The 110178-nt window shown below is 61.3% G+C and carries 117 protein-coding genes, 1 tRNA gene and 4 pseudogenes; 61 read left to right on the forward strand and 61 right to left on the reverse strand.

From position 1 onward, the window contains the following. From UCMB321_RS09085 to UCMB321_RS09140, 13 genes and pseudogenes are all read left to right on the forward strand, one after another. A pseudogene (locus tag UCMB321_RS09085) lies at positions 1-171 on the forward strand (FAD-binding protein); the annotation flags it as partial. Positions 172-253: 82 nt separating this feature from the next. Next, a pseudogene (locus UCMB321_RS29920) lies at positions 254-403 on the forward strand (ABC transporter substrate-binding protein); the annotation flags it as partial. Between the two features lie 10 nt (positions 404-413). Further along, complete coding sequence (locus UCMB321_RS09090; protein ID WP_040065592.1) at positions 414-770, forward strand: DUF4398 domain-containing protein; 357 nt, start codon at positions 414-416, stop codon at positions 768-770. Further along, complete coding sequence (locus UCMB321_RS09095) at positions 767-1582, forward strand: OmpA family protein (RefSeq protein ID WP_040065593.1); 816 nt, start codon at positions 767-769, stop codon at positions 1580-1582. Before UCMB321_RS09090 ends, UCMB321_RS09095 begins: the two co-directional genes overlap by 4 nt. Positions 1583-1789: 207 nt before the next feature. Further along, positions 1790-3232 carry an aminotransferase-like domain-containing protein gene (locus UCMB321_RS09100; protein WP_040065594.1) on the forward strand — a complete coding sequence of 481 codons (1443 nt, stop codon included), beginning with the start codon at positions 1790-1792 and terminating at the stop codon, positions 3230-3232. A gap of 102 nt (positions 3233-3334) precedes the next feature. After that, complete coding sequence (locus UCMB321_RS09105) at positions 3335-3856, forward strand: hypothetical protein (protein WP_040065595.1); 522 nt, start codon at positions 3335-3337, stop codon at positions 3854-3856. 149 nt (positions 3857-4005) lie between these two features. Then, the gene (locus UCMB321_RS09110; RefSeq protein ID WP_040065597.1) at positions 4006-4260 is read left to right on the forward strand and encodes a YkgJ family cysteine cluster protein; all 255 of its coding nucleotides are present in this window, start codon (positions 4006-4008) and stop codon (positions 4258-4260) included. Positions 4261-4303: 43 nt separating this feature from the next. Beyond that, positions 4304-4909: an START domain-containing protein gene (locus UCMB321_RS09115; protein ID WP_040065600.1), complete on the forward strand. Its 606-nt coding sequence runs from the start codon at positions 4304-4306 to the stop codon at positions 4907-4909. Positions 4910-5157: 248 nt separating this feature from the next. Beyond that, entirely contained in the window at positions 5158-5394 is a 237-nt protein-coding gene (locus UCMB321_RS09120) for a hypothetical protein (protein WP_040065602.1), read from the forward strand. 200 nt (positions 5395-5594) lie between these two features. Next, the gene (locus tag UCMB321_RS09125) at positions 5595-5933 is read left to right on the forward strand and encodes a ribonuclease E inhibitor RraB (RefSeq protein WP_040065605.1); all 339 of its coding nucleotides are present in this window, start codon (positions 5595-5597) and stop codon (positions 5931-5933) included. 280 nt (positions 5934-6213) lie between these two features. Then, positions 6214-7623: a circularly permuted type 2 ATP-grasp protein gene (locus tag UCMB321_RS09130; protein WP_040065607.1), complete on the forward strand. Its 1410-nt coding sequence runs from the start codon at positions 6214-6216 to the stop codon at positions 7621-7623. A gap of 11 nt (positions 7624-7634) precedes the next feature. Then, a complete protein-coding gene (locus tag UCMB321_RS09135; protein WP_040065609.1) occupies positions 7635-8585 on the forward strand; it encodes an alpha-E domain-containing protein in 951 nt (316 codons plus the stop codon). Then, positions 8582-9385, forward strand: coding sequence for a transglutaminase family protein (locus UCMB321_RS09140; protein ID WP_040065612.1), 804 nt, complete (start codon positions 8582-8584; stop codon positions 9383-9385). The genes UCMB321_RS09135 and UCMB321_RS09140 overlap by 4 nt, the downstream gene beginning before the upstream one ends. A gap of 3 nt (positions 9386-9388) precedes the next feature. On the opposite strand, the gene UCMB321_RS09145 is transcribed toward UCMB321_RS09140, so the two are convergent. Then, positions 9389-10189, reverse strand: coding sequence for a cytochrome c (locus UCMB321_RS09145; RefSeq protein ID WP_040065614.1), 801 nt, complete (start codon positions 10187-10189; stop codon positions 9389-9391). Continuing rightward, positions 10186-10650, reverse strand: coding sequence for a rhodanese-like domain-containing protein (locus tag UCMB321_RS09150; protein WP_040065617.1), 465 nt, complete (start codon positions 10648-10650; stop codon positions 10186-10188). Before UCMB321_RS09150 ends, UCMB321_RS09145 begins: the two co-directional genes overlap by 4 nt. Positions 10651-11275: 625 nt before the next feature. Here UCMB321_RS09150 and UCMB321_RS09155 point away from each other — a divergent pair. Continuing rightward, entirely contained in the window at positions 11276-12004 is a 729-nt protein-coding gene (locus tag UCMB321_RS09155; RefSeq protein ID WP_040065620.1) for an amidotransferase, read from the forward strand. 10 nt (positions 12005-12014) lie between these two features. Here the strand turns inward: UCMB321_RS09155 and UCMB321_RS09160 are convergent, their stop codons facing one another. Together UCMB321_RS09160 and UCMB321_RS09165 are read right to left on the reverse strand one after the other, a co-directional pair. Next, complete coding sequence (locus UCMB321_RS09160) at positions 12015-12752, reverse strand: 1-acylglycerol-3-phosphate O-acyltransferase (protein WP_040065622.1); 738 nt, start codon at positions 12750-12752, stop codon at positions 12015-12017. Between the two features lie 156 nt (positions 12753-12908). Then, positions 12909-13598, reverse strand: a complete 690-nt coding sequence (locus UCMB321_RS09165) for a crotonase/enoyl-CoA hydratase family protein (RefSeq protein WP_040065623.1) — start codon at positions 13596-13598, stop codon at positions 12909-12911. Between the two features lie 320 nt (positions 13599-13918). Here UCMB321_RS09165 and UCMB321_RS09170 point away from each other — a divergent pair. Continuing rightward, a tRNA-Ser gene (locus UCMB321_RS09170) sits at positions 13919-14008 on the forward strand. A gap of 190 nt (positions 14009-14198) precedes the next feature. On the opposite strand, the gene UCMB321_RS30645 is transcribed toward UCMB321_RS09170, so the two are convergent. Then, positions 14199-14345 (reverse strand): hypothetical protein, encoded by a 147-nt coding sequence (locus UCMB321_RS30645; RefSeq protein WP_157015880.1) that lies wholly within the window; start codon positions 14343-14345, stop codon positions 14199-14201. Positions 14346-14477: 132 nt separating this feature from the next. On the opposite strand from UCMB321_RS30645, the gene UCMB321_RS09175 reads away from it, so the two are divergent. Further along, positions 14478-14729, forward strand: a complete 252-nt coding sequence (locus UCMB321_RS09175) for a hypothetical protein (protein ID WP_245220761.1) — start codon at positions 14478-14480, stop codon at positions 14727-14729. A 395-nt stretch (positions 14730-15124) separates the two neighbouring features. Here UCMB321_RS09175 and UCMB321_RS31370 read toward each other — a convergent pair. The 3 genes and pseudogenes from UCMB321_RS31370 to UCMB321_RS09190 all read right to left on the reverse strand — a co-directional run. After that, positions 15125-15517, reverse strand: a pseudogene (locus UCMB321_RS31370) (site-specific integrase); the annotation flags it as partial. 40 nt (positions 15518-15557) lie between these two features. Next, positions 15558-15842: a type II toxin-antitoxin system RelE/ParE family toxin gene (locus tag UCMB321_RS09185; protein ID WP_040065625.1), complete on the reverse strand. Its 285-nt coding sequence runs from the start codon at positions 15840-15842 to the stop codon at positions 15558-15560. After that, positions 15832-16071, reverse strand: a complete 240-nt coding sequence (locus tag UCMB321_RS09190; protein WP_040065839.1) for a CopG family ribbon-helix-helix protein — start codon at positions 16069-16071, stop codon at positions 15832-15834. The genes UCMB321_RS09185 and UCMB321_RS09190 overlap by 11 nt, the downstream gene beginning before the upstream one ends. A gap of 348 nt (positions 16072-16419) precedes the next feature. On the opposite strand from UCMB321_RS09190, the gene UCMB321_RS31705 reads away from it, so the two are divergent. Next, positions 16420-16596 carry a DUF4160 domain-containing protein gene (locus tag UCMB321_RS31705; protein ID WP_425338548.1) on the forward strand — a complete coding sequence of 59 codons (177 nt, stop codon included), beginning with the start codon at positions 16420-16422 and terminating at the stop codon, positions 16594-16596. Positions 16597-16599: 3 nt separating this feature from the next. Then, the gene (locus tag UCMB321_RS09195) at positions 16600-17055 is read left to right on the forward strand and encodes a DUF2442 domain-containing protein (RefSeq protein WP_040065628.1); all 456 of its coding nucleotides are present in this window, start codon (positions 16600-16602) and stop codon (positions 17053-17055) included. A 101-nt stretch (positions 17056-17156) separates the two neighbouring features. Here UCMB321_RS09195 and arsJ read toward each other — a convergent pair whose 3' ends face one another. The 9 genes from arsJ to UCMB321_RS09240 all read right to left on the reverse strand — a co-directional run bounded on the left by arsJ (position 17157) and on the right by UCMB321_RS09240 (position 24420). After that, positions 17157-18377 carry an organoarsenical effux MFS transporter ArsJ gene (arsJ, locus tag UCMB321_RS09200; RefSeq protein WP_040065630.1) on the reverse strand — a complete coding sequence of 407 codons (1221 nt, stop codon included), beginning with the start codon at positions 18375-18377 and terminating at the stop codon, positions 17157-17159. Positions 18378-18386: 9 nt separating this feature from the next. Next, positions 18387-19391, reverse strand: coding sequence for an ArsJ-associated glyceraldehyde-3-phosphate dehydrogenase (locus tag UCMB321_RS09205; RefSeq protein ID WP_040065631.1), 1005 nt, complete (start codon positions 19389-19391; stop codon positions 18387-18389). A gap of 164 nt (positions 19392-19555) precedes the next feature. Continuing rightward, the gene (arsH, locus tag UCMB321_RS09210) at positions 19556-20272 is read right to left on the reverse strand and encodes an arsenical resistance protein ArsH (protein ID WP_040065632.1); all 717 of its coding nucleotides are present in this window, start codon (positions 20270-20272) and stop codon (positions 19556-19558) included. A gap of 121 nt (positions 20273-20393) precedes the next feature. Beyond that, positions 20394-20864, reverse strand: a complete 471-nt coding sequence (locus UCMB321_RS09215) for an arsenate reductase ArsC (protein WP_040065634.1) — start codon at positions 20862-20864, stop codon at positions 20394-20396. A 39-nt stretch (positions 20865-20903) separates the two neighbouring features. Next, positions 20904-21260: a metalloregulator ArsR/SmtB family transcription factor gene (locus tag UCMB321_RS09220; protein WP_040065639.1), complete on the reverse strand. Its 357-nt coding sequence runs from the start codon at positions 21258-21260 to the stop codon at positions 20904-20906. 465 nt (positions 21261-21725) lie between these two features. Beyond that, on the reverse strand, positions 21726-22040 hold the full coding sequence (locus tag UCMB321_RS09225) for a pentapeptide MXKDX repeat protein (RefSeq protein WP_040065641.1): 315 nt from the start codon (positions 22038-22040) through the stop codon (positions 21726-21728). A 68-nt stretch (positions 22041-22108) separates the two neighbouring features. Beyond that, a complete protein-coding gene (locus UCMB321_RS09230; protein WP_040065642.1) occupies positions 22109-22882 on the reverse strand; it encodes a molybdopterin-dependent oxidoreductase in 774 nt (257 codons plus the stop codon). A gap of 3 nt (positions 22883-22885) precedes the next feature. Continuing rightward, positions 22886-23479, reverse strand: coding sequence for a cytochrome b/b6 domain-containing protein (locus UCMB321_RS09235; protein ID WP_040065644.1), 594 nt, complete (start codon positions 23477-23479; stop codon positions 22886-22888). A 287-nt stretch (positions 23480-23766) separates the two neighbouring features. Further along, on the reverse strand, positions 23767-24420 hold the full coding sequence (locus UCMB321_RS09240) for a peroxiredoxin (protein ID WP_040065646.1): 654 nt from the start codon (positions 24418-24420) through the stop codon (positions 23767-23769). Between the two features lie 571 nt (positions 24421-24991). On the opposite strand from UCMB321_RS09240, the pseudogene UCMB321_RS31710 reads away from it, so the two are divergent. From UCMB321_RS31710 to UCMB321_RS09250, 3 genes and pseudogenes are all read left to right on the forward strand, one after another. Beyond that, positions 24992-25876, forward strand: a pseudogene (locus UCMB321_RS31710) (methyl-accepting chemotaxis protein); the annotation flags it as partial. A 198-nt stretch (positions 25877-26074) separates the two neighbouring features. After that, complete coding sequence (locus UCMB321_RS31715; protein ID WP_425338549.1) at positions 26075-26779, forward strand: methyl-accepting chemotaxis protein; 705 nt, start codon at positions 26075-26077, stop codon at positions 26777-26779. A gap of 155 nt (positions 26780-26934) precedes the next feature. Next, the gene (locus tag UCMB321_RS09250) at positions 26935-28116 is read left to right on the forward strand and encodes an NnrS family protein (protein ID WP_040065650.1); all 1182 of its coding nucleotides are present in this window, start codon (positions 26935-26937) and stop codon (positions 28114-28116) included. Positions 28117-28208: 92 nt separating this feature from the next. Here UCMB321_RS09250 and UCMB321_RS09255 read toward each other — a convergent pair whose 3' ends face one another. After that, complete coding sequence (locus UCMB321_RS09255) at positions 28209-29078, reverse strand: helix-turn-helix transcriptional regulator (RefSeq protein WP_040065651.1); 870 nt, start codon at positions 29076-29078, stop codon at positions 28209-28211. A gap of 404 nt (positions 29079-29482) precedes the next feature. Between UCMB321_RS09255 and UCMB321_RS09260 the strand changes: the two genes are divergently transcribed. The 12 genes from UCMB321_RS09260 to UCMB321_RS09315 all read left to right on the forward strand — a co-directional run bounded on the left by UCMB321_RS09260 (position 29483) and on the right by UCMB321_RS09315 (position 39769). Next, positions 29483-29677, forward strand: a complete 195-nt coding sequence (locus UCMB321_RS09260) for a Flp family type IVb pilin (protein ID WP_040065653.1) — start codon at positions 29483-29485, stop codon at positions 29675-29677. Between the two features lie 157 nt (positions 29678-29834). Beyond that, complete coding sequence (locus UCMB321_RS09265) at positions 29835-30029, forward strand: Flp family type IVb pilin (RefSeq protein ID WP_040065656.1); 195 nt, start codon at positions 29835-29837, stop codon at positions 30027-30029. Positions 30030-30056: 27 nt separating this feature from the next. Continuing rightward, positions 30057-30587, forward strand: a complete 531-nt coding sequence (locus UCMB321_RS09270; protein ID WP_040065658.1) for an A24 family peptidase — start codon at positions 30057-30059, stop codon at positions 30585-30587. Positions 30588-30589: 2 nt separating this feature from the next. After that, the gene (locus UCMB321_RS09275) at positions 30590-31918 is read left to right on the forward strand and encodes a P-loop NTPase family protein (protein ID WP_040065661.1); all 1329 of its coding nucleotides are present in this window, start codon (positions 30590-30592) and stop codon (positions 31916-31918) included. A 15-nt stretch (positions 31919-31933) separates the two neighbouring features. Next, on the forward strand, positions 31934-32749 hold the full coding sequence (cpaB, locus tag UCMB321_RS09280; protein ID WP_040065667.1) for a Flp pilus assembly protein CpaB: 816 nt from the start codon (positions 31934-31936) through the stop codon (positions 32747-32749). Positions 32750-32814: 65 nt separating this feature from the next. Further along, complete coding sequence (locus UCMB321_RS09285) at positions 32815-34146, forward strand: TadE/TadG family type IV pilus assembly protein (RefSeq protein WP_040065669.1); 1332 nt, start codon at positions 32815-32817, stop codon at positions 34144-34146. A gap of 8 nt (positions 34147-34154) precedes the next feature. Next, complete coding sequence (locus tag UCMB321_RS09290) at positions 34155-34634, forward strand: TadE/TadG family type IV pilus assembly protein (protein ID WP_040065670.1); 480 nt, start codon at positions 34155-34157, stop codon at positions 34632-34634. After that, on the forward strand, positions 34634-35128 hold the full coding sequence (locus UCMB321_RS09295; RefSeq protein ID WP_040065672.1) for a TadE/TadG family type IV pilus assembly protein: 495 nt from the start codon (positions 34634-34636) through the stop codon (positions 35126-35128). Before UCMB321_RS09290 ends, UCMB321_RS09295 begins: the two co-directional genes overlap by 1 nt. Further along, positions 35122-36342: an AAA family ATPase gene (locus UCMB321_RS09300; protein ID WP_040065675.1), complete on the forward strand. Its 1221-nt coding sequence runs from the start codon at positions 35122-35124 to the stop codon at positions 36340-36342. The genes UCMB321_RS09295 and UCMB321_RS09300 overlap by 7 nt, the downstream gene beginning before the upstream one ends. Before the next feature lie 3 nt (positions 36343-36345). Beyond that, complete coding sequence (locus UCMB321_RS09305; protein ID WP_040065677.1) at positions 36346-37788, forward strand: TadA family conjugal transfer-associated ATPase; 1443 nt, start codon at positions 36346-36348, stop codon at positions 37786-37788. Then, positions 37785-38771, forward strand: coding sequence for a type II secretion system F family protein (locus UCMB321_RS09310; RefSeq protein ID WP_040065680.1), 987 nt, complete (start codon positions 37785-37787; stop codon positions 38769-38771). Before UCMB321_RS09305 ends, UCMB321_RS09310 begins: the two co-directional genes overlap by 4 nt. 29 nt (positions 38772-38800) lie before the next feature. Next, complete coding sequence (locus UCMB321_RS09315) at positions 38801-39769, forward strand: type II secretion system F family protein (RefSeq protein WP_040065683.1); 969 nt, start codon at positions 38801-38803, stop codon at positions 39767-39769. A gap of 30 nt (positions 39770-39799) precedes the next feature. Here the strand turns inward: UCMB321_RS09315 and UCMB321_RS09320 are convergent, their stop codons facing one another. The 6 genes from UCMB321_RS09320 to UCMB321_RS09345 all read right to left on the reverse strand — a co-directional run bounded on the left by UCMB321_RS09320 (position 39800) and on the right by UCMB321_RS09345 (position 47578). Continuing rightward, entirely contained in the window at positions 39800-40066 is a 267-nt protein-coding gene (locus tag UCMB321_RS09320; RefSeq protein ID WP_040065685.1) for a DUF3613 domain-containing protein, read from the reverse strand. A gap of 18 nt (positions 40067-40084) precedes the next feature. After that, on the reverse strand, positions 40085-40795 hold the full coding sequence (locus UCMB321_RS09325; protein ID WP_040065687.1) for a tetratricopeptide repeat protein: 711 nt from the start codon (positions 40793-40795) through the stop codon (positions 40085-40087). Between the two features lie 28 nt (positions 40796-40823). Continuing rightward, a complete protein-coding gene (locus UCMB321_RS09330) occupies positions 40824-42065 on the reverse strand; it encodes a type II and III secretion system protein family protein (RefSeq protein WP_040065689.1) in 1242 nt (413 codons plus the stop codon). Positions 42066-42388: 323 nt separating this feature from the next. After that, a complete protein-coding gene (locus UCMB321_RS09335; protein WP_084614859.1) occupies positions 42389-43330 on the reverse strand; it encodes a diguanylate cyclase domain-containing protein in 942 nt (313 codons plus the stop codon). A 2-nt stretch (positions 43331-43332) separates the two neighbouring features. Beyond that, entirely contained in the window at positions 43333-46968 is a 3636-nt protein-coding gene (locus UCMB321_RS09340) for a response regulator (protein ID WP_209437148.1), read from the reverse strand. A gap of 310 nt (positions 46969-47278) precedes the next feature. Next, positions 47279-47578, reverse strand: a complete 300-nt coding sequence (locus tag UCMB321_RS09345; protein WP_040065694.1) for a DUF6388 family protein — start codon at positions 47576-47578, stop codon at positions 47279-47281. A 158-nt stretch (positions 47579-47736) separates the two neighbouring features. Here UCMB321_RS09345 and UCMB321_RS09350 point away from each other — a divergent pair, with 158 nt between their 5' ends. Then, positions 47737-48438 (forward strand): HAD-IA family hydrolase, encoded by a 702-nt coding sequence (locus UCMB321_RS09350; RefSeq protein ID WP_040065696.1) that lies wholly within the window; start codon positions 47737-47739, stop codon positions 48436-48438. A 24-nt stretch (positions 48439-48462) separates the two neighbouring features. On the opposite strand, the gene UCMB321_RS09355 is transcribed toward UCMB321_RS09350, so the two are convergent. Continuing rightward, positions 48463-49701, reverse strand: a complete 1239-nt coding sequence (locus UCMB321_RS09355; protein WP_052451110.1) for an MFS transporter — start codon at positions 49699-49701, stop codon at positions 48463-48465. Positions 49702-49806: 105 nt separating this feature from the next. On the opposite strand from UCMB321_RS09355, the gene UCMB321_RS09360 reads away from it, so the two are divergent. Further along, on the forward strand, positions 49807-50700 hold the full coding sequence (locus UCMB321_RS09360; RefSeq protein ID WP_040065698.1) for a LysR family transcriptional regulator: 894 nt from the start codon (positions 49807-49809) through the stop codon (positions 50698-50700). Here the strand turns inward: UCMB321_RS09360 and UCMB321_RS09365 are convergent. Next, entirely contained in the window at positions 50690-51436 is a 747-nt protein-coding gene (locus tag UCMB321_RS09365) for a 3-oxoacyl-ACP reductase family protein (protein ID WP_040065700.1), read from the reverse strand. The genes UCMB321_RS09360 and UCMB321_RS09365 overlap by 11 nt on opposite strands. 313 nt (positions 51437-51749) lie before the next feature. Between UCMB321_RS09365 and UCMB321_RS09370 the strand changes: the two genes are divergently transcribed. Further along, complete coding sequence (locus UCMB321_RS09370; protein WP_040065703.1) at positions 51750-52778, forward strand: Ldh family oxidoreductase; 1029 nt, start codon at positions 51750-51752, stop codon at positions 52776-52778. Here the strand turns inward: UCMB321_RS09370 and UCMB321_RS09375 are convergent. Continuing rightward, entirely contained in the window at positions 52772-53740 is a 969-nt protein-coding gene (locus tag UCMB321_RS09375) for a M35 family metalloendopeptidase (RefSeq protein ID WP_040065705.1), read from the reverse strand. The two genes, UCMB321_RS09370 and UCMB321_RS09375, sit on opposite strands and share 7 nt — an antisense overlap. Next, entirely contained in the window at positions 53737-57609 is a 3873-nt protein-coding gene (locus tag UCMB321_RS09380; protein WP_040065707.1) for a dermonecrotic toxin domain-containing protein, read from the reverse strand. The genes UCMB321_RS09375 and UCMB321_RS09380 overlap by 4 nt, the downstream gene beginning before the upstream one ends. A gap of 255 nt (positions 57610-57864) precedes the next feature. Between UCMB321_RS09380 and UCMB321_RS09385 the strand changes: the two genes are divergently transcribed. Further along, positions 57865-58119, forward strand: coding sequence for a hypothetical protein (locus tag UCMB321_RS09385; protein WP_017125856.1), 255 nt, complete (start codon positions 57865-57867; stop codon positions 58117-58119). 9 nt (positions 58120-58128) lie between these two features. Here the strand turns inward: UCMB321_RS09385 and UCMB321_RS09390 are convergent, their stop codons facing one another. Both UCMB321_RS09390 and UCMB321_RS09395 read right to left on the reverse strand, forming a co-directional pair. Beyond that, positions 58129-58611 carry a GreA/GreB family elongation factor gene (locus UCMB321_RS09390; RefSeq protein ID WP_040065847.1) on the reverse strand — a complete coding sequence of 161 codons (483 nt, stop codon included), beginning with the start codon at positions 58609-58611 and terminating at the stop codon, positions 58129-58131. A gap of 14 nt (positions 58612-58625) precedes the next feature. Continuing rightward, on the reverse strand, positions 58626-59039 hold the full coding sequence (locus tag UCMB321_RS09395) for a hypothetical protein (RefSeq protein ID WP_040065716.1): 414 nt from the start codon (positions 59037-59039) through the stop codon (positions 58626-58628). A gap of 124 nt (positions 59040-59163) precedes the next feature. Here UCMB321_RS09395 and earP point away from each other — a divergent pair, with 124 nt between their 5' ends. Then, the gene (gene earP, locus UCMB321_RS09400) at positions 59164-60297 is read left to right on the forward strand and encodes an elongation factor P maturation arginine rhamnosyltransferase EarP (protein WP_040065719.1); all 1134 of its coding nucleotides are present in this window, start codon (positions 59164-59166) and stop codon (positions 60295-60297) included. 48 nt (positions 60298-60345) lie between these two features. Further along, positions 60346-60915, forward strand: a complete 570-nt coding sequence (gene efp, locus UCMB321_RS09405; RefSeq protein WP_040065720.1) for an elongation factor P — start codon at positions 60346-60348, stop codon at positions 60913-60915. A 205-nt stretch (positions 60916-61120) separates the two neighbouring features. Here the strand turns inward: efp and UCMB321_RS09410 are convergent, their stop codons facing one another. The 4 genes from UCMB321_RS09410 to UCMB321_RS09425 form a co-directional block, all read right to left on the reverse strand. Then, positions 61121-62140 carry an alpha/beta hydrolase gene (locus tag UCMB321_RS09410; protein WP_040065723.1) on the reverse strand — a complete coding sequence of 340 codons (1020 nt, stop codon included), beginning with the start codon at positions 62138-62140 and terminating at the stop codon, positions 61121-61123. A 26-nt stretch (positions 62141-62166) separates the two neighbouring features. Next, positions 62167-62586: an organic hydroperoxide resistance protein gene (locus tag UCMB321_RS09415; RefSeq protein ID WP_040065725.1), complete on the reverse strand. Its 420-nt coding sequence runs from the start codon at positions 62584-62586 to the stop codon at positions 62167-62169. 418 nt (positions 62587-63004) lie between these two features. Continuing rightward, complete coding sequence (locus tag UCMB321_RS09420) at positions 63005-63457, reverse strand: MarR family winged helix-turn-helix transcriptional regulator (protein WP_040065726.1); 453 nt, start codon at positions 63455-63457, stop codon at positions 63005-63007. A gap of 73 nt (positions 63458-63530) precedes the next feature. Further along, complete coding sequence (locus UCMB321_RS09425) at positions 63531-64487, reverse strand: LysR family transcriptional regulator (RefSeq protein WP_040065727.1); 957 nt, start codon at positions 64485-64487, stop codon at positions 63531-63533. Between the two features lie 105 nt (positions 64488-64592). Here UCMB321_RS09425 and UCMB321_RS09430 point away from each other — a divergent pair, with 105 nt between their 5' ends. Further along, positions 64593-65342, forward strand: a complete 750-nt coding sequence (locus UCMB321_RS09430) for a sulfite exporter TauE/SafE family protein (RefSeq protein ID WP_040065730.1) — start codon at positions 64593-64595, stop codon at positions 65340-65342. On the opposite strand, the gene UCMB321_RS09435 is transcribed toward UCMB321_RS09430, so the two are convergent. Beyond that, a complete protein-coding gene (locus UCMB321_RS09435) occupies positions 65332-66186 on the reverse strand; it encodes a LysR family transcriptional regulator (RefSeq protein WP_209437149.1) in 855 nt (284 codons plus the stop codon). The genes UCMB321_RS09430 and UCMB321_RS09435 overlap by 11 nt on opposite strands. 98 nt (positions 66187-66284) lie before the next feature. Here UCMB321_RS09435 and UCMB321_RS09440 point away from each other — a divergent pair, with 98 nt between their 5' ends. Together UCMB321_RS09440 and UCMB321_RS09445 are read left to right on the forward strand one after the other, a co-directional pair. Further along, entirely contained in the window at positions 66285-66512 is a 228-nt protein-coding gene (locus UCMB321_RS09440) for a DUF1127 domain-containing protein (RefSeq protein WP_040065849.1), read from the forward strand. Between the two features lie 60 nt (positions 66513-66572). Further along, a complete protein-coding gene (locus UCMB321_RS09445; protein ID WP_040065734.1) occupies positions 66573-67787 on the forward strand; it encodes a winged helix-turn-helix domain-containing protein in 1215 nt (404 codons plus the stop codon). A gap of 177 nt (positions 67788-67964) precedes the next feature. On the opposite strand, the gene UCMB321_RS09450 is transcribed toward UCMB321_RS09445, so the two are convergent. After that, entirely contained in the window at positions 67965-69311 is a 1347-nt protein-coding gene (locus tag UCMB321_RS09450; protein ID WP_040065736.1) for a class II 3-deoxy-7-phosphoheptulonate synthase, read from the reverse strand. Positions 69312-69421: 110 nt separating this feature from the next. Between UCMB321_RS09450 and UCMB321_RS09455 the strand changes: the two genes are divergently transcribed. After that, positions 69422-70177, forward strand: a complete 756-nt coding sequence (locus UCMB321_RS09455) for a spermidine synthase (protein WP_040065738.1) — start codon at positions 69422-69424, stop codon at positions 70175-70177. Positions 70178-70200: 23 nt separating this feature from the next. Here the strand turns inward: UCMB321_RS09455 and UCMB321_RS09460 are convergent, their stop codons facing one another. After that, complete coding sequence (locus tag UCMB321_RS09460; protein WP_040065740.1) at positions 70201-72228, reverse strand: type VI secretion system Vgr family protein; 2028 nt, start codon at positions 72226-72228, stop codon at positions 70201-70203. A gap of 545 nt (positions 72229-72773) precedes the next feature. Between UCMB321_RS09460 and UCMB321_RS09465 the strand changes: the two genes are divergently transcribed. Then, complete coding sequence (locus UCMB321_RS09465; protein WP_040065743.1) at positions 72774-73757, forward strand: hypothetical protein; 984 nt, start codon at positions 72774-72776, stop codon at positions 73755-73757. Positions 73758-73859: 102 nt separating this feature from the next. Then, positions 73860-74627 (forward strand): sulfite exporter TauE/SafE family protein, encoded by a 768-nt coding sequence (locus UCMB321_RS09470; RefSeq protein ID WP_040065746.1) that lies wholly within the window; start codon positions 73860-73862, stop codon positions 74625-74627. Positions 74628-74660: 33 nt separating this feature from the next. Here UCMB321_RS09470 and UCMB321_RS09475 read toward each other — a convergent pair whose 3' ends face one another. Both UCMB321_RS09475 and fliK read right to left on the reverse strand, forming a co-directional pair. Continuing rightward, on the reverse strand, positions 74661-74990 hold the full coding sequence (locus UCMB321_RS09475; protein WP_040065752.1) for an EscU/YscU/HrcU family type III secretion system export apparatus switch protein: 330 nt from the start codon (positions 74988-74990) through the stop codon (positions 74661-74663). Further along, positions 74987-76567: a flagellar hook-length control protein FliK gene (fliK, locus tag UCMB321_RS09480; RefSeq protein WP_040065755.1), complete on the reverse strand. Its 1581-nt coding sequence runs from the start codon at positions 76565-76567 to the stop codon at positions 74987-74989. The genes UCMB321_RS09475 and fliK overlap by 4 nt, the downstream gene beginning before the upstream one ends. Before the next feature lie 249 nt (positions 76568-76816). Between fliK and ccmA the strand changes: the two genes are divergently transcribed. From ccmA to UCMB321_RS09535, 11 genes are all read left to right on the forward strand, one after another. Continuing rightward, positions 76817-77398 (forward strand): cytochrome c biogenesis heme-transporting ATPase CcmA, encoded by a 582-nt coding sequence (gene ccmA, locus UCMB321_RS09485; protein ID WP_245220763.1) that lies wholly within the window; start codon positions 76817-76819, stop codon positions 77396-77398. Further along, positions 77395-78063: a heme exporter protein CcmB gene (ccmB, locus tag UCMB321_RS09490; protein ID WP_040065759.1), complete on the forward strand. Its 669-nt coding sequence runs from the start codon at positions 77395-77397 to the stop codon at positions 78061-78063. Before ccmA ends, ccmB begins: the two co-directional genes overlap by 4 nt. Positions 78064-78108: 45 nt before the next feature. Further along, positions 78109-78867, forward strand: coding sequence for a heme ABC transporter permease (locus tag UCMB321_RS09495; RefSeq protein WP_167337432.1), 759 nt, complete (start codon positions 78109-78111; stop codon positions 78865-78867). Then, a complete protein-coding gene (gene ccmD / locus UCMB321_RS09500; protein WP_040065763.1) occupies positions 78864-79040 on the forward strand; it encodes a heme exporter protein CcmD in 177 nt (58 codons plus the stop codon). Before UCMB321_RS09495 ends, ccmD begins: the two co-directional genes overlap by 4 nt. Continuing rightward, a complete protein-coding gene (gene ccmE, locus UCMB321_RS09505) occupies positions 79037-79492 on the forward strand; it encodes a cytochrome c maturation protein CcmE (protein ID WP_040065765.1) in 456 nt (151 codons plus the stop codon). Before ccmD ends, ccmE begins: the two co-directional genes overlap by 4 nt. Positions 79493-79495: 3 nt before the next feature. After that, a complete protein-coding gene (locus UCMB321_RS09510; RefSeq protein ID WP_040065768.1) occupies positions 79496-81469 on the forward strand; it encodes a heme lyase CcmF/NrfE family subunit in 1974 nt (657 codons plus the stop codon). Continuing rightward, on the forward strand, positions 81466-82002 hold the full coding sequence (locus UCMB321_RS09515; protein WP_040065771.1) for a DsbE family thiol:disulfide interchange protein: 537 nt from the start codon (positions 81466-81468) through the stop codon (positions 82000-82002). Before UCMB321_RS09510 ends, UCMB321_RS09515 begins: the two co-directional genes overlap by 4 nt. After that, positions 81999-82469 carry a cytochrome c-type biogenesis protein gene (locus tag UCMB321_RS09520; RefSeq protein ID WP_040065772.1) on the forward strand — a complete coding sequence of 157 codons (471 nt, stop codon included), beginning with the start codon at positions 81999-82001 and terminating at the stop codon, positions 82467-82469. The genes UCMB321_RS09515 and UCMB321_RS09520 overlap by 4 nt, the downstream gene beginning before the upstream one ends. Then, entirely contained in the window at positions 82466-83665 is a 1200-nt protein-coding gene (ccmI, locus tag UCMB321_RS09525; RefSeq protein ID WP_040065773.1) for a c-type cytochrome biogenesis protein CcmI, read from the forward strand. The genes UCMB321_RS09520 and ccmI overlap by 4 nt, the downstream gene beginning before the upstream one ends. A 10-nt stretch (positions 83666-83675) precedes the next feature. Next, positions 83676-84071: a lipoprotein gene (locus UCMB321_RS09530; RefSeq protein ID WP_040065774.1), complete on the forward strand. Its 396-nt coding sequence runs from the start codon at positions 83676-83678 to the stop codon at positions 84069-84071. A gap of 193 nt (positions 84072-84264) precedes the next feature. Beyond that, on the forward strand, positions 84265-84903 hold the full coding sequence (locus UCMB321_RS09535; protein ID WP_040065775.1) for a DUF5666 domain-containing protein: 639 nt from the start codon (positions 84265-84267) through the stop codon (positions 84901-84903). Between the two features lie 154 nt (positions 84904-85057). On the opposite strand, the gene UCMB321_RS09540 is transcribed toward UCMB321_RS09535, so the two are convergent. From UCMB321_RS09540 to gcl, 6 genes are all read right to left on the reverse strand, one after another. Continuing rightward, positions 85058-86056 (reverse strand): sulfate ABC transporter substrate-binding protein, encoded by a 999-nt coding sequence (locus UCMB321_RS09540; RefSeq protein ID WP_040065776.1) that lies wholly within the window; start codon positions 86054-86056, stop codon positions 85058-85060. A 92-nt stretch (positions 86057-86148) separates the two neighbouring features. After that, positions 86149-86973: an ion transporter gene (locus tag UCMB321_RS09545; RefSeq protein WP_040065777.1), complete on the reverse strand. Its 825-nt coding sequence runs from the start codon at positions 86971-86973 to the stop codon at positions 86149-86151. A 193-nt stretch (positions 86974-87166) separates the two neighbouring features. Beyond that, on the reverse strand, positions 87167-88087 hold the full coding sequence (locus UCMB321_RS09550) for an urea transporter (RefSeq protein WP_040065778.1): 921 nt from the start codon (positions 88085-88087) through the stop codon (positions 87167-87169). A gap of 192 nt (positions 88088-88279) precedes the next feature. Then, positions 88280-89170: a 2-hydroxy-3-oxopropionate reductase gene (locus UCMB321_RS09555; RefSeq protein WP_040065779.1), complete on the reverse strand. Its 891-nt coding sequence runs from the start codon at positions 89168-89170 to the stop codon at positions 88280-88282. A gap of 15 nt (positions 89171-89185) precedes the next feature. Continuing rightward, positions 89186-89968 carry a hydroxypyruvate isomerase gene (hyi, locus tag UCMB321_RS09560; protein ID WP_040065780.1) on the reverse strand — a complete coding sequence of 261 codons (783 nt, stop codon included), beginning with the start codon at positions 89966-89968 and terminating at the stop codon, positions 89186-89188. 18 nt (positions 89969-89986) lie between these two features. Beyond that, complete coding sequence (gcl, locus tag UCMB321_RS09565) at positions 89987-91762, reverse strand: glyoxylate carboligase (protein WP_040065781.1); 1776 nt, start codon at positions 91760-91762, stop codon at positions 89987-89989. 264 nt (positions 91763-92026) lie between these two features. Here gcl and UCMB321_RS09570 point away from each other — a divergent pair, with 264 nt between their 5' ends. Then, positions 92027-92467 carry a GlcG/HbpS family heme-binding protein gene (locus UCMB321_RS09570; protein ID WP_040065782.1) on the forward strand — a complete coding sequence of 147 codons (441 nt, stop codon included), beginning with the start codon at positions 92027-92029 and terminating at the stop codon, positions 92465-92467. 13 nt (positions 92468-92480) lie between these two features. On the opposite strand, the gene UCMB321_RS09575 is transcribed toward UCMB321_RS09570, so the two are convergent. From UCMB321_RS09575 to puuE, 8 genes are all read right to left on the reverse strand, one after another. After that, entirely contained in the window at positions 92481-93089 is a 609-nt protein-coding gene (locus UCMB321_RS09575) for a TetR/AcrR family transcriptional regulator (protein ID WP_040065786.1), read from the reverse strand. A gap of 198 nt (positions 93090-93287) precedes the next feature. Next, positions 93288-94073, reverse strand: a complete 786-nt coding sequence (locus UCMB321_RS09580) for an outer membrane protein OmpK (RefSeq protein WP_040065788.1) — start codon at positions 94071-94073, stop codon at positions 93288-93290. A 352-nt stretch (positions 94074-94425) separates the two neighbouring features. Then, positions 94426-95781, reverse strand: coding sequence for a nucleobase:cation symporter-2 family protein (locus tag UCMB321_RS09585; protein WP_040065790.1), 1356 nt, complete (start codon positions 95779-95781; stop codon positions 94426-94428). Between the two features lie 147 nt (positions 95782-95928). Next, positions 95929-97275: a urate hydroxylase PuuD gene (locus tag UCMB321_RS09590; RefSeq protein WP_040065792.1), complete on the reverse strand. Its 1347-nt coding sequence runs from the start codon at positions 97273-97275 to the stop codon at positions 95929-95931. A 51-nt stretch (positions 97276-97326) separates the two neighbouring features. Next, positions 97327-97830 carry an ureidoglycolate lyase gene (locus UCMB321_RS09595; RefSeq protein ID WP_040065794.1) on the reverse strand — a complete coding sequence of 168 codons (504 nt, stop codon included), beginning with the start codon at positions 97828-97830 and terminating at the stop codon, positions 97327-97329. Between the two features lie 150 nt (positions 97831-97980). Continuing rightward, complete coding sequence (alc, locus tag UCMB321_RS09600; RefSeq protein ID WP_040065796.1) at positions 97981-98976, reverse strand: allantoicase; 996 nt, start codon at positions 98974-98976, stop codon at positions 97981-97983. Positions 98977-99043: 67 nt separating this feature from the next. Continuing rightward, positions 99044-99559, reverse strand: a complete 516-nt coding sequence (gene uraD / locus UCMB321_RS09605) for a 2-oxo-4-hydroxy-4-carboxy-5-ureidoimidazoline decarboxylase (protein ID WP_040065799.1) — start codon at positions 99557-99559, stop codon at positions 99044-99046. Beyond that, complete coding sequence (gene puuE / locus UCMB321_RS09610) at positions 99556-100482, reverse strand: allantoinase PuuE (RefSeq protein ID WP_040065800.1); 927 nt, start codon at positions 100480-100482, stop codon at positions 99556-99558. The genes uraD and puuE overlap by 4 nt, the downstream gene beginning before the upstream one ends. A gap of 443 nt (positions 100483-100925) precedes the next feature. Between puuE and uraH the strand changes: the two genes are divergently transcribed. Beyond that, positions 100926-101279: a hydroxyisourate hydrolase gene (gene uraH, locus UCMB321_RS09615; protein WP_040065801.1), complete on the forward strand. Its 354-nt coding sequence runs from the start codon at positions 100926-100928 to the stop codon at positions 101277-101279. A gap of 100 nt (positions 101280-101379) precedes the next feature. Here the strand turns inward: uraH and UCMB321_RS09620 are convergent, their stop codons facing one another. The 3 genes from UCMB321_RS09620 to UCMB321_RS09630 form a co-directional block, all read right to left on the reverse strand. Next, positions 101380-102006, reverse strand: coding sequence for a LysE family translocator (locus tag UCMB321_RS09620; protein ID WP_040065802.1), 627 nt, complete (start codon positions 102004-102006; stop codon positions 101380-101382). A 64-nt stretch (positions 102007-102070) separates the two neighbouring features. Further along, positions 102071-103420 (reverse strand): NCS2 family permease, encoded by a 1350-nt coding sequence (locus UCMB321_RS09625; protein WP_040065803.1) that lies wholly within the window; start codon positions 103418-103420, stop codon positions 102071-102073. A gap of 327 nt (positions 103421-103747) precedes the next feature. Continuing rightward, complete coding sequence (locus UCMB321_RS09630; protein WP_040065804.1) at positions 103748-104188, reverse strand: MarR family winged helix-turn-helix transcriptional regulator; 441 nt, start codon at positions 104186-104188, stop codon at positions 103748-103750. 83 nt (positions 104189-104271) lie between these two features. Here UCMB321_RS09630 and UCMB321_RS09635 point away from each other — a divergent pair, with 83 nt between their 5' ends. Both UCMB321_RS09635 and UCMB321_RS09640 read left to right on the forward strand, forming a co-directional pair. Beyond that, entirely contained in the window at positions 104272-105438 is a 1167-nt protein-coding gene (locus UCMB321_RS09635) for an aminotransferase-like domain-containing protein (RefSeq protein ID WP_040065805.1), read from the forward strand. Positions 105439-105448: 10 nt separating this feature from the next. Next, positions 105449-106051, forward strand: a complete 603-nt coding sequence (locus UCMB321_RS09640) for a glutathione S-transferase family protein (protein WP_040065807.1) — start codon at positions 105449-105451, stop codon at positions 106049-106051. 131 nt (positions 106052-106182) lie between these two features. On the opposite strand, the gene UCMB321_RS09645 is transcribed toward UCMB321_RS09640, so the two are convergent. The 5 genes from UCMB321_RS09645 to UCMB321_RS09665 form a co-directional block, all read right to left on the reverse strand. Next, positions 106183-106554 carry a glutathione S-transferase N-terminal domain-containing protein gene (locus tag UCMB321_RS09645; RefSeq protein ID WP_040065809.1) on the reverse strand — a complete coding sequence of 124 codons (372 nt, stop codon included), beginning with the start codon at positions 106552-106554 and terminating at the stop codon, positions 106183-106185. 102 nt (positions 106555-106656) lie between these two features. After that, positions 106657-107202 carry a GTP cyclohydrolase I FolE gene (gene folE, locus UCMB321_RS09650; protein WP_017131545.1) on the reverse strand — a complete coding sequence of 182 codons (546 nt, stop codon included), beginning with the start codon at positions 107200-107202 and terminating at the stop codon, positions 106657-106659. A gap of 79 nt (positions 107203-107281) precedes the next feature. Then, positions 107282-107839: a Smr/MutS family protein gene (locus UCMB321_RS09655; RefSeq protein WP_040065812.1), complete on the reverse strand. Its 558-nt coding sequence runs from the start codon at positions 107837-107839 to the stop codon at positions 107282-107284. A gap of 76 nt (positions 107840-107915) precedes the next feature. Continuing rightward, the gene (locus tag UCMB321_RS09660; RefSeq protein ID WP_040065814.1) at positions 107916-108236 is read right to left on the reverse strand and encodes a hypothetical protein; all 321 of its coding nucleotides are present in this window, start codon (positions 108234-108236) and stop codon (positions 107916-107918) included. A gap of 138 nt (positions 108237-108374) precedes the next feature. Continuing rightward, complete coding sequence (locus UCMB321_RS09665; protein WP_040065817.1) at positions 108375-108968, reverse strand: cysteine hydrolase family protein; 594 nt, start codon at positions 108966-108968, stop codon at positions 108375-108377. Positions 108969-109186: 218 nt separating this feature from the next. On the opposite strand from UCMB321_RS09665, the gene prmB reads away from it, so the two are divergent. Then, positions 109187-110095: a 50S ribosomal protein L3 N(5)-glutamine methyltransferase gene (gene prmB, locus UCMB321_RS09670; protein ID WP_040065819.1), complete on the forward strand. Its 909-nt coding sequence runs from the start codon at positions 109187-109189 to the stop codon at positions 110093-110095. Positions 110096-110178 lie beyond the last annotated feature (83 nt).

Raw genomic sequence — 110178 nt, forward strand, 5'->3', positions numbered from 1 at the left:
TACATCGCCGTCGGTATCTCCGGCGCGATCCAGCACCTGGCGGGTATGAAGGACTCCAAGGTGATCGTCGCGATCAACAAGGACGAAGAGGCGCCGATCTTCCAGGTGGCCGACTACGGCCTGGTGGCGGACCTGTTCGAAGCCATCCCTGAGTTCGAGAAGCTGGTCTGATCCAGCGGCTTCACTTATAAAAGAACCCGGCCTTCTGGCCGGGTTTTTTTTCGTCTCCAGCGAGACCACGGCCTTTTTGTAGAACTCGGCCTGCAATGACCCCTGGTTGCGCGGACAGTTGGCGAAAAAGATGACAGAATTGCCCGCGTCCGGCCTGACCGAAGCCGCACTGCAGCGCAATCTGGAGCGTTGGAAGGCGCAATCGCAACCGGTCAGCGCCCCAAAACCGTAGGGATTTTCTTGTGAGTATTCGACCTCTATTTGCTGTCCTGGCCGTGCTGGCCCTGGCGGGCTGCGCAAACGATCCGGCCCCGAACGAGCAGATGCGCCTGACCGAGCGCGCCATCGAGCAGGCCCATGCCGTGGGCGCCAGTGCCGATGATGTCCCGGAGCTGAAACAGGCCGAGGACAAGTTCCGCCGGGCCAAGGCCAACATGACCGAGCAGGCTTTCCGCGGCGCCCGGCGCAAGGCTGAACAGGCCGAACTGGACGCGCGCCTGGCCGAAGCCCGGGTGCTGAACGAGAAGAGCCAGGAGCAGGTCTCGCTGCTCAACACCCGCATCACCCGCCTGCACAAGCAACTGGAGAGTGCTCAATGATCTATTCGAGCGCAAGGGCGGGCGCCCTGGTGTTGCTGGCCTGTGCCGGCTTGTACGGCTGCGCCGGCCAGAACGACAGTGAGGCCGCCTTGCAGGCGGCGTCGGCGAGCTTCCAGAAGGTCAAGGAAGACAGCAATGTGCTGCGTTATGCGCCCAGGGACGTGATCCGTTCCGGTGACTCCCTGGCCCGGGCCGAGCGCCTGTCCGGCTATCTGGGCAGCGCCGGTGATGTCGAGCACTACGCCTACCTGAGCGAACGCTACGCCGACATCGCCCGCGAGCACACCGAAACCGCGCTGAACCAGGAGCGGGCGGCCAAGCTGGAACTGGAGCGTCAGCGCCTGCAACTGGCCTTGCGCGAAAGCAAGTTGCTCAGCGTGCAGCAGCAGGGCAAGTGGGTCGAAGAGCAGATCGCCAGCCTGACCAGCAACCAGAAGGATCGCGGCCTGGTGATGACCCTGGGCGATGTGCTGTTCGACACCGGCGAGGCGGAGTTGAAGAACTCGGCCAATCGCACGGTGCTCAAGCTGGTGCAGTTTCTCCAGCTCAACCCGCGGCGCATCGTGCGCATCGAGGGCTATACCGACAGCACCGGCGATCCGGACAGCAACCTGCAACTGTCCCGTGAGCGGGCGCAGTCGGTGGCCGACATGCTGGTTGACCTGGGCATCGACGAGAAGCGCATCCAGGTCGAGGGGTATGGCGACCAGTACCCGGTGGACGTGAACGCCACCGAGCGCGGGCGTGCGCAGAACCGTCGGGTCGAGATCGTCTTTTCCGACGCGAAGGGCCAGTTGGGCGCGGCGCGCTGACGGCGGGCCGCTGGCCGAAGACCCGGTATCCGCAAGGTGCCGGGTTTTTTTGTATCCGCATATCGGCGGATCGTTGTGCCCGTACAGTTTTACTTTTCTTGTCACTGTATTGTCGACTATTGTAGAAACTGTGCCAGTACACTTTTGAACTGTTCCGGTATCGTTGTTTCCAAGAATAAAAATGCCGTTGAAACCGAGTGCTGCTTCATGACCAACCTATTGCTCTACCAACGTATTGCTCAGCAGCTGGCCGAGGATATCCGGCGGGGCGTCTATCAGCCCGGCGAGCGCGTGCCGTCGGTGCGCAAGATGAGCTCGCAGCTCAATGTCAGCCATGCCACGGTGCTGCAGGCCTATGCCAACCTGGAAGACCAGGGGCTGATCCGCGCGCGTCCGCAGTCGGGCTACTACGTTCACCAGACCCCGGCCCTGACCGCGCCCACGCCGGACATCGCCCGGGTCGAACGTCCGGGGCTGGTCACCCGCAGCAGTATCATCCAGCAGGTGCTGGTCGAGTCCCGCCGTGAAGGGGTGTTTCCCTTCGGTGCGGCGGTGCCGTCGGTGGATTACCTGCCGGTGCGGGCCCTGCACCAGCAGTTGGCCAAGGTCACGCGCTTTCACAGTCCGCGGGCCTTCAGCTACATGTTCAGTCCCGGTTTCGAGCCGTTGCGCCGCCAGGTGGCGATTCGCATGCGCGATGCCGGGGTGGTGGTCGACCCTTCGGAAGTGGTGATCACCCACGGTTGCGTGGATGCCCTGCAAATGTCGTTGCGGGTCCTGACCCGGCCGGGCGACCTGATCGCCGCCGAGTCGCCGACCTACTACGGCCTGCTGCAACTGGCGGACCTGCTGGGCCTGAAAGTCATCGAGATTCCCAGCGACCCGTCCACCGGCATGAGCCTGGAAGCCCTGCAACTGGCGGCCAACCAATGGTCGATCAAGGCCCTGGTCCTGACCACCCGGCTGAGCAACCCGCTGGGCGGCACCATGCCGGAAGAGCGGCAGAAGCAGCTGCTGCGCCTGGCCTCGGACTTCGATATCCAGATCGTCGAGGACGATATCTATGGCGAGCTGATGTTCGAGGTCGGCCGGACCAAGGCGCTCAAGGCCTATGACCGCCTGGACCGGGTGATCTACTGCTCGAGCTTTTCCAAGACCCTGTCGCCTGGGGTGCGGATCGGCTGGATGATCGCCGGCAAGTTCCAGCAGGAAATCCAGCGCTTGCAGACCTTCAGCACCCACTCGGCGTGCAGCGTGACGCAGATGGCGGTGGCGGCCTACCTGGAAAACGGCGGCTACGACCGGCACCTGCGCTATATCCGCCAGGAGTACCGCAAGAACCTGAGTGCCTTCCAGTTGGCGGTGCAGCAGTACTTCCCGGAAGGGACGCAGATGACCCGGCCCACGGGCGGCTTCATTCTGTGGGTCAGCCTGCCCGGGCGGGTCAACACCCAGGAGTTGCACGTGCGGGCGCTGCAGCAGGGCATCAGTATCGCGCCGGGGCTGATCTTCAGTAACACCGAGCAGTTCAACCACTGTATCCGGCTCAACTGCGGTATCCCCTGGAACCGTGAGGCCGAGCGGGCCTTGATGACCCTCGGCATGCTGGCCAACCAGTTGTGTCAGGAGACGGCGGCCGGACTCCTGTAACGGAGCGGGGACAGGCGGGCGATCCGCGATGATCGGCCTGCTTGTCAGGAGGCGCTCAACAGGCGAGCATATAGGCCCCCTGTCGTTCCTGCCGTAGAGTTTATGAAAGCGACTCTTTCCATTCGTTTGCTGTTGATGATCGTGCTGACCGGCATGGGCGCGGGTGCGGCCGTGACGGTGCAGGCCGAGGAAGCAAGCGCTCCCGTGGCGACGGCGAAGCAGGCCGGCACCCCGGCGGGTAAGGTCAAGCCTGCGAAGAAAAAGCCGTTGCCGGCCAAGCGCACAACCACCCGGAAAGTTGCGCCGGGCACGCTCAAGCGCCGGGCGCCCATCGCCGCCAAATCCCTGCCGGCCAGCGAGGCGCTGCAAACCACGCTGCCACCGGCCAATCTGGATCTGAGCCTGCCCCAGAACACGTTCAAGCACCTTGAACCGGTGGGCACGCCGCCTTCGTCGAAAAACCGGCCGTTGCTGCCACCGCTGTTCGTCGACAAGAGCACTGAGCAGACGCCTTTCCAGCTCAACGGGCGCTTGCTCAAGAATGAAATGGATCTGCAGTTGCGCAACGAGAGTCGCAACAAGGAAATCGACGGGGCGGCCCTGGATTTTCAATTCAAACAGTAAAACTGCGACTACCCTTACGACGCTTTGTCGGTGACTGCTCGGTCACCGGCCTTATCCTTGAAAAACCATTGTGCGACCAATTTTAAACAGACGTTTTAGCGGTTACTCTGTCTTCCACACATCGTTTCCCTTGTCAGGAGCTTGTCGTCATGAAGTGCCGTGAGGGCTGTGGCGCTTGTTGCATTGCCCCTTCCATCAGTACGCCGATTCCAGGCATGCCCAACGGCAAGCCGGCGGGAGAACGTTGCCTGCATCTGTCGGTCGACGCGTTGTGCGGTCTGTTTGGCAAGCCTGAGCGGCCCTCCGTGTGCGGGGCTTTCCAGGCCGATCCCGAGGTCTGCGGCGGCAGCCGGGAAGAGGCGATCCGCCTGATCGGCTGGTGGGAGCAAATGACGGCGGCATGAGGTGTGTTCAATGACCGGAACTTCAACAACAAGGAATACAACAATGAGTTCGCTGCATCGAATGGCTGTGGTTTGTGGCTTGACTGTCCTGCTGACCGGCACCGCGTACGCGGAAAACTGGGAAACGGCCAAGGATCAGGACGGTATCAAGGTATCCCTGAGTGAAGTGGCCAACTCCCAGTACAAGGCCTACCGTGGTGTGACCCTGATCAAGGCGTCCGTGGCCAAGATCCAGGCGCTGCAGGAAGACGTGGTCGGGGCCTGCGCGTGGATTCACGAGTGCAAGTCGCAGAAGCTGCTGAAGAAAGAGGGTGACCTGAGCTGGACCTACACCCAGTTCAAGGCGCCTTTCCCGGTGACGGACCGCGACTCGGTGATGCAGATCACCACCACCAAGGGGGCTGATGGCAGCCTGACCCGCGCCCTCAAGGAAGTGCCGACCTACCTGCCGGAAGAAAAGGGTTATGTCCGTGTCGCCCAGGTGGACGGCTTCTGGAAGCTGGTGCCCAAGGAGGGCGGCATGACCGAAGTGACCTATCAGGTCCATACCGAGCCGGGCGGCAGCGTGCCTTCGTGGCTGGCCAACAAGTTCGTGGTCGATGCGCCGTTCAACACCCTCAAGGCCCTGAAGGAACGCGCCGAAAAGTAAGGGTTGAAGCCCTCCGGCAGCCTCTGCGGCGAACACCGTCCTGTAGGAGCCGGCTTGCTGGCGATAGCGGTTTTGCAGGCGACAATGATGTCGACCATCAGATCGCAATCGTCGGAACGCCGCCCGCAGCAAGCCGGCTCCTACAGGTTGTGCGGTGTTTTCGTGGGGCAAAGTAAGTTGAACGATCGCCCGTGCCCCGCAGTCCAGATGTTATAAGCCCCTTCACGGGCTTGACCGAGGAGGCACCAATGAGCAAGTGGGCAGTTACCTTCGTCGACGATCATGGCGTGCAGGACACCGAGTACTTCGAGTGCGCACGTCAACCGGACCTGGAACAGGCCGCCCGATTGATCCGCGCCAAGCTGTTGCCGGTCCCCGCCACGCTGGACCTCAATGATCTGGAAGGCCGTACCTCGGAACCGACGGTCAAAAGCCTGAAGGATCAGAACAGCATCCGGATCCTCACTATCACACCGTCACCCTGACCGCGTTTTTTCATCTGCGACCCCTCTGGCAGAGGCGATGGCATCGCGCTACTCTGCAAGGGAGATCAGCGAATGATTCGCTATTGGTCTGGTCTTGTCAGCTACATGCTTGTTTCCCGGTTGTCTTAATGCCAGCGCTGTTCAGTGCCTGGTTCGGGAGTACGGAAAGTCTATCCAACGGTTGCTGAGGAGGACGTTTCATGAGCACAGCCTATCAAGAAGACATCAGCAGCAACGTGCTGCGCCGCATGAAAGAAGGCGGTTTCGATTTCGCACGCATCCATCCCATCGAGTTCTATGCCGTTTTCCCGGACGAGGAGCGGGCGCGCAGGGCGGCAGGCAAGTTTCGTGGTGAATCCTTGAATGCCCAGGTCAGTGTCCGCGACGACGGCGCCTGGTACCTGGAGTTGAGCAAGGTGATGTACGCCACCCACGGCGGTATCGGTGACTTCGAGCAGAACTTCGGCGCAGTGGTCGAGCGCCTGGGCGGCACTATCGAAGGTTGGGGCGTCAAGCACCCGGTACGGGCGCTGAATTGAGAGCGGTTCCTTCCACCAACAACGGCTGACCCAAGGGTTGGCCGTTTTTGTTCGTGCGCACAAAAAAAGGCCGCCCGGGCAGGCGCGCAAAGTCTGGCTATGCTGGTGATAGGCAAAGCCTGCTTCGCAATGAGGCGTGGCTGATCGCATTGGGGCGTTTACTGCACAGCTATGGTGCGGCGCAGGTTGGATGATTATCCAACTGTTTGATATTAAAGCGTTTATGCCGATGGCACGGGCCTTGCGAAGGCTCTTGTGACCGGGTGACAAGGAGCACGGCATGATCCGCACCTATTTTGACGAAATGTACGATGCCGGCGGCCAGGTCCGCCCGCATTACCGGGAGTTTGCTCGTTGGCTGGCCGATACTCCCGAGGAGTTATTGGCACAACGGCGACGCGAGGCCGATCTGCTGTTTCATCGCGCCGGGATTACCTTCACCCTTTATGGAGACGAGCAGGGCACCGAACGCCTGATTCCGTTCGACACCATCCCCCGCAGCATTCCCGCCAGTGAATGGCGAGTCGTGGAGCGTGGTTGCATCCAGCGGGTCAAGGCGTTGAACATGTTTCTCGCCGACCTCTACCACGAGCAGCGGATCATCAAGGCCGGGATCATTCCCGCCGAACAGGTCCTGGCCAACGAGCAGTACCAGCTGGCCATGCAGGGCCTGAACCTGCACCGCGATATCTACTCGCATATTTCCGGAGTCGACCTGGTCCGTGATGGCGACGGCACCTATTACGTCCTGGAAGACAACCTGCGTACGCCCAGCGGCGTGAGCTACATGCTCGAAGACCGCAAGATGATGATGCGCCTGTTCCCCGAGCTGTTCGCCGCCCAGCGCATCGCGCCCATCGACCATTACCCCAACCTGCTGCTCGACACCCTGAAAAGCTCCAGCCCCCTGGACAATCCGAGCGTGGTGGTGCTGACGCCCGGGCGCTTCAACAGTGCGTTCTTCGAACACGCGTTCCTGGCCCGGGAAATGGGCGTGGAACTGGTGGAAGGCGCCGACTTGTTCGTGCGCGACGACAAGGTCTTCATGCGCACCACCGACGGCCCGAAACAGGTGGATGTGATCTACCGCCGCCTCGACGATGCCTTCCTCGATCCGTTGGCGTTCAACCCCGAGTCGATGCTCGGCGTGCCCGGGCTGCTGTCGTCCTACCGCTCCGGCAATGTGGTGCTGGCCAATGCCATCGGCACCGGGGTGGCGGACGACAAGTCGGTGTACCCGTTCGTCACCGACATGATCCGTTTCTACCTGGACGAAGAGCCGATCCTGAAGAACGTGCCCACCTGGCAGTGCCGCAAGCCCGAGGAACTGTCCCACGTGCTGGCGCATCTCCCCGAATTGGTGGTCAAGGAAACCCAGGGCTCGGGCGGCTACGGCATGCTGGTGGGGCCGGCGGCGAGCGCCGCGGAGATCGAGAATTTCCGCGCCCGGCTCAAGGCCAAGCCCCATGCCTATATCGCCCAGCCGACGTTGTCCCTGTCGACCTGCCCGACCTTCGTCGAGAGCGGCATCGCCCCGCGCCATATCGATCTGCGTCCATTTGTCCTCTCCGGTCGTGAGACCCGTGTCGTGCCGGGCGGGCTGACCCGCGTCGCACTGCGCGAAGGCTCCCTGGTGGTGAACTCGTCCCAGGGCGGCGGCACCAAGGACACCTGGGTGGTCGAGGATTAAGGAAGCCTGACATGCTAAGTAGAACTGCCTCGGATTTGTATTGGATGTCGCGCTATCTGGAACGCGTGGAAAACCTCGCGCGGATGCTCGACGTGAGTTATTCGTTGTCGTTGATGCCACAGGACGGTCGCGGCGACGGTCTGCAGGAAATGGCCATGCCGCTGCTGATCACCGGCACTCTCGACGATTACCTGGAGCGTCATGGCGAGCTGCACGCCGACCGGTTGCTGCATTTCTTCGCGCTGGATGCGGCCAACCCGGCGAGCATCTTCAGTTGCCTGCGGGCGGCCCGGGCCAGTGCCCATGCGGTGCGTGGGCGGATTACCGCGGATATGTGGGAAAACATCAACGCCACCTGGCTGGAGATTCGCGGCATTGCCGACCAGGGCCTGGGACGTTATGGCATGAGCCGTTTCTGCGAGTGGATCAAGGAGCGTTCCCACCTGTTTCGCGGCGCGTCCTACGGCACCATCATGCGCAACGATGCCTTTCGTTTCATTCGCCTGGGCACCTTCATCGAACGGGCCGACAACACCCTGCGCCTGCTGGACGCTCGCTACGACATGGCCGGCGACCAGGCCGACGCGGTCAGCGACGGCACGGCCCACGCCTATTACCAGTGGAGCGCGTTGCTGCGGGCGCTGTCGTCGTTCGAGGCCTATACCGAGATCTACCGTGACGCCCCGGGGGCACGGCAGGTCGCCGAACTGCTGTTGTTGCGGGCCGATGTGCCGCGCTCCTTGCGTGCCTGCACCGAAGAAATCGACCAGATCCTCGCCAGCCTGCCGGGTACCAACGGCCGGCCGGCCCAGCGCCTGGCCGCCGAGATGGACGCGCGACTGCGCTACACCGGTATCGATGAGATCCTCGACGAAGGCCTGCACACCTGGCTGACCGAGTTCATTCCCCTGGTTGCCGAACTGGGCAACGCCATACACAGTTCCTACCTGGAGGCCGCATGAGACTTTCCATTAGCCACGAGACCACCTATCACTACGAGGATCAGGTGCGGGCGAGCATCCAGTACCTGCGCCTGACCCCCCACGACAGCGAGCGCCAGCACGTGCTCAGCTGGCAACTCAACCTGCCGCGCCCGGTGCGGGCGCAGCTCGATCCGTTCGGCAATATCCTGCATGTGCTGACCCTCGACGAGCCCCACGAAGCCATCATCATCGGCGCCCGCGGCCAGGTGGATATCGACGAGCAGCGCGAGGCCGAGCACGAAAGCCAGTCGGCGTTGCCGTTCCTGCGCATGACCCGCCTGACGGAGCCGGACGATGCCCTGCGCGGTTTTGCCGACAAGCAATGCCGCAAGCGGCGTGACCGCAGCGCGTTGATCGACCTGATGCAGGCGCTGAACCAGCACATCGCCTACACGCCGGGCGCCACTGAAGTCGACACCAGCGCGGCCCAGGCCTTTGCCCGCCGGGCCGGGGTGTGCCAGGACCATACCCATGCGTTCCTGGCCTGCGCCCGCAGCCTGGGGATTCCGGCGCGTTATGTGTCGGGGTATCTGTACAGCGAGAACAGCGAGCACCTGGCCAGCCATGCCTGGGCCGAAGCCTGGCTGGACGACGCCTGGTACAGCTTCGATGTGACCAACCAGCTGTCCCGGCCGGAGCGGCACCTGAAGCTGGCAGTGGGCCTGGATTACCTGGACGCCTGCCCGGTGCGTGGCATGCGCCGGGGCGGCGGTTACGAGCAGATGCACGCCAAGGTGCTGGTGTCGCCGACGCCGGTGTTGTCGGTGCAGCAGCAATAAGCCTTACATCGGCTGTTTGCGCTTGGCCATATGCTTTAAGTAGGCCACCAGTTGATCCAGCTCGCCATCCGGCAGCACCGTCGGGGCGAACGCCGGCATCTTCGCCTGCGGCCAGTGCCGCAGGCCCTGCGGGTCGCGGATATAGCGCTTGAGGTAACCCGCAGCGAAGTATTCGGTGGGGTTGTAGGGCAGGTTCAGGTCCGGCCCGACCTGGGCATCCCCGGCGCCGTTGAGCCGATGACAGGCCAGGCAGTTTTTCTGGAACAGCGCGAAGCCCTTGTTCACCGGATCATTGGCCGCCAGCTTCGGGTCCGGTCGCAGGGCCGGGAAGCGCTCGGCCACCGGCGCCAGGCGCTTGATGCTCGCCATCTGATAGGGCCATTGCTCAGGGCTGATATGGCCGGCCTGCGGGTTGGTCCAGACCAGGTAGAACGGCCCGGCACTGGGTTTGCCATCGGCCAGTGGCGGCCACGGCTGGCTCGGGTCCTCCACCGCCACCCAGGCTTGCGCACCTTGGCGATTCAATAGAGGGGCGGCTCCCATCTCGGCGGCGAAACCGTCCAGCGCTACCGCTTGCAGGTGATCGTCGGCCTTGATGCCTGGCAGCAATACCGCCACCGGTACGGCGCGATAGGTCATGTCGCGCTTGTAGGAGACATCGTCCTTGACGGTGATGGTCTGGGCCTGCTTCAGCAGCTCCTCGGTTTGCCAGGTCCGGCTGCCGGCGCCCTGTGGCAGCTCCAGTTGCGCGGCGTAAAGAGGTGAGCAGAACAGGACGGTCGTGAACAGGATCAGTGGTTTCATTCGGTCGGGGTACCGTTTGGGGCGGCCTCGTCGGCCGTGTTGTCGTCGTTTTCGAAGACCCAGGTCGGGGTGTCTTCGACGTGATCGAACAGCGCGTCGCGCAATTCTTCGTAGTTGCCGCCGTTGACGATGCCGAGGTAGCCGCGCTGGATCAGCGTGTCTTCGGCCTCGAGGGCGTGCTGGTTGGTGTCACTGTAGATGACCACCGTGGCGCTGGGGTCGAGCACCACCCGGCGCAACTGGTAGGCGAGGCCCTCGGCGCTGATGCCGGTGCCGTTTTCCAGGGTCAGGTCGACCTGCAGTGAGTTGTGGATATTGCCGGCGGCGAAATCGCTGTTATTGCGCAAGTCGAGAATCAGCGCACCTTCGCGGATCTCGTCCACCGCGCGATTGACATCGACGATGCCCGCCTGGGCAGAAAAGCTGCTGGCCAATGTGATGATGACGATCCAGTGGCGCACGAGCCTCCCTCCCTCGAGTCATGGCTCAAGATTGGCACACAAACCCGCACTTCGGTAGTGAACCGCTGAAGGTAGGTGCGAGGTGCGGGGTGGTCGAAAAACACGCCACAGTGCCTAGCCGATGACTTTGGTGAGGTTCGGCAGGATCAGCAGCAGGGTGGTGGCAATGACGATAAGACCGGCTTGACGGATTTTCGTATGTTTGAACATGGCTGATTGCCTTTTGTTGTTATTCCTGACGACGACTACTGACAACAATGTTGTAGAGGATGCCCCGGCAAAACCCGGCGGCCATCGCTACAGAGTTAACCTTAGAGCCCGCGTCACACTTGGCTTAGAACCATTTAGTATCAGTTAGTCGAAAGGTCTGTTTGAAAAGGCATGAGGCATAGTGCCAGCCGCTTAGCGGACCTTTTGCTAGACACGCGCAAGGGGAAAAGGCGGCTGTCCCTTAGCAGACTACCGTTCGTCCGGGCGTGCCCCTCAAGGTGAGTCGGTCGCCGGTTCTTCAGGCTGTCGGCAAGCTGAACCGGAGCTTGCGACACCGTGTTCTGTACTTGCCTTGAAAGCGGGTTTCAAGGCAGGCTCAAGTTTCATTCTTTGTCTTTTTGTGTCAGGTACTTTTATGTCGTTACACATCTGCATTCTGGAGACCGATGTCCTGCGTCCGGAGCTGGTCGACCAATATCAGGGCTACGGGCAGATGTTCGAGCGCCTGTTTTCCCGTCAACCGATCGCCGCCGAGTTCAGCGTATACAACGTGATGCAGGGCCACTACCCGAGTGACGAGTTGAGCTTCGACGCTTACCTGGTGACCGGCAGCAAGGCCGACTCCTTCGGCAGCGATCCGTGGATCCAGACCCTCAAGACCTACCTGCTCAACCGCTACGAGCGGGGGGACAAGCTGCTGGGCATCTGCTTTGGCCATCAATTGCTGGCGCTGCTGCTGGGCGGCAAGACCGAGCGTGCGACCCAGGGCTGGGGCGTCGGCACCCATCAATACAAGCTGGCGGCCAAGGCGCCGTGGATGAGCCCGGTGCGCGAAGAGCTGACCCTGTTGATCAGCCACCAGGACCAGGTCACCGCGCTGCCGGAAAATGCCACGGTGATTGCTTCCAGCGATTTCTGTCCGTACGCGGCGTACCACATCAACGACCAGGTGTTGTGCTTCCAGGGGCATCCGGAGTTCATCCACGATTACTCCCGGGCGTTGCTGGATATTCGCCAGGAGTTCCTCGGCGAGCAGCTCTATTCCAACGCCGTGGCGAGCCTGGTGCACGAGCACCATGGCACCACCGTCGCGGAGTGGATGATGCGTTTCGTGGCGCACAAGCCAGAGGCCGCATCGGCCTGAGTGGGCGGGGTCAGCAAGCTCGTGGAAGTTCGCGGGAAAGTTGCTGGTCCATGGCTTCGATGCAGGCGCGCATCTGCTCCTGGCATTGGGCGATCAGCCTCGGCATATCGTCCAGCGTCAGCCCGGCGGTGGGAATCGCCGGCAGCGAGCGGATCAGGATCTGGCCGCTGCGCCAGCGGTTCAGGCGCATGTGCTTGATGTAGCTGCTGACGCACACCGGCACGATCGGTACGCCGGCGGCGATGGCCATCTGGAATGCGCCTTTCTTGAACGGCAGCAGGGCTTCGCCCAGATTGCGCGTGCCCTCCGGGAAGACCCAGATCGAGGTGTCCTTGTGCTGCAGGGTCTCGGTGGTGGTCAGCATCGAGCGACGGGCCTTGTGGGCATTGCCACGGTCGATCAGCACATTGCCGGCCAGCCAGAACAACTGGCCGAACAGCGGCACCCACTTCAGGCTCTTCTTGCCGATACACACGGTGCGTGGCGGCACCACATTGCCGAAGACGAACAAGTCATAGTTGGATTGATGATTGGCGACGATCACGCAGCTTTGCGGCTTGTTCATCAACGCCCCGACCTCGGCCTTGACCCGCAGGCGCAGGATGCACATCGCAGGCAAAGCATAGAGGCGGGCGCAGAGCCGGCTGTTGTCCGGATTGAAGGGCCGACAGAGCCCGAGCAACACGCCGATCACGCCGGCCAGCACAAAATGCAGCCCCATCAATAACATACGTACCAGAAACAGCATCTACAGGGCCTGCGCGGACAAAAGGTGGCGCAGTGTACGGATGTGCACTGTTTTCGGCAAATACCAGTCTTTGGCCGGAGATGGCGATGTTTTAGCGTATGTTTCTGCTTGAGGGGGCAGGCGCGGGCTAGAGCGGTTGCCATGCCCGCGCGGGGCTTAAGCCAAATGTTCCTGATCGAGCATGATCGCGTTGTCCAGGGTTTCCAGCAGCGCCTTGCGCACCTTCAGCTTGGTGTTCTTGTGGGCGGTCATATTGATCTTCTTCAACGCCTGGGCGGCGGCCAGTGCAGCATCCTTCAGCTCATCGGCGGCCACCACCTTGTCGAGGAACCCGGCATCCACGGCATCCTGCGGGTTGAACATCTCGCCATTGATCACCGAGCGATGGAACGCCGAACGCCGCAGGCGATCCCGGGCCAGCTCGATCCCGGCGTGGTGCATGGTCATGCCGATCTGCACTTCATTCAGGCCGATGCTGAACGGCCCCTCGACGCCGATCCGGTAATCGGCCGAGAGCAGCAGGAAGGCACCTTTGGCGACCGCATGCCCCGGGCAGGCCACGATCACCGGGAAGGGATGGGACAGCAGGCGGCGGGCGAGGGTGGAGCCGGCGGTGACCAGGCTGACGGCTTCCTTGGGACCGGCGGTCATCACTTTCAGGTCGTAGCCGCCGGACAGGATGCCCGGCTGGCCGGTGATGATGACGATGGCGCGGTCGGCGGCGGCCTGGTCCAGCGCGCTGTTGAACGCGGCAATCACGTCCGGGGAAATGGCATTGACCTTGCCATTGCTCAAGGTCAGGGTCGCGATACCGTCGTCGAGGTGGTAAGAGATCAATTCACTCATGACGCAATTCCTTGTATAGAAGTGGGGCAGACGTTACCCAGCCGCCGGGGGGAGGTAAAGCGCCGTGACTGACTGGTGAGTCAGCCTTTGCCGGCCGCGGGCCGGGTTGGCGGCTTATGGCGGGCCGGCTGTGGAGGAGTGGGAGCGTTGCGCGGCGGGCCGGAGATTGGCGGTTTTGCCCTGATCCGCGGGCCGGGGAGGTGGGGAAATCCGGCTGATTGACTTAACCGCATGAAAATTCTGAAAAAAACCTTTGCCATCGGAAAAGCTTTCGACTACATTAGCGCGCCTCGACAGACTGAATCGGTTTGACGAGATACGGTGAAGTGTCCGAGTGGCTTAAGGAGCACGCCTGGAAAGTGTGTATACAGGAAACTGTATCGAGAGTTCGAATCTCTCCTTCACCGCCACATTCTGCAAACACAAACCCCTGATTTTCCTAGAGAAAGTCGGGGGTTTGTGGTTTTTGGCGTCTGAAAAATGCCCATATGGGACAGATATGGGGCAGATAGGCCTTTTACTGTTGCATGAAAGGGCAGGAAGCGGCGTGTCGCGACTGGACACGGCCGATGGGGAAAAGGCGGCAATTGACCGGTTGGTTCAGCGGTAACACTGCAGCACGATCAGCGGCAGCGTCAGGCTGGTCGATGGTGGAGGGGTCGACAGTGCGACGGCGATGGTCGTCAGCGAGGCCAGAATGGCCAGGACAATGTTCAAGGCTATTACGGTTTTGTAAATACGCGTCATGTTCGGGTATCCCGATTCAGCTTAGGGACACCTATTTAGTAATCACGACTTTCTGCCGTCCTCTTGGGCTTTTTCCGATACCGGCGACAATCGTCACGACACCATTCAATGCAAGCAAAAGGAACCCCCGCCATGAACAAGTGCCAGTTTCACAACGACTGCAGCGGCTATTGCGTGATGCCCGAACAGATCGCGGCCAACCTGTGCGAAGACTGCCAGGACGCCGAGCGGATGGACGAGGCGGTGCGCCTGCGAACGGCTGAGGTTGTTGAGGCCGCTACGGAGCTGCTGGGAGAGTTGGACGCGGCCGCCCATGCCCGGCCAGCGGGCGTGCATGGAGCGCCTACGCGAAGCGTTGGCCGCGTGAGTCCGCATCACCCATAAAAGAACACAAAGTAACCCCCGGTATTACCGGGGGCAAATCATCAAGGGAAGGGCAACGACGGTAGGGACTTCCGGTGCTGGAGTAATGGGGCCGTGTAAGGCGATGACCAGGGTGGCGACTTGAAACAGATAGTTCAGGAATTTTTCTAAAGACATTGGAAATTGCTCGTGTATGTCTTTGTATTTAGTAAAGTTGGTTCCCGAATTGACGTTAAAACCGGACTTTTTTCGAATTATTTTCAAACGGTTGTTTTAAATCAAGGCGCCGCGTTACGAATAACGCCACTTATGTAAAACTGGCCCCCACACTTGAGCCAGGTGTGGGGGCCTTTTTATTGGCCCCCGGATACCAGGCTCCCCTGGACTGCTACACCGGACCAGGGGCGTCTGGTTTGTCAAAGCTTTAACGCCAACTGCAACATACCTACAACGTCCGGCCCGTCCTCATTGATCCACGTCCCGTAATGCTGGCGAATCATGTTCCCGTTGGTATGCCCCATCTGTTCGGCTATCCAGTCGATCGACGCTACACCGGTGGTCAGCGACTGACTGGCGTACGTATGCCGACACTGTCCCGGACCGCGGTACCGCACCCCAGCCGCGTTCAAGTGAGCCTTGAAGAACCGATCTTGTACAACGAAGTCGCTGACGTGAGGCAGGCCGCTTTTGGTGTTCAGGAAGACGAAATGCAATTTGTGCTGCCGTACCGTCTTGTTGTCTCGCTCAACGATATCGACCGTCTCCGCTTTCTTGTGCAGATTGATTGCATTGAGCTTGCACAGAGTATCCTATGCAGGCTCTAGTCATTGCGGGTCTGCTGCTCTGCGATCACCACTGATTAGGCGTTAGTCGCCGAGTATGGAAGACACGGAGTACTTGCAGGCGACCGTTACGGATACGGTATGGGATCAGATAAGGTAGGTCGGGAAGAGGCCACTCCCGTGTCCCTGGTATTCGCCCCTCACGGCCCATCGCGGGAAACTGCGCCAGTCGTTGGACGCTGGCGCGGACCTCAATCATGAAGGCTTGAGCTGCTTGTGGGTTGTCCAGCGCGATATAGGCGGCTGCGTCATCCAGATTCTTGAGTGCGGTTTTCAGCCATTCAACGCGCATCGGCACCCCATTTCCTGAAGGTGGCTTCCACTTCCTCGTCCGTGGCGAAGTCGCCCGCATCAGCCTCTTCTATAGCGCGCTGAATCTCGGCGATCTGCCACGCTTCACGGGCCAGGTAGTCGCGTAGGGCGTCGATAGCTAGGAAGGACTTACTACGGCCAGTCGCTTTTGCCAGGCTGGCGAGGGTGTCAGCCATTTCGTCGGGGAGACGTAGGGACATAACGGACATGGGAACCTCGATGTAGTGGTGTGTAATACAGCATACTACACCGTCATACGCGAAGGTGCGCCAGCAGACCGTCGTAATCATGTCCAAGTCTGTCTGAGTGAGGCCCAGCAGATCCCGCTGGCCGTACTTCACCTCCCGCGCGAAGCGTTCGGCGCTATCTCTCAAACCCAACTGGTACCCCCTAGTTTTCTTCGGAAAATCAGGGGCGTTTTGGTTTTTTGGTACATATTTTTTGTCCTCTTTACTGACTGACTTATGCTAGAGAAATCATTTCCCTAGGGGCTTCATGTATGGCGACCCTGCACAGTGAGCGAAACTGGAAAATCAAAATCTACCCATGACGACCATGTGCCACCGCATTTTCATGTGCAAACACCTGATGGCGAGTCGTTGGTGCTGATAGAGGGGCTGGGTGTGCTGGGCCGCGGTGCCAACCCCAAATCCTTGAAAGCGGCCTTGTTGTGGGCAAGGGCCAATATCGCCGAACTATGGCGTGTGTGGAACGAGCAGAACCGGAGGACTTGAAAAGTGACCAGCAAGCTTCGTATCACGGCTGTGCAACCCGTCGCCGACAAACTGGCTTTGACCGTCGATTGGAACAATGGCAAGCGCCATACCGTTGATTTGGCAGAGCATATTCGCGCCTTCCCCGTGCTCCAGCCTCTGGAGAATCTTGCGCTGTTTGACAAAGCCGAGGTGGGCGAGTGGGGCTTTGATGTGAGTTGGGGGGATGATCTTGAGCTGTCAGCCATGACCTTGCATCGGCTGGCGCTTGAGCAAGCGGGTGAGGTGATGTTGACGAAGGATTTCAAGCGCTGGCTCGCCAACAACAACCTTTCCCTGTCTGCGGCGGCGGTGGAGTTGGGGTTTACCCGTCGGACCATTACGGCCTACAGCAGTGGCTCAGCGCTGATCCCCAAGCATGTCGGCCTGGCGTGCCGAGGGTGGGAGTATGAACGTAAGGCTCGGGTTTGTAGTGGCTAGCTGATTTGATCAGAAAACCCCACGAGCATATCCCCTAAAATCTGGAAGGCTAGAGGTGTCTTATTCTGATGATCGGCCGCACCTCTCCTGTCAAAACGGCCTCAAATCGCCTTGGCATGCCTCGGTAATCCTACGGAAATCACTGCAGCGAGCAGCACGAACATGCTGGATATCCATAAGCACGCACCCAGCCCATACGCCTGATAAACCCACCCCGAGAGCACCGTGCCTATCAGTCGTCCCATGGCGTTCGACATGTAGTAAAAACCCACATCCAGCGACACGCCGTCTTCCTTGGCGTAGGACACGATCAGGTAGCTGTGCAGCGAAGAGTTCACCGCGAACAGCGCACCAAAGACCATCAGTCCACCCAACAGAACCACCTGTTGCGACAGCCCGCTGTTCAGCCCGAGAGCGATTGCCGCAGGTAGGCCTGCCAGAGCAAGCGCCCACAGGAATGCCGCACGGCCATCTGGAACATGTCCGCGCTTCTTGCCGGTAATGCGCGGAGCGAACGATTGCACGATGCCGTAGCCGATCACCCAGGCCGCCAGGAACCCACCGACCTTCCAAAAGTCCCAGCCAAAAACACTGCTCAGGTAGACCGGCAAGGCCACCACGAACCAGACATCACGAGCGCCGAACAGAAACATCCGTGCCGCTGAGAGAATGTTGATCGCCCGGCTCTTGGAAAGGATTTCACGAAACTTGGGCTTGGCCTTGGCTTTGCCCAGGTCTCTTTTCAGCAGAATCAGGCTGCCGATCCAGATCAGCGCCAGGACGCCTGACATGGCCAGCAACGCACCTTTGAAACCCATCAAGGCCAGCAAGGCTCCACCGAGAAAGAAACCGACACCCTTGAGTGCATTCTTCGAGCCGGTGAGGATGGCTATCCATTGGTAAAGCTTGCCCTGTTGCCCATCGGACACCAGGAGTTTGATGGAGCTTTTGGCGCTCATCTTGTTCAGGTCTTTGGCGATCCCTGACAGCGCCTGGGCGCCCATGACCCAAGGAATGCTCAGCCAGGTCGAGGGCACTGCCAGCATCAGCAACGCCACGACCTGCATGCCCAGCCCGATGTTCATGGTCCGGTTCAGACCCAACCGAGCCCCGAGGTAGCCACCGACGAGGTTGGTGACCACACCAAAGAATTCGTAGAACAGAAACAACGCCGCGATTTGAAATGGGCTGTAGCCCAGCTCGTTGAAATGCAGCACCACCAACATGCGCAAGGCGCCGTCGGTGAGGGTGAAGGCCCAGTAATTACCCGTTACGAGCAGATACTGCCGCACTTCTGGAGCGAGGGCTGACAACGCTTTCATGACCGCTCCTCAGACTGCCAACCCGACCATTCTGGCCAGTTCGACGGTGCGGTTGGCATAGCCCCATTCGTTGTCATACCAGGCATAGAGTTTGACCTGGGTGCCATTGATAACCATGGTCGACAGCGCATCGATGATCGATGAGCGTGGGTCGGTACGGTAGTCGATGGATACCAGCGGGCGGTCTTCGAAACCGAGGATGTCCTTCAGCTCGTTTTCCGAAGCATCCTTCAGGAACTGGTTCACTTCCTCGACGGTAGTGGCGCGCTCGACCTCGAAGACACAGTCGGTCAGCGAAGCGTTGGCCAACGGCACGCGCACGGCGTGACCATTCAGGCGTCCGCGCAGCTCCGGGAAGATTTCGGCAATGGCGGTCGCCGAGCCGGTACTGGTCGGAATCAGGCTCATGCCTGAAGCGCGTGCACGACGCAGATCCTTGTGGGGTTGATCGAGAATGCTTTGGGTGTTGGTCAGGTCATGGATGGTGGTGATCGAACCGTGGCGAATGCCCAGTTTCTCGTGGATTACCTTCACCACTGGCGCCAGGCAGTTGGTGGTGCATGATGCCGCCGTGACGATGCGATGTTCCGCAGCATTGAACAACTGATGGTTGACGCCCATGACGATGTTCAGCGCGCCTTTTTCTTTCACCGGGGCACTGACCACCACGCGCTTCACGCCCTGGTCGAGGTAAGCCTGGAGCACCGCGACGGTCTTCATCTTGCCGCTGGCCTCTATCACCAGATCGCAGCCCGACCAGTCGGTGTCGGCAATCGCCTTGTTGGTTGTTACCTTGATTCGCTTGCCGTCGATGACAATGCTGTCGCCCTCGGCGTCAGCCTGATGATTCCAGCGGCCGTGCACCGAGTCGAAGTTCAGCAAGTGCGCATGCGTCGCCGCGTCACCTGCCGGATCGTTGATCTGGACGAATTCAAATTCTGGCCAGCTCCAGGCGGCTCGCAGTGCGAGGCGACCGATCCGACCGAAACCATTGATGCCAACTTTGATAGTCATGGTGTTGTGCTCTGTGTCTGTCGTCAGTGACAGTTCGACTGGGTGTCGAACTGGCCGATGTATTCGATATGGGCTGGATGCCGGGTACTCTGTGAAGATCAATGGGCTTTGAGCAGCGCCAAGGGGAGTACGGACTAGGGGGGTTATTGCACGGTAAAAATTCCTCAGATGGAGCGCTGATTGACACGTTTCATGAGTTCTTCCGCCGACTCCTTGCGCTCGGAGTAGCGATCAACCAGATAGTCCTGGCGGTCGCGCAGCAGCAGCGTGAATTTCACCAACTCCTCCATCACATCAACGACTCGGTCGTAGAAAGGGGAGGCCCTCATTCGACCGTTGTCGTCGAACTCCATATAGGCCTTCGGTACGGACGACTGGTTGGGGATGGTGAACATGCGCATCCAACGTCCCAGCCCCCGCAGTTGATTGACCACGTTGAACGACTGCGAACCGCCGCACACCTGCATGACGGCAAGGGTTTTGCCCTGGGTCGGGCGCACAGCACCCATGGCCAGGGGGACCCAGTCGATCTGTGCCTTGAAGACCGCGCTCATCGAGCCGTGACGTTCAGGGGAGCACCAGACCTGTCCCTCGGACCACTGCATCAGCTCGCGCAGTTCCTGAACCCGAGGGTGATCGGCAGGGGCGTCATCCGGAAGTGGTAACCCTGAAGGGTTGAAAACCCGCGCCTCGGCGCCGAAGTGCTCCAATAGCCGAGCCGCTTCTTCGACCAGCAGCCGACTGAAGGAATGCTCACGAGTCGATCCGTACAGCAGCAAAATGCGCGGTTTGTGGGTGGAGGTCTGTTCGATACCGAGCTTGTCAGTTGATGGGAAATCCACCAGTTCGGCATCGAGTTGGGGGATAGGGTCATCGTACATAGTCGTTGTCCTGCGCCATGGCGCTCTTGGAATCATCGAACCAGCGGCGCTTCAGCCAAAAGGCGACACCGACCAGGGAAATCAGCACCGGCACTTCCACAAGAGGGCCATATTTCCTGCGTTAAAGCGTACTGATCAGAGCCAGCTCAGCCTTGAGCTGCTCGGCACCCAAGGTGGAAAGGGGTAAAGCCAGGAACGCTTCCAGTCGCCGGGTGATTTGCTCCAGGGTCACATCAAATGCGGCCTGGACTTCTTCCGGTGTGCCGTGAAAGTCCGATGGGTCAGCCAAACCCCAGTGCCCCTTGATCGAGGGGCCGAAGAACGCCGGGCAGGCTTCACCCGCGGCTTTATCGCAGACGGTAATGACGAAGTCGGGAGCAAGGTGTTCATGCGCGTCGCTGGACTTGCTGAACAGCCCAACCGTTGAGATGCCTGTCTTTTCCAACGTTTTCAGGGCCAGTGGATGCACTTCGCCTTTGGGCTGGCTGCCCGCGCTGTAGGCTTTCATGCCCGCAGGGGCCAAATGGTTGAAGGCCGCTTCACAGAGAATGCTGCGGCAACTATTGGCCGTGCAGAGGAACAGTATCTTCATCGGACTCTCTCTCATAAACCAACCTCAGGCGGTTAGGGTTCAGCAGCAGGCAGCGACGCGTTCGGGGCGGTCGCCCATTTCATCAAGGCGTTTGGCATCAGGGCTCAACCAATGCTTGTTGGCCTCCAGAACGGTGGTCAGAACGCTATGCACCCAATCAGGCAGGTTCGGGTGCAGTCGGTAGTAGACCCATTGGCCTTGCCGACGATCCGCCAGCAGGCCGCAGTTACGCAGTTGTGCCAAGTTCCGGGATACTTTGGGTTGACTCTCGTTGAGCGCGCAGGTCAGTTCGCAGACGCAGAGTTCACCCTCACGGGTGACCAGCAGCATCATGCGAACCCGATTGTCGTCGGCCAGGCATTTGAAAACGGTGGTGGGGGTCAGGTGGTCGGTCATTGCTGTGGTGGTCATAATGAGGCCTTGGCTCATATGCGATTTTTCGAATATATGATTTTTCGAATATAAGGTAAAGCATCAAGGGCGGATTTGTTCGATGAGGGCATCGGATTGCGCCGAACGGTCTCACTGAAACACCCATGAAATGAGGAGGGTCCTGGAGAGTGGTCAGGTTTTGTGTCGGTTATATTTGAAAAATTGTATATGCGGATTTTGTAATGAGCAGTCATCGATCAGGCGTGGCCTCTCCCACGGCTCGACCATCAAGCAAGACGAAGGCAGGACCTGGAAAGCCATTGCACAGGTGGGAACACCTAGGCACGCCAACAGTCGTTTTCATCGCTTGAGCCCTCGAGTGATTGGCAGACGACTTTTCTGGATCGTCTGTCAATCAGTCGGTGCCGATGCTCCTGGAATGTCCCTGGCGGGAGCACACACGATCCACTGCTGATGCGACCGGGCGTCTCAATACTTCTTCATCGTGTCATTGCTCATGTCGTCCTTTTTTTCCATACCATCGCTCTTCATGGCGCCACCTTTATCCATGCTGTCTTTTTTCATGGCGTCACTCTTCGCCTTGTTGCCTTTGGTCTTGTAGTGGTGCGCTTTCTTCGCTGCGGTGCCTTTCATTTCATCTTTTTTCATTTCATCCTTTTGCATCGCAGGCTTGGCCATCTGATCCTTGGACATATCACCTGTCCCGGTTTCAGCTGCAAACAGTGGGGCAGCGGCCAGCCCCAGAACAACGGCGGCAACCGCCGTAACAATCAGCTTCTTCATGTCACTACTCCTGTGTAGTTCGCGTTAACGACAGCGGCAATACGCCGTTTTTCAGGACAGCCGATTGCTCAACTGCCACTGAACCAGTTGTAACCCTGATCCTCCCAATAGCCACCGGGATAGTCATTGGTCACAAAGATCTCCACCACATGCTTGGGGTTCTTGAAGCCTAATTTGGTCGGCATACGCAGCCGCAGGGGGTAACCGTATTCCGGCGGCAATACCTGATCGTCATAACTCAGGGTCAGCAGCGTTTGCGCGTGCAAGGCTGTGGGCATGTCGATGCTGGTGTAATAGTCATCAGCGCATTTGAGTCCGACATATTTGGCACTGGTGTCGGCGCCCACACGTTGTAGAAAGGTCGAAAAGGTCACTCCACCCCATTTTCCGATGGCGCTCCAGCCCTCCACGCAAATCAGCCGCGTGACCTGACTGGTGTGCGGCAACTGGCTCAATTCGGCAAGGGTCCAGCTGTGTTTATCCTGGACCAGACCGCCGACCGTGAGTTTGAAATCATCACCGTCGATGTCCGGAATGCCGTTGCGGTCGTAATAGGCGTTGAAGGGAAATGGCCGCGTCATCATCGACTCAGGATAAGTCGGTGCCAGTCTGCTCGGATCGAACAGCGCCGCCTGAACCTTGTCGTTGAAGCGCGACACCCTTCTCAGCATGGACTCCACGGAGTCGCTGTCATCAACACGACAGCCCGTCAGCAAGGCAATCCCGCCCAGCGTCCAGGCATAGCGCAGAAACTGTCTGCGGGCAGGGAGATCAAGCTCCTGCGCCACCGACTGGATGATGGCGGGCTCAGCCATTTTGTCTTCGCCACTCTTTCTGTTCATGAGTCAGTGCCCACGCAGCATGGCAATCAGGGTGCGCGGCACGAGGGCCACCATCACCAGATGCACCACGGTAAAAGCGACCAGCAGGGCCATGCAGACAAAATGCACGATGCGCGCTGAGTCATAACCGCCCATCAGCTCCCTCAGCAAAGGAAACTGCACCGACTTCCAGATCACCAGGCCCGACAGCACGAGCACAACAAGATCGAGTACGACAAACAGGTAGGCAAGCTTTTGCAGGGCGTTGTATTGCCGCAAGTCCGCATGGGCGAGCTTGCCCCTGAGAGCTGCCAGAAAATCATGAAAGACGTCGGTGGGGCGTATGGGGAAAAACTTGTAGGCGATGCGGCCGGAGAAAATATTGAGCAGCAGGTAAACGATACCGTTGATGAACAGTATCCACATCGCCGCAAAATGCCAAAGGAGTGCCCCCGCCAACCAACCACCCAAGGTGATACCGGCGGGAATCTGAAAGGAAAAAATCGGCGAGGCGTTATAGATTCGCCAACCGCTCATGACCAGGATGACCACAGCGATGACATTGACCCAGTGGGTCAGCCGGAGCCAGATCGGGTGAATCGTTTGGGGGTTACTCATAGTTCCTGTCCTACCGGCACAGTGCCGACGAATCCCCCCGACCACCACGAAATGTGTTGGCTCAATCCCCCCATGGTCAACCCGCAACTCCAATGGAGTCACAAACTACGCCGACCGGATGACGCATTTATCAGACTAGCATCGGGTTATAGACGGTGTTTCACATTATTGCGGGGTGGCAAACCGAGGGCCCTGATCTCATGGGATTTCAGGTCCGGGATCGAGCGTAGCGTCGCTCCCGGATCCATCATCCTTCTCCAAATTGATCGAGCCCTTGCGGGTTGTTGTTACTTCGGCTGTGCCACGGTGCGCAAATAAGGCTTCAACGTCTTGAAGCCCTGCGGGTATTTCTTCCTGGCATCTTCGTCGGACACCGAAGTGGGGATGATGACGTCCTCACCCGGACGCCAGTTCACTGGGGTGGCGACGGTGTGCTTGGCGTTCAATTGCAGAGAGTCGAGCAGGCGCAACACTTCGTCGAAGTTGCGCCCGGCACTCATTGGGTAGACCAGCATCGCCTTGACTTTCTTGTCCGGGCCGACGATGAACACCGAACGCACCGTGGCGTTGTCCACGGCGGTGCGTGCGCCGCCGGAGGCATTCGGGTGAATCATGTCGTAGAGCTTCGCTACGACCAGGTTCTCGTCGCCGATCATGGGATAGTTGACCGCATGGCCCTGGGTTTCCTTGATGTCACCGAGCCAGGCCAGGTGGTCACTGACCGGGTCGACGCTGAGCCCGACTATCTTGGTGTTACGTTTGTCGAACTCCGGCTTGAGTCCGGCCATATAACCGAGTTCGGTGGTACAGACAGGGGTGAAATCCTTCGGGTGCGAGAACAGAATGGCCCACTTGTCGCCAATCCACTCGTGGAAGTGGAGCGGACCTTCGGTGCTTTCGGCAGTGAAATCCGGTGCTTCATCGCCAATGCGGATTGCCATGTTCGATCTCCTTGCAGTGACTGGGAGGGAAGCTATCAGCACAGCTGACTGCTGTTGCGACGGCGTTCGAATGTTTGCATCGAACCTGTCGGAGCGAATGAGTATAGGAGACGCTCCAAGATAAGGCGCAAACCCGCTCATCAACTATGTAAGTAATTGAAATTTATTATTTTTATTGGGTATCAGAGCGGCATGTCTTGCCACTTGACCCACACCTCATCCTGCCAATGCAGCAGGCTGGCCGAATGCCTGGGGAAAGTAACAGCCGCTCCTATCGCCACCAAACAGATGTGGATAAGATCGAAAGAAACAAATAGAAACATTTCAGCGAAAAAATATTACGCCGATAACTGCCTTGAGAAGCCACCAAGGGTCCCCGGGAACAGTTTCCCTGTCACCTGAAAACCAAGAACAGAATGCCTTGTGGGGAAATGGAATGAGTAAATGGCTCGGCAATATCAGCGTCAACCTCAAGCTGGCCCTGGGCTTCGGCCTGGTATTGGCACTGACCTCTGTCCTTGCACTGACCGGCTGGACCAGCCTGGACAGCTTGGTTTGGCGCAGCGACCGCATGGGCGATGTCACCTTGTTGAACGCGCTGCTGACCAAAGTACGCGAGGCTCGCCTGCAGTACGTGGTGACCAATGGCGATGAAACGGCTGCGCAGAACGTGCAGGTGAATCTGGACGCCTTCAACGCCCAGGAGCAAAAACTGATCAGCACGTTCAAAAAGCCTGAATTTGTCAAACTCCTTCAGGAACAGGCGGTCATCGTCGGCAAATTCCAGCAGTCCCTGAATAAAATGCATGACGCCTATCGAGTCCGCAACAGTGCACGCCAAACCTTCAGCAGCAGCGGGGAAGCGGCCTTCAAGCAGATCGACGCAATCCGCAGCAGCGTGCTGCAAATGCCCCCGGGCGACGTGGAGCGTTTCGAACGCTTCCAGGCCATCACCCAAGTCCAGGAACTGTTCCTGCTGAGCCGTTTCGAAGTTCGCGGTTACATCGCCGACGGCACTCCGAATAGCGAGCAGAAGGCCTTGAAGCAACTCAATGAAGCCGTTGATGGCCTGAAACAGCTTGGCGAACATTTCAGCTCGTCCCAACCGGATGCATGGCATCAGCTGGAAACCGCCCTGGGCAACTACCGGACCGCCTTCCTGGACTTCAAGACGGCTGGCAACGTCGTGACCCTGACGGGCAAGGAGCTGGTCGACCAAGTGGGCCAGATATCGGCTATCAGCGACGCCCTTTACCAGGGGCAAATAGACAGCCGCAACAGCGAAGTCGTCCAGACTCGCACGCTGCAATTGGGCTGTGCCTTGTTCACCTTGCTGTTCGGCATCCTGGCCGCGGTCATCATCACCCGCCAGATTACCCGACCGATCCGCGAAACCCTGGCCGTGGTCGAACGCATTGCCGCCGGCGACCTGACCCACAACCTGGTGGTGACGCGCCGTGACGAACTGGGTGTGTTGCAACAAGGCATCCGGCGCATGGGCACGACCCTGCGCGAGCTGATCAGCGGTATTCGCGATGGCGTCACGCAGATCACCAATGCCGCCGAAGCGCTGTCGGCGGTGACCGAACAGACCAGCATTGGCGTTAACAGTCAGAAAGTCGAGACCGATCAGGTCGCCACCGCCATGCACGAAATGACCACCACGGTGCAGGAAGTCGCGCGCAACGCCGAACAAGCCTCGCAAGCCGCTGTAGACGCCGACGGCCAGGCCCGTGAAGGTGACAAAGTGGTTGCCGAGGTCATCGCGCAGATCGAGCACCTGGCTGCGCAAGTGGTGCGCTCCACCGAGGCGATGACGCTCCTGCAGCAGGAAAGCAGCAAGATCGGTAGCGTCATGGACGTGATCAAGGCCGTGGCCGAGCAGACCAACCTGTTGGCCCTCAACGCGGCCATCGAAGCCGCCCGTGCCGGTGAGGCCGGTCGTGGTTTCGCCGTGGTCGCCGATGAAGTTCGCAGCCTGGCCCAGCGTACCCAGAAGTCCACCGAGGAGATCGAAGGGCTGGTCGCCGGTTTGCAAAGTGGCACCGAGCAGGTGGCCAACGTCATGAACAACAGTCGCAGCCTGACCGATAACAGCGTCGAACTGACGCGCAAGGCCGGTGTGTCACTGGGCAATATCACCCGCACGGTGTCGAACATCCAGTCGATGAATCAGCAGATCGCGGCCGCCGCCGAGCAACAGAGCGCCGTGGCCGACGAGATCAGCCGCAGCATCGTCAACGTGCGCGACGTTTCCGAGCAGACCGCTGCCGCCAGCGACGAAACCGCCGCCTCCAGCGTCGAGCTGGCACGGTTGGGCAACCAGTTGCAGATGATGGTCAGCCATTTCAAGGTTTGACGAAGCAAGGGGGGGAGGTGTCAGCAAGCGCAAGCCTTGTCGATTTGATCTGCGACAACTGCCTTTGATCGCGAATACCCGATCATTGTACTGCGGATTGACCGCGATGCTCGTCGGTGAGCGTCAGCTCCGCGACAAGGCAGAGGAGTAGCTTTATGCAAGTGCTTGAGCGCAGTGAAACCAGGGCGGTCCCGCCGCTGTTGCAGCTGGCCTTTCGGTTATTTTTCCTCGCCGGCTGCTTCTTGGCGGTGCTGGCCATCCCCCTTTGGCTGACAGCCCTCAGTGGTGGCATTTCCAGCTGGCAGCCGGCCGGTGGTTGGCTGGGCTGGCATCGACACGAGATGCTGTTCGGGTTTGCCCTGGCGATTGTCGCGGGCTTTCTGCTGACGGCCGTGCAGACCTGGACCGGACGTCCCGGTGTCAGCGGCACACCGTTGGCGGTGTTGGCACTGTTGTGGTTCAGCGCGCGCGTGGCCTGGCTGGTCAATCTGCCATGGCCGTTGCTCGCGCTGCTGGAGTTGGCATTCCCGCTGGCCGTGGCATTTTCCATGGGGATGACCCTGTGGAAGGTACGGCAGAAGCGTAACTACCCGATTGTGATCATGTTGCTGCTGCTGAGCGGGGCCGACGGCCTGTCCCTGTATGGCCTGGTTGAAGGGCATGAAGGCTGGCAGCGCCAGGGCGTATTGACCGGTATCTGGCTGGTGGCGGCCATGATGGGGTTGATCGGTGGGCGCATCATTCCGTTCTTCACCCAGCGCGGTCTTGGCCGGGCCGAGGGCGTTGCCCCTTGGCCCTGGCTGGATCGGCTGCTGTTGGTGGGCTCGCCGCTGGTGGCCTTGCTCTATGCCGCAGGACCTGCGCTGACCCCCAACCCCTGGGTTGGCCTGCTGTTCACGGTGTTGGCGGCCGGGCATCTGCTGCGTCTGTTGCGCTGGCATGATCGGGCGTTCTGGCGCGTGCCGTTGCTGTGGTCGTTGCACCTGGCGTATGGCTGGCTGGCGGTGGCTTGTCTCGGGATGGCGCTGTGGCATTTCGGCGTGCCGTTGAACCCGAGCCTGGCGCTGCATTGCCTGACGGTAGGGGCGATGGGGGGGCTGATCCTGGCAATGATCGCGCGGGTCAGCCTGGGACATACCGGTCGTGCCCTGGAACCGCCGTCGGGCATGACCCTGGCGTTCATTTTGCTGAACCTTGGGTGTCTCAGCCGGGTCGTGTTGATCCTGTTCTTTCCCTTGCCGGCGTTGTGGCTGGCCGGCCTGTGCTGGGCGTCGGGGTTCGCGCTGTACGCCTGGCGTTATGGGCCGATGCTGCTGCAAGCCCGGGTTGACGCTTGATATGGGTGCTACTGAGCGTTCTGAAGGCCCCTTGCATGGGGCCTTTTGCTTTCTGCGGCTTCTGTTGCCCCTCCGGCCAAAGGGGCGGCGAGTCAACCGCCGAGACTCTGTACCAGGCTCTCGAGCATTTCAGCGGTTGCATTGTCCTGCGCCAGTTCCAAGGCGACAGGCACGCTAAGCTGGCGGGTCAGACGGTATTCGCTCGGTGTGCAGCTGGCGAACTGCTTGAAGGCGCGAGCGAAGTAGGAGGGGTCCTTGAAACCGGCCTCGTAGCCGATGCTGGTAATGGGCATCTGGCTGTTGTCCAGCAGCTCCTTGGCGAAGTTCATGCGCTTGTTCAGGATGTAGTCCGTGAAGCCGAGTCCGTAGGCTTCCTTGAACAGACGGCTGAAGCGAAAGGCGGTCATGCCGCAACGCTTGGCCAGTTCCTTCTGGTCGATGCTGTCTCGAAAGTGCTGATCGATGTATAGCAATACGTGGCTGAGCGCCTGGTGCTTCTGGTGGCCCGGCGTCATCCGGATGCTGCCCGGCAAGGTCGGGGAATGGTCAATCCGTGGAGTCTTGCGTTGGTCGTTGATGGTGCGGCGCAGTTCGTAGAGCTGAACCACGGCGGTCAGGTAGCGATTCTTTTCGGCGGCGCTAAGGGGCAGCACCATGTATTCCCAGACACACGAGCGCATGGCCCATACGGCCAGTTCCTCGGAGTGTTGCACGGTGAACATGGTGATCGGAATGGTGGGGGCGGTGTGCTTGATCTCCAGCAACATCCTCAGCCCCAGTGTGTCGGGACGATCGAAATGGATGCAGATCATGTCGGCGTGCACCTTGCCCGAGAACACCGATTCCTTCGCCAGTACACAGTCGCAGGCGTGCTCAAACTGCGCGATGAGCTCGGGGGTGCTTCGATCATGGGTCCGATCGAACCACAGCAATGATGGTTTTCTGGTCACCTTCGACGTCATGCCCTTGGCTCTGAGGTTCGTACAGCCATCCAGTGAGTAGTATTGTCAATGTGATATCACCTTTCAGATTGAATCCTGATAAAAAAAGCTGAGTCCAGTTCCATATGCTCTATGTCCCGCCTGGCGGCCCGGGCCGGCCAGTGATTTATGGGTGTATGGGCCGGGATCGACCGTTCGTCGTTTGTGAATCATCGGCAGGGTGTTGGCGAACCCTGCCGTGTTTCTGCCTTTTCTTTCCCCTGCGCCCATGCCGATTACCCGCTGCAGTGCGTGCCCGCAAAAAAGTCCTAGCGATACGCAAAATCCTCCTAACCCTCTTGCAAGTGCCCTGACTAAGGTAGCCACAAGCAGTTTAAAAAGAGCTGCTTCCCCGTAAGAACAACAATCGAAATGAGGTGAGCGAAATGACTCTTCAAACGATCAAGACTTCGGTAATGAAGTTCGCCAAAGATGAAGATGGCCTGACCATTGTGGAATATGCAGTGGCCGGTGGGTTGATTACGGTATTGGTGGCAGCCGCGTTCGTTCTTTTGGGCGGCGCCGTGAATACCAAGATCAGAGCACTGTGCCAGGCCGTTAACGGCAACGTTGCGTGCTGATCACCCAGACTTACGGCGGGAGGGATGCGACGCAGTCCATGGAATAACCGGTGGTGACTGTCTTATTGATAACACCACCGGAAAACTCGATGAACTTCGAACGCTCCCTGCCCATGTAAGCACGGGGTCATATTCCTGATCAAGTGAGGTGCGCAAAATGAAACTGCAAGGAATAAAGACTTCGCTACGCAAGTTCGCCGAAGATGAAAAAGGTTTGACCATCGTGGAGTACGCCGTGGCCGGTGGGCTGATTACGGTCGCCGTTGCCGCTGCGTTCGTTCTGTTGGGCGGTGCGGTGAACACCAAGATCCTGGCGCTCTGCCAGGCGGTGAATAACAACGTTGCGTGCTAACGATTAATCCCACTTGGGAGACGCGCCATGTCCACGGAACTGCTGGTTTCTACTATTTTGCTGATAGGACTTCTAGGCGTGGCGGTGGTGAGCGATCTGCTTCACCACCGTATTTCAAACACGCTGATCCTGTTGGGACTTGCCTTGGGATTGGCCGGTCAGTTGTATTCAGGGGGTGTAAGCGGATTGGGAGATGGTCTGTTGGGGCTCTTGATTTGTTTTGCACTGTTTCTGCCCATGTATGCGATGGGTGGCATGGCCGCCGGTGACGTCAAGTTAATGGCCATGGTCGGAAGTTTTCTACCTTTTCATTATGCGCTGTGGGCTGCGTTATTCAGCCTGATAGCCGGTGGCATGTGCGGTTTTCTGATAGTGCTGATTCGCGGTCAGTTATTCAAGACTCTGGGGCGCTATTGGCTGATTCTGAGGGCGCAGGCTTACTTGGCGCCCACCTCAGATGAAGTGGCCGGCAAGCCTTTCCCTTATTCAATTGCCATTTTGCTCGGCACTTTAAACACCATTCACTGGCAACTCTTTGCCAGTGGGTTGGGAGGTTAGTCATGCACGTCGTCGAGACTGATGTCTACCACAATGAACGAGAGGCGGTGCAGCGACTCGCTCCCCAACCTTGCACGATCAGCGAGACGGGGCTGACGGATAGTTTCCTTGGTGAGTTGGTGTGCAAGCATTTGTATGACGCTGGCGTGCTGGACATGCCGAGGCTGGTGGAGCGCCTTGCGCTGACCGGTGCCGTCTTGGACGAGGTCCTGGTGTTTCTACGCAAGGATGGTCGCGTCGAGGTACTGGGTCAGTCGGGCGCGCAAATGGGTGGGCAGGCGCTGCGTTATGGCCTGACCGAGCGCGGTCGTGGTGCCGCTCGCGATGCCTTGTCGCGTAGCGGCTATGTCGGCGCGGCACCGTTCCCGGTGAATGCCTACCGCTCCCTGATCAAGCTGCAGACCATCCACCATGGCAACATCGGAGCCCACGATATGCGCACGGCGCTCAGCGGCGTGGTGCTCACCGAGCAGATGCTCGATCAACTGGGCGTGGCGCTGAACTCCGGGCGTGCGCTGATGATTTATGGCCCCGCGGGGACCGGCAAGACCTATGTCAGCAGTCGATTGATTCGCCTGTTCGCCGAATCCATCTGGGTACCCCATGCCATCGTGATCAATGAATCGGTGATCGAGATTTATGACCCGCAGGTGCATCAGCGTCTGGATGACGACAGTCAACCGAACAACCTGATGCTCAACAAAGGGATCGATCGTCGACTGCTGCGCTGCAAACGCCCTGTGGTCATCACCGGCGGTGAATTGAGCATGGAGCAGCTGGACGTTCGTTATGACCCCGGCACTCGTCAGTACCAGGCCGCCCTGCAGCTCAAGGCCAGCAATGGCCTGTTCATCATTGACGACATGGGCCGCCAGCGCATGGCACCGGCCGAGCTGTTCAATCGCTGGATCGTTCCGATGGAAGAGAAGCGCGACTTCCTCAACCTGGGGGGCGGACGGCATTGCGAACTGCCGTTCGACCTGATCCTGGTGTTCTCCACCAACCTCAATCCCCTGGAGTTGGCCGACGAGGCCTTCCTGCGGCGGATTGGCTACAAGCTGCAATTCGGTTACCTGAAGCCCGATCAGTACGAACAGATCTGGCGGCAGGAGTCCGAGCGCCTGGGTATTCGTCATGACCCGATGTTGGTGCGCCATGCACTGCAGAAACTGTACGCGGTTGAAGGCATGCCACTGGTGCCTTGCCATCCCCGCGATCTGCTGAGCATGGCACTCGATCGTCAGCGTTACCAGGGCGGCAGTGGGCCACTGTCGCCGCAGGAACTGGAATGGGCCTGGCACAACTACTTCGTTCAGCTCGACTTTCTTTGAGCAGGAGATACAGAAATGAGCTCTCGTACTGCCACTCTGATTGGTATTTCCCTGGTCATGGGCCTGAGTGCCGCGTGGATGGCCAACTCCTGGTTGAGCGCACGGCTCAATGCCAGCCCGGATGATCACCTGCGAAGCGTGGTTGTCTCCACGGTCGAGATTCCTTTCGGGCAGATGGTCGAGGCCCAGCAGGTCACGACCGTGCGCATGCCCATGGATGCGATCCCGGACGATGCCCTGGATGCCACTGAAAAAGCCGTGGGCAAGATCGCCACGTTCGACATTCTGCGCGGTGACATCGTTCGCGGTGCACGACTGAGCGAGCACCTGGGCGGCAGCACCCTGGCCTCGCTGATCGCGACGGACAAACGTGCCATTTCGGTACGGGTGGACGATGTGGTCGGCGTGGGCGGGTTTCTGCTACCGGGTAACCGGGTCGATGTGCTGGCGACCAAACACACCGATGGCGGCGGCAACACCGCCGTCTCCAGAACCATCCTCGAGAACCTGCGCGTGCTGGCGGTGGACCAGACGGCGGGCACGGACAAGACCCAACCGGTGGTGGTGCGCGCGGTGACGCTGGAGATGACCGCCGCCGAGGCGGAAAGCCTGGTCACGGCGCAGACCGAAGGGAAGTTGCAATTGGCCCTGCGCAATCCGCTGGCCGTCGATAAAAAGCCGGTGGCCGTTGCGCCTGTCGCGCCTGTTGCACGGCCGATCACGATCGCCAGTGCAGCGGCGCCCAGACCGGTCATGCATCGTAGCGGCAGTGTCGGCGGGTCTATCACCGTTATCCGTGGCATCGAAGCCCACGTGGTCAATGTGCAATGAGCGAACGCCCCCGGTAGTCGGGGGCAACCGATCCGGTTCAGTATTGGCAAGTGAGGAAATTGACGATGTGTCCTCGAATTCAACGACCGTTTTCGCTGAAGCCTGAGTGCCAGCGGGGATCGGTGACCGTACTGATGGTGATCGCCCTGGTGGCGATCACCATGCTGGCGGCATTGGCGCTGGACGGCGGCCACATGTTGCTGAACAAGAGCCGCCTGCAGAATGCGGTGGACGCCGCCGCCCTGAGTGGCGCCAAGACCCTGAGTCAGATCATCGGCGGCACCAACATTGCCAGCACCACGCGCACCGCCGCGTTGAATACGCTGACACTCAATGCCAATGCCACCGGCAACACCGAACTGGCGGCGGCCATCGGCGGCAACGCGGGTGGCTTCGCGGTGGTGGAGCTGTCCAACAGCGTCTACGGACCGTTCTCTTATCCGGGGCCTGCGAATGCCACTTACGTCCGGGTGACGGTGCCGAGCTATAGCCTGAGCGGTTTTTTCTGGAGCTTCGTCCAGAGATTGGGCACCGCCGGCCTGGGCAGCAAGAAGGTGGCGGCGATGGCCACCGCCGGACCGAGTCCCACCAGTCCCTGTGATCTCGCGCCACTGATGGTGTGTGGCGACCCCAATCAATACAACCCGAGCGCGGGTAATTTCTGGGGCTACCACTTCGGCGATCTGCAGGATTTGAAAACCGGCTCCGGCACCACGTCCCCCATTGGCCCAGGTAACTTTCAGTTGCTCGATTTCGGCTCGGGTGGCAGTACGGTCAGAACGGACCTGGCCGGCGGCGGCTCGGAGTGCCTCAGTGCCGGACAAAATGTCACGACCTCGCCGGGCAACAAGGTCGGTCCGACCTCCCAGGGTTTGAATACCCGCTTCGGTCAGTACGCCGGAGGGGTCAGTGCCGCGCAGTACCCGCCTGACCTGGTCGTCAGCTACAGCACGCCGGTGATCACCAACAACTCAGGGGCACTGCAGTACAAGGGCCAGACCATCACGTCGAACAACGGCACGCTCACCGCCGGCGGCCAGTCCGTACTGGGCTACAACGAGTGGCTGGCGAGTTCGGCGGCCTGTGTCGGCGGTACCGGCACCGGTTGCCAGAGCGGTGGGGTCTTCGAGCGGCGGATGCTGAAAATCGTGATTGGCAACTGCACCGGGAAAAACAATGGCGCCACTTCGATTCCGGTCCTGGGCTTTGGCTGCTATTTCGTGGTGCAGCCGGCCGGTAGCACGGGCAGTACCTCGGAGATCTTCGGACAGTTCGTGCGCGAGTGCTCAGGCGACAGCGTACCGGGTCCCAATCCTTCGGGTGATACCGGTCCGATAATCATTCAGCTCTATAAAACCTATATCAATGGCAGCGGCACTCCGAGCACTGACTCGTAGGAGGCGTCATGGGACTTCACACATTCAAACAGCCCAAGCACCAGCAAGGCATGGCGTTGCTCGAGTTCACCCTCGTCCTGCCGTTGCTGCTGCTGCTGTTGCTGGCCCTCGGTGAGTTCGGTCGGATGCTGTTTCAGTACAACACCCTGCTGCAGGCCAGTCGTGATGCCGGCCGTTATGTCGCCAGCCAGGCCTGGAACTCGACGCTGGGTACTGTCTCGTTGAGCAGCACGCTGCAGACCCAGACGAAAAACGTTGCCGTCTATGGCGTGCCTGCCAACACCGGGACTGCCGTGGTGTCCGGGTTGACGACCGGCAACGTGACGGTCACCGCCGTGGGCAGCAACCATGTGCAGGTGACCATCAACTATACCTTCTGCCCGGTGATTGGCGGCGGCGCCTGTGCCGGATCGATTACCGGGCTGTTCGCCAACTCGATTGCGCTGAGCATTCCGCTGGTCGCAACGACTGTCATGAGGGTGCTGTGATGAATCGCAAACACATGCGTGGCGTCTATGTGGTGGAGTTCGCCCTTGTCGGCCTACTGGTGTTCATTGTGTTGTTCGGCGTGCTGGAAATGGGCCGCCTGTACTTCACGGTCAATGCCCTCGATGAGTCCGCGCGGCGCGGTGCACGCCTGGCGGCGGTGTGCAACATCAGCGATCCGATCGTGTTGCAACGGGCGATCTTCAATGCCGCGGGCAACACGGGCACGAGCCCGCTGATCACCAATCTGAACACCGGGAACCTGACGCTGAGCTATCTGGATACCAACGGTGCCGTGGTGGCCAACCCCACCGACACCACCAGCGCCACGGGATTCCGTGCCATCCGTTATGTCCAGGTCAGCCTGCAAGGCTACGTATTCAACCTGTTCATTCCCGGGTTTGGCGTGGCCATTACCTTGCCCACCTTCAGGGCGGTCCAGCCACGCGAAGCCCTTGGGCATCACTCCGAATCAGGGGAGGTCACGCCATGCTGAATATCAAGGAAACTCCGTTAACCCTCGCGACCGGCAAGCCTGGGCTGCGATTGCTGATCAGTAGCCGCGATGCTACGGCGTTGCGTGATCTGCAAGGCGTTTGCCAGCGTATACCGAGCCTGGAAGTGAGCACCCGCCTGGTGAGCAATGGGCATGTCGACCCGCTCTACGGTCTGGAGCGGATGCCCGATCTGTTGCTGGTGCGCGTCAGCCACCTGTGGCGCGAGGAGCTGTCGGCACTGCTCCAGCGTCCGGTCCATGAACGCCCACCGCTGTTGGTCTGTGGTCTGTTGAACGAGCAGGAGGCCATGCGCCTGGCGATGCAGGCCGGCGCCCGTGACGTGCTGCCGGAGCCGATCGCCGAGACGGAGTTGGTGGCCGCTTTGGGGCGCCTGGTCGCGGAGGCCCGGGTCAGCAGTGGGGCCGAAGGCAAGCTGATCGCCGTGATGAGTGCCAAGGGTGGCTCCGGCGGGACCTTGCTGGCCTGCAACCTGGCCCATCAACTTAGCCTCAAGGGCAGCAATACCCTGTTGCTGGACATGGACCTGCAATTCGGCAGCGTGGCGCATTACCTGGAGGTGGCGCAGTCGCACAGCCATCTGGAGGTGTTGCAGCAGGTCGATGGCATGGACAGTGTGGCGTTACGCGGATTCTGCAGCCACTTCAGCCCGACCTTGCATGTGCTCGGCGGCCGGCCCGGCGAGCTGTGCCTGGCACAGGATGCCCAGCCCGAACAACTCGATACCCTGCTGCAACTGGCCCGTTCGAGCTACGACTGGGTTGTGGTCGACCTGCCGCGGCAAATCGACCACCTCACCGGCTCCGTGCTGGAGCAGGCAGATAGGGTCTACGTGGTGGTGCAGCAGAGCGTCTGCCATCTGCGTGATGCCAGCTCGCTGATGCGGATTCTTCGCGAAGACCTTGGTGTGCGTGGGGATCAATTGCAAGTGGTGGTCAACCGCTATGACAAGGCGGCGGCGATCAGCCTCAAGGATATCGGCGAGGCGCTGCGCTGCGTGAACCTGTTGAAATTGCCCAACGACTTCGGTCTGGTCAACCAGAGCCAGAACTCTGGCGTGCCGTTGGGGCTGCAAGCACCGCGGGCGCAGATCACCGTCGCGGTGCGTGAGATGACCGGACAGTTGTTCGGTAACCCGATGGCTGGAAACAAAGGCTTACTCAAACGCGCCTTCAACCGTATTTTCAGGGGGTGACCCATGATCAGTGACTTTCGTAACCGCTTGCGCAAACAGTCCGGCAAACCCGTCGTATCCCTGGCGGCCCAGCAGGGTGACGACCCGCAGGATCCCGCCGCGGAGTTGATGGCGTGGGAGCGTGCGGCACCGGACATTCCCTACGAAACCAAGAGCCAGGTCAGCGCGGTGGAGGCCGAATGGCGGGAAAAGATCTATCAGCAATTGCTCAAGGTCATGGACCTGTCCTTGCTCGACTCGCTCGAACAGGCCGAAGCCGCGCGGCAGATCCGCGATATCTGTCAGCGCCTGCTGGATGAGCATTCGGCGCCGGTGAGCTCGATCAGCCGTCAGTTGATCATCAAGCAGATCACCGACGAGGTGCTTGGCCTTGGCCCGCTGGAGCCGTTACTGGCCGATCACAGCGTGTCCGATATCCTGGTCAACGGCCATGCCTCGGTCTATGTCGAGCGTTTCGGCAAGTTGCAGAGGACCGATGTGCGTTTTCGCGACGATCAGCATCTGCTGAACATCATCGACCGCATCGTTTCCAGCCTGGGGCGGCGCATCGATGAGTCCTCGCCATTGGTGGACGCCCGGCTCAAGGATGGCTCGCGGGTCAACGCGATCATTCCACCGCTGGCCATCGACGGACCCAGCATGTCGATCCGCCGCTTTGCCGTGGACCTGCTCAACACCGACAGCCTGATCCAGGTGGGGACCTTGACCCCGGCCATTGCCCTGTTGCTCAAGGCGATTGTCCGTGGGCGTTTGAATGTCCTGATCTCCGGCGGCACCGGCAGCGGCAAGACCACCATGCTCAATGTGCTGTCCAGCTACATTCCGCTGAATGAGCGGATCGTCACCATCGAGGACTCGGCCGAACTGCAACTGCAGCAGCCGCACGTGGTGCGTTTGGAAACCCGTCCCTCGAATATCGAGGGGCGCGGCGAGGTGAGCCAGCGCGAATTGGTGCGCAACAGTCTGCGGATGCGCCCGGACCGCATTGTCATCGGCGAGGTGCGTGGTGCCGAGGCGTTGGACATGCTGACGGCCATGAACACCGGCCATGACGGCTCCTTGACCACGATCCACGCCAATACTGCGCGCGATGCGTTGGGGCGCATCGAGAACATGGTGTCGATGACCGGTGCCACGTTCCCGATCAAGGCCATGCGTCAGCAGATCGCTTCGGCCATTGATGTGGTGATTCAGCTGGAGCGTCAGGAGGATGGCAAGCGGCGGCTGGTCAGTGTGCAGGAGATCAACGGCATGGAGGGCGAGATCATCACCATGACCGAAATTTTCTCGTTTGCCCGCAGTGGCGTCGGCGAGCATGGCGAAGTACAAGGCGACTATCGGCCCAGTGGCATGATTCCGGCCTTTCGCGATGTGCTGGCCAAGCGTGGCATCGAGTTGCCGCTCGCATTGTTCAGGCCTGAGTGGATGGAGGGACGGCAGTCATGAACCATATATCCGGTGAATTCATTCTGATCTTTCTCGGCATGGTGTTTACCGCCGTCTTCCTCCTGGCCCAGAGCGTGGTGGTGCCGGTGTTCGGTGAGGCGAGCAAGATGCGCAAGCGCATTCGCGGCCGCCTGAACGTGCTGGAGAAAGCCAACAACCTGCCGAACATGCAGACCGTGCTGCGGCAGAAATACCTGACACGGCTGTCGCCACTGGAGGCTGCGCTCGAACAACTGCCGTTCATGGCGGATCTGACCCAACTGATCGAGCAGTCCGGGCATGAATACCGGGCCTATCGGGTGTTGGTGCTCGGAATCGCCATGGGCGTGGGGGCGGGAGCCCTGGTCTTGATGTTCGCGGCACCCTGGTGGGGCGCGCTGGCGGTGGCTTTCGTGGTGGCCTGGTTGCCGCTGCTGATCATCTTCAGAGACCGTAACAAGCGTTTTGCCGCGTTCGAAATGGGCTTGCCGGATGCGTTGGATGCCATGTGCCGGGCGCTGCGCGCCGGACATCCGTTCAACGACACCTTGCGTCTGGTCGCCGAGGAGCAGAAGGGGCCGGTGGCGCATGAGTTTGGCCTGACTTTCGCCGATATCAACTATGGCAACGATGTACGCCGGGCCATGCTCGGCCTGCTGGAACGGATGCCGAGCATGACGGTGATGATGCTGGTGACCTCGATCCTCATCCATCGCGAGACCGGCGGCAATCTGACGGAGGTGCTGGAGCGTTTGAGTCGGCTGATCCGGGGGCGCTTCCGCTTTCAACGCAAGATCAAGACCTTGTCGGCCGAAGGACGCATGTCGGCCTGGGTGCTGATTTCCATTCCTTTCGTGCTGGCGGCGGTGATCCTGGTCACGACCCCCAGCTACCTGCCGGTACTGATCAATGATCCGATCGGCCATCAGCTGATCATCGGGGCTTTCTGCGCCATGTTGGTCGGGATTTTCTGGATACGCAAAATCATTCGAATTCAGGTTTAAGCGGTTTTCGCCACGTAGAGGTGCAGGTCATGGACTATTTGCTCGGGTTGTTCAGTCGGTTGACGGGTAATGAGGCGCTGGCACGCCTGCTGTTCGTCGGTGCGATCGGTTTGAGTACGGTGCTTGCGGTGGTCACCATCATCATGCTGTTGCTGGGTCTTCAGGATCCTATGCAGCGTCGCCTCGCGCTGATCAAGCGAGGGAGTTTCGGCAGCGCGGCGGGGCCGGAGGCGCCGGGTAACCTGCAACTGTTGCTGGAGCGGGTAGGCCAGCATTTTGGCTCGTCCGACACCGAGCAGGCGTCCGCCACCCAGCTCCTGTTGATGCATGCGGGGTATCGCTCGCCTTCGGCGGTGCAGGTGTATTGGGCGATACGCTTGCTGTTTCCGCTGATGATGCTCGGCCTTGGACTGCTGGTGTTCCCCCTGATTCACGGACTTTCCCTGATAGCGGGCCTGCTGTTGCTGATCCTGGTGGCGGGTATCGCCTGGTTGGCGCCAGGGATGTATGTCAGCAAGTGCAAGCAACTGCGGCAACGTCGGCTGCGCGCGGCCTTTCCGGATGCGCTGGATCTGATGGTGGTCTGCGTGGAGTCGGGGCTGGCCTTGCCGACGACCATTGAACGGGTGGCCGAAGAGATGGCGGTCAGCCAGGTCGAGTTGGCCGAGGAGCTGGCATTGGTCAACGCGCAAATCCGTGCCGGCATCACCAGCACCGAGGCATTGAAGCAACTGGCCGTGCGCACCGGACTGGACGACGTGCAAGGGTTGGTCAGTCTGTTGGCGCAGAGCATCCGTTTCGGCACCAGCGTGGCCGAGACCCTGCGTATCTATGCCGATGAGTTCCGGGATCGGCGTACCCAGGCAGCCGAGGAAATGGGCGCGAAGATCGGTACCAAGCTGATATTTCCACTGATTTTCTGCCTGTGGCCGAGCTTCTTTCTGATCGCCATCGGCCCGGCCATGATTGGGGTGTTCCAAGCCTTCGGCACGCCATGAGGCCAGCGCGAGCCAGCCCCTTGGGCTGGCTCATTTGCCGTTCATGCTTCCCGATACCTTTTGCTCGTAACGTTCGGGAATGGGATAGGTGAAGCTGTTCAGCCAGCGCTGCATCGCCAGGTCACGTTCGGTGGCTGAAACGGTTTGCAGTTTAGGGGAGGCGACCACGCCACGGATCTGCAGTTGCAGCCACTGTTCGGTGCCTTGTTGCTGCACCGAAGCGGGGCCCGGTTCAATAGCCCAGGCGGTCGTGGACAGGCAAGCCATGGACACTATCAACAGCCTCTTGGTATTCATCTCGATTCCTCGTCTTTGCTACTTGACCGCGTTGGGTGAGACCTCGACGACCTCTGTCGAGCGTCCCCCTTCGGAAGCCACGATTTTTTTGGCTGGGGCCTTGAGTCTTTCTGCGCGAGCCCGCGCGTCGGCGACCTGCTTGGGGCTCAAGTTGGCGCGGCTCGCCAGTTGCGCAGCCTGCTTCCAGTTATCCTGATAGATCAGCAGCGTCACCATATTGAGTGCCGCCAGTGAGTCCGACTGCTTGAGCTCCATGGCGGTCAGAAACTGGAAGCGTGCGTCATCGGGCCGCCGCAGGTTGAGGTAGACGACCCCCAGGTCATTGCGGATTTTTTCGTCTGTGGGGGCCATCCTCACGGCACGTTCAAGGTGATCCAGGGCTGCGGCATTGTCATTCCTGGCCGCGGCCAACTGGCCCAGGCCCTGTTCGCCTTCCGCGGCCAGACACGTGCCGAGCAGGCCCTGATACAAGGGTTCGGCGTCGTTACGCCCCAGCAGGCGCAGTATTCGCGCCTTGCGCAGGCGAACCTGGACCAGGTCGCCAGGCAACCCTTCCAGATTCGCCAGGCTGGCATACAAACGACCATCGTTGATCATGTCGTCGGCCAGGTTCAGGCTCAGTTGCTGATCCGAACTGGGACTTGCGCAGCTACTCGGTCGCGAAGACAGGCCATTGCTGGCACAACCTGCGAGCATCATTGTCGCCGCTATTGCTATCACCGCTTTCATTGAGTGCCCCCTGGGGTCCGGCTTGGACTTATTGCGAGAGTCCCATGCGACTGTCGAAGTCGCCGCTATCGAGGAAGTACATGCGGTAGAAGTTCGGGTCGTAATTGCGCAGTTGTTCGCCAGGCAATGACGGCAGTTGTGCGTTGGCCGCCAGTGGCTGGACCAGATGCGGTGTGACGATCATCAGCAGTTCGCGCTCTTCACGGTTGAGGGTGTTGTTGCGGAAGAACGCGCCGAGAATCGGGATATCGCCCAACCCCGGAAACTTGTTCACCTGGGCGCTGTGGCTGCTGCTGATCAGACCACTGATGACGAAGCTTTCGCCATCGGCCAGGGAAATGCTGGTATCGGTACGGCGCACGGTAAATGCCGGGACCACGGTGCCGGCGATGCTGATGGCGTTGGTGAAGTCCAGTTCACTGACCTCCGGCGCCACCTTCAGGGCTATGCGATTTTTCTCGACGATGGTCGGGGTCAGGGTCAGGCGGACACCGAACTCCCTGTACTCGATGGAGATGTTGTTGCTGCCGGAACTGGGCACCGGAATCGGCACTTCACCACCGGCCAGGAAGCTTGCGCTCTGGCCGCTGAGGGCCACCAGGCTCGGCCGTGCCAAGGTGTAGGCAAAGCCACTGCCTTCCAGGGCATTGATCAAGCCCAGCACATTACCGCCGCCAAAGCCGATATTGAACTGGCCGTTATTGAGCGGGATGTTGGGCGCCAGACTACCAATGCGGCTGGGGGTCACCGTTACCCCGGGCACCGTGCCCGGCGAGCCGAACAGAAAGTTGCCGCTTTTGCCGAAGATCGACGTACTGGCCTCTTTCAATTTGGTGCGGCTGACTTCGACGAAGCGAATATCGGTCTGCACCTGGCTTGGCAGCAGCGGGTCTTCGGAAGGCCCTGTCGACACGCTGGTCAGCGCTGCGGTGGCCTTGCCCTTGACGAACACCATGCTTTGGCGCGGCAACGGCGAACAGCCGGTCCAGACCATCAGGCTGGTGGCCCCTGGAGCGATACCGGTGAGGATGAAGGCGCTGCTGCTGCTGGTTTGCACGTCGGCGACTTTCGGGTCGCCCACGGCCAGTTTTGTAATCGGAACGGGCATGCGCAGTTCATCCTGCAGCCCCTGGCCGACCTCGAATACGCTGGGCAAACTGGCCAATTGCGAGCAATCGGCCGGCGCGGCCTGAGCCGCCTCCATGCCAAGACCCATCCACAGCAGGCCATGAATAACGGTTTTGAGAGCGGGTACGGTACGATCGTTCATATAAGTGCATCCTCGCCGAACAGGCTGTCTGTGGGCTAACCGGGTTGTTCCTGGCCGGCCCTCCACACTCACCACTAATGGTTCCAGCAAAATTCCTTGGTACCGCGCACAATCAAGTGTCAGACGTATGTCTGACGGATCCGCTATTTAATCGCGGAGCAACAGGTGGATAACTTAAGCCGCTATGGCTCGCTCTGTGTTAGAAGGTAGTTCAATCAAGGCAAAGCGCCATGCAAAAAAACAAATGCCCCGACTTGTCGGGGCATTTTTTTCTGAAATAGGGTTGCCGAAGGACTATTCGGCGCCGGATCGCCGATTGGCCATCACTCTTCTCTGGCGGCACAAACCTGCGCCCGCCCGGCACGCTTGGCTTCATAGAGTTGCCTGTCCGCCGCCGCCAGCAGGGCTTCAGGGCTGTTACCGAGAGTGGGTAGCAGGGTCGCGACACCCAGGGAGGTGGTGACCACGCGATCAACGTCCGATCCGAGATGTTCGATACCCAAGGCCCGAATACGCCCCAGCATGGCCTCGGCCATCCCGACCGCGCCTTCCCGTTCGGTTTTCGGCAAGATGCAGGCGAACTCCTCGCCGCCATACCTCGCCACCTTGTCATAGGGCCGTCTGAGCGACTCGGAAAGTGCTTTGGCGACACGCTTCAGGCAACTGTCGCCACTCTGGTGGCCATAACGGTCGTTGTAACGCTTGAAGTAGTCGATATCCAGCAAAATGAGCGACATGGGCATCTTGTCGCGCAGGCATTGACGCCAACTGCTGAGCAAGTCCTCGTCGAACCGGCGGCGATTGCCCACGCCGGTCAAACCATCCAGAAAGGCATTGGCCCGCAACAGATCGCCCTGCAACTTCAAGGTCAGGTGCGTTTGGACCCGGGCGCGCACGATAATGGCGTTAATGGGTTTTATGATGAAGTCGACCGCCCCGAGCCCCAGCGCAATGACTTCATCCGCGACCTGGCTTTGCGCGGTAATGAAGATGATCGGTATTGTGCTCGTCAAGGGATCGGCCTTGAGTCGGCGGCACACTTCATGGCCATCGATATCGTCCATCACGACGTCGAGCAGAACCAGGTCCGGCAATTCGTCCTGGCAAATCTTGAGCGTCTGCGTGCCGTTGGTTGCCATGAACACGTCGCACTGTTCGGAAAACAGTTCGTACAGCACCCGGATATTCGTCGGCTGGTCGTCCGCAATCAGAATCTTGGGGCGTCGGTTGGTGTGAAGTAACCAATCTTCGAGAATTTGCTCCACGGCTAGGGTTGCTCCAGCATATCGCGCGCACTCAGTGCTGCGGCCGTAAAATCCAATGCCCTGACCTGGTTGAGGAACGGATTGAATCGAACACGTCGTTCCTCAGGGGTTTGGGCAAACAATGCTTCTGCTGCCGCAATGGCTTGCAGGTTCGAAGCGTTCAGCAGCATCAATACTTCGTTCAAATGGTGTTGCCATTCGGCCAGGGGCAAAGCGTCTACAGTGGGCGCAACGGGACCCGCGGGCTCAGCGAACGCACTCGTCAATTGCTCGATGCTGACCTGCAGCAAGTGTCGCAACTCAGATGTGCATCCGCTGGACAGAGAAGTTGCCGGGGTCGACGCGTCGCCACCCTTCAGCGCCTGTTCAAGCTGGCCGGCTCTTCTTGAAAGCGCTAGGGCACCCAGGGTGGCGGCACTGCCCTTGATGGTATGCAACACACTGGCGGCGCCCGCAACGTTTTTCTTGGCTATTTGCTCGGCCAGACTGTCGAGTTGTTTCTCCGTATCGGCAGCAAAGATCTTCAGCGCACTGCGTATCACACCCAGATTTCCGTCCAGCCGCTCGACCATCGCCGCGCGCGTTTCAATGAGCCCGTCTTGTGCATGGACTGGATGACTGGTGATCAGGACCGGGGAGGCTTGTCCGTCGATTTGTGCCCGCAGCACCGAAACCAGATACTCGAGGTCGATCGGCTTGCCTACATGTGCGTTCATCCCTGCATGCAGACAGGCCTGCCTATCGGCCTCGGATGCATTGGCGGTAATCGCAATGATGGGCAGCGTGGTAAAGCGCGTGTTGGCGCGAATTCTCCGTGTCGCTTCGTAGCCATCGATGTCAGGCATCTGGACATCCATCAGCACGGCATCGAAGGACTTGCTCCCCGTGGTCACGCATTTGACACCCTCGAAACCGCCTTCGGCCAGTTGAACCGAGGCCCCCTCCGATCTCAGCAGTTCCTCGATGACCTGGCGGTTCAAGGCGTTGTCTTCGACCACCAGCAAGCTGAGACCCTTGAGGCGCCCCGAGGGCTTGTGCTCGAGCGGCGGAACCTCGGGCGCAAGGGGAGGGCCTTGCAGCGCACGTAAAATGACCTCGCTCAGTTGTCTGGGCGTAACGGGTTTGGTAATGAACTCGGCGAAGGGCGCATCGCCCTGATCATGACTCTCGGCCAATATTTCGCGCCCGTAGGCCGTGATCATGATGACGACGGGGGGCGGTATCCGTCCTTTCATGTCGCGAATCAACTTGGCCGCGTTCATGCCGTTCAAGTCCGGCATTCGCCAATCCATCAGGACCACGTCATAGCGCTCTCCCGCATGGACGGCTTCGCTTATCCTGCTCACGGCGTCGAGGCCGGAGGATACAAAGTCGGCCTGCCAGCCCAGTGCCGCCACCGTTCGCATCAGCAATTCGGCGGCAATCGGGTTGTCGTCGACCACCAGCAGACGCATCGCCTGATCAGCGTGGAGAGTCGGGTTCCTTGTCGTGGCACGCGTGTCCACATCCAGCCAGACATCGAACCAGAAACGGCTGCCCACGCCCGGACGACTCTGCAGCTGCAGATCGCCGCCCATCAGGCTGACCAGGCGCTTGCAGATGACCAGGCCCAGACCCGAGCCGCCGAAGCGACGTGAGGTCGAGGCTTCGGCCTGATTGAAGCCTTCGAAGATATGCTCTGCGTGCTCGGCGCTGATCCCGATGCCACTGTCCGTGACGGCAACCCGCACGTGAACCTTGGCGTCGGTACGTTCCAGGAGTTCAAGACCGACGATGACCTGCCCTTTCAAGGTGAATTTCAGGGCGTTGCCGGCGAGATTGATCAATACCTGCTGCAAGCGCAGTCTGTCGCCAATCAGCCCACTGGGAAGGGCGGGATCGAGATCGAACAGCACTTCGATATCCTTCTTGCCCTGATTGCCGGCCAATACTACGCCGAGCTCCTGCATCAAGGGTTCGAAGTCGAACGGATGGCGATCCAGCTGGAGCTTGCCGGCCTCGATCTTCGAATAGTCGAGAATGTCATTGAGCAGGCCCAGCAGCGATTGGGCGGCTGTCTGGGCCTTGCTCACGTAGTCGCGCTGACGCAAATTCAGCGGCGTGAACTGCACCAGATGCAGCATGCCGAGTACTGCGTTCATGGGCGTGCGGATTTCATGGCTCATGTTCGCCAGAAAGGCTGACTTGGCCGCATTCGCCGCGTCGGCCTGCTCCTTGGCATGGCGCAGGCTCACTTCCATCTCATGCTGGGCCGTCACGTCATGATTGATGCCCGTCATGAGGACCGGATTGCCGCTTGCATCACGTTCGACCCGGACTCGCGTTTCGATGTGGCGGATGCGCCCGTCGGGAAGCACGACCCGGTAGGAGGGCAGGCGCTTTTCGCGATCATCGATCACGGCGTTGAGCGCCGTCATGACGCAATCGATATCGTCCGCATGCATCCGCGAGCGCCAATGCTCGAAGTTCAGGTCATTATCGAGCAACTCCGGTGAGTAGTCATAGATCTCGAACATGCGATCATTCCAATGCAACTTCCCGTCGCAAAGGCTCCACGACCAGATGCCAAGCTCGGCGATATCGGCAGCCAGCAGGAGATGGTCACGGGTCGCAGCGAGATCGCTGCGCTGTTTCTTCTGCTCCTCCAGGATCGCCCGCGTGGTTTCCAGGCTCGCGGCAAGCTCTTTTTCCGTTGCGCTTTGCAGGGCCACCTGGCGAATCAGGCGCAGGCCGAAAACCACCAGCACGCACACCAGCAAGCCAACACCGGCGGCATGCCACAGCGTATCCGACCACCAGGAGGCCAGGCTTTCATCCGTCGAGAGCGCTGCCGCGACGAACAGCGGGTAGTCATGCAGGCTGCGGAAACTGTTCAGGCGAACCACGCCGTCCTGGGACGAGGCCGTGGAAAAAGTACCGCCCGCCGGCTGCAAGCCGTGCTCCTGGAAAAGCCGGGTACCGGTGATGTCTATGCCGATGGTGCGTTCTTCGAATGGGCGTCGGACGGCCATGACGCCTGAGTCAAAAGCCAAGGCTACGGCGCCTTTTTGGCCGATCTCCAGGCGATTGTAAAACTGCGAGAAAAAATCGATATCGATAGTGGCAGAGGCGATACCGGCAAAGCTGCCGTCTGGATTGTCAATGCGCCGCGACACCGGAATCACCCAGTTTCCAGTGGAGCGACTGCGCAGCGGCGTCCATACACGCACGCTTCGATCGGGGTGATCTCGATGAAAGATGAAATATTCACGATCGGAGTTGTTATAGCTGCGCAAAGGCCCAGGTAATGAACTGGTGAGCATCACGCCATCGCGGTCGAGCAAGAAGAGGCCATCCAGTTGCGCGAGCTCGAGGCGCCGCGCGACGAAGAGCTGGTGCAAGCGCTCCAGTGCAGGCGGGGCGGTACCGTCGCGTTCGACGCGTTCGACGATCCCGCTCAGTACAAGGTCGGCTTCCTTGATCGTGTCGTCGGCGTGTTGCGACATTGCGCGGGCAAGATTCGCGGTGGCGGTTGTCACCTCGTTCAGTTGCACCGTACGGGCGGTAAAACTGCGCCAGATGTCGGAGCCGACGAGCACCGCACACATGATGAAAATCAACAGCGTCATTCGGGAAGTGAGCGAAAACTTGTATGCCACGTTTGCCTTCCCGAGAGGAGGATCAGCCATTGGTGGCTCAGTCTGTCTCAAACCCGGTAGTGCAGCAACTGGAGAGGATTTCCCATGCTGTTGGCGATCGCATGAATGATGGGCCGGGCATCGCGTTTCGTTCGGTTCCGGACGGGCCGGTGACGTCTGTCAAACATGAAGAATCTTTCATGAAGCGCTCGTCACGCGACGTCTATAGTGTATGCGCTCGTTCAAAAGCTTCCCTTGCCCGCCCTCCCGCGGGCTTTTTTTTGCCTGCGAGTTGACGGGGCCGCGCAGGTGCGAGCGCCCCGGAAGCGGTTCAGTCTTCGGTAATTTCGTTGAACGAGCAGTACTCGTCCCAATCCATGCCCAGGGCCTCGGCCACTTCACGGTGGACTTCCAGGCGCATCGCCTTGAGTTCCTCGGGGGTTTCGGCCACCAGTTGCAGGGTCAGCTCCCAGGGTTCGATCCCGAGGTTTTCGGCTTCGTCCTCGAAGGCCCACTGGAACTGTTGCTGCTGTTCCTTCGGGCTCAGCTCGCGGGTTTCTTCACGCAGGTGGGGATGGGCGTCGAGGAACTTGCCGAGGGCGACCTCGTTTCGGGATTCTTTGGCGATCATGCTGGCGTCTCTGTTGGATGGCCGGACGGCAAGCCGTCGGCGGGCCCGCGGGCCTGGAAAATACTGCGGCCATGCTAGCGACTTCATTCTCGGATGGAAAGAATCGCCCGGCTCTGCGACGCTAGCACGCTTTCAACCCTGTATACGGATCGGATGCGATGACCGCAGCACTCTCCAACCCGGGCCCGGTCAAGGCCGTGATTTTCGATATGGACGGTTTGCTGCTCGACACCGAGGGCATCTACTCCGAAGTGACGCAGATCATCGTCGGTCGCTACGGGCGGACCTTCGGCTGGGATCACAAGCAGAACATCATTGGCCGTGGCGCCGGCGATCTGGCCCGCTACGTGGTCGAGGCCATGGCGTTGCCGTTGAGCCCGGAGGAATTCCTGGCGGTGCGCGAGCCGCTGATGCGCGAGCGTTTTCCCAAGGCCGGTTCCATGTCCGGCGCCGAGGCCCTGGTACGGCATCTGTCGGCCCACGGGATTCCGATTGCGGTGGGCACCAGTTCTTCGCGCAGCGCCTTCGAGTTGAAGACCACCCTGCACCGCGAGTGGTTTGCCCTGTTCGATACCATTGTCACGGCCGATGATCCGGAGGTGGGCGAAGCCAAGCCGGCACCGGATATTTTCCTCCTGGCGGCCAAGCGCCTGGGGGTGGCGGCCGAGGATTGCCTGGTGTTCGAGGACTCGCCGTTCGGCGTGACGGCGGCCAAGGCGGCGGGGATGTATGCGGTGGCGGTACCCGATCCGGCGATGGCGGCGGAGAAATACCCGCATGCGGATCGGATCGTGCAGTCGCTCAAGCATTTCCCATTGGCGCCGGTGGGGTTGCCGGCGATTGACTGGGAGGGTGTTTGATCGCGGTGTTTCAGAGGCCTGGCGTTATCGTTGACGCCCATTGCGAGCAAGCTCGCTCCTACCGGCAGTCGGCGCCGATAATCCGATCCGGCGCTGTACCACCGCCCAGATCCCCAGCGCCAGGGTCGAAATCACGACCCCGGCGATGACGATGCCGTTCCAGCCATAAGGCCCGTACAACTGGGCGCCCAGCAGCGAACCCAGCGCGCCGCCGATGAAATAGCAGGTGATATACCCGGCGTTCAGACGGTTGCGCGCCTGTGGCCGGACCTTGAACACGGCGTTCTGGTTGCTGACGTGAATCAACTGCACGGCAAAGTCCAGCACCAGCACGCCGATCAGCAGCGCCACCAGCGAATGCCCGGCAAATCCCAGGGGCAACCACGACAACAGCAAGGCCAGCAGGCCCAGGGTGGTGGCGAACGCGCCCTTGCCGCGGTCTGCCATGCGTCCGCCCAGGTTCGCCGCCATCGCACCGACGGCGCCGGCCAGGCCGAACAGGCCAATGACCCCATCCGAATAGCCATAGGGCGGGCTCGCCAGCAGGAAGGCCAGGGGTGTCCAGAACAACGCGAACAGGCAGAAGGTCAGCAGGCCCAGGGCCGCCCGCAGTCGCAGCACCGGCTCCTCGACGAACAGGCGGAACACCGAACCGAGCAGGGCCGGGTAACTCAGCCCGGCAGGCTGGTGGTGTTCCGGCAGGGCGCGCAGCAGGGCGAAGGCACAGAGGAACATCAGGCCGGCGGCCAGCAGGTAGATGCTGCGCCAGTCGCCTACATCGGACAGCAGGCCCGCCGCCGTACGCGCCAGGAGAATGCCCAGCAACAAGCCGCTCATCAAGGTGCCGACCACCCGTCCGCGCTGTTCCGGCGCGGTCAGGCTGGCGGCCATGGGCACCAGCACCTGGGCCACCACCGAGAACAGGCCGGCCAGCGCGGTGCCGAACAGCAGCCACGGCAGGCTCGGCGAGAACGCGCTGATCAGCAGGCCCAGGGCGCTGAGCAGGGTCATGATGAAAATCAGCCGGCGTTGTTCGAACAGGTCCCCCAACGGCACCAGCAGCAACAGTCCGGCGCCGTAGCTCAACTGGGCGGTGATGACGATGGTGCCGGCGGTACCGGTGTTCAGGCCCAGGTGCTGGGCGATGGTGTGCAGCAGCGGTTGGGCGTAATAGTTGCTGGCCACCGCCAGGCCGGTGGCGATCGCCATCAGCAGGATCAGGGCAGGGCTCAAAGGTTTGTGTGCGGCGTTGGCGTCGGACATTGGCTGTCTCGTTATCGGGAGTCGGTGCGCAGAGTATCTGGAATGTCTTAACATGACGCCAATGCATTGTTTTCATCCTATTCATCTTGAAACGAGATACGAGCGATGAACCTCAAACAGATCGAGTACGCCCTGGCGGTGGCGGATGAGGGCAGCTTCACCCGCGCGGCCGAGCGCTGCCATGTGGTGCAGTCGGCCCTCAGTCACCAGATCGCCCGCCTGGAGGAACATCTCGGCGCGGCACTGTTCGAGCGCAGTTCGCGCAAGGTGCGCCTGACCGCGGCCGGCGAGGCCTTTGTGCGCAGCGCCCGTCCGGCGCTGGAAGCGACCCGGCGAATTGTTGCCGAAGTGGCGGCGGTGTCCGGGGAGGTGCGCGGCAGCCTGTCCATCGGCAAGATCTCGTCCCTGACCGAAGTCGACCTGGTGGGTTTGCTCGCGCGCTTCCACGGTCTTTATCCACAGGTGGATATTCACCTGAACATGAGCAAGAGCGAGTTGCTCATGCTCGATGTGCGCGAACGGCGGCTGGACCTGGCGTTCGTCGGCTTGTGGCCCGGGGAGCGGATCGAGGGCCTGGCGTTTCGCCTGCTGGCCGAGGAAGAGTTGGTGGCGGTGCTGCCGCCGGGGCATCCGTTGGCCCGCTTCGAGCGCCTGCCGTTGGCGGAGCTGGAGAACCAGCCGCTGGTGGATTTCCAGGCCGGTACGGCGGGGCGCCGGCAGACCGATGAAGCCTTTGCCGCGGCCGGCTTGCGCCATCGGGTGCAGTTCGAGGCGGGCAATGTGATGCTGGTGGGGGAGTTCGTGCGTCGGGGACTGGCGCTGGGGTTGGTGCCGAAGAAGATCGCCGAGGGCTTCGAAGGGGTGGTGACGCTGCCGGTGTCCGACGCGCCTTCGCGCCATCTGTACGCAGTGTGGTCGCATACGCCGACGCCTGCGTCCGCAGCGTTTCTATTGCTGCTGGAGCAGGCGTTGGCGCTGCCACCGCGTCCTACGCGCTGAAACCGCCATCGATGGTCAGGCTGGCCCCGGTGATGTAACCGGCTTCCGGCCCCGCCAGATACGCCACGAAGCTGGCGATTTCTTCAACCCGGCCATAACGGCCGCTGGCCATGAGGCCGAGCAGGCTCTCGGCGAACTCGCCGTCGGCCGGGTTCATGTCGGTGTCCACCGGACCTGGCTGCACGTTGTTGACGGTGATGCCCCGTGGCCCGAGATCCCGCGCCAGGCCCTTGGTCAGGCCCACCAGCGCGGACTTGCTCATGGCGTAGGCGGCGCCACCGGCGAACGGCATGCGCTCGGCGTTGGTACTGCCGATATTGATGATCCGGCCGCCTTCGCCCATGTGCCGGGCGGCTTCCTGGGTGGCGATGAAGACGCTGCGGACATTCACTGCCAGGGTCCGGTCGAAGTCTTCCAGCTTGAAGTCTTCGAGTGGTCCCATGGCCAGCACACCGGCATTGTTGACCAGGATGTCGATTCGGCCAAAGGCTTCGACGGTGCTGTCGACCGCCTGGCGAATGGCCGCGGCATCGGCGCTGTCGGCCTTGATCGCCAGGGCCTTGCCGCCGCCGGTGATCACGCTGTCCTGCAGGGCCTTGGCCTTGGCGTCGGAACTGACGTAGGTGAAGGCCACTGTTGCGCCCTGGGCGGCCAGGCGTGTGACGATGGCCGCGCCGATACCGCGTGAGCCGCCCTGGATCAGGGCTACCTTGCCGTTGAGGGTGTGTTCGCTCATGTCGTTCTCCACAGATCAAGGCCTGGATAGGGAAGGGGGCGCCTTGGTTGCTGGAGTCTAGTATCGATATCGGATGACTGACTGTGTAGACGGTAATCATTACAGCCTGTGTAATGCCCCTGGAAACCTTCGGCAGCACCGAGCGTTTTGTCCGCGGTGCGAAGTCGGCAGTTTCGCCGAACAACAGTTGGGCAGGCGCTTCGATGCCCGGTTTGACAAGGAGTCCTCCGCCGCCGGATAGTCTGGACGCCTGCCCAGGCACTGCTCTTCTCTCATCGATCCAATAATAAATAAATCGGAATTGGAGCTTCGGATGTCTGCACCCCGCGAGACGGCTACTCAAACTATTTCCTACAGCGATCTGGTGGCATTGCTCGCCCAGGTCTTCCTGCGCCATGGCACCTCGGCGGAAGTCGCCCGGGTCCTGGCCGAGAACTGCGCCAGCGCCGAGCGCGACGGCGCCCACAGTCACGGGGTGTTCCGGATTCCCGGGTATGTCTCCACCCTGGCCAGCGGCTGGGTGGATGGCAAGGCCATTCCCGTGGTCGAGGATGTCGCTTCCGGCTTCGTCCGGGTCGATGCCGGCAACGGCTTCGCCCAACCGGCCCTTGCCGCCGCCCGTGCGTTGTTGCTGGAAAAGGCCCGCAGTGCCGGGATCGCGGTGCTGGCGATCCGCAATTCCCATCACTTCGCCGCGCTCTGGCCGGATGTCGAGCCCTTCGCCTATCAGGGGCTGGTGGCCCTGAGCGTGGTCAACAGCATGACCTGCGTGGTGCCCCATGGCGCCGAGCGGCCGCTGTTCGGGACCAACCCGATCGCCTTCGCCGCGCCCCGGGCCGGCGGCGATCCGATCGTCTTCGACCTGGCCACCAGCGCCATGGCCCATGGCGATGTGCAGATTGCCGCCCGAGAGGGGCGCAGCCTGCCACCCGGGGTGGGAGTGGACCGCGAAGGCCGGCCGACCTGCGATCCCAAGGCGATCCTCGACGGCGGCGCGCTCCTGCCATTCGGCGGCCACAAGGGCTCGGCGTTGTCGATGATGGTCGAGTTGCTGGCGGCGGCCCTGACCGGCGGGAATTTTTCCTTCGAATTCGATTGGTCGAAACATCCGGGCGCCAAGACCCCCTGGACCGGGCAACTGATCATTGTCATCGACCCCGCCAAGTCAGCGGGGCGCGACTTCGCCGAACGTAGTCAGACCCTGGTCAGCCAGATGCAGGGGGTTGGCCTGCAACGATTGCCGGGTGACCGACGTCACCGTCAGCGGGCCGAGTCACTGCGCGAGGGGATCGTCCTGGCGGTGAGCGATCTGCAACAGTTGCGCGCACTGGCCGGTCAATGAACATTGCGACCTGGGAGGCGCGCTATCCCAGGTGCAGGGTTGATCCCGGTCTCATGCAGGGGCTGGTACGCGGGCGGCCTGCCCAGGTGGGCGAGCAACAATGTCAGGGAGTCCGCGTTGTCCAGCATGACGTCGACTCTTTTGTTCTCATCCGAGTAAAAGACTCTGCGGGCGTCATCCAGATTCCGCGCCCCGGTGAGTTGCAACACCCTCTGGCGGGGTTCTCCCACCAGGTCATACCAGTACAGGTCTTGATCGTCGAGCTCCCTGAACAATTCGTTGGCGGGGGTGGTACTGGAGAAGGCGTGCTTCTGGATGCGCTCCAGGGCGTCGTGGCGAAGCCTTCCCGCCAGAGTGCTGGTATCCAGCAGATCGAGGAAAGGCCGGCTCGAGTCCAGATAGGTGTAGTCGAGCGTGTTGAGTGCCAGATGGCTGATTTCATGCAGCAGGACCGCCGCCATGTTGTGTCCCTGCAGGTCGAAGGTCTTTGGGCGCAGGGGGAGGTAGACCTGGAAGCCAGGATCGAAAAAGCGCTCGGTCAAATAGATTCTCCTGGCTGTCTCGTTGGGTAAGGTGAACGCCTGGATGCCGTGTTCCGGGTGCAGGGCCGAACCCACGGCATAGCGTAACGAGGTCTCCGGGTTGAGCGCTGGCTTGAGCAGTTTTTCCAGCAACATGCGCGCGCGGAACTGAATTTTCCTTATCGTGCGTTCACTCACCGGGGACGTACCGAAGAAGTCTTCCACGAAGAGACGGCGCTTTTGATCCAGGGGGCTGTCGGAAAAAAGTCGATCCATGTTCCTCATGGCGGCATTCAAATAGGCCACTGCTTGTTCGTGGCCATGGCGGATCAGGCGGGCCCGGTTGGGATAAAGCCGGCGAATGTTGTCAATCCCGACCGCCTGCACGAGCATTTCCTCGCGGATGGCTTTGCGGTTCGAGCAATAATTGAACCATTTCATTGCGACAGGTCCTCGATGCAGTGTCCTTGCAGGTTGAATGACCACTGTTTATGCGGGTTCTGTTGCAGCCAGGGGCCCCGGGCGTTGTCCTTGACGATGCGCCAGCGCCGATTCTCTTCCTGTACCTGGAAGACTTTTCCGCCGACCGCCGCGAAGGTGTTGCCGGTCGTCGGGTCCTGGTACAGGCCGGTGGCCAGGTTCAGAGTCATGTCCTCCAAAGCAATCTCATGGGCTTCATGGCCGAGGATCGTGGCTCTTTGTCCGGGCGTCAGGCGGCAGTCGCCGCAGGCCGGTTCGGGAAAGGGCGACTCGATGAGGCCTTCGGTTTCGGTTTGTGCGAGGCCGGCAAGGCCCGACCGGCTCCAGCCCCGGCGCGCCACCGCCAGTTGACCCAGGGCGATGACGAACTCCTCGATGGCGTCGCCCCAGCGGCCCTGCCAGGCGTTTTCCGCCGCATCCTTGAGTTGAGGGAAGATCTGCCAGATGAGCGCGGGCAAGCGCAATCGACCGAGCATGAACGTCGCGCCCTGGTAAAGCCCACCTTCGAGCCAGGACAAGGCGTTGCTCCAACCCCGGCTTTGCGTTTGCACGCTCTGTCGGCCGAGCAGGTTCTTGAGCAGCGCAGTGGTGTCCTGATAGAGCCTCTGGAAGAGATTGCCGCGTAGCGGGTTGTCGCTGATTGCCAGGGCCGCGCGCTGCACGCTGAACACCTGTCGGGCGTAATGAGCGCGTCGCTCATGGGCCAGCCTGTCGAGGACCCGTTGCTGCAGGCTGTCCGAGTCCTTGAGGTCGGCCAGCAAGGCCGCCTCATCGGTATACTCCTGGAAAATCGGCTGCGGGCCCTGTGGCGTGAACAGGATCTGCGGACCGCGTTCACCGGGGCTGGGGCCGATCAGATAGAAACCGGCCACGGGGTCGGCTTTGGCCTGGGCGTCGCTGATCAGTTCCAGAGGGCGAAGGTGGATGGGCTTTCCGTTCAGGGGTTTCCTGGCGAGACCGTCCGGCATCGCCAGCAGGTGCTTGATATAAGCGTGGGCAGTGGCGGACAGGGTGTTGCGGACCACCTGGGTGAAGGCGTGCAGCAGGGTTTGCCAGAAGAAGTGCTTGCCAAAGGCGAGGCGGCGTTGCGTGATCCCGCTTGCCGACAGATAGGACTCGAGTATTTTCCCGTAGTGGCTGCCAACGGCGGCCTCTTTCACCAGGGTCTTGAGGCGCAGGGGCGTCAGTTCCCTGGGCAGCAGACCCTCCAGCGTACGGACGACGATTGAGCTCTGGTCGATGTCGTCGAAGTGCCGCAGGGCGAAGTCGGTCAGCGATTCCTTGATGGCCGAGGCCGCATTGCGCAGCGTCAGCGAGACGGTGACCTTGTCGGGGTCGATGCGCGCCGCCGGGAAGTCCCGTGAAAGCAGGCTCGTGACCTTGGTCCTGGCGTTGTCACGGATATCGGGCATGTCCTGGTGATAATCACCCGCTGTCGCGGCGTCCTGGCGATAGCGATCGAGCAGGGTCGCCAGGGCGAACTGGCGGCTGTCGGTGGTGCCGGCCAACCAGGGAGGCAGTGCCAGGTGCAGGGCGGCGTTCTCGGCGGCGTGGATGGCTTTTTCAAGCGTGGGAACCGTCGAGTGGGCCTCGAGACAGGACTGCAAATGCTGGTGAAAGTGGTCACCCGAGTAGGATGAGGCCGCCGCGTGAGTCAGGTCGCCCATCGCCTTGTCGACCAGCGAGTGTTGTCGATTGCCGCACAAACCCTCTTCAATGAGTTCAAAGCCCAGGGCCGGATAGCCCTGCTGATGGGGAGGGCGGCTCTGGGGGAGCGCCCCATTCGCCGGTTGCTCGCTTCTGGCGATGTTCTCCAGCAGGGACAGGCGCTCCACGGGGTCATGCAGGCGTCGTTGCAGTTCGACTTCGGCGGCGTGATACGAGTGGAAGGTTTCCGCCCCCTGGACCGGGGTCCACAGCAGCGCGGTTCCGGAGTGCTCGGTGTTCAGGCCACCGCGCTCAGTGAGCAGGAAGCAGTTGTGCAGCTTGATCGGTGTTGCCGAAGCGGCGGTGCGCAACGTCAGCGCGAAGGCATCCGGAATGAAGCCGTGCAAGCCGGGGCGCAGGTCCCGGTGCTGGCTGTCGAGAATGTTGTCGAGCAGCTTCAGGTCGCTTTCGTTCAAGGCGCCCCATAGCACCTTGAGCTGTGCTTCGCGGCGCAAGCCGTTGCTCACGGCCTCGCTCAATGGCCCGGACAGTACGCTATACACCGAGCGCTGTTGGCGCAGGTAGCGCCCGAGAAAATCCGCCAGGGCCTTGTCGACGAGGGTGTTGAGCTGCCCAACATCCAGGTTGCTGTCCCGTGACCAGTTACCCTCGACATCCTTGCTGAACAGGCCGATGTTCGGGGCCTGTGCCAGCGCGCCGGTGTGCTGGGTCAGGCGCTCCAGAAAGTGCTCCACGAGGCTCTGCGAACGGTTGGGCACCTGCGTCGTATCGCCGAGCGAGGGAAGGGCCGACGGGTAGTGATTGATGTAGAGGTTGTCGGGCGACAGCTTGCCTGCATGGGCAAGGTCCAGTTCCGTGGACAACTCGCTTTGGATGAAAGCCTTGAGGTGCGGGCGTTTTTGCAGTCCCGCGGCGAGGCTGCTCTTGAGTTCGCTCAGCATTCTCAATTGGTATCTGACGGTTGCGAGCGTCGGCGTCAGTGTTCGCCGCAGGCCCGGTTCGACGAATGTCTCGCTGGGAGAGAGATCCAGTCGGTGGCTCCATCGACCCAGGGGGGCGAGGGAAACCAGGCGCGGGTCGATCAATGCGCGAACATCCAGTGCGCTGTCGAAAGCCGCGAAGAGCGCCAACGCGCCGTTGCTGGTGCGATAGCGCGCGAGCACGTACTTCACGTTATCCAGTTGTTTGGCGACGATAGCCTGGAGTTGTTCCTTGAACACCGATGGGCTGCCCGGTGTCAGCGCGACGCCGGTGATCGCCGAGCGCTTCAGGTCAGCGCGTTCGCGCAGTGACAGGCCATGCTGCAAATCATCAGCCTGATTCGGGGTCTCAAGTCGTCCCTTGACCCAGGCCAGCAGTGCCGTCTCGCTTTCGAACGTCTGCAATCGACCGGCGCCATAGAGGAAGAAAACCGCGGGCTGCTGACGGTCGCTGCGCACGACAAAGGCGTTGGCCAGCAGCGACGAGCGCTCGCTCGTCTGGACCTTCAGTGAGTAGAGCGTCAGATCCTGCAGTCTTGAGGCATCCAGCGGATACAACCCGCACAACGGGTAGAAGTCCTCCGGACTGAGCGCACTCCAGTCCTGTTCCTGCTGCAGCAGCTCGGCTCGAAAGCGTGTACCCATGGCATCGATGAACAGCTCCCGGCGTGGTTGCCCGTTGTCGAGGGGCTCCTCCCAGAAGGTTTGCAGTACGCTTTCCAGGTGTTGGTCCAACTGGTCGGAGAGGTCCGCAAGCGCATTATCCCAGACGACGGTATCTCTCACCGAGGAGGTGTAGCCGGGCGCGACGAATTCACGGGTCTGCCCTTTGGGCCAGGCACCCCGCTTGTAGTGCTCGAGCAAGGTCTCGCTCAGCGGTCGGGTCGAGACCTGCTGGAGTGGGAGCACGGCGGTGTTCGGGTCCGAGGCCGGGTTTTCATAACTGATGACCATCAGGGACGTCAGGCTGACATGGGGGAAGCGCCTGCCCAGCGTGCTCTCGAGCCGTTGGTTGATCAGGGACCTGAGCGTGGGCAATCTGAGCAGTTCGTCATGCAGGTTCTTCAGGGGGTTGTCGAGGTGGTTTTTAGTGGGCTGGCATCGATCGCTCAGGGCGTGTTCCTGGATAGGTTCCGGGACCGATGCCTGGGACGGGTAATGGACAGCGGGATGGTCGGACATGTTCTGTGCCTTCGTTCGTACTGACGAACCGCTGGGCACTGGCAGGCCAGGCTTCGCGGGAGATGGCAGAAACGCTATCGAGTGGCGGGGCAGTGGGGTGGTAGATAGTGCTTCGGGGGCGCTGGTGTCCCTTGTCGTGGCGACAAGGGAGCGTTCGAACTTTTCAGTCGGGGTCCACGGCGCTCCAAAATCCTCGGCCGGATATTTCCGTTGACGGTGTAAGATACGGCTCTATTTACACCGCAGGATTTTCCAATGAGCTTCAATCTGGCTAACAAGTCCCTGGCCGAGCGGGCCGCCATCGAAGACGAGAAGTCCCGACTGTTCGATCTCTGGCAGAGCAACCTGGGCAAGGCCAAGGGCGAGGCTGCGCGCCTGTTCGGCGAGCGTGCCAAGCGCAAGGGCAAGTGGGCCGAATGGGTGCGCGCGGAACTCGACACCCTGTCGCCGCCGGAATACACCAGCATGGTACGCAGTGAGGTCAATCGCCTGATGGCGGCGGCCAAGTAAGCGCAGGGTTCACGTCACCTGGATGATGCTGTAGCACTGGGCCACGCCGCCGACCTTGATCGCCACCTCGTCGCCCTCCTGCTTGCCCAGTAGGGCGCCCCCCAGGGGCGAGCGCGGACTGATGACGGTGATCAGTTGGCCAGCCTCCTCGACCTTGAGCCCGGCGGCATCGGGCGCCAGGAACAGCCATTGTTCGCTGCCATTCTCGGCTTCGAGTGCCAGCAGGGCGCCCAACTGGATGCCACTGTGTTCATCGTAAGGACGCAGGGGCAGTTCCTGGCAGCGCTTGAGGGCCTGGCGTATTTCTTCCATGCGCCGGGCTTGTCCGGTGGCCAGGTACGAGGCCTCCAGACCCAGGGTGTCGTACTTGTTCTCGGCGACGTTTTCCTCGTGGGTCGCGGCTTCGTAGGCGGTTTGTGCGGCGCGCTGCAATACGTCGAGATCGATTGCCAGCCGTTCGAGGAGCCGTTGGTGCACGGCGTGCTTGTCCATCACGTTGAAGCCGCTCAATTGCAGAACTGCAGCACGTTGGCCCGGCTCTTGTCGGTGGGCGCGGTCTGGTCCTGCTGCAGCCAGAACTGGCACTTGGGGTTGGACAGGTTGCGGTAGCTGCTGCGGGCCTGTTCCAGGCGTTGCTGTTCTTCGTTTTTGTAGAGGTTCTGTTTGTACTGCTCGAACATCTGCGTCGAATCGCCGCCGGGTTGCGGTGTGGTGATGGCGGCGGCGGGCGGTTTGCCCAGTTGGCGGGCGGCCTCGGCCAACGGTGCCAGGGGCTGCGGGACAAAGATTCGTGCAATCACCCAGGCCGTCAGCGCCAGGGCCATGACCCCCAGCCAGAGACCCAGGGCGATACTGGCGGTCAATTGCAGTGGATTGAGGGTGATATAGAGGGGGCGACGCGCTTGTCGGCGGTAAGGCATGGGACCTCCTGGCAGGGCGATTCGGAGCAAAGGGCAATTATCGCATGAAGATTAATCGACATCGGCTCTTCTTCACGCGCGGATTTATGCGGACAATCGGCGTTTTTGCCAAGCGGAGCCTGGAATGAAGGCCACCTGGGATATTTTCTGTACGGTTGTGGACAACTTCGGCGATATCGGCGTGACCTGGCGCCTGGCCCGGCAGTTGGCCGCCGAGCATGACTATGCCGTGCGCCTGTGGGTCGATGATCTGCGAGCCTTCGAGCACCTGTGCCCGGCGATCGATGCCGAGCTTGACCGGCAGCGCCAGCGTGGGGTCGAGGTGCGCCGCTGGTCGACGCCCTGGGCGCCTGTGGAGGCCGCCGATGTGGTTATTGCGGCCTTTGCCTGCGCATTGCCCCATGACTACATGGAGTCCATGGCGGGACGGGACAAGGAGCCGTTATGGCTCAATCTCGACTACCTGAGCGCCGAGGACTGGATCGTCGGTTGCCACGGGCTACCGTCGGTCAAATTCAGGCAGGTGCAGAAATTCTTCTTTTTCCCGGGCTTCCAACCGGGGACCGGAGGCCTGCTGCGTGAAGCCGGACTGCTGGAGCAGCGCCGGGCCTTTGTGCAGGATCCCCGGGCGCGTGGCGATTTCCTGCGCGGCCTCGGCGTCGATCCGACGGACGGTGCACGACTCATTTCGCTGTTCGCCTACGAAAACGACGGCTTGGCCAGTTGGCTCGATGCCCTGGCGAGCGATACCCGGCCCACGCAGTTGCTGGTGCCCGAAGGGCGTATACTGGTGGATGTGCAGCGTTGGCTGGGGACCAAGGATATGGCGGCGGGCGCCCGTGAGGTCCGAGGGAGCCTGACAGTGCAGGTGCTACCGTTCGTCCCCCAGGAAGATTACGACCGTCTGCTGTGGAGCTGCGACTTCAACGCGGTGCGTGGCGAAGACTCGTTCGTCCGGGCGCAATGGGCCGGGCGGCCGCTGCTCTGGCACATCTATCGCCAGGAGGATGATGTTCACCTGGACAAGCTGGAGGCCTTCCTCGAGCTGTACAGCCAGGGCCTGTCAGCGCCGGCCAAGGCGGCGTTCGAGGGCTGGTGGCGGGCCTGGAACCGGGCGGGCGACATGGCGCCGAGCTGGAAGGCGGTGCTGGAAAACGAGCGGGAACTGGCCGAGCACGCCGAGCGCTGGTCTCTGGAACAGGCTTCTCGGACCGATCTTGCCACGGCGCTGGTGAAGCTTTACCTAAATTGGATATGATACGCGGCCTAGATTTATGTACGTCCCATCCAAATTCGGATATTCGCAATGAAAACTGGTAAAGAACTGAAACCCGGTACGGTGATTCGTATCGACAACGATCCTTGGCTGGTTCAGAAAACTGAATTCACCAAGTCCGGTCGTAACAGCGCGATCATGAAGACCAAGCTGAAGAACCTGCTGACCGGTTACAAGACCGAGACCGTCTACAGCGCCGACGACAAACTGGACGACGTGATCCTTGACCGTAAGGAAGCGAGCCTGTCCTACATCAGCGGTGACTCCTACACGTTCATGGACACCACCGACTACACCATGTACGAGCTGAACGCCGAAGACATCGAGGCTGTTCTGCCATTCGTGGAAGAAGGCATGACCGACATCTGCGAAGCCGTGTTCTTCGAAGGCCGTCTGGTATCCGTAGAGCTGCCGACCACCATCGTGCGTCAGATCGACTACACCGAAGGTTCCGCTCGCGGTGACACTTCCGGCAAGGTGATGAAGCCTGCCAAACTGAAGAACGGTACCGAGCTGTCGGTAGCTGACTTCATCGAAATCGGCGACATGATCGAGATCGATACCCGTGAAGGCGGTTCCTACAAAGGCCGTGCTAAATAAGCACTGCTTTTCGCCGCACGAACAAAAAAGCCCGGACATGTTCCGGGCTTTTTTGTGTCTGCTTGTTTCTGGAAGGAGACGCGATCCCTTGTAGGAGCCGGCTTGCTGGCGATAGCGATTTTTCAGGCGACGGCGATGTCGACCATTAGATCGCCATCGCCAGCAAGCCGGCTCCCACAATGACCGTATTTGCAGGGTCAAGGGCTTATTTCAGGTGTTCCTTCAGTTCCTGCGAAGCCTGCAGCATGGCCGAACGCACTGCCGGCACCTGGCTGACCACGTTGAGCAAGCCGAAGTCGTGGATCATGCCGTTGTAGCGCACGCTGGTCACCGGCACCCCGGCTTCATCCAGCTTGCGACCGTAGGCCTCTCCCTCGTCACGCAGCACATCGGCCCCGGCGGTCTGGATCAGCGCCGGCGGCAGGCCCTTGAGCTGCGCCGTGCTGGCCCGTAGCGGCGAGGCATAGATCTCGCTGCGTTGCTTGGCATCGGTGGTGTAGTTGTCCCAGAACCATTTCATCATGTTCTTGCTGAGGAAGTGCCCCTCGGCGTACTGGTTGTAGGACGCGGTCTCGAAACTGGCATCGGTTACCGGCCACAACAGCAGCTGGAACTTGATCGCCGGCGTGCCCTTGTCCTTGGCCATCAGGCTGACCACCGCGGCCATGTTGCCACCGACGCTGTTGCCGGCCACGGCCAGGCGCTTGCCGTCGACATTGATCTCCTGACCGTGTTCCGCCACCCATTTCGTCGCCGCGTAAGCCTGGTTGATCGCCACCGGGTAGTGCGCTTCCGGAGACGGCGTGTAGTTGACGAACACCGCCGCCGCGCCGGAACCGACCACCAGGTCGCGAACCAGCCGCTCGTGGGTCGGGAAGTCCCCCAGGACCCAGCCGCCACCGTGGAAGAACATGAACACCGGCAAGGTGCCCTTGACCCCGGCCGGCCGGACGATGGTCAGCGCCAGCGGCTTGCCGTCGACCTGGATGGTCTTCTGGCTGACATCGGTGTGCGGCAGGTTCAGCTTGACCCCCGACTGCGCCCCGGACAGCACGGCGCGGGCTTCGGTCGGTGTCATCTGTTCCATCGGCTTGCCGCCGCCGCTGTTCAAGGCATCGAGGAACGCCTGGGTGTTGTGCTCGACCCCGGCGACATCGGCGGCGAAGGCACCCTGGACGGACAGCGCGAGCAGGGTACCGGTCAGGACTTTGCTGAAAGTGTTCATGTTCGGATCCTCAGGTGGCAGCGCGGTTAGACGGTGACGTGCAGGCGTACGTCGACGTTGCCACGGGTGGCGTTGGAGTACGGGCAGACCTGGTGGGCCGCCTCGACCAGGCTCTGCGCGTCGGCTTGTTCCAGGCCCGGCAGGCTGATGTGCAGGTCGATATCCAGGCCGAAACCACCGGGGATCTGGCCGATGCCGACATGGGCGGTGATCGAGGCGTCGGCTGGGATCTGCCGCTTGCTCTGGCCGGCAACGAATTTCAGCGCGCCGATGAAGCAGGCCGAGTAACCGGCGGCGAACAGTTGTTCCGGGTTGGTCGCCGCGCCGCCGGCACCGCCGAGTTCTTTCGGGGTGGCGAGCTTGACGTCGAGAATCTGGTCGCTGGAAACAGCACGGCCGTCACGGCCACCGGTGGAGGTTGCGATTGCGGTATAGAGCGTTTGCATGATGAGCCTCGTCGTTTCAGGGTGGTGTTGTTTGCGCTAAATGTTTGCGCGTTAACTAACTGCAGATAAATGTAATCCGCAAATATTTTGCGCGCAAGATAAATTTTCAAAAAAGATTTGAGTCGATTTTTTCGGGATGGGTCAGGTGGGGGGAGATTAGCGCTAACCGCGAGGGGGTTATCGCGCGCAAGCTCGCCCCTATAGCTAGGAGCGATCGGGCTTTTCTGTAGGAGCTGGCTTGCCAGCGATGAGGCCTGTGAGTCCTGTGTCGTCTATTCGGTCGCCATCGTCGGAACGCCGCCCGCAGCAAGCCGGCTCCCACAGAAAGGTGTTCCACCGCGAAGAAATTGCCGTGCCCGGCCCCCGTGTAGGAGCCAGCTTGCTGGCGATCAGCGCGAAGCGCTGAAAAAAAGCGGAATCAGAGGCTGTCTTGCAGATGTCCGCGCAAGGCCACCAGCTCGGCCTGAAGGGCGCGCAGACGTTCCAGTGAGTCGCCGCTGGCGGCGAGAATGCATTGCGGGATGCCGCGGGCCTGTTCGCGCAAGGCCCGGCCCTGTTCGGTCAACTTGACTATGACCACGCGCTCATCCTCCTTGCTCCGGGTCCGGCTCAGCAGCCCCTCGGTTTCGAGGCGCTTGAGCAGCGGGGTCAGGGAGCCCGGATCGGTCAGCAGTCGCGTGCTGATCTCGCCCACGGTCAGACCGTCCTTTTCCCAGAGCACCATCATCGCCAGGTATTGCGGGTAGGTCAGGTTGAGGGCCTGGAGCAGGGGTTTGTAGACCTTGGTCATCAACAACGAGGTGGAGTGCAGGGCAAAGCACACCTGGTTGTCCAGGAGCAGGTCGTCACAGTTGTCGCGGTTGCTGGTCATCACTAAAGCCTTGTGCGTTACGTTCGATGAATCTAGCGGCCGAATCTTTAATGCGCCAGAGAATTTTCCCAGCCTAGTGTCGTCCCAGGCCGCTTTGCAGGGCCAGGTCCCAAGGCGGCACGGGACTGAAGCGGCTTTTGAGGAACTCCAGCAGCAGGCGGCTGCGGGAGTTGGCCGGTTGTTCCAGGCGCAGCGCATAGACGCCGGAGCTTTCCGGCGCCGGCAGGCCGTTTTCGCAGAACAGCGGCAGCAGTTCACCGCGCAGCAGGTGTTCGCTGGCCAGCCACGTCGGCAAATGGGCGATGCCCAGCCCGGCCAGGGCTCCGGACAGCAGCGCCTCGGCGTTGTTCGAGGTCATGCGCATACGTGGCGGGCGATGCAGCCGCATCTGGCCGTCCTGGGTGAATCGCCAGGCCATGAACGGGGCCAGCGCATCCCAGTCCAGGCCGTCATGTTCGCTCAACTCGCTGGGATGAAGCGGCGTGCCGCGACTTTTCAGGTAGGCCGGGCTGGCACAGGCGATCCGCACGATGCTCGCCAAGGGGGTTGCCACCAGCCGCGTATCGGCCATTTGTCCGGCTCGCAGCACCAGGTCGACCTTGCCCAGGTTGGAGCCCTGCATGTCGACGAAACTGTCGATCAGGTGCAGTTGTACATCCAGGCCCGGGTACCCGGTGAGGAAGTCGGCGATGGCCGGTGCCAGGTGGCGGCGACCGAAAGCCGCGGGGGCGTCGACCCGGATCAGGCCCTCGGGGGCGTTGCTCAGGGAAACCGCCTCGGCTCGGGCCAGGCGCAGTTCGGCGACGATCCGCCGGGCCCGTTCGGCGAACGCCAGGCCGGCGGGCGTGGCCCGGACCGCATGGGTGCTGCGAATGAACAGGCGGCTGCCGACCGAGCTTTCCAGGCTGTCGATCCGGCGTGCCACGGCGGACGGGGTCAGCGGGTGGAGGCGGGAGGCGGCGGAAAAACTGCCGGTTTCCAGGACATCGAGAAACAGGCCGAGTTGATCGGTCAGGGTCGTAGGGTTCATCAGTGTTTGCTTGTGCGAGATTGGCATAGCCATTGTGCGTTGCTGTGCGTTTCCGCGCCAGAGAGGACTGAGTAGCATGAAGGCCATGTGAGTGGGGAGACGGCTGTGGTCGAATTGATTGAGTATTTGTTGCTGGGCCTCGTGATGGGCGGGGTGGGCGGTATCTTCGGCATTGGCGGCGGCATGATCGCGATTCCGGTGCTGGGCATCCTGTTCGGCCTGGACCAGCAGTTGGCCCAGGGCACGGCACTGGTGATGGTGGTGCCCAATGTCGTGCTGGCGCTGCATCGCTATAACCAGCGCAATCGCATCGAGTTGCGCCACGCGCTGCCACTGGTGCTGATGAGTTTCTGTTTTGCCTGGCTCGGCGCCCTGTGGGCGGTGGGGCTGGATCCGCGCAGCATGCGCCTGGGCTTTGTCGGTTTCCTGCTGGCGCTGGCGCTTTTCTACCTGGTGCGCCTGTTCATGGCGCCTGCCGAGGTGTTGGCGCAGATGCGTTACCCCTGGCCGTGGCTGGGGGTGCTGGGCGCAGCGTCCGGTACCATGGGGGGCTTGTTCGGGGTCGGTGGGGCGGTGGTGGCCACGCCATTCCTGACCAATGTCTTCGGCACTTCGCAGGTGGTGGCCCAGGGGCTGTCGCTGGCCCTGGCGTTGCCGAGCACCAGCGTGACGCTGGTGACTTACGCGGTTCATCACGAGGTGGACTGGCGCATGGGCATCCCCATGGCCATCGGCGGCCTGATGAGTATCAGCTGGGGGGTGAAGGTGGCCTACGCCTTGCCCGAGAAAGTCTTGCGCGGCCTGTTTTGCGTTTATCTGGTACTTGGCGCGCTGTTGCTCGGCCTTAAAGTTTGAAGCCCTCGACGATGTGCTCGGCCAGGCATTCGGTGATCGGCGAGGGTTTGTTCAGGTTGCGCACCAGCATGATGTTGAGCATGGGCAGCTGGGGCAGGTTTTCGGCTTCGCCCAGAATTCGCCAGTCCTGGGGGATCAGGCTTTCCAGCAGGGCGGTCATCGCCAACCCTGCACTGACCACCGCCATGATCGCCGCCAGACTCGGGCTGTTGTAGGCCAGGCGATAGTTCCGATCGCGGGCGTCCAGCGCATTGCAGGCCCATTCGGTGCAGAAGCAATCGGTACCGGACATCGCCAATGGCAGCGTCGCCTGTTCGTGAACGGCAAAACACTGGGCTTCGGCCCAGACCAGACGTTCCTGGCGCAGCAGTTGACCGAGTTCGTTGCCCGGCTTGCGGGTGACGATGGTCAGGTCCAGGTCCTGGCGTTGCAGCAACTGCGTGGAGGATTCGCAGTTCACTTCGATCTGGATCAGCGGATAGAACTGCGCGAAGCGCGACAGGATGCCCGGTAGGAAGCGCATCACATAGTCATCCGGCACCCCGATGCGCACCAGCCCGACCATATGCGGTTCGCGCAGGGTGTTGAACACTTCGCTGTGCAGTTTCAGGATCCGCCGGGCATAGCCGAGCAGGACCTGGCCTTCGGCGGTCAGCCGCACCTGGCGCCCGTCACGCTCGAACAGCTGGCGCTTGAGTACATCCTCTTCCAGGCGTTTCATCTGCATGCTGACGGCCGATTGCGTGCGGTTGACCAGTTCGCCGGCCTTGGTAAAGCCGCCTTGATCGGCAATCGCGACAAAGGTGCGCAGGACGTCGGTATCGATGCTCGGGTAGCTGGACAATTCATCAATCTCCGAGATGTATTTCATAAGAAACATTCGTTGGATTGATCTTAGCTCCAGGTACAGACTTTAGTCATCCCCAACAGGAGGGCTGGATGATGAAAGGTCAAAGAGGGTATGTGCTGATCGGTGGTGCCTCGCACCCGCTGCTGTCGCTGCGGGCCTTGTGGCAACGGATTGTCCGTTGGCACGAGGTGGCGCGCGAGCGCCGGGTGCTGGCGGCATTGAATGACGACGCACTCAAGGACATGGGGCTCAGTCGCGCCGATGTCGAGCAGGAAACCCACCAGCATTTCTGGAGCGATCCGCTGGGCAAGGGCCGTTGATCCGGTGCTACACAAGCGGGGGACGACTGCGGTAATTTGCGGGTTCACAAGGAGACGTGCATGCCCGCAGACCAGTCGTTTTCGTTGAAGCAAGCCCGGCGCCTGGCGCTGGCGGCCCAGGGTTTCCAGGGGCGCAAAAACCAGGCGTCGATCAAGCCCGCGCAGGTCAACCGGCTGATCGAACGCCTGGGCGTGCTGCAGATCGATTCGGTCAATGCGCTGGTGCGTTCCCATTACCTGCCGCTGTTCTCGCGGCTGGGTAACTATTCCCCCGACCTGCTGGACCAGGCCGCCTGGAGCCAGGGGCGGCGGCGCACCTTGTTCGAATACTGGGGGCATGAAGCGTCGCTGCTGCCGATGTCGCTGTATCCGCTGATGCGCTGGCGCATGCAGCGGGCGTCCCGTGGCGAGGGGATCTATCAGCAGATGGCGCGTTTCGGTCGCGAGCAGCAGGCGACCATTCGCCGGGTGTTGGCGGTGGTCGAGGCACAGGGCGCGTTGGGCGCGGGCAGTCTGTCGAGCCGCGAGGAAAAGGCCGGTCCCTGGTGGGACTGGAGCGCTGAAAAGCATGCGCTGGAATGGCTGTTCGCCGCCGGTGAAGTAACGGTGGCCGGACGCCGGGGCTTCGAGCGACTCTACGATTTGCCCGAGCGGGTGATTCCCTCGGCGGTGCTCGAACAGCCGCCGGTCGACGAGGCTGAGGCCCAGCGCGGTTTGTTGCGTCAGGCCGCGACGGCCCTCGGGGTGGCGACGGAGAAAGACCTGCGCGACTACTTCCGGTTGGATCCGGCCGACAGCCGCGCACGCTTGGCCGAGCTGCTGGAGGCGGGTGAGGTGCAGGTTTGTGAAGTGCAGGGCTGGCGTCAGCCGGCGTATTGTCCGGCACAGGTCACGCTGCCGCGCAAGGTGGATGTCAGTGCCTTGCTGTCGCCGTTCGACTCACTGATCTGGGAGCGCAGTCGGACCGAGCGGTTGTTCGATTTCCGTTATCGCTTGGAAATCTATACGCCGCGGCACAAGCGGGTGTATGGCTATTACGTGTTGCCGTTCCTGCACGGCGAACGGATCGCCGCGCGGGTCGATCTGCGCGCCGAACGGGCATCGGGACGTCTGGCCGTGCATGCGGTACATGAGGAAGAGCAGGGGCTGGACGAGGCGGGGATGGCGGCGTTGGCTGTCAGTTTGCGGCAGTTGGCCGATTGGCTGGGCTTGCCGGATATCCAGCTCAATTGCCAGCGGGCCAGTGCCCAGCGGTTGCGCGGGTTGCTTCTGTAGGGAGCGGTTTGTCAGTGATGACGGCGGTGCGGCTTGCACCGTCATCGCTGGCAAGCCAGCTCCCACAGGGTTCTGGCCCGGCGATAGGCTGCGGCGAGACACCGACCTGTGGGAGCCGGCTTGCTGGCGATAGCGGTGGTGCTGTTTGCATCGTCATCACAGGCAAGCCGCCTGCACTTAGCGCCTTACCTGTTTCAACGTCTCGGCAATCAGAAACGCCAACTCCAGCGACTGATCAGCGTTCATCCGCGGATCGCAATGGGTGTGATAGCGATCCGACAAGCCGTCCTCGGTGATCGGCCGCGCGCCGCCGATGCATTCGGTGACGTTCTGCCCGGTCATCTCGATATGAATCCCGCCCGCATAGCTGCCTTCGGCCTGGTGCACCTGGAAGAACTGCTTCACCTCGCTGAGAATCTGCGCGAAATCCCGGGTCTTGTAGCCGCTGCTGGCCTTGATGGTGTTGCCGTGCATCGGGTCGGAGCTCCACAGCACCTTCTTGCCTTCGCTTTCCACGGCGCGGATCAGTTGCGGCAGGTGATCGCCGACCTTGTTCGCGCCCATGCGCACGATCAGGTTCAGGCGGCCGGGATCGTTGTCCGGGTTGAGGATGTCGATCAGGCGGATCAACTCCTCGGTGTTCATGCTCGGACCGACCTTGACCCCGATCGGGTTGTTCACCCCGCGCAGGAACTCGACGTGGGCACCGTCGAGCTGGCGGGTGCGGTCGCCGATCCAGAGCATGTGCGCCGAGCAATCGTAGAAGTCGTTGGTCAGGCTGTCGCGCCGCACGAAGGCTTCTTCGTAGTTCAGCAGCAGTGCCTCGTGGGCGGTGAAAAAGCTGGTTTCGCGCAATTGCGGCGAGCTGTCCATGCCGCAGGCGCGCATGAAGGCCAGGGTCTCGTCAATACGGTCGGCCAGTTGGCTGTATTTCTCGGCCAAGGCCGAGTTGGCGATGAAGTCCAGGTTCCACTTGTGCACCTGGTGCAGGTCGGCAAAGCCGCCCTGGGCGAAGGCGCGCAGCAGGTTCAGGGTGGCGGTGGCCTGGTGGTAGGACTGCAGCAGGCGGTCCGGGTCCGGCACGCGGCTTTTTTCGTCGAAGCCGATGCCGTTGACGATATCGCCACGGTAGGCCGGCAGGGTCACGCCGTTGATGGTTTCGTCGTTGGCCGAGCGCGGTTTGGCGAACTGGCCGGCCATGCGCCCGACCTTGACCACCGGGCAGCCGGCGGCGAAGGTCATGACAATGGCCATTTGCAGCAGCACCTTGAAGGTGTCGCGAATCTTCGCCGCCGAGAACTCGGCGAAGCTCTCCGCGCAATCGCCGCCCTGGAGCAGGAACGCCCGGCCCTGGGTGACTTCGGCGAACTGACGGCGCAGTTCACGGGCCTCCCCGGCAAACACCAGCGGCGGATAACTGGCCAGGCTTTGCTCGACCCGCAGCAGGTGCGCCGCGTCCGGGTACTGGGGTTGTTGCTGGATCGGCAGGGCGCGCCAGCTGTCGGGGCTCCAGGGTTGGCTCATCATGAACTCGAGGATTGACGGTGGGAGGCCCATGTTAGCAGCAATTAGTGCGTGACCTGCTCTGTCGGCTTGGCTGACAATTGCCGTTTTCCCGTTTGCAAGGAAATGAAATGACTGAGGAGCGCGTGGAGCGCCTGCTCGCCGAAGTACACGACGCCTTCGGCATGATTCGAGTCCTTGAAGTGGACGATTACCGCTTTCTCGAATTTGGCGATGCCATTGAGCAGAGCTGCGTATTCACCGCCGATCCCAGTTGGCTGGAATACGATTACACCCGGGCCATGCTGATCGGTGCCTTGTGCCACGAGGCGCCGGAGAGCGCGCTGTTTCTGGGGCTGGGGGCCGGCACCCTGACCCAGGCGTGCTTGCGCTTCTTGCCGCTGGAGGATGTCGAGGCCATCGAATTGCGCCCGGACGTACCGCGCCTGGCCATCGAATACCTGGGACTGGATGACGACCCGCGCCTGTATATCCGTGTCGGCGACGCGCTGGAGCTGTTGGAGACAGCGGAGTCGGCCGACCTGATCTTCGTCGACCTGTATACCGATGTCGGCCCCGGTGTCGGTCATCTGGCCTGGGGCTTTCTGGAGAACTGCCAGAAGAAGCTCAACCCCGGTGGCTGGCTGGTGATCAACCAATGGGCCACCGATGACGGCAAACCGCTGGGTGCGGCGTTGTTGCGCGGGCTTTATCACCGGCACTACTGGGAACTGCCGGTGAAGGAAGGCAATGTCATCCTGATCGTACCGGCGGACCTGGACCAGGCACTGGACCTGCGCGCATTGCAGGGGCGGGCCGATGAGCTGGCGCCGCGCCTGGGGTATTCGTTGCAGAGCTTGATCGGGGATATTCGGCCGGCGACCTGAGTGGGTGACTGCGTGCTGGTGATTCAGTCGGAAAAGCCGGTTACCAACAATGGCGCGCGCTGCTTCTGTTCCTGTCCCCCACCGACGAGTGCTTTGCCCCGTCGTGACGAGGGCAGCGCTTGTTCCACCGCCCCAGGCAACAGTGGCCCCTTGATCCGCGGCCCCGAACCGATGCCCGCATCCTCGTTCGCCTCGGGCCCGTTCAAGGTGATGCCGTTGCCGTCGAGCTTGATGAAGTGTTCGCCGACCTTGAGGGTCAACTCCTCTCCCGCGTCGATCACCCCCTTGACCCCGGCCCGCAGGTGGATTTCCTGCCCGGCTTCGATGAAATAACCGAGCCCGGTCTTCACCTGCAGGCTATTGCCGACCATCAGGCTGTCATCCCCTTTTACCTCGACGCGGCGGTCCTGGTGGACGGTGTGGTGTTCCTCCGCCTGAAACTCGGCGTAGCTGTTGGCACCGATGCTTTCATGCCGTTCATGGCCGACCTGCACATGCTGGTCGTGTTCGATGTGCTGCTCAAAATCCCGCTGGGCATGTAGGTAGATCTGTTCCTCGCCCTTGCGGTCTTCGATACGGACTTCATTGCTGCCGCCACCGCCCGGGCTGCTCAGGCTCTTGAACACGCTGCGGGTCTTGTGCGCCGGTAGCGGGTAGGGCGCTTGCTGTACCGCGTTGTTCAGGCAACCGACGACCAGCGGCTGATCTGGGTCGCCTTCCAGAAAGGTCACCAGCACTTCCATGCCGACCCGGGGCAGGGTGATGGTGCCATGACCGGGACCGGCCCAGCCGGACGCCACCCGCAACCAGCAACTGCTCCGTTCACCGGTTTCGTCCGAACGATCCCAGTGAAACCTCACCTTTACTCGACCGTATTCGTCGCAGTGGATCTCTTCTCCGGGCGGGCCGGTGACGATGGCGGTCTGGGCATTGAGGCGACGGGATTCGCGCATGTGCAGCGGCGGACGAAAGAACACATCCCACGGCGTGGCGAGAAAGCTGTTGCGGTAGCCCTGGCGGAAATCGCCGTCGGTATGGGGCGCAGTTGCTGTCGACTCCTCCAGCACCTGTGGCTGCCTGCCTTCGTGGGTCAGCTGGGTCAGTAGCCAGAGAGCGTTCCAGTCCGGCTGTGGGTGGTCGGTCAGGGGCAGGAAGTGTCCACTGGCCAGCCGTGGTTCATTGCTCTGGCCCGAGGCCTGTCGGTAGTCGCTACGATGGCTTTCCAACTGGCGCCGGTTGCGCTGTCGGCCGTGTTCGTCGCTCCTGTAGCGACCCGGGTAGCGGTAATCCTCGAGGTCCGGCTGGGGCAGGGGATGGAACACGCAGGCGCTGCTTTCCAGCCCCGCGCCGGGGTGTTCGAAGTCGTAGTCACGCAAGGTCGCCCGGGTGCTGCGTGTCTCCAGGCGCAGGTCGAAGGCGGTGATGCCAGGTCGTTGCGCGACCCTGCCGTTGTCCGGCCGGTACGGCACACTGTCGGGCAGTGGACGGAAGTAGGTCTGGTCATCGCCGAAGGCCAGGTGATGACCCTGCGGACTGTGCTGGAAGTGATAGTGCAGGCCGTCCTCTTCGCACAGGCGCTGGATGAAATCCAGGTCGGACTCGTTGTACTGCACGCAGTATTCGCGAGTCGGCAAGGGCTGGGCGAGGTTGAAGCTGAAGGCATTGCCGAGGATGCCGTGCTCCTTGAGCACCTGGACGACGATCTGCGGCACGCTCTGGTTCTGGAAGATGCGCCGGTTGAAACGGTGGCCCAGATAGGTCAGCTGCGGAACCAGCGTGAGCTGATAGTGCGTCCAGCGCTGGCCGGTGTCGCCCTGGCCGATGCCGTAGACCTGGCCGTGAATACCCGTACCAGCTTCGTTGAAAGCGAGAAAGCCCTGTCGGTGCAACAGATCGTCGAGGTTGAGGTCCGGGTGCCGGCTGACCAGTTCCAGTTCGAAGCGGTAGGGTTGGCTGATGGCCTCCGTGCCCTTGAACGCCAGGACTTCAAGCCCGTGCTCGAAACCCGGGAGGCTGAAGGTGAAGCGGGGTTGATTCGCCGAGGTGAACATCCGTTGTTCCTCCTGCAAGGGGAAAGCACGGAGTCTGGACCTGTCGGTAGTAGTGTTGAAGGGTGGAAAACAAAATCAGAATCAGGCTACAAGGCCCTGCTTTGGCGGGTTGTAGGGCGATGTAGGAGTAATGGTCAAAGCCTTGCAGGATCGTGCCGATGAACTGGCGCCGCGCCTGGGGTATTCGTTTCAGACCTTGATCGGGGAGATTCGGCTGGCGACTTGTGTGGGTGGTGGTTGTGCCTGAGAGAAAAACGGCTATTCAATTGTTGCAATTAATTTCGGGTGAAATATTCCTGGATGACAGCAAGTCCTACAAGGAAATCGCCATTTAGAGCTGTTGCTCTCAACGGTGCGCTACACATGTTGTGTGAACTATCTTACATGTCGATTTTTTCAGGGCGAATTAAATCACTTTGGCGCGTTCTTGCCCCGTGTTAAAAATTGACAAGGTTGAAGATGTCTATCTAAATTGGAATTGTCCAGTGCGCGGTCGGACAAAATAAACAGTGGGGAAATGCACATGAAAACGAAAGGGCGAAATCATGAGCTCAGCATCATTGCAAAGTCGCTTCGAAATATTTGAACAAAACAAGTCGATGCAACAGTTTGGTGAAATTTTTATTGAGGCGTTAACCCGTCATCTCAGAAATTTAAATATACCAGGTCGAGCTATATTCGACAATTTCCAGAGAGGGGCCATATCCGCGCAGGTTGATCAAATAGCTGAGATTCAGAATGCGATGCGCGAAGTACTTTGCCATCCGACCACTCAAGAAGCTCAGACCTACGCCGAAAATACATTTAAAGCCTTTCTCAAAAAAGACAAGGCAGATTCTGGTGTTTTGAAATTTTTCAATGGATGGAATGAAACCCACAAAACAACCAGCTTGGTCTCCGCCAAAATTATCATGCGTTTATCTGCGGACGCTCTATCCGTATCTGCCGAAAAGCGAGCTGGATACCATAACGTTATGGCACACATGCATGAGGTTGCGAAAGATGATTTCGGCCTCGGGCACAAAGGACATGATGGCATGTACGATTATATGACGGCGGCCTTTGGTGCGGCTGGATGGGTAGAGAGTCAGTATAAAGTTGATGAGTGTGAAAGGTTCTCTGCATTCCTCTACGCGACTGGCGTAGCGGAACATACATCCCCCATGAATTCTATTGAACATAAACAATCCATCATGGATGCTATGATGGTCTCCATCGCTTCAGAGCTTTGGAATGGACGAGAATATAATTTTCTCGCTCAATACATTGAGAAAAAACTTCTTTCTTTCAATCCCTTGTTGAGCAGCAGCGTTCAAAACCTGCGAAATGCAAAAGGATATGTATTGGGCCATGCTGGAGAAGTAGAAAACAAGCACGGCCTACATGCTTTGGCTGCAGCACAAACTTATGGCCGAACGGTAGACCTAAAATTTGAGGTTGATCGCCTACAAGAAATAATGCTCGATTACAATCAGCGTGTCGGAAAAGCATTCAATTTTTTGCATGCGGCTTTGACCTCGACAAGCTGATGTGTCAGTGATACTCATCCTGGATCCTCGTATATCCAAGCCCCAATGGATAGGACTTCGTAATGCCTAGTAAAGAACGCCAATCCTGGCTGGATACTTTATATGGACTTTGAGTATTCCTTAATTGCGTTAGGTGTTTTTGCTTTTTGCGGTGGCTTGATTGATGCAGCCGTTGGCGGAGGTGGACTTGTACAGCTGCCAGCACTTTTACACGCTTTACCCCAATACAGCTTGGCTACGGTTTTTGGAACCAATAAGCTATCTGTTTTAGCGGGTAACTTCTCTTCCATATTCACCTATCTCAAAAGAATAAAAATCATATGGAGGCTTATGCTTCCGACTATGATTTCAGCTTTTATATTTGCCTTCTTTGGCGCGCTCTCTGTTTCGCTCGTTCCAAAGAGGCTTATGGAGTATGTTGCTTTTTTTATTTTGATAGTGATGGCTGTTTATACTTTTGTAAAAAAAGATTTGGGTCGAGTCGGTTGTGATATTCAAATTGGAAAGAAAGAAACGCTGCTGGGGATTTTCTTTGGCGGATTAATCGGTTTTTATGATGGTGTGTTCGGGCCTGGTAGCGGCAGCCTTCTACTTTTTATTTTTGTAAGATATTTTGGGTTCGATTTTCTAAATGCATCAGCTTCAGCAAAGCTGGTTAATTTAGGAACATTTAGCGCGGCGCTAATATTTTTTATCCCGTCGGGTAATGTTTTATGGGGGATAGGTGGAGTCGTTGCTGTGTGCAATATTGCAGGCTCTATTGCTGGGGTTTTTTTAGCGCTGCGTTATGGGAGTGGCTTTATTCGAATATTCTTTTTGATTTTACTTGTTTTTCTCATTGGGAGGATGGGGGTGTCCATATTCTTATAAGTCAATCTTGCGCGCTGTGAATGATTTTCTGAATCAGTAATCCTCCCCACGCTCAGTAATATCTTTCTCTATCGGCGGTGCATTGGGATCCTGGCCTGCCGGGAATTTTCCCTTGAGGTTCCAGGCAAAGGCGATGATCTCGGCGATGGTCCGGTACAGCTCTTGCGGAATGCTGTCGCCCAACTCCATCCGCGCCAGCAGTTTCACCAGCTCGGCATTCTCGTAGATCGGTACTTCATAGTCCCGGGCCAGCTTGAGGATGGCTTCGGCCAGTTCCTCGTCGCCCTTGGCGGTGAGGGTCGGGGCTTGCTGGCCGTCGTACTTGAGGGCAATGGCCTGGCGTGGGGTGTTGGGATTCTTCATGCGGTTTCGTCGACCCAGCGTTGTTCCAGTCGGGTTTGATTGCCCTGGGGCGGAGTGCCTTGATGGCAATCGAGATCGCTGACATTCAGGCCCGAGGCGCGCAGGCGCTCGCGCAGCTCGCCCAATTGGCTGGCGATCAGGCTGGCGGTGTAGGGGCGTTCGGCCCACAACTGGCTGGACAGGCTGCCGCGCACCAGCTGGGCCTGGACTTGCAAGGGGCCCAGCGGTTCGAGGTCGAAGGCCAGTTCCACCCGCCACAGTTGTTCTTTCTGCTCGCGCTTCTCGTGTTTTTCCTGCTGCGCTTGCTGCTCCTTTTCCTCATGCTGGATCTTGATCTGCAAGGGCACGATGTCGTGCAGGTTGCGCATGGGAATTTCCAGTTGCCAGGTGGTCTGCAGATTGCCCTCGGGTGTGCGCCCGGTCTGCTCCAGGCTCGACAGTTGATGGGTTTGCAGGCGCGAAACGGCGGCGGCCGCCAGGCGCAGGAGGTTTTCCAGGTCGCCTTCGCCAGCGAGGCTTTGCAGCAAGCGCGACGGCAGCGGAAAGCTGATCGGCTGGGTGGACTCGCCGACCTGGCCGAGCGTGCCCAGGGCGCTGCGGACAAAGCCCGGCAGCGCGCGGGCGAGCATGCTGGCGGTGGCCCCGGGGTCGAAGCCCGGGCCACCAGGCACTTGCGGCATGATCTGGGCGATCAGGCGCAGCAGGTTGCTTTTGAGGTCTGGTGTCAGGGCCGGGTTTTGCCCTTGCAACAGATTGGCCTCCAGGAACAGCCCGCTGTTCTGCAGGGCCTGGGCCAGGCCTTTGGGATTGCTCAACTGATGGATGTCGGGCAGGTCCGCCAGCAGGGTGTTGATGGCCGCCCGCAGGTCGTCGGGCAACTCGGCGTCGCGGGGCAGGTTCTGCAGGGTGCTGATCAGGCTGTCCAGAGAACCCTGGCGACCTTGCTGGGTGATCAGTTGCCGGGCCACCGCCAGTTGGTCCTGGCGGGCGGCAAGCGGCACCAGGCTCAGGCTCTGCGAGCTTTGCACCTGGGCGCTGAGCAGGCTGCCGAGGCGCAGCGGTTGCGGGCTGTCGAGGGTCAGGGTGGTGCCACTCAGGACCGTATTGAGCAGGGTCACCAGCGAGCGATAGACCGCCGGCTGTCCGGGGACTTGTGGCAGTGCCTGGGTGGTCATGACCTTGCCTTGCAGCAGGGTGCCGACCGGCAGTTGCGTGGTGTCCAGGCGGGTCAGCGCGGCGACGCTGGCGCTCAGGGCCTGCTGCACGGTGATGGCCAGGTTGCCGGGCGACGGTTGGGTCACGACAACACTGGCGCCTTGCGGCAACGGCTGGTTGCTGCTGGCCTGCACCATGGTCTGGCGACCGTTGTCGGTGGTGACCTTGAGCAACAGCTGGAAGGTCTGGTCGGTTTGGTCGGTTTGCTTGAGGGAGAGGACTTCGGCCTGGGCACTCTGTCCGGGGGCGATCAGGCCTTCCAGCGGCGGTGTCAGCTGCAGCAGTTCGCTGGCCAGCAGCATCGGACGGCTGTTGGCCGGGATCAGCTGGGGCACGGGGAGGATGGTGAATTCGCCTGTCATCGGGTCGCAGCCTGTCGAAATAGCCCTCTTTGGAGTAAGGCATCACATGTATAATGCGCTGCCATCCCCGAAAGTGTGTCCAAAATAGCGCAAAAATTGACACAGCTCTGTGGGGCGAGCTGCAAAAGCATTTATTCTGCTTCACTTTAACGGCTGCACCCGTGCCGACTTGAACTGTAAAAAGGCCTCGATCATTTGACCAGCCCTCTTCTAGAAGCCTTGGCGCTCGCCTGTGAGCGGGACGGGCGGATGCTCTTCGAGCACCTCGAGTTGCAGCTGCGTCCCGGCGATATGTTGCAGATCAGCGGTCCCAACGGCAGCGGCAAGACCAGCCTGTTGCGCCTGCTGGCCGGCCTGATGCAACCGACCGCCGGCGAGGTGCGACTCAACGGGCAACCCTTGAATGCCCAGCGCAGCGAGCTGGCGCGCATGCTGTTGTGGATCGGTCACGCCGCCGGGATCAAGGATCTGCTCACTGCCGAAGAGAACCTGCGCTGGTTGTGTGCCCTGCATCAGCCGGCCGGGCGCGAGGCGATCTGGCAAGCCCTGGCGGCGGTCGGGCTGCGTGGTTTCGAAGATGTCTCGTGCCATACCCTGTCCGCCGGCCAGCAGCGTCGCGTGGCCCTGGCCCGGCTGCACCTGGACAGCCCGCCACTGTGGATTCTCGACGAGCCTTTCACCGCCCTGGACAAGCAGGGTGTCGCCGAGCTCGAAGAACACCTGGCCGGTCATTGCGAGCGCGGTGGCATGGTCGTGCTGACCACTCACCACACGCTGGCCCGGGTGCCGGGCGGTTACCGCGATCTCGACCTGGGGCGGTGGGCCGCATGAGTGTCTTCGGCCTGTTGTTCGCCCGCGAAGCGCGCCTGCTGTTCCGTCGTCCGGCGGAGCTGGCCAATCCGCTGGTGTTCTTCGCCATTGTAGTGGCGCTGTTCCCGCTGGCGGTCGGCCCCGAGACAAATATGTTGCAAACTTTGTCTCCGGGACTGGTCTGGGTCGCGGCCCTGTTGTCCGTCCTGCTCTCGCTGGATGGGCTTTTCCGCAGCGATTTCGAGGACGGTTCGCTGGAACAGTGGGTCCTTTCGCCGCACCCCCTGGCCCTTCTGGTCTTGGCCAAGGTACTGGCACACTGGGTTTTTTCCGGCCTGGCCCTGGTCCTGCTCGCGCCCTTGCTGGCGCTGATGCTCGGTTTGCCCGGCGCCTGCTTGCCGGTGCTGCTGTTATCGCTACTCTTGGGTACGCCGGTGTTGAGTCTGCTTGGTGCGGTGGGCGCAGCCCTGACGGTGGGATTGAAGCGCGGTGGCCTGTTACTGGCCCTGCTGATCCTGCCGCTGTACATCCCGGTACTGATTCTCGGCAGCGGGGCCTTGCAGGCCGCGTTGCAGGGCATGCCGGCCACGGGGTACCTGCTCTGGCTGGGCAGCCTGGCCGCCCTGGCGGTGACCCTGACACCTTTTGCAATAGCGGCTGGCCTGAAGATCAGCGTCGGCGAATAATGAGGTCTGGTCGGTTGATGACCAGCAAAGACCCTTGGATGTACCGTGATGAACTGGACTTGGTTTCATAAGCTGGGCTCGCCCAAATGGTTCTATGGCATCAGCGGGCGCCTGCTGCCCTGGCTGAGCGTGGCCGCCGTGCTGCTGATCGGCATCGGCGTGGTCTGGGGTCTGGCCTTCGCGCCGCCGGACTACCAGCAGGGCAACAGCTTTCGCATCATCTACATCCACGTGCCGGCGGCCATGCTGGCCCAGTCCTGCTATGTGATGCTGGCGGTCTGCGGTGTGGTGGGGCTGGTGTGGAAGATGAAACTGGCCGACGTCGCGTTGCAATGCGCCGCGCCCATCGGCGCCTGGATGACCGCGGTGGCGCTGGTCACCGGGGCCATCTGGGGCAAGCCGACCTGGGGCTCGTGGTGGGTCTGGGATGCGCGCCTGACCTCGATGCTGATCCTGCTGTTCCTCTATTTCGGCCTGATCGCCCTGGGCAACGCCATCAGCAATCGCGACAGTGCCGCCAAGGCCTGTGCGGTGCTGGCGATTGTCGGGGTGATCAATATTCCGATCATCAAGTACTCGGTGGAGTGGTGGAATACCCTGCACCAGGGCGCGACGTTCAGCCTGACCGAGAAACCGGCCATGCCCGCCGAAATGTGGCTGCCGCTGCTGCTGACGGTGCTCGGTTTCTACTGCTTCTTCGGCGCCGTGGTGTTGCTGCGCATGCGCCTCGAGGTGCTCAAGCGCGAGGCCCGGGCCAGTTGGGTCAAGACCGAAGTCCTGAACGAGCTGGGGGTGGCCCGATGAGTTTTGCCAGCTTCGGCGATTTTCTCGCCATGGGCCATCATGGTTTGTATGTCTGGTCGGCCTATGGCATCTGCCTGGCCGTGCTGGCCCTGAACGTCGCGGCGCCGATCCTGGCCCGTCGGCGTTACCTGCAACAAGAGGCGCGTCGTCTGCGCCGGGAGAATGCCAAGTGAACCCGTTGCGCAAGAAGCGCCTGATCATCATCCTCGCCATCCTGGTCGGCGTCGGCGCTGCCGTGGGCCTGGCCTTGAGTGCGCTGCAGGAAAACATCAACCTGTTCTACACCCCGACCCAGATCGCCAACGGCGAAGCGCCCCATGACACGCGGATCCGCGCCGGTGGCATGGTGGAGAAGGGCTCGCTGCAACGCTCCAGCGACTCCCTGGATGTGAAGTTCGTGGTCACCGATTTCAACAAGTCCGTCACCATTACCTATCGTGGCATCCTCCCGGACCTGTTCCGCGAAGGGCAGGGCATCGTCGCCCTGGGCAAGCTGAACGCCGATGGCGTGGTGGTGGCCGATGAAGTGCTGGCCAAGCACGATGAGAAGTACATGCCACCGGAGGTCAGCAAGGCCTTGAAAGACAGCGGTCAATCCGCCCCCACACAAGCGAAGGAGGGTTGATCGATGATTCCTGAGTTGGGCCATCTGGCCATGATCCTCGCGCTGTGCTTCGCCCTGGTCCAAGCCGTTGTCCCGCTGTTCGGCGCCTGGCGCGGCGACCGCCTGTGGATGAGTCTGGCCCGGCCGGCGGCCTGGGGGCAGTTCTCCTTCCTGACGTTCGCTTTCGGGGTGCTGACCTACGCCTTCATGACCGACGACTTTTCCGTCAGCTATGTCGCCAACAACTCCAACAGCGCCTTGCCCTGGTACTTCAAGTTCAGTGCCGTGTGGGGGGCCCACGAAGGTTCGTTGCTGCTCTGGGCCTTGATCCTCGGCGGTTGGACCTTCGCCGTGTCAGTGTTTTCCCGGCAACTGCCGCGGGTGATGCTGGCCCGGGTGCTGGCGGTGATGGGCATGATCAGTACGGGGTTCCTGCTGTTCCTGATCCTGACCTCCAACCCGTTCTCGCGGATCCTGCCGCAGATTCCGGCGGACGGTCGCGACCTCAACCCGTTGCTGCAGGACGTCGGCCTGATCGTCCACCCGCCGATGCTCTACATGGGTTATGTCGGCTTCTCGGTGGCCTTCGCCTTCGCCATCGCCGCCTTGCTCGGCGGTCGTCTCGACGCGGCGTGGGCGCGCTGGTCGCGGCCCTGGACCATGGTCGCCTGGGCGTTCCTCGGGGTCGGTATCACCCTCGGTTCCTGGTGGGCCTACTACGAACTCGGCTGGGGCGGCTGGTGGTTCTGGGACCCGGTGGAAAACGCCTCGTTCATGCCCTGGCTCGTGGGCACGGCGCTGATCCACTCCCTGGCGGTCACGGAAAAGCGCGGGGTGTTCAAGAGCTGGACCGTGCTCCTGGCGATTGCGGCGTTTTCCCTGAGCCTGCTGGGGACCTTCCTGGTCCGTTCCGGCGTGCTGACCTCGGTGCACGCGTTCGCCGCCGACCCGGCGCGAGGCGTGTTCATCCTGATTTTCCTGCTATTCGTGGTGGGCGGTTCGCTGACCCTGTTCGCCCTGCGCGCCCCGGTGGTGAAAAGCCATGTGGGCTTCAACCTGTGGTCGCGGGAAACCCTGCTGCTGGGCAACAACCTGGTGTTGGTGGTGGCGGCCTCGATGATCCTCTTGGGCACGCTGTACCCGCTGGTGCTCGATGCCCTCAGTGGCGCCAAGCTGTCCGTCGGCCCGCCGTATTTCAATGCCTTGTTCATTCCATTGATGGCCCTGCTGATGGGGGTGATGGCGGTCGGTATTGTGGTGCGCTGGAAAGACACCCCGGTGAAATGGCTGCTGGGCATGCTGACCCCGGTGCTGTTGGGCAGCGTTGCCCTGGCGGTGGTGGCCGGGCTGGTCTACGGCGATTTCAACTGGGCGGTGCTGGCGACTTTCCTGCTGGCGGCCTGGGTACTGCTGGCCGGGGTCCGCGACATCCTCGACAAGACCCGTCACAAGGGCCTGATCAAGGGCCTGCCAGGCCTGACCCGCAGCTACTGGGGCATGCAGCTGGCGCACCTGGGCATCGCGGTCTGCGCCCTGGGCGTGGTGCTGTCGAGCCAGGAAAGCGCCGAGCGCGACCTGCGCATGGCGCCGGGCGAGTCGATGGAGCTGGCCGGTTACCACTTCGTCTTCGAAGGCGCCAAGCATGTCGTAGGGCCGAACTTCACCTCGGACCAGGGGACGATCCGGGTGATCGAAAACGGCAAGGAAGTGGCGCTGCTGCACCCGGAGAAGCGCCTGTACAGCGTGCAGCAATCGATGATGACCGAAGCCGGGATCGACGCCGGTTTCACCCGTGACCTCTACGTCGCCCTCGGCGAACCGTTGGAAAACGGCGCCTGGGCGGTGCGGGTGCACGTCAAGCCGTTCGTGCGCTGGATCTGGTTCGGCGGTCTGCTGACCGGGTTGGGCGGTGCGTTGGCGGCGCTGGACCGGCGTTATCGGGTCAAGGTGAAAAGCCGCGTGCGTGAAGCGCTGGGCATGAGTGGAGCGACGGCATGAAGCGTTGGTTGATGGTGTTACCGCTGGCAGTGTTCCTGGTGGTGGCGGTATTCCTGTATCGCGGGCTGTACCTGGATCCGTCCGAACTGCCGTCGGCGATGATCGGCAAGCCGTTCCCGGCGTTCTCGCTGCCCAATGTGCAGGGCGACAAGACCCTGAGCGTGGCCGATCTGCAGGGCAAGCCGGCGCTGGTGAACGTCTGGGGCACCTGGTGCATTTCCTGCCGGGTCGAGCACCCGGTGCTGAACAAGCTGGCCCAGCAGGGCGTGCTGATCTACGGTGTCAACTACAAGGATGACAATGCCGAGGCGCTGAAGTGGCTGAACGAGTTCCACAACCCGTACCAGCTGAATATTCGCGACGGGCAAGGCACCCTGGGCCTGGATCTGGGGGTGTATGGCGCGCCGGAGACCTTCTTCATCGATGCCAAGGGCGTGATTCGCTACAAGCACGTCGGGGTGATCGACGAGACGGTCTGGCGTGAACAACTGGCGAGCGTGTATCAGTCGCTGGTGGACGAGGCCCGGCCATGAAGCGCTGGTTAGCCGCGGTCGCCCTGGGCCTGGGTCTGGCCGGCGTGGCCCATGCCGCCATCGACACCTATGAGTTCGCCAATGACGCCGAGCGTGAACGCTTTCACGACTTGACCAAGGAACTGCGCTGCCCCAAGTGCCAGAACCAGGACATCGCCGACTCCAACGCGCCGATTGCCGCCGACCTGCGCCGGGAGATTTTCCGCATGCTCGGCGAGGGCAAGGACAACCAGCAGATCATCGACTTCATGGTCGACCGCTATGGCGACTTCGTGCGCTACAAGCCGGCCCTGAGTGGCAAGACCGCCTTGCTCTGGTTCGGCCCGGCCGGCCTGCTGCTGGGCGGTTTCGTGGTGATCGCGGTGATCGTTCGCCGTCGTCGCGCCGAGGGCGTCGCTGCCCCGGATGCGCTTTCCGCCGAGGAGCGCCAGCGCCTCGACCACCTGCTGGATAAAGAAAACGAATGATTGATTTCTGGCTCGCTACAGGTCTGTTGTTACTGATTGCCCTGAGTTTCCTGTTGATCCCGATCTTGCGCGATCGTCGCGTGCAGCGTGAAGAAGATCGCACCGCGTTGAACGTTGCCCTCTACCAGGAGCGTGTGGCCGAGTTGCAGGCGCAGCAGGCCGAAGGCGTGCTCAGCGCCGAACAGCTGGACAGCGGTCGGGCGGAAGCGGCCCGCGAGTTGCTGGCCGATACCGAAGGCGTGGCGCCGGCCCGGGTTTCGCGGCTGGGCAAGCCGTTGCCGCTGTTGGCGGCGCTGCTGGTACCGGTGCTGGGGTTGGGGCTGTACCTGCATTTCGGTGCCAGCGACAAGGTCGAGCTGACCCGTGAATTCGCCCAGGCGCCGCAATCCGTGGAAGAGATGACCCGGCGTCTGGAACGGGCGGTGGCGGCCCAGCCGGATTCGGCCGAGGGCCTGTATTTCCTCGGCCGCGCCTACATGGCCCAGGAGCGTGCCGCCGATGCGGCGAAGGCGTTCGAGCGCGCGGTCAAGGTCGCCGGACGTCAGCCGGAGTTGCTCGGGCAGTGGGCCCAGGCGCAGTACTTTGCCGATGGCAAGCGCTGGTCGCCGCAGGTCCAGGCGCTGACCGACGAAGCCCTCAAGATCGACCCGAAGGAAGTCACCAGCCTGGGGCTGCTGGGGATCGCCGCGTTTGAGGGGCAGCGTTACCAGGAGGCCATCGACTACTGGAAACGTCTGTTGGCGCAATTGCCGCCGGACGACAGTTCCCGTGCAGCGTTGCAGGGCGGTATCGACCGCGCCGGTGAAAAGCTGGTGGCGGATGGCGGCAAGGTCGCCGAGGCGCCTGTGGCCAAGGGCGCGCTGTTGAAAGTGCGGGTCGAATTGGCGGCTGAGCTGAAGGCCAAGGTCCAGCCGGGCGACAGCGTCTTCATCTTCGCCCGGGCGACCCAGGGGCCGCCCGCGCCGCTGGCGGCCAAGCGCCTGACCGTCGCCGACCTGCCGGCGACGGTCGAATTGAGCGACAGCGACGCGATGATGCCGCAATTGAAACTGTCGGGCTTTCCCGAGGTCCAACTGGTCGCGCGGGTGTCCCGGGCCGGCCAGCCGACGGCCGGCGAATGGGTCGGACGCAGCCAGCCCCTGGCCAGCAGTACCGCCGCGCAACAGCACCTGACCATCGACAGCCCGGACAAATAGAGAATTCGCCATGACCGCCATCGCACGCTTCACCCTGTTAACGCTGGTCCTCGGGTTGAGCGCTTGTGCGGTCCAAAGCCCGCCGACGCCGGGAGAGCCGACGATCCGGCCCTCCGGTCCCTCGACCCAACCTTATCCACCGTCCACGCCGGGCAAGCCGATCCAACCGAGCAAACCCCGTCCGAGCTTCTCACCGACTTTTGCCCCGCCACCGGGTGGTAACAGTCACTGGGACGGGCGGATGGGCGTCTATGTCCTCGACAACCAACCCAACACCTTCTATCGCCAGCGCACCTACTATCGCTGGGACAATGGTTGGAGCCGCTCCGTCAGCCCCAACGGACCGTGGGAAGACACCGATATCCATGGCGTGCCGCCTGGCTTGGGCAAGCAGTTCGGACAGTGAGTGAAAATGGCGACCCCAATGGGTCGCCATTTTTTTTGCAGGCGTCATTTTGCACTGCCTGGAAACACACCCTCCGGATGAAGAGTCAAAGCGCGAAGTCGATATTTTCATCCCCGAATCCTCTGATCAGGGCTATAACAGTCGTGTTGAATCCAGAATCGTTCACATCCCCACCCAAGGAACCTGACGTCCCATGAATTCGATTTTCGGCAAGTTGGCCCGCCGCAGTGCGTTGGCCTCGGCAATGAGCCTGGCTGTATTGATGTCTGTCGGCGTGGCACAGGCCGCCGATGCTCCGGCCCAGCGGGTAGGGGTGCGCGGGGAGATCACGGCGCTCGAAGGCGATGCGCTCAAGGTCCATACCCTTGGCAACGAAGAGGTCACGGTAGGGCTGACCAAGGACACCCAGGTCCGCGGTGTGACCCTGGCCAGGATTTCCGATATCAAGCCCGGCAGCTACATCGGCACGGCGGCGATGCCCGGCCCTGACGGGACGCTGACGGCGATGGAAGTTCACGTGTTCCCGCCGGAGATGGCCGGCACCGGCGATGGTCATCGACCCTTTGACCTGGCACCCGGCAGCAGCATGACCAATGGCCGCGTGGGTGAATTGAAAGTCGCCAACGGGCGCACCCTGACCCTCAGTTACAAGGGCGGCGAGAAGACGGTGGTGGTGCCGGAGAATGTGCCGGTGGTCAATCTGGTGCCGGGGGATCGCAGCCTGCTCAAGCCGGGGGTGAAGGTGGCGTTGTTCGCGGTGCCGGAGGTGGATGGCAGGCTGACGGCGTTGGGGATTTCGGCGGGTGAGAATGGGGTCAAGCCGCCGATGTAGCGGCCGTTCCATTATCTTGAAGACATCACCAACCTTGTAGGAGCCGGCTTGCCGGCGATGAGGCCTGTGAGCCTTGCATAGCCCGGTCGACCGCTATCGCCGGAAAGCCAGCTCCTACAGGTTTTGCGGTGTTTTCGATATTGCGTGGTATCAGTTACTTGCCGTTGTAGATCTGGTCGAACACGCCACCATCATTGAAGTGGGTCTTCTGCACCGTGCGCCAGTCGCCGAAGGTTTTTTCCACCGAGAGGAAGTCGACTTTCGGGAAACGGTCGGTGAACTTGGCCAGCACCTGCGGATCACGTGGGCGCAGGTAGTTGTTGGCGGCGATTTCCTGGCCTTCCGGCGACCACAGGTATTTCAGGTATTCCTCGGCCGCCGCACGGCTGCCTTTCTTGTCGACCACCTTGTCCACCACGCTCACCGGCGGCTCGGCCTCGGCGGATACGCTCGGGTAGATCACTTCGAACTGGTCGCGACCGAACTCGCGGGCAATCATTTCCGCTTCGTTCTCGAAGGTCACCAGTACGTCGCCGATCTGGTTGGTCATGAAGGTGGTGGTGGCGGCACGACCGCCGGTGTCGAGCACTGGCGCCTGCTTGAACAGCTTGCCGACAAAGTCCTTGGCCTTGTTCTCGTCACCGCCGTTCTTGAGCACGTAACCCCAGGCCGACAGGTAGGTGTAGCGTCCGTTGCCCGAGGTCTTGGGGTTGGGCACGATCACCTGGACACCGTCCTTGAGCAGGTCCGGCCAGTCTTTCAGGGCCTTGGGGTTGCCCTTGCGCACGATGAACACGGTGGCCGAGGTGAACGGCGCGCTGTTGTTCGGCAGGCGGCTGACCCAGTTGTCCGGCAGCAGCTTGCCGTTGTCCACCAGGGCGTTGATGTCGGTGGCCATGTTCATGGTGATCACGTCCGCTGGCAGGCCGTCGATGACCGAGCGCGCCTGTTTGCTGGAACCGCCGAAGGACATCTGCAAGGTGATGTTCTCATTGTGCTCGGCCTGCCAGTGCTTCTGGAACGCCGCGTTGTAGTCCTTGTAGAAGTCACGCATCACGTCGTAGGAAACGTTCAGCAAGGTCGGTGCGGCCTGGGCCAGGTTGGCAAAGGCCAGGCCCGCGGCGAGAAGTGAGGCGCCAAAGAGTTTTTTCACTGCGCAGTCCTTGTTTCAGCTGAGAGAGGGGCAATTTGCCAGCCACTATAACGGTGCTGGTATAGTCATTTAAAGATTAAAAAATACTTTGCTTATTCTATTTTGGTGTATAGCGCATTCCCGCAACGGGAGCAGAAAGAGGCTTCCGGTTCGTGGCTGTTTTTCCCGCAGACCGGGCAGTCGTGCTTGTGCGAATCGCCGCGCATGGCACTGGCCAGTTCGGCGGTGAAGATCCCGGTGGGCACGGCGATGATCGAGTAACCGGTGATCATCACCAGGGATGAAATCACCTGGCCCAGTACGGTCTTGGGCACGATATCGCCATAACCCACCGTGGTGAGGGTAACGATAGCCCAGTAGATGCCCTTGGGAATGCTGGTAAAGCCATGTTCCGGGCCTTCGACCACATACATCAGGGTGCCGAACACGGTCACCAGGGTGCAGACGCTGAGCAGGAACACCAGGATCTTCTGCTTGCTGCCGCGCAGGGCGTCGAGCAGATAGTGGGCCTGTTTCAGGTACGGCCCGAGCTTGAGTACCCGGAAGATCCGCAGCATGCGGATGATACGGATGATCAGCAGGTATTGGGCGTCGCTGTAGTAGAGCGCGAGGATCCCCGGCACGATGGCCAGCAGGTCCACCAGCCCGTAGAAGCTGAAGGCGTAGCGCAGCGGCCTGGGCGAGCAGTACAGGCGCACCAGGTACTCGACGGCGAAGACCAGGGTGAAGCCCCATTCGATATAGGCCAGGGCGTCGGCGAAGTGTTGGTGAAAGCTCTCGATGCTGTCGAGGATCACGGTCACCAGGCTGGCGAGAATGATCAGCAGGAGGATTTTGTCGAAGCGCCTGCCGGCGACGGTGTCGGATTGGAAAACCATGACGTAGAGCCGCTGGCGCCAGTCGTTGTTACTGTTCATGAGGTGTTGCCCAAGCTATGGATGCGCAAAGCCTGGGGGATTGCCGGTCAATGCGCAAGCCGGCGGGCTTTTGGGGCATTGGGTACGGTCCCTTGTAGGAGCCGGCTTGCCGGCGATGGCGGCCTTACGGGCGATGCATGACTTGAGGGCCTCATCGCCGGCAAGCCGGCTCCCACAGGATTTTGCAGTGCTTTCAGGATCCCGTTTCCTTTGCCGGCCAGCATTGGGACTGCGGTCTGCTGTTGCCTGTCTGGCGCAGCACGCGGGCCCCGGCGCGGATCAGCCAGCAGGCGAGGATAAAGGGTGCGGTCAACGGTGCAAGGCCGAGGGCGGAAAAGCCGGGTGTCAGCACGATCGCCAGGACGATGCCGATCAGCGTCGGCCACGGCGTGCGATGCTGCTGGCTCAAGGCGAGCGCTACCAGGGCCGGGTTGTAGCCGGCCAGTCCGAGCAGGGCTTGTGGCGAAGGATCATGGAGGAGGGCGAATGCCAGCCCGGCTGCACTACCGAGGGCGGCCCAGGCGGCAGCCCGGCGATTGGCGAGCAGCAGTCCGATGAGGATCGACAGACCCGCGAGGGGGTGGTCGAGGAACATGATCTGGCCCAGGCCCATGAGGGTGGCGTTGGCATAGGCGAGGGTGCCGTCGAGTGGCGGCGGCAAGCTGTGCGGCTGGCCCTGGGTGGCGAACGCCAGCAACAGCCAGCCCACGCCGACAAAGGGGGCGGTGTAGGCGGGCAGGCTTTGAGCGTCGTCGGTGTGCTTGAGCCATTGCCGGACCAGGATCGCGCCCAGGCCCGAGGCAGCGATGATCAGCGGCGGAATCAGGGCCGACCAGGGCAATTGCAGGCTGATCAGCAGGCCCAGCAGCACACCGTTGTAGCTGTAGAGACCGGCCTGGCGTTCGGCCTTGGGGTAGCCGCGACGTTGGGCGGTGAGCAGGCCGGCCAGGCCGCCCAGCAGCGCGCCGCCGAGCAGCGATGGCGCTGTCAGGACAATTGCCAGCAGGCAGCACAGGCCGCAGAGCGGATGGCGCTGGAGGAAAATCTGGCTGAAGCCGTTGAGCAGGGCGGTCGCCCAGTCGGGGCAGTGGGGCGTGTTGGCGATCTTGGGCATGGTGGTGTGTCAGGGCAAACGCTTCAATCAAGGCCGAACGCAATCAACTGTAGGAGCCCAGCTTGCTGGCGATAGCGGCCGATCAGGCGATGCAAGGCTCACGGGCCTCATCGCCAGCAAGCCGGCTCCTACAAGGATTGCGTTCAGTCGAAATCACAAGGACCGCGTTCAGCCGAAACGGGCTGCCGGGCTCTAGCGCTCGCGAATCGAGAAATTCGCCATGTGCTCCAGGCCCTTGATCAGCGCCGAATGGTCCCACTGGCTGCCGCCGATGGCCGCGCAGGTGCTGAATACCTGCTGGGCATTGGCGGTGTTCGGCAGGTTGATGTTCAGCTCGCGGGCACCGGCCAGGGCCAGGTTCAGGTCCTTCTGGTGCAGGCTGATGCGGAAGCCCGGGTCGAAGGTGCCCTTGATCATGCGCTCGCCATGCACTTCGAGGATTTTCGACGAGGCAAAGCCGCCCATCAGCGCTTCACGCACCTTGGCCGGGTCGGCGCCGTTCTTCGCCGCGAACAGCAGCGCCTCGGCCACCGCCTGGATGTTCAGGGCGACGATGATCTGGTTCGCCACCTTGGCGGTCTGGCCGTCACCGTTGCCCCCCACCAGGGTGATGTTCTTGCCCATGTTCTGGAACAGCGGCAGGGCGCGGGCGAAGGCCTGGGCGTCGCCGCCGACCATGATGCTCAGGGTGGCGGCCTTGGCGCCGACTTCACCGCCGGACACCGGGGCGTCGAGGTACTGCGCGCCGGTTTCATTGATCCGGGCCGCGAACGCCTTGGTGGCAGTGGGGGAGATCGAGCTCATGTCGATGACGATCTTGCCCGGGCCGACGCCGGCGGCAATGCCGTCGGCACGAAACAGCACGTCCTCGACCTGCGGGGTGTCCGGCACCATGACGATGATGAATTCGGCTTCCTGGGCGACTTCCTTGGGGTTCGCCAGGGCAACCGCGCCGGCGCTGACCAGGTCGACCGGAGCGGCGTCGTGGTGGTTGGACAGGAACAGGCTGTGACCTGCCTTTTGCAGGTTGGCGGCCATGGGGTGGCCCATGATACCGGTGCCGATAAAACCGATTTTAGCCATGAGAACGTCCTCTTCTTATAGTGCGTTATGGGTTTTCAACCAGCCCAGCCCGGCTTCGGTGCTGGTCAGTGGCTTGTATTCGCAGCCGACCCAGCCCTGATAACCGATGCGTTCCAGGTGCTCGAACAGGAACCGGTAGTTGATTTCCCCGGTCCCCGGTTCATGCCGCCCGGGGTTGTCGGCCAGTTGCACATGGTTGATCTCGGCCAGGTGGTCGGACAGGGTCCGCGCCAGGTCACCCTCCATGATCTGCATGTGGTAGATGTCGTATTGCAGGAACAGGTTGGCGCTGCCCACCTGCTGGCGAATCGACAGGGCCTGGGCCGTGGTGTTCAGGTAGAAACCAGGGATATCGCGGGTGTTGATCGCTTCCATCACCAAGCGGATGCCGACGGCTTCAAGCTTGCCGGCGGCGTACTTGAGGTTGTCGACGAAGGTCTTTTCCAGGAAGGCGTCGTCGAAGCCCTGGGGGCGGATGCCGGCCAGGCAGTTGATCTGGGTATTGCCCAGCACCTGGGCATAGGCGATGGCCAGGTCGACCCCGGCGCGGAACTCCTCGACCCGGTCCGGGTGGCAGGCAATCCCGCGCTCGCCCTTGGCCCAATCACCGGCCGGCAGGTTGAACAACACCTGGGTCAGGCCGTGGGCGTCGAGCTGCGCCTTGATCTCGGCCGAATTGAAGTCATAGGGGAACAGGTATTCCACACCGCTGAAACCGGCATCGGCGGCGGCCTTGAAGCGGGCCAGGAAATCCTGTTCGGTGAACAGCATGGAGAGGTTGGCGGCAAAGCGTGGCATGGTGGTCTCCTTGGTAGGTCAGTCGAGCAGCGCAATCGCCGTCGGCGCATCGTTGCCGACCAGCGCCAGGTCTTCGAACTCGTTGATGGCGTTGATCTCGGTGCCCATGGAAATATTGGTCACCCGTTCCAGGATGATCTCGACCATCACCGGCACCCTGAACTCTTCGATCATCGCCTGGGCCTGACGCAGCGCGCCCTGGATCTGCTCCGGCTCGAACACCCGCAGGGCCTTGCAACCCAGGCCTTCGGCGACGGCCACGTGGTCCACGCCATAACCGTTGAGTTCTGGCGCATTGAGGTTGTCGAAGGACAGTTGCACGCAGTAGTCCATGTCGAAGCCGCGCTGGGCCTGGCGGATCAGCCCCAGGTAGGAGTTGTTCACCACCACGTGGATATAGGGCAGCTTGAACTGCGCCCCCACCGCCAGTTCCTCGATCATGAACTGGAAGTCATAGTCGCCGGACAGTGCCACCACCTTGCGGTCCGGGTCGGCCTTGACCACCCCCAGCGCGGCCGGAATGGTCCAGCCCAGGGGGCCGGCCTGGCCGCAGTTGATCCAGTGCCGTGGCTTGTAGACGTGGAGGAACTGCGCGCCGGCAATCTGCGACAGGCCGATGGTGCTGACGTAGCAGGTGTCCTTGCCGAACACCTGGTTCATCTCTTCATAGACGCGCTGCGGCTTGACCGGCACGTTGTCGAAGTGGGTCTTGCGCTGCAGGCTGGCCTTGCGTTGCTGGCAATCCTTGAGCCAGGCACTGCGATCCTTCAGCTTGCCGGCGGCCTGCCATTCACGGGCCACTTCGATAAAGACGGTCAGGGCCGAGGCGGCGTCGGAAACGATGCCCAGGTCCGGGGTGAACACGCGGCCGATCTGGGTCGGTTCGATGTCCACGTGAATGAACTTGCGGCCTTCGGTGTAGACCTCCACGGAGCCGGTGTGACGGTTGGCCCAACGGTTGCCGATACCCAGCACGAGATCGGATTTGAGCAGCGTGGCATTGCCGTAGCGGTGGGAGGTCTGCAGCCCGACCATGCCGACCATCAGCGGGTGGTCGTCGGCAATCGTGCCCCAGCCCATCAGGGTCGGGATCACCGGAATGCCGGTCAGTTCGGCGAACTCCACCAGCAACTCGCTGGCATCGGCGTTGATGATGCCGCCACCGGCCACCAGCAGGGGGTGTTCGGCCTGGTCGAGCAGGGCCAGGGCCTTCTCGACCTGAATCCGCGTGGCGCTTGGTTTGGCCAGGGGCAGCGGTTGGTAGGCATCGATATCGAATTCGATCTGGGCCATCTGCACGTCGAACGGCAGGTCGATCAGCACCGGACCGGGGCGGCCGGAGCGCATTTCATAAAAGGCCTTCTGGAAGGCGTAGGGCACCTGGCCGGGTTCGAGCACGGTGGTTGCCCACTTGGTCACCGGCTTGACGATGCTGGTGATGTCCACGGCCTGGAAGTCTTCCTTGTGCAGCCGTGCCCGCGGTGCCTGGCCGGTGATGCAGAGGATCGGGATCGAGTCGGCGCTGGCGCTGTACAGGCCGGTGACCATGTCGGTGCCGGCCGGGCCCGAGGTGCCGATGCACACGCCGATATTGCCGGCCTTGGCGCGGGTGTAGCCCTCGGCCATGTGCGAGGCGCCTTCGACATGACGAGCGAGGACGTGATCGATACCGCCGACTTTCTGCAACGCGCTGTACAGCGGGTTGATCGCGGCACCGGGAATGCCGAAGGCGGTGTCCACGCCTTCGCGACACATCACCAGGACGGCAGCTTCGATTGCTCTCATTTTGCTCATTATTTTGTGCCTCTTGCGTTTTGTAATTGTATACAAGTTGCTGTGTGGCGAGTGTATTCATGGCAGGTGGCGAAGGTCAATGCCTTTTCTCGAACGATATGAAGATTCGTTCCAGGGCCATTTATCGGGTGTCTGAGTGGATTTAGCTGCGTATATTGCTATTTTTGTATACAAAAATATTGTTTGTTGTGTTCTATTTGTTTTGGCGGACGGCTCCTGAAGCGGAGCGTCAACGGCTTTCCCCTCACCTATAAGGACGGCACCATGAGCGCTTTAACCTTGAATCTCGCAGTCAGCCTGGCCAGTCAGGCGATTGCCGCCGGCCGGGCCATTTCGGCGGCGCCACTGACCATTGCGGTGCTGGATGGCGGCGGACACCTGGTGACGCTGCAGCGCGAGGACGGGGCGAGCCTGCTGCGTCCGCAGATCGCCATCGGCAAGGCCTGGGGCGCGATAGCCCTGGGTAAAGGGTCGCGATTGCTGGCGCTGGATGCGCAGCAACGGCCGGCGTTCGTGGCGGCGTTGAACAGCCTGGGGCAGGGCAGCGTGGTACCGGCGCCGGGTGGCGTGTTGATTCGCGATCAGGACGGGAAGGTGATCGGTGCGATCGGGATCACTGGCGATACATCGGATATCGACGAGCAGTGCGCGATCAGCGCGGTCGAGGCGTTAGGGCTGGTGGCGGATGCCGGGGTGTCAGTCTGATAGACGCCACGGTCTACCGGTCCGGTTCACAGCCCTTGAGCACCAGCCGCACGATGGTCTGTGCCGCTGCCTCATAGTCGGCATCTTCCAGCTTGGCCTTGCCGGTGATCGAGGAGATCTGCCAGTCGAAATCGGCATAGGTCTGGGTCGCGGCCCAGATGCTGAACATCAGGTGATGGGGATCGAGCGGGGCGATCAGGCCGCGGTCGATCCAGCTCTGGATGCAGGCGATATTGTGCCGGGCCTGGGCGTTGAGCTGTTCCACCTGCTCGGCGCTCAGGTGCGGCGCGCCGTGCATGATTTCGCTGGCGAAGACCTTGGACGCGAAAGGCAGGTCGCGGGAGATACGGATCTTCGAGCGGATATAGCCGGCCAGCACTTCAGCGGGCACACCTTCGGGGTTGAACGGTGTCGAGGCCCGGAGGATCGGCTCGATGATGCTTTCCAGCACCTCGCGATAGAGGTTGTCCTTGGACTTGAAGTAGTAGTAGACGTTGGGCTTGGGCAGGCCGGCCTTGGCCGCGATATCGCTGGTCTTGGTGGCGGCGAAGCCCTTGTCGGCGAACTCTTCGCTGGCGGCGCGCAGGATCAGTTCTCGGTTGCGTTCGCGGATGGTGCTCATAAACCAGGTTTTTCCTTGCCGGCCCGGGCGGTTGGGCATGGTAGCACCGGGTTTGCGCAAGGCTCAAGAATGCCTCTCCCGCACATTCACAGCGATATTTGTTGGAGGAGCGAGCTTGCTCGCGATGGGCGCCACTGACCCCATCTCCGGCAAGTTCGCTCCCATGAGATTCACGCGGTTCTCAAGCGCCCACCGCCATCAGAAGTGGTACTTGATCAACAGGCTCGCGGTGTCCTGGTTGGTCTTGAAGTCCGTGCTGCTTTCGACCCCGTACTTGTTCTTCCAGTAGTCGTATTCAAGACCCACATAGAGTCGCTTTTCGCCCCAATGCAGGGCCTTGCCCAGGTCGTACTTGATCTGCGGGTTGAAGTGCAGGTTGGCGTGGTAGACCCCCTTGGCGTTGCGGTCGTTGTCCACCACCCAGTCCATGTAGCCGTCGATCAGCACGTCCGAGCTGCCCACCGGCAGGGTATAGGACCAGACCGGGGTGATCTGCCAGATATTGCTGCCCGGGCGGTTGCTGTCGGTGTGGCGCTGGTAGAAGTTCAGCTGGAAGTAGTCGAAACCCGGTACATCCAGGTCGAAACCGGGACCGAACAGGTAGGCGTTGGTGTCGCCTTCGCCGAACTCATAGGTCAGGGCCAGCAGGACGTCCTTGACCGGGCCGAAGGCGAACGAGCGGTCGAAGATCTTGCCCATGGACAGGCGCGGGCTGATCTCGCCGTAGTAGGTGCTCGGGCCGAGATTCTGGTCGGGCTTGCCGTTGTAGAAGATCCGGTCGAGGAAGAAGAAGTTGTCGCCGTATTTCCAGGCGTCGGCGTGTTCGAAGGTGAGGGTCTGCTGGATCTGCGGATTGACGGTGAAATTCTTGCCGTACAGGTAGGTCAGGCTGTTGTTTTGCCATTGCAGCAGGTCGCTTGCGCAGGCAGGTCCCGCGCTCAGCAGGGCGGCGGACAGTATCAGGCTCGTACAAGTGCGCTTCATGGGTTGCTCCCTAAGGTCAGTGGTTCCACGATTCCGTCGTTCGGCGCTCTGGGGCTGGCGCCTTTTTTCTCTGTTTGCCACCACCGAGTGGCCAGCCCGCCTGCTCCTGGCAAGGGCTGGATCAAGCTGAAAAAGAGTCAAAGGCTCCTCATCCGGCTGTCTGCGGGACAGTCGAGCGGGGAGGGCTTCGATGGGCCTTGAGGTTGTCCCGCGCCGGGATAAGGGGCGCTTGGGTCAGGTGTCGGTGGCGATGGCTTGTTCGAGCGGATTCGAGCGGGCGCGCAGCATACTGACTCGCGCCACAGGGCTCAAGAGCCCCGTTCCAGAGCGCTCGGATCCGCCGGCCAGGGCGTCAGTGCTGATGAACATGCCCGCTGAGTGCCGCCCGTTCGGCGCCCCCCAGCACGTTGAACAGCAGGTTCAGGGACACGGCGCTCAGGGTCGCCATGGCGATACCGCTATGGGTGATCGGACCCATCCACAACGGCAGGTGGGCGAAGAACTCCGGTCGCACCACGGGGATCAGACCCATGCCGATGCTCACCGCCACCAGCAGCTGATTGCGCCGGTCGGAGATGTCGGCTTCCTGGAGGATCTTGATCCCGGTGGCCGCCACCATGCCGAACATGGCGATGGCCGCGCCGCCCAGCACCGCCGGCGGAATCGAGGCCACCAGGAACGCGGCCTTGGGCAGCAGGCTGAGGATGATCAGGAAGAGCCCGGCGACCGCTGTCACCGAGCGGCAACGCACGCCGGTCATCTGCACCAGGCCGATGTTCTGGGCGAAGGAGGAATGGGTGAAGGTGTTGAAGAAACCGGCGAGGAACGACGCGCCGGCGTCGCACAGCAAGCCGCGCCGGAGCATGCGCGGGGTGACGTCCTGGCCGGTGATCTTGCCCAGGGCCAGGAACATCCCGGTGGACTCGACGAAGATGATCACTACCACCAGGCACATGGACAGGATCGGCGCCAGGTGAAACTGCGGCAGGCCGAAATGCAGCGGGGTGACCACCTTCAGCCAGGGCGCCTGGGCCAGGCCGCCGAGGTCGACCATGCCTATGACGCCGGACAGGGCATAGCCCAGGACCATGCCGATCAGCACCGAGATATTGACCCAGAAACCGCGCATGAAGCGGTTGATCAGCAGGATGGTGGCCAGTACCAGTGCGGCCACCGTGAGGTAGATCGGCGAGCCGAACGGTACCGCCGTGTTACCGCCGCCGGCCCAGTTGACCGCCACCGGGAACAGTGAGAGGCCGATGGCGGTAATCACCGTGCCAGTCACCAGCGGGGGGAAGAAGCGCACGACTTTCGACATGAATGGGGCGATGAGCAGGCCGAAGAAACCGGCGGCGATGGTGGCGCCGAAGATGCCGGGCATGCCGATGCCGGGCATGCCGGCCATGGCCACCATGCTGCCGACGGCGGCGAAGCTGGCCCCCATCATCACCGGCATGCGGATGCCCATGGGGCCGATGCCGAGGGATTGCACCACGGTGGCGATACCGGCCACCAGCAGGTCGGCGTTGATCAGAAAAGCGATTTCCTCACGACTCAGGCCGGCGGCCTGGCCGATGATCAGCGGTACGGCGACGGCGCCTCCATACATCAGCAGGACGTGTTGCAGACCCACCAGGATCAGTTGCAACAGGGGCAGGCGCTGGAGAGCGGGTGCGGCGGGGATGCGCGGTTCGGATAACTCGGACATGCAACACCTCGGATTTTTTATTCTTGTGGTTTTAGCGCTGTGTGGTTGCGAACAGCCTTCTTGAATCGGTTACACCTGTGTGGCGAATGGGACTTTTGTAGTGAGTGGGCTTGCCCACTCGCCACAAAAAAGCTTGAGCTTCAGGTCTCAGTTGGTATGCGCGCCCTGGTTGATCCAGGCACCGATCAGGTCACGTTCCTGCTGGGTCATCTGGGTGATGTTGCCCAGTGGCATGATCTGGCTGGCAACGGCCTGGGCCTGGATGCGCGGGGCCAGTTGCTGGATCTGTTGCGGGGTGTCGAAGATCACCCCCGCCGGTGCCGAACTGAACAGCGGGCTGGTGGGCTGGGCCGAATGGCACACCGCGCAGCGCTCCTGGATCACACTGTGAACCTTGTCGAAGCTGACATCGGCGGCACTCGCCGTCGCGGTGGGCGCTGCAGTTGGAGCTGGCGTTGGAGCAGCCGGTGCGACCGCAGCGACGGGCGCCGCTGGTGCTGCTGCCGTCGTCTCGGCCGGCTTGCCGCCCAGCGCGGTTTCCGGCAGGGGCTGGTATTCGATCTTCTCCGGCGCCTTGGCCACTTGCGGTGCACTCGGGGTCGACGCGGGGCCGGTGACATAAGCCAGGCAGATCATCCCCAAGGCCGCGACCGGCAAGGTCCAGGCAAACTTGTGGCTGTTGTGGCGGGTGTTGAAATAGTGCCGCACCAACACCGCCAGCACCGCGATCCCGGCCAGGATCAACCAGTTGTACTGGCTGCCGTAGGTGCTCGGGAAGTGGTTGCTGATCATGATGAACAGCACCGGCAGGGTGAAGTAGTTGTTGTGCCGCGAACGCAGCAGGCCCTTGGCCGGCAGGGCCGGGTCCGGCGTGCGGTTCTCGGCGATGGCCGCCACCAGGGCGCGCTGGGCCGGCATGATGATGCGGAACACGTTGCCGACCATGATGGTGCCGATGATCGCGCCGACGTGCAGGTACGCCCCGCGACCGCTGAACACCTTGCTGAGCCCGTAGGCGGCGGCAATCAGCAGCACGAACAGGATGAGGCCGAGCAGGGCCGGGCGCTTGCCCAGGGCCGAATCACAGAGGAAATCGTAGACGAACCAGCCGGCGATCAGCGCACCGATGCCGATGGCCACGCCCTCGGGGCCGCTCAGGCCGCTGCCGGGGGCCACCAGGTAGAGCACGGGGTTGGAGTAGAACACGATGCACAGCAGCGCGATCCCCGAGATCCAGGTGAAGTAGGCTTCCCATTTGAACCAGTGCAGGTTGTCCGGCATGGTCGGTGGGGCCAGCTTGTATTTTTCCAGGTGGTAGATACCGCCGCCGTGGATCGCCCACAGGTCGCCCGCCAGGCCTTCCTTCGGGTTGACCCGGTTGAGGTTGTTCTCCAGCCAGACGAAGTAGAACGACGCGCCGATCCAGGCCACGCCGGTGATCATGTGAATCCAGCGCACGCTCAGGTTCAGCCATTCCATCAGATGTGCTTGCACAGTCTTTACCTCTCGCCTGTCACTCTTTTTCGGGAGTGATCAGACCTTCTCTTATTGGTGGGGGGCGAGGATCAGGTACTCATCCTCTTTGAAGAAATGCTCATCGCAGTTGTTGCCGGAGCCACTGCGATCAACCACCAGGAAGTCATCCCGCTTTTCGATCGTCAGCACCGGGTGGTGCCAGACGCCGCGATGGTAATTGATGCCCTGCCTGCCATTGCTGACAAAGGCGCGGACCAGACCTGATACAGGTGCATCGCCAAGGGGCGCGACCACGATCAGAAAGGGGTTGCCGAGCAGCGGGATAAAAGCCTGGCTGCCCAGCGGATGGCGTTCGAGCATGCGTACGGTCAAGGGCATCTCCAGGGCGTTGGCGCGGAAGATGCTGATGATTGCCTGGTCGTCCGGCGTGGCGGTTTGCACCGTCGCCAGACGATGGAAGCGCTGGGTCGAACCGTTGTTGATCATGAAGTGAGCGCTGCCGTCGGTTTCGATCACGTCACCGAAAGGGGCGAAGGCTTCTTTGCTCAGCGGTTCAATCGTCAGTGTGCGCATGCGGTTCTTCTTGATCTCGAAATTTGGAGGGCAGTGTGACGCTTCCCTGTAGGAGCCCAGCTTGCTGGCGATGGCGTCGGCAAGTACGCCATCGCCAGCAAGCCGGCTCCCACAGATCGATGTCATACCGCCAATTCGTTGTTGCCGTTGTTATTTTGAAATTTTGCCCAGTACTCGCAGCCGGCTCACGCCGCCGTCAGGGAATACATTCAGGCGGATGTGGGTGATGGGGCCCAGCGCCTTGATCTGTTCGGCGAAGCTGTGTTCCTGGTGCATTTCCAGCTTCTGGCTCGGCAGCAGTTCACGCCAGAACAGGCTCTGGGTCTCGATCTGGCTGTCGGTGCCGCCCTTGACGAAGGCGCCCTGGATCGAGCAGCTGTCCGGGTAGTTGCCCTTGAAGTGCAGGGTGTCGACGATGATCTGCTCGACCTCGCCCGGATGCCCCAGGGCCACGATCACCCAGTCATTGCCCGGCGTACGCCGGCGCGCGGTTTCCCAGCCGTCGCCCATGTTGACGCCACGACCCGGGTTGAGGATGTTGCTCATGCGACCGAAATGCTCGTCCGAGCAGGCCAGGGCGCGACCGCCGTTGAGGGCGGAGGCCAGGTCGACCTGTTCGTTGTCGCCCACCGCCGACCAGTCACGGAACGGAATGCCATGGACCCGCAGGCGTGCGACACCACCGTCCGGATAGATATTGAAGCGCAGGTGGCTGAAGGCCTGGTCGTTGCTGATTTCGTGGTAGTGATGGCTGTTGCCTTGCAGCTCGACGGCCGACAGCACTTCGACCCACTGGGTGTTTTCGTCCGGATCGCCCTTGCTCAGGAAGCAGGCTTCCAGCGAGGCTGACGGCGGGTAGTTGCCGGTGAAGAACGAGGTGTCGATGTCCACGCCCTTGATGGAACCGGGCACGCCCAGGCGGATCACCGCGCTGTCGTAGCCTTCGAAACGCTTGCGGCGCGATTCCCAGCCGTCCATCCATTTGCCGTTGTCATCGAACACACCTTCCTTCCAGACAGCCGGGGTTGGCTGGAACAGGCGGTTGGCGTCGGCGAACCAGTCGTCGGTGACCGAGATGATCTTGGTGCCCAGGCGGGCGTCGGCCAGGTTGACGAACTTCTCGAAAGGTGCGGCGTAAGCTTTCATGCTTTTTGTCTGCCTTTTAATGGGTGGCTGGGGGAGGCTTGCAGGGCCTGGGTTCAGGCGCGGCTCGCTAAAGGGTCAGTAGACGGAACAGGGCGATCTTGTTGATCTCGGCCAGCGCGCACTGGAACTCGGTGTCCACCGGGTTGTGGATGCGCACTTCGAACGCGGCAAGGATCTGATGCCGGTTGCTGCCTTTTACCGCCATGATGAAGGGAAACTTGAACTTGGTCTTATAGGCCTCGTTCAGCTCGGTAAAGCGTTGGAACTCCTCGTTCGAGCATTGGTGAATACCGGCGCCGGCCTGTTCGTTGGTGCTGGCTTCGGTGAGTTGGCCCTGGACGGCGGCCTTGCCGGCCAGGTCCGGGTGGGCGTTGATCAATGCCAGCTGGCTGGCGTGATCGGCGCTCAAGAGGATGTCGCTCATGCGCTGGTGCAAGGTCTCGATCTCGTCGAGCCCGGCGTCCTGGCCCAGGTCGAAAGCCTTTTCGGCGACCCAGGGTGAATGTTCGTAGATATCGGCGAAGGCCTGGACGAAGGCCGCGCGGTTCAAGGTCGATGGCTTGAGGGTCTGGAAGGCGGTCATTTCGCGGCTCCCGGGCAAGGGTGGGTGGCGTGCCAGTGGCGTGCGATGTCGACCCGGCGGCTGAACCAGACCCGCTCATGACCCTTGACGTATTCAATGAAGCGCTGGAGGGCGGCCAGGCGTGCCGGGCGGCCGATCAGGCGGCAGTGCAGGCCGATGGAGAGCATTTTCGGCGCCTCGGCACCTTCGGCGTAGAGCACATCGAAGGCATCCTTGAGGTAGTGGTAGAAATCGTCGCCGGTGTTGAAGCCCTGCACCTGGGTGAAGCGCATGTCGTTGGTGTCGAGGGTGTAGGGGATCACCAGGTGCGGCTTGCCGGTAGGGGTGTCGGGTTCCCAGTAGGGCAGGTCGTCGTCATAGGTGTCCGAGTCATAGAGGAAGCCGCCTTCCTCCATCACCAGCTTGCGGGTGTTCGGCCCGGTGCGCCCGGTGTACCAACCCAACGGACGTTCGCCGCTGATTTCGGTGAGGATGCGGATGGCTTCGAGCAGGTGCTCGCGCTCCTGCGCCTCATCCATGTACTGGTAGTCGATCCAGCGGTAGCCGTGGCTGCAGATCTCGTGGCCGGCCTGGACCATGGCGCGGATCACGTCCGGGTGACGCTGGGCGGCCATGGCCACGGCGAAGACCGTCAGGGGAATATCGAAGCGCTTGAACAGCTTGAGAATCCGCCACACGCCGGCACGGCTGCCATACTCGTAGAGCGACTCCATGCTCATGTTACGCGCGCCCTGCAGGGGTTGCGCGGCGACCATCTCCGAAAGGAAGGCTTCGGATTCCGGGTCGCCATGGAGGATGTTGCGTTCGCCGCCTTCCTCGTAGTTGAGCACGAAGGACAAGGCGATGCGGGCGTTGCCCGGCCAGTGGGGGTGAGGCGGGTTACTGCCGTAACCGATCAGGTCGCGTGGGTAGTCGGCGCTCACTGCAGTCTTCCTTCTTGTTCGTGATGACGGTTGCGTGGTGCCCCGTCGAAACCGGGTGGCGTCACGGCGATGGAGTGATTGTATACAACTTTATATTCGTTTTGTAAGCCCGTTTTTTTGCATTTCTTTCTGTTGGATGACCACGCCCTTCACTCCGGATTCACCTTGGAAAGCATTGCAAGAAACTTGCCTGATCGGTCAGTTAATGGTTTTCCGGGCTTTTACCAGCGGGCGATAGCGCTCCATTCGTGGCCGGCGGGCGTGGGGCCGGGGTGGTGGAAAATATCCCGAATTTATTGTGTACAATATTTTGTAAAAGTGTCTTAATAATTTCCGGGTCGCGCCGGCTCGTGCTTCGCCAGGGTGCGGCTTCTCCTTTATCCACTGACTCCGGGAGGCGCGAGGCCTGATCTGCCTGAAGGGCGGGTCGGTCCGCAGAATCAATGGGACGTTTGACTACACATGTTTTGGATGCCGCACATGGCTGCCCCGGCAGTTCGATCAAGGTCGAGCTGTATCGGGTCGAAGGCGCACAACTGGAGCTGGTCGCCAGCGCCCTGACCAACAGCGACGGGCGCTGCGATGCGCCGTTGCTGCAGGGGGCCGATTATCGCTCCGGGGTCTATCAGTTGCAGTTCCACGCCGGCGACTACTATCGGGCCCGTGGCGTGACGCTGCCGGAGCCGGCGTTCCTCGACGTGGTGGTGCTGCGTTTCGGTATCAGCGCCGAGCAGGACCACTACCACGTGCCGTTGCTGATCTCGCCCTACAGTTATTCGACCTACCGAGGAAGCTAGATTCCCCAAGCATCTGCGCAACAGCTTCCTGGGTCATTTGCCCGCTCACACTGGCGGGCTTTTTTATGCCCCGCGAAAGGGCCGTTGCCGGCCTGTACCTCTAGCGGCTCAACAACGACGCCGCGCCCGCGCCACTGAACAACCCGGCGCTGATCCGGTTGAACCAGCTCTGCCCCTTGCCGCTGCGCAGGTAACCGGCCGCGCCATGGGCGCCAAGGCCGTAGGCCAGCTTGCACAGCAGGTCCAGCACGGTCCAGGTGGCGATCATCACCAGCAACTGGCCGAGGAAGGGTTGGTCGGCCTTGAGAAACTGCGGCAGGAACGCGGCGAAGAACAGGATGTCCTTCGGATTGCTCGCGCCGAGCACGAAGGCGCGCCCAAACAGGGCACGAAAACGCGGAACCGCTGCGGTTTCGGGCACATTCGCCGCCCGGGCCGGCTGCCGCGATTGTTGCCAGCTCTGCCAGGCGAGGTAGAACAGGTACAGCGCACCGACGATCTTCAGCGCGCTGAACAACCGCTCCGAAGCCAGCAGCAGTGCTCCCAGACCCAGGGCCGAAGCGCTCAACAGGCAGATCGAGGCGCTGACGCCGCCGAGAAAGGCCGGGTATGAACGCCGCAATCCATAGTTCAGGCTGTTGCTGATCATCAGCAGCGACAGCGGCCCGGGGATAAGGATCACCACCAGGGCGGCGCCACTGAACAACAACCAGGTTTCCAGACTCATCAGGTTTCTCCCTTCGTACGAAAGCCCCATCGAAATGGGGCCGGTTACTACCGCGGGTTCTCTTCTACAGGAAGATGAACTTGGCGATAAAGATGGCGCACAGCACCCACAGGCTGATGGAAATATCCTTGAACTTGCCGGTCCCGGCCTTCAGCGCCACGTAGGTGATAAAACCCAGGGCGATGCCGTCGGCAACCGAGAAGGTCAGCGGCATCATGATCGCGGTGACGATTGCCGGAATGCTGTCCGTCGCATCGTTCCATTCGATATGCGCCATGCCACTCATCATCAGCATCGCCACGTAAATCAGCGCGCCGGCGGTCGCGTACGCAGGGATCATGCCAGCCAGCGGGGCGAAGAACATGGCCGCGACAAACAGTATGCCTACAGTAACAGCGGTCAGACCAGTCCGACCACCAGCTGCAACTCCGGCGGCACTTTCCACGTAGCTGGTAACCGGCGGGACACCGACCACCGCGCCGAATACGCTGGAGACGCTGTCGGCCTTCATGGCCCGGGACAGGTTCTCGATGCGACCGTCGGCCTTCACCAGGCCGGCGCGCTGGGCGACGCCCATCAGGGTGCCGGCGGTGTCGAACATGTGCACGAAGAGGAAGGCCAGGACCACGCTGATCATGCTGACGTTGAACACGCCCTTCAGGTCCATGGCCATCCAGGTCGGGGCCAGGCTTGGCGGGCTGGAGAAGATGCCGTGGTATTGCACCAGGCCCAGGCCCCAGCCTGCGAGGGTCACGCTGATGATGCTGATCAGGATGGCGCCGAATACCCGGTGGTAGCTGAGGATCGCGATCATCAGGAAGCACAGGGCGGCCAGCAGCGGACCGGGTTCATGCAGGGCGCCGAGGCGGATCAGGGTGGCGGGGCTGGCGACGACGATCCCGGCGGTCTTCAGGCCGATGACCCCGAGAAACAGCCCGACTCCGGCCCCCATGGCATGGCGCAGGCTGACGGGGATGCTGTTGAGCAACCATTCGCGGATCCTCGACAGGGTCAGGGCCATGAACAGGACGCCGGAGATGAACACCGCACCGAGGGCGGTTTCCCAGTGGTAGCCCAGGGTGCCGACCACGGTGTAGGTGAAGAACGCGTTCAGGCCCATGCCCGGTGCCAATCCCACCGGCCAGTTGGCGTACAGGCCCATCAGCAGGCAGCCGAGGGCGGCGGCGATGCAGGTGGCGACAAAGGCCGCGCCATGGTCGATACCGGCGTCGGCCATGATGTTCGGGTTGACGAAGATGATGTAGGCCATGGTGATGAAGGTGGTCACCCCGGCGATCAGCTCGGTTTTCACCGTGGTGCCATGCAAACTGAGCTTGAACAGGCGTTCCAGCAGGCCGGAACTCGAGGGTGGCGACAGGTCCAGCAGGGAGGCTTCGGATTTGCGGCTTTCCACAGCGTGTACTCCTCAAGAGTTTTATTGTTATTTCCAGAGCCGGACGCAGGGGCGGGCAGCGGCTCTTTGAGGCAGCACGGGTTTGTTGACTATGAAGTCAGGAACTCGCACGAAACGAATTTATGCTTTTGTATACAAATAAAGCAAATAATGTTTTTTGATTTGTGTGCGATACGTCGGATGACGAGGTTTTGCGGGGAGGGGACACGAAACCTGTAGGAGCCAGCTTGCTGGCGATAGATGTCAACGATAACGCGGAGAATCTGGATCACCGCGCTGCTCTTGCGTTCATCGCCAGCAAGCTGGCTCCTACAAGGTCCGCGTGTATCAAGCGGGGCGGTTTTCCCCCAGTGCCCGGTTCACCGCCAACCAGCCGTCCACCGCGGCTTCCCCGGCCTGGTCGAACGCTCGTTGCAGCAACTTGACCTGCTCGCGGCGCAATGACGCTTCCAGGTGCTCGCCGTCCTCGGTCAGGCACAGCAGCCGCTTGCGTTTGTCGGTTGCCGACGCAACGCTGCGCACCAGATCCATTTCGCTCAACTGGCGCAACGGCATGTTCAGCGCCTGCTTGCTGACACCGAGCAAGGCCAGCAATTCCTTGACGCTCACCTGCGGATAGCGGGCGATAAAAAACACGATGCGCTGGTGCACCCGGCTCAATCCGCGACGCTCGAGCATTTCGTCGGCCTTGGCGGTGAACGCCTGGTAGCCGAAGAAGAAGGCCTGCATGGCGTCCTGCTGGGCGTTCGAATTTTTAAGGTCAAACATATTGACGTATCAACTCTCAGCGTCGTAATTTCGGTCAAGCAGTTTGACGTACTTTTCGTCCACTTGGCTACCGGTGACCTCTCATGGCCTTCTCCGAACGCGTGACCCGTCTGAAAAGCTCCCTGATTCGCGAAATCCTCGCGGCCGCCCAGCGCCCGCAAGTGATGTCCTTTGCCGGCGGCCTGCCGTCCGAAGCCATGTTGCCGGTGTTGGAGTGGGAGGACCTGCCGGTCGCCTTCGGCCAGTACGGCATGAGTGAGGGCGAGCCGGCGCTGCGCGAGGCGTTGGCCGCCGAGGCACGGGCGCTGGGTATCGACTGCCAGGCCAGCCAGGTGCTGGTGGTCAGCGGGTCCCAGCAGACCCTGGACCTGGCGGCCAAGCTGCATATCGACACCGGTACCGAGATCCTCCTCGAAGGGCCGACCTACCTGGCGGCCTTGCAGATCTTCCAACTGTTCGGCGCCGATTGCCTGACCATCCCTCAGGAACATGACGGGCCTGATCTGCTTCAACTGCGCGCCCGCCTGGAAAAACACAAGCCGGCCTTCATCTACCTGATCCCGACCTTTCAGAATCCATCCGCCGTTTGCTACAGCGAAACCAAGCGGGCTGCCATAGCGGCGTTGCTGGACGAGTTCGGCGTGACCTTGATCGAGGACGAGCCCTATCGCGAGCTCAGTTACGATGGCGTCAATGCCATACCCATTGCCGGCCGATTGCAGCGCGCCAGCTGGATCTACACCGGCACCGTTTCCAAGACCCTGGCCCCTGGGCTGCGGGTCGGCTACCTGATCGCCAGCCCGGACCTGTTCCCCCATCTGCTCAAGCTCAAGCAGTCGGCGGACCTGCATACCAATCGCATCGGCCAGTGGCAGGCGTTGCAGTGGATCGGCACGGAAAAATATCGCCAGCACCTGGTGCAACTACGCGACTTCTACCGGGTCCGACGGGATGCCTTCCAGCAGGCGCTGGAGCGGCACTTCGGCGAGCTGGCCGATTGGCAGGTGCCGCAGGGCGGGTTGTTCTTCTGGTTGACCCTCAAGCAGCCGCTGGACACCCGCACCTTGCTTGCCGAGGCGCTGAACCGGGATGTCGCGTTCATGCCCGGCGAACCTTTTTTTGCCGAACCGGAGCGTAATCCGGGTAATCTTCGTCTTAATTTCAGTCACATCGCACCGGAGCGCCTGGACGAAGGTCTCAAGCGCCTGGCCGCTGTCATCCGTCATGCACAGGCCGCACAGGCGGCTTAAGGGGAGGGCCATGTACAAGGTTTATGGTGATTACCAGTCGGGCAATTGCTACAAGATCAAGCTGATGCTGCACCTGCTGGGGCAGGAGTACCGCTGGCACCCGGTGGACATCCTCAAGGGCGACACCGAGACGCCGGAATTCCTGGCGAAGAACCCCAACGGCAAGGTGCCGGTGCTGGAGCTGGAAGACGGCACCTGCCTGTGGGAATCCAACGCGATTCTCAACTTCCTGGCCGACGGCAGTGAATTCCTGCCCAGCGAGCCGCGTTTGCGCACCCAGGTGCTGCAATGGCAGTTCTTCGAGCAATACAGCCACGAACCCTACATCGCGGTGGCGCGCTTCATCGAGTTCTACCTGGGCTTGCCGGAGGAACGTCGGGAGGAATACCTCAAGCTGCAGAAGCGTGGGCACAAGGCATTGAAGGTGATGGAGAAGCAGCTTCAGCAAACCCCGTACCTGGTGGGCGAGCACTATTCGATCGCCGACATCGCGTTGTATGCCTATACCCATGTCGCGCATCAGGGCGGCTTCGACCTGAGCGCCTATCCGGCTATCCAGGCCTGGTTGCAACGGGTGGCGAGCCATCCGAAGCATGTCGGCATGCTGGATTGATCGGCAAATTCGCAAACACCTAAACCGGCCTCAGGGCCGGTTTATTTTTTCTGGTGCGGGCAGTTTCGTCGCCGGTCAGGTTCTATCGGAAATCTGCTTTCCCAGGCTGCCGGAAATGAAGGTGGCTGGCTTCAGGCGGCGGCAAAGCGCGTTTGCAGGTAGTCGATGATCACCTTGGATTCGTACATCCAGGTGGTCTGGCCATTTTCTTCGATGCGCAGGCACGGCACCTTGATCTTGCCGCCTTGCTCGAGCAGGGTCTGGCGGTCCTGTTCGTTGTTCTTGGCATCACGCAGCGCCACCGGCACGTTCAGGCGGCGCAGGGTGCGGCGGGTCTTCACGCAGAACGGGCAGGCGTGGAACTGATACAGGGTCAGGTCCCGGGCGGCGGCATCGACCTTGGCCTGGTCCGGCGCGGAGCGTTGCTGCTTGCGTGGGCGGGTGAGGAAATCGATGAGGATGATGAGCTGGCCCAGGCCGACTCGAAGGGCTTTGACGAACACGATATAGCCTCGCAGGCGGTGGAGAAGGGCGCGCAGCTTACCTGATTTTTACCGTGCGAAAAAAACCGGCGATGAGCGCCGGTTTTTTCATGTCGCAGGATCTTACTTGATCAGCGCCAGGAACTCGCTGCGGGTCGCCGCGTTTTCGCGGAACTCACCGAGCATCACCGAGGTGATCATCGACGAATTCTGCTTCTCCACGCCGCGCATCATCATGCACATGTGCTGGGCTTCGATCACCACGGCCACGCCCAGGGCACCGGTCACCTGCTGGACCGCGTCGGCGATCTGGCGGCTGAGGTTTTCCTGGATCTGCAGGCGCCGGGCATACATGTCGACGATGCGGGCGACCTTGGACAGCCCCAGTACCTTGCCGCTCGGGATGTAGGCCACGTGGGCCTTGCCGATGAACGGCAGCAGGTGGTGTTCGCACAGCGAGTAGAGCTCGATGTCCTTGACCAGCACCATTTCGCTGTTGTCGGAGCTGAACAAGGCACCGTTGGTGACTTCTTCCAGGGTCTGTTCGTAGCCGCGGCAAAGGTACTGCATGGCTTTGGCGGCACGCTTGGGCGTGTCCAGCAGGCCCTCGCGGGAGACGTCCTCGCCGAGTTGACCGAGGATCGCTGTGTAATTCTGTTCCAGGGACATGAAGCTACCTGTGGGAGTCTACGCAAAGGAGCAAGGATACGGCGGCTGGCAGCCGCCTGCAAATTCGATGACGGTCCGCCTACTCGTCGCGACCTTCCATCATGGTGCGCTTGAGCATCACATACACCGCGCCCGCGCCGCCATGTTTCGGCTGGCAGGAGGTGAAACCCAGGACCTGGGCGTGCTGGCGCAGCCAGGTGTTGACGTGGCTCTTGATCATCGGGCGCTTGCCGTCCAGGCGCACGGCCTTGCCGTGGGTGACGCGCACGCAACGGATCTCGAATTTCGTCGCCTCGGCGAGAAACGCCCAGAGGGTTTCCCGGGCCTTTTCCACACTCATGCCGTGCAGGTCGAGGCTGCCTTCGAACGGGATCTGGCCGATCTTGAGCTTGCGCATCTGGCTTTCCTGGACCCCGTCGCGGGCCCAGTACAGCTCGTCTTCCGGGCCGACGTCGATGACGAACTGGTCGGACAGCCCGTCCACCGCGATGTCCTGGACCCGTACCGTGGCCGCCTGGCGCAGCTTGGCCAGTTGTGCCCGGTCGGACCTGGGCTTGCCGGTGTCGGCCCGGTCATGCTTGATCGGCTTGACGCCGCGGATCTCGCTTTTGAACAGGGAAAAATCGTCGTCTTGCATGTCAGCCTCCGCAGGGTCGACCAGTTTACCCAAGTCCCCTGGGTGTCGTCACAGCCGATTGCGCGCAGGTACTTGATCAGTCGTGCTTTTTCATCAGGTGCGGGGCCATGTTCAGCCCGTGGCCGCGCCGCATCCGGCGACGGCTGCGACGCCACAGCCAGACACCGAACCAGAGCGTCAGGAGGCCCACGCCCAGGACCACCGCCGAGCCGGCCGGCGTGGCGTTCAAGTCCCCCAGCGCCGGTGCGTGGCCCAGCAGGCTGGCCGCGCCAGCCAAGGCCAGCAACACCCCGAGGGTTGCCAGCAGCGCCGCAATGGCAGCGCTCAAACGTGAGCGCCAGGTACTTGGACCTTTGGGGCGCAGTCGGCGAGCGTCAAAACCATCGGATAGCTTCATTCCGATTTCCTCTGTGAGTATCGGCCCTTCGACCGGGAGATGCCCGGCTTGTTCCTGACGTGTTCGGGAAATCGGAAAATGAGACGCAATTGGCCGCAGTAATGGATGGGCGGTCGTCGGAGCGCCCCATCGAAACCTTTAGCCGATCAGGTCCCTGGTCTGGGCGAGGGTGGCGAAATTGTCCGCCATGATCGCCATCTCCGTGCGCTGGACCTGGGCAGCGCTGATGATCTCACCTTTGTAGGGCAGGTCGCGAGTCGCGCAGGCATCTTCCACCAGGGTGCAGCGGAACCCCAGGTTCTTCGCCGCGCGCACGGTGGTGCTGACACTGGAGTGGCTCATGAAACCGCAGACGATCAGGTCCAGGGAACCGAGTTCCTGCAGGTGTTTCTCCAGGCCCGTGCCGTGAAAGGCGCTGGGCAGCAGCTTGCCGATCAGGGTTTCGTCGCCCTGGGGTTCCAGCCCCGGAATGAATTCGCCGCGCTCGCCCTGGGGATCGAACAGCCCCCCCACGGTGCCCAGGTGGCGGATGTGCACGATGGGTCGTCCGGCCTGGCGGGCGGCGGCGACCAGTTGCTTGATATTGTCGACGGCGGCGTCCATGCCGGACAGGGCCAGCGGGCCGCTGAGGTATTCTTTCTGGGCGTCGATGATCAACAGGCTGGCGTGGCTCAGATTGGCGGCTGCATAACCACGACCGCTGAGTTGAAACATCGTCTTTGGAACGGACATTCGGGGCTCCTTTGAGTGGGGCTTTTGCCGCATTGTCCTCCGGCTGAGCGCTTATGTGAATCGCTACCCGTGCAGGCAGCGTGGTTACTGGGCTGTAGCCGTGTCAAGGATTGTTTGCCGAGGTCGGATGCGACGGGCAATGATGTCTTTTTGCCTTATTTCCACCTGGCACCGGTTTGGCTGTTAGAATCGCCCGTCGTTTTTTCAGGAGCCTACCCGTGATCAATTCCCGCCTGCGCACGCTGCGCGACCATATTCGTTGGGCTGTCAGCCGCTTTCATGGCGCGGATCTGTTTTTCGGGCATGGCACCGACAATGCCTGGGACGAGGCGCGCCAGCTGGTGCTGGGGGCCTTGCACCTGCCTTGGGAGATCGCCGACAGCTACCTGGACTGCCGCCTGGAAGACGACGAACTGAGCCGCTTGCACCACCTGCTCAAGCGCCGCATCCAGGATCGCGTGCCCACCGCTTACCTGCTGGGTGAGGCCTGGTTCTGCGGGTTGTCGTTCATCGTCGACGAGCGGGTGCTGATTCCGCGTTCGCCCATTGGCGAGTTGATCGAAGGCCGCTTCGCCCCTTGGCTGGCGAATGAGCCGGCGCGGATTCTCGACCTGTGCACCGGTTCCGGCTGCATCGGCATCGCCTGCGCCTATGAGTTCCAGCAGGCGGAAGTGGTGTTGGCCGACCTGTCCTTCGACGCGCTGGAGGTGGCCAATCAGAACATCGAGCGCCATGGCGTCGACGAGCGGGTGTTCACGGTCCAGGGCGACGGCTTCGATGGCCTGCCGGGGCAGCGCTTCGACCTGATCGTCTCCAATCCTCCTTATGTGGATGCCGAGGATTTTGCCGACATGCCGCAAGAGTACCAGCACGAGCCCGAGCTGGGCCTGGCGTGCGGCGACGATGGCCTGAACCTGGTGCGGCGGATGCTGGCCGAGGCCGCGGACCATCTGACCGAGAAGGGCTTGCTGATCGTCGAGGTCGGCAACAGCCAGGTGCACGTCGAGGCGTTGTACCCCGAGGTGGACTTTGCCTGGCTGGACTTCGAGCGGGGCGGGCACGGCGTGTTCATGCTCACGGCCGAGCAGTGCCGTGCGCATCAGGCGTTGTTCGCCGCGAAGATCTAAAGGGCGAACGCTGACCTGTGGGAGCCGGCTTGTCGGGACGCCGCACCGTGGCGATGGTGGCCGCACGGACACCGCAAGGCTCC

Source organism: Pseudomonas batumici, assembly GCF_000820515.1.
GTDB lineage: Bacteria > Pseudomonadota > Gammaproteobacteria > Pseudomonadales > Pseudomonadaceae > Aquipseudomonas > Aquipseudomonas batumici.

Excerpts from the sequence above, each read along its gene's own strand:
- UCMB321_RS09095 (WP_040065593.1), top strand. The coding sequence starts at position 767 with ATGATCTATTCGAGCGCAAGGGCGGGCGCCCTGGTGTTGCTGGCCTGT.
- UCMB321_RS09175 (WP_245220761.1), top strand. The coding sequence starts at position 14,478 with ATGAACAAGTGCCAGTTTCACAACGACTGCAGCGGCTATTGCGTGATG.
- UCMB321_RS09165 (WP_040065623.1), bottom strand. The coding sequence starts at position 13,598 with ATGAGTGAATTGATCTCTTACCACCTCGACGACGGTATCGCGACCCTG.
- UCMB321_RS09630 (WP_040065804.1), bottom strand. The coding sequence starts at position 104,188 with ATGTTTGACCTTAAAAATTCGAACGCCCAGCAGGACGCCATGCAGGCC.
- UCMB321_RS09440 (WP_040065849.1), top strand. The coding sequence starts at position 66,285 with ATGAAAGGTCAAAGAGGGTATGTGCTGATCGGTGGTGCCTCGCACCCG.
- UCMB321_RS09365 (WP_040065700.1), bottom strand. The coding sequence starts at position 51,436 with ATGAGCGAACACACCCTCAACGGCAAGGTAGCCCTGATCCAGGGCGGC.
- UCMB321_RS09515 (WP_040065771.1), top strand. The coding sequence starts at position 81,466 with ATGAAGCGTTGGTTGATGGTGTTACCGCTGGCAGTGTTCCTGGTGGTG.
- UCMB321_RS09355 (WP_052451110.1), bottom strand. The coding sequence starts at position 49,701 with ATGTCCGACGCCAACGCCGCACACAAACCTTTGAGCCCTGCCCTGATC.
- UCMB321_RS09185 (WP_040065625.1), bottom strand. The coding sequence starts at position 15,842 with ATGCGCGTTGAATGGCTGAAAACCGCACTCAAGAATCTGGATGACGCA.
- UCMB321_RS09300 (WP_040065675.1), top strand. The coding sequence starts at position 35,122 with ATGCTGAATATCAAGGAAACTCCGTTAACCCTCGCGACCGGCAAGCCT.
- arsJ (WP_040065630.1), bottom strand. The coding sequence starts at position 18,377 with ATGAAAGCGTTGTCAGCCCTCGCTCCAGAAGTGCGGCAGTATCTGCTC.
- UCMB321_RS09620 (WP_040065802.1), bottom strand. The coding sequence starts at position 102,006 with ATGAGTCTGGAAACCTGGTTGTTGTTCAGTGGCGCCGCCCTGGTGGTG.
- UCMB321_RS09125 (WP_040065605.1), top strand. The coding sequence starts at position 5,595 with ATGAGCACAGCCTATCAAGAAGACATCAGCAGCAACGTGCTGCGCCGC.
- UCMB321_RS09550 (WP_040065778.1), bottom strand. The coding sequence starts at position 88,087 with ATGCCCAAGATCGCCAACACGCCCCACTGCCCCGACTGGGCGACCGCC.
- UCMB321_RS09380 (WP_040065707.1), bottom strand. The coding sequence starts at position 57,609 with ATGTCCGACCATCCCGCTGTCCATTACCCGTCCCAGGCATCGGTCCCG.
- UCMB321_RS09555 (WP_040065779.1), bottom strand. The coding sequence starts at position 89,170 with ATGGCTAAAATCGGTTTTATCGGCACCGGTATCATGGGCCACCCCATG.
- UCMB321_RS09510 (WP_040065768.1), top strand. The coding sequence starts at position 79,496 with ATGATTCCTGAGTTGGGCCATCTGGCCATGATCCTCGCGCTGTGCTTC.
- UCMB321_RS09450 (WP_040065736.1), bottom strand. The coding sequence starts at position 69,311 with ATGAGCCAACCCTGGAGCCCCGACAGCTGGCGCGCCCTGCCGATCCAG.
- UCMB321_RS09115 (WP_040065600.1), top strand. The coding sequence starts at position 4,304 with ATGAGTTCGCTGCATCGAATGGCTGTGGTTTGTGGCTTGACTGTCCTG.
- UCMB321_RS09295 (WP_040065672.1), top strand. The coding sequence starts at position 34,634 with ATGAATCGCAAACACATGCGTGGCGTCTATGTGGTGGAGTTCGCCCTT.
- UCMB321_RS09360 (WP_040065698.1), top strand. The coding sequence starts at position 49,807 with ATGAACCTCAAACAGATCGAGTACGCCCTGGCGGTGGCGGATGAGGGC.
- gcl (WP_040065781.1), bottom strand. The coding sequence starts at position 91,762 with ATGAGCAAAATGAGAGCAATCGAAGCTGCCGTCCTGGTGATGTGTCGC.
- earP (WP_040065719.1), top strand. The coding sequence starts at position 59,164 with ATGAAGGCCACCTGGGATATTTTCTGTACGGTTGTGGACAACTTCGGC.
- UCMB321_RS09575 (WP_040065786.1), bottom strand. The coding sequence starts at position 93,089 with ATGAGCACCATCCGCGAACGCAACCGAGAACTGATCCTGCGCGCCGCC.
- UCMB321_RS09305 (WP_040065677.1), top strand. The coding sequence starts at position 36,346 with ATGATCAGTGACTTTCGTAACCGCTTGCGCAAACAGTCCGGCAAACCC.
- folE (WP_017131545.1), bottom strand. The coding sequence starts at position 107,202 with ATGTCCCTGGAACAGAATTACACAGCGATCCTCGGTCAACTCGGCGAG.
- UCMB321_RS09110 (WP_040065597.1), top strand. The coding sequence starts at position 4,006 with ATGAAGTGCCGTGAGGGCTGTGGCGCTTGTTGCATTGCCCCTTCCATC.
- UCMB321_RS09160 (WP_040065622.1), bottom strand. The coding sequence starts at position 12,752 with ATGCTGTTTCTGGTACGTATGTTATTGATGGGGCTGCATTTTGTGCTG.
- UCMB321_RS09140 (WP_040065612.1), top strand. The coding sequence starts at position 8,582 with ATGAGACTTTCCATTAGCCACGAGACCACCTATCACTACGAGGATCAG.
- hyi (WP_040065780.1), bottom strand. The coding sequence starts at position 89,968 with ATGCCACGCTTTGCCGCCAACCTCTCCATGCTGTTCACCGAACAGGAT.
- UCMB321_RS09660 (WP_040065814.1), bottom strand. The coding sequence starts at position 108,236 with ATGAAGCTATCCGATGGTTTTGACGCTCGCCGACTGCGCCCCAAAGGT.
- UCMB321_RS09545 (WP_040065777.1), bottom strand. The coding sequence starts at position 86,973 with ATGAACAGTAACAACGACTGGCGCCAGCGGCTCTACGTCATGGTTTTC.
- UCMB321_RS09460 (WP_040065740.1), bottom strand. The coding sequence starts at position 72,228 with ATGTTCACCTCGGCGAATCAACCCCGCTTCACCTTCAGCCTCCCGGGT.
- UCMB321_RS09390 (WP_040065847.1), bottom strand. The coding sequence starts at position 58,611 with ATGGACAAGCACGCCGTGCACCAACGGCTCCTCGAACGGCTGGCAATC.
- UCMB321_RS09220 (WP_040065639.1), bottom strand. The coding sequence starts at position 21,260 with ATGACCGACCACCTGACCCCCACCACCGTTTTCAAATGCCTGGCCGAC.
- cpaB (WP_040065667.1), top strand. The coding sequence starts at position 31,934 with ATGAGCTCTCGTACTGCCACTCTGATTGGTATTTCCCTGGTCATGGGC.
- UCMB321_RS09350 (WP_040065696.1), top strand. The coding sequence starts at position 47,737 with ATGACCGCAGCACTCTCCAACCCGGGCCCGGTCAAGGCCGTGATTTTC.
- UCMB321_RS09345 (WP_040065694.1), bottom strand. The coding sequence starts at position 47,578 with ATGATCGCCAAAGAATCCCGAAACGAGGTCGCCCTCGGCAAGTTCCTC.
- UCMB321_RS09595 (WP_040065794.1), bottom strand. The coding sequence starts at position 97,830 with ATGCGCACACTGACGATTGAACCGCTGAGCAAAGAAGCCTTCGCCCCT.
- UCMB321_RS09225 (WP_040065641.1), bottom strand. The coding sequence starts at position 22,040 with ATGAAGAAGCTGATTGTTACGGCGGTTGCCGCCGTTGTTCTGGGGCTG.
- UCMB321_RS09120 (WP_040065602.1), top strand. The coding sequence starts at position 5,158 with ATGAGCAAGTGGGCAGTTACCTTCGTCGACGATCATGGCGTGCAGGAC.
- UCMB321_RS09260 (WP_040065653.1), top strand. The coding sequence starts at position 29,483 with ATGACTCTTCAAACGATCAAGACTTCGGTAATGAAGTTCGCCAAAGAT.
- UCMB321_RS09205 (WP_040065631.1), bottom strand. The coding sequence starts at position 19,391 with ATGACTATCAAAGTTGGCATCAATGGTTTCGGTCGGATCGGTCGCCTC.
- UCMB321_RS09455 (WP_040065738.1), top strand. The coding sequence starts at position 69,422 with ATGACTGAGGAGCGCGTGGAGCGCCTGCTCGCCGAAGTACACGACGCC.
- UCMB321_RS09230 (WP_040065642.1), bottom strand. The coding sequence starts at position 22,882 with ATGAACAGAAAGAGTGGCGAAGACAAAATGGCTGAGCCCGCCATCATC.
- UCMB321_RS09285 (WP_040065669.1), top strand. The coding sequence starts at position 32,815 with ATGTGTCCTCGAATTCAACGACCGTTTTCGCTGAAGCCTGAGTGCCAG.
- ccmD (WP_040065763.1), top strand. The coding sequence starts at position 78,864 with ATGAGTTTTGCCAGCTTCGGCGATTTTCTCGCCATGGGCCATCATGGT.
- UCMB321_RS09475 (WP_040065752.1), bottom strand. The coding sequence starts at position 74,990 with ATGAAGAATCCCAACACCCCACGCCAGGCCATTGCCCTCAAGTACGAC.
- UCMB321_RS09370 (WP_040065703.1), top strand. The coding sequence starts at position 51,750 with ATGTCTGCACCCCGCGAGACGGCTACTCAAACTATTTCCTACAGCGAT.
- UCMB321_RS09235 (WP_040065644.1), bottom strand. The coding sequence starts at position 23,479 with ATGAGTAACCCCCAAACGATTCACCCGATCTGGCTCCGGCTGACCCAC.
- UCMB321_RS09135 (WP_040065609.1), top strand. The coding sequence starts at position 7,635 with ATGCTAAGTAGAACTGCCTCGGATTTGTATTGGATGTCGCGCTATCTG.
- UCMB321_RS09640 (WP_040065807.1), top strand. The coding sequence starts at position 105,449 with ATGTACAAGGTTTATGGTGATTACCAGTCGGGCAATTGCTACAAGATC.
- UCMB321_RS30645 (WP_157015880.1), bottom strand. The coding sequence starts at position 14,345 with ATGACGCGTATTTACAAAACCGTAATAGCCTTGAACATTGTCCTGGCC.
- uraD (WP_040065799.1), bottom strand. The coding sequence starts at position 99,559 with ATGACCGCCTTCCAGACCCTCAAGCCATCGACCTTGAACCGCGCGGCC.
- UCMB321_RS09190 (WP_040065839.1), bottom strand. The coding sequence starts at position 16,071 with ATGTCCGTTATGTCCCTACGTCTCCCCGACGAAATGGCTGACACCCTC.
- UCMB321_RS09580 (WP_040065788.1), bottom strand. The coding sequence starts at position 94,073 with ATGAAGCGCACTTGTACGAGCCTGATACTGTCCGCCGCCCTGCTGAGC.
- UCMB321_RS09470 (WP_040065746.1), top strand. The coding sequence starts at position 73,860 with ATGGACTTTGAGTATTCCTTAATTGCGTTAGGTGTTTTTGCTTTTTGC.
- UCMB321_RS09520 (WP_040065772.1), top strand. The coding sequence starts at position 81,999 with ATGAAGCGCTGGTTAGCCGCGGTCGCCCTGGGCCTGGGTCTGGCCGGC.
- UCMB321_RS09215 (WP_040065634.1), bottom strand. The coding sequence starts at position 20,864 with ATGAAGATACTGTTCCTCTGCACGGCCAATAGTTGCCGCAGCATTCTC.
- efp (WP_040065720.1), top strand. The coding sequence starts at position 60,346 with ATGAAAACTGGTAAAGAACTGAAACCCGGTACGGTGATTCGTATCGAC.
- arsH (WP_040065632.1), bottom strand. The coding sequence starts at position 20,272 with ATGTACGATGACCCTATCCCCCAACTCGATGCCGAACTGGTGGATTTC.
- UCMB321_RS09375 (WP_040065705.1), bottom strand. The coding sequence starts at position 53,740 with ATGAAATGGTTCAATTATTGCTCGAACCGCAAAGCCATCCGCGAGGAA.
- UCMB321_RS09570 (WP_040065782.1), top strand. The coding sequence starts at position 92,027 with ATGAGCGCTTTAACCTTGAATCTCGCAGTCAGCCTGGCCAGTCAGGCG.
- UCMB321_RS09655 (WP_040065812.1), bottom strand. The coding sequence starts at position 107,839 with ATGCAAGACGACGATTTTTCCCTGTTCAAAAGCGAGATCCGCGGCGTC.
- UCMB321_RS09410 (WP_040065723.1), bottom strand. The coding sequence starts at position 62,140 with ATGAACACTTTCAGCAAAGTCCTGACCGGTACCCTGCTCGCGCTGTCC.
- UCMB321_RS09240 (WP_040065646.1), bottom strand. The coding sequence starts at position 24,420 with ATGGCAATCCGCATTGGCGATGAAGCACCGGATTTCACTGCCGAAAGC.
- UCMB321_RS31715 (WP_425338549.1), top strand. The coding sequence starts at position 26,075 with ATGACCACCACGGTGCAGGAAGTCGCGCGCAACGCCGAACAAGCCTCG.
- UCMB321_RS09310 (WP_040065680.1), top strand. The coding sequence starts at position 37,785 with ATGAACCATATATCCGGTGAATTCATTCTGATCTTTCTCGGCATGGTG.
- UCMB321_RS09635 (WP_040065805.1), top strand. The coding sequence starts at position 104,272 with ATGGCCTTCTCCGAACGCGTGACCCGTCTGAAAAGCTCCCTGATTCGC.
- UCMB321_RS09465 (WP_040065743.1), top strand. The coding sequence starts at position 72,774 with ATGAGCTCAGCATCATTGCAAAGTCGCTTCGAAATATTTGAACAAAAC.
- UCMB321_RS09415 (WP_040065725.1), bottom strand. The coding sequence starts at position 62,586 with ATGCAAACGCTCTATACCGCAATCGCAACCTCCACCGGTGGCCGTGAC.
- UCMB321_RS09105 (WP_040065595.1), top strand. The coding sequence starts at position 3,335 with ATGAAAGCGACTCTTTCCATTCGTTTGCTGTTGATGATCGTGCTGACC.
- UCMB321_RS09330 (WP_040065689.1), bottom strand. The coding sequence starts at position 42,065 with ATGAACGATCGTACCGTACCCGCTCTCAAAACCGTTATTCATGGCCTG.
- UCMB321_RS09665 (WP_040065817.1), bottom strand. The coding sequence starts at position 108,968 with ATGTCCGTTCCAAAGACGATGTTTCAACTCAGCGGTCGTGGTTATGCA.
- alc (WP_040065796.1), bottom strand. The coding sequence starts at position 98,976 with ATGAAAGCTTACGCCGCACCTTTCGAGAAGTTCGTCAACCTGGCCGAC.
- UCMB321_RS09100 (WP_040065594.1), top strand. The coding sequence starts at position 1,790 with ATGACCAACCTATTGCTCTACCAACGTATTGCTCAGCAGCTGGCCGAG.
- UCMB321_RS09530 (WP_040065774.1), top strand. The coding sequence starts at position 83,676 with ATGACCGCCATCGCACGCTTCACCCTGTTAACGCTGGTCCTCGGGTTG.
- UCMB321_RS09145 (WP_040065614.1), bottom strand. The coding sequence starts at position 10,189 with ATGAAACCACTGATCCTGTTCACGACCGTCCTGTTCTGCTCACCTCTT.
- UCMB321_RS09420 (WP_040065726.1), bottom strand. The coding sequence starts at position 63,457 with ATGACCAGCAACCGCGACAACTGTGACGACCTGCTCCTGGACAACCAG.
- UCMB321_RS09255 (WP_040065651.1), bottom strand. The coding sequence starts at position 29,078 with ATGACGTCGAAGGTGACCAGAAAACCATCATTGCTGTGGTTCGATCGG.
- UCMB321_RS09325 (WP_040065687.1), bottom strand. The coding sequence starts at position 40,795 with ATGAAAGCGGTGATAGCAATAGCGGCGACAATGATGCTCGCAGGTTGT.
- UCMB321_RS09315 (WP_040065683.1), top strand. The coding sequence starts at position 38,801 with ATGGACTATTTGCTCGGGTTGTTCAGTCGGTTGACGGGTAATGAGGCG.
- UCMB321_RS09445 (WP_040065734.1), top strand. The coding sequence starts at position 66,573 with ATGCCCGCAGACCAGTCGTTTTCGTTGAAGCAAGCCCGGCGCCTGGCG.
- uraH (WP_040065801.1), top strand. The coding sequence starts at position 100,926 with ATGGGACGTTTGACTACACATGTTTTGGATGCCGCACATGGCTGCCCC.
- UCMB321_RS09130 (WP_040065607.1), top strand. The coding sequence starts at position 6,214 with ATGATCCGCACCTATTTTGACGAAATGTACGATGCCGGCGGCCAGGTC.
- UCMB321_RS09265 (WP_040065656.1), top strand. The coding sequence starts at position 29,835 with ATGAAACTGCAAGGAATAAAGACTTCGCTACGCAAGTTCGCCGAAGAT.
- fliK (WP_040065755.1), bottom strand. The coding sequence starts at position 76,567 with ATGACAGGCGAATTCACCATCCTCCCCGTGCCCCAGCTGATCCCGGCC.
- UCMB321_RS09385 (WP_017125856.1), top strand. The coding sequence starts at position 57,865 with ATGAGCTTCAATCTGGCTAACAAGTCCCTGGCCGAGCGGGCCGCCATC.
- ccmA (WP_245220763.1), top strand. The coding sequence starts at position 76,817 with ATGCTCTTCGAGCACCTCGAGTTGCAGCTGCGTCCCGGCGATATGTTG.
- UCMB321_RS09320 (WP_040065685.1), bottom strand. The coding sequence starts at position 40,066 with ATGAATACCAAGAGGCTGTTGATAGTGTCCATGGCTTGCCTGTCCACG.
- ccmB (WP_040065759.1), top strand. The coding sequence starts at position 77,395 with ATGAGTGTCTTCGGCCTGTTGTTCGCCCGCGAAGCGCGCCTGCTGTTC.
- UCMB321_RS09585 (WP_040065790.1), bottom strand. The coding sequence starts at position 95,781 with ATGTCCGAGTTATCCGAACCGCGCATCCCCGCCGCACCCGCTCTCCAG.
- UCMB321_RS09270 (WP_040065658.1), top strand. The coding sequence starts at position 30,057 with ATGTCCACGGAACTGCTGGTTTCTACTATTTTGCTGATAGGACTTCTA.
- UCMB321_RS09275 (WP_040065661.1), top strand. The coding sequence starts at position 30,590 with ATGCACGTCGTCGAGACTGATGTCTACCACAATGAACGAGAGGCGGTG.
- ccmI (WP_040065773.1), top strand. The coding sequence starts at position 82,466 with ATGATTGATTTCTGGCTCGCTACAGGTCTGTTGTTACTGATTGCCCTG.
- UCMB321_RS09425 (WP_040065727.1), bottom strand. The coding sequence starts at position 64,487 with ATGAACCCTACGACCCTGACCGATCAACTCGGCCTGTTTCTCGATGTC.
- UCMB321_RS09535 (WP_040065775.1), top strand. The coding sequence starts at position 84,265 with ATGAATTCGATTTTCGGCAAGTTGGCCCGCCGCAGTGCGTTGGCCTCG.
- UCMB321_RS09290 (WP_040065670.1), top strand. The coding sequence starts at position 34,155 with ATGGGACTTCACACATTCAAACAGCCCAAGCACCAGCAAGGCATGGCG.
- UCMB321_RS09155 (WP_040065620.1), top strand. The coding sequence starts at position 11,276 with ATGTCGTTACACATCTGCATTCTGGAGACCGATGTCCTGCGTCCGGAG.
- UCMB321_RS09395 (WP_040065716.1), bottom strand. The coding sequence starts at position 59,039 with ATGCCTTACCGCCGACAAGCGCGTCGCCCCCTCTATATCACCCTCAAT.
- UCMB321_RS09250 (WP_040065650.1), top strand. The coding sequence starts at position 26,935 with ATGCAAGTGCTTGAGCGCAGTGAAACCAGGGCGGTCCCGCCGCTGTTG.